This is a genomic window from Streptomyces antnestii, assembly GCF_004005495.1.
GTDB lineage: Bacteria > Actinomycetota > Actinomycetes > Streptomycetales > Streptomycetaceae > Streptomyces > Streptomyces antnestii.
In genome coordinates this window covers 343,918-456,392 of sequence record NZ_RZYA01000003.1, presented here as the reverse complement: position 1 = coordinate 456,392, position 112,475 = coordinate 343,918, and the positions used below count along the sequence as shown (strand labels likewise).

Genomic DNA, 112,475 nt, shown 5'->3' with positions numbered 1-112,475 from the left:
TGCTGGACGAGATGGCGGTCCCGCCGGTCGTCCCACCTGCTGTCCCTCCTGCTGCCCCCTCTGCCGACCACTCTGGCGACCGACCTGACGACCAGCCTGCCGACCGACCTGACGACCAGCCTGTTACGGAACCGTAGAGACCGGCTCGCCCCCACTGTCCCAACCTCGCACTATTCTCGGTCTGTTGGTCACATATGGGGGAGGGTGGCGCGACATGGAGAAGCTGGGGGCGGGAGATCCGCAGCGCATCGGTGCGTACCGGTTGCTGGCGCGGCTCGGGGCGGGCGGGATGGGCCAGGTGTATCTGGCGCGCTCGGACCGCGGACGCACGGTCGCGGTCAAGCTGGTGCGCCAGGAGCTCGCGGAGCAGGACGAGTTCAGGAACCGGTTCCGGCTCGAAGTGCAGGCCGCGCGGCAGGTCGGCGGGGCGTGGACCGCGCCCGTCCTCGACGCGGACACCGAGGCCGACATCCCCTGGGTGGCCACGGGTTACGTCGCCGGGCCCTCGCTCCAGACGGTCGTCTCGCACGACCACGGCGCGCTGCCCGAGCGCTCCGTGCGCATCCTCGCGGCGGGCCTCACCCACGCGCTCAAGGACATTCACACGGCGGGCCTCATCCACCGCGACCTGAAGCCGTCGAACGTCCTGGTGACGATCGACGGGCCCCGCGTGATCGACTTCGGCATCGCGCGCGCCCTTGAGACGGTGACGGACGGCGGCCTCACGCGAACGGGCGCCCTCGTGGGCTCGCCCGGGTTCATGGCCCCCGAGCAGGTGCGCGGCGACCGGATCACGCCGGCCTGCGACGTGTTCTGCCTCGGCTCGGTCCTCGCGTACGCGGCGACGGGCGGGCTGCCGTTCGGTACGGCCAACAGCGGGGTGCACGCCCTGATGTTCCGTATCGCCCAGGAGGAGCCCGACCTCGCCGCGCTGCCCGAGGGGCTGCAGGAGCTCGTGGGTGACTGTCTGCGCAAGGACCCGGCGGCCCGTCCGACCCTGGATCAGCTCCTGGAGCGGACCGGCGCCGAGGACACGCTCGGCGACGGCGGACGCACCCGCGACCCGTGGCTGCCGGGCGCGCTGGTGGCCCAACTGGGGCGGCACGCGGTGCAGTTGCTGGACACCGAGGACCCTGACGGGCCGACGGGGGCGAACGCGGCGCCGCCCGCTCCGCCCGTTCCGCCCGCGCCGGGGCCCAGCCTCGTCAAGCAGACCCCCGCCCCTGCCCCTGCCCCCGCAACCGCCGCCACCGGTGACGAGCCGACGCCTCCGCCGCCCGGAAAACCCGGCGCCGCCCCCGTCAACCATCTGCCCACCGTGATCTCCCCCTCGGGCCCGCCGGCCCCCACCCCCGCCCCGTCCCCGGCGGCCCCGCCCGCGCCGGCCGCGTACGGATATCCGAACGCGTACCCCCCGGCCCCCGGCTACGGGTATCCGCAGCATGGCGCCTGGGGCGGGACCCCGCCCTACGGCCCCGGGGCCACACCGCCGTACGGCCCGGGAGCCGTCCCGAACGGCACGCCGCAGCCGGAGCCCCGGCGCAGCGGGCGCTCCACGGCGGCGCTGATCGTGGTGGCCCTGGTGGTGGCGCTCGGCGCGGGCGGGTCGGTGTACGCGCTGATGAAGAACGGCGGCACACCCGCGGCGCAGAGCCAGGAGTCCAAGGACCCCTCGTCCCCCGCGGCCTCGACGTCCGGCCCGAACACCGGCGACCCGACCTCGCAGAACCCGGACACGACGCCGCCCGGGTCCGACGAGCCGCCCGCCGGCGGGGACATACCGACGGAGTTCCTCGGCGCGTGGGACACCACGATCGACAACGCCTCGGGCCACCACACGCGCCATCTGGAGATCCAGCAGGGCAGCCCCGGCGACACGGTCCTGTCGATGACGGCGGACGGGCCCCTCAAAGGCGGCGGCTCGTACCACTGCGTCTTCCAGGGCACGCTGGTGTCGGCGAGCGGAGGCACCCTGCGCATCGCCGGGACCGACGTCGTCACCGGCCCCTCCGACGCCTGCAGCCCGGGCAAGCCGAGCACGTCCGTGATCACGCCCTCGGGCGAACTGCGCCGCACGATGAGCGACGGGACCGAGCTGGTGTACACGAAGGGGTAAATCCCCTTGCCGACAGGCGAGTTGACCCGTCCCGCGCCGGTCCGACTGAACACGTGGCGAACAGCGGTCGACACCTCGGCCGCCGTCCGCCCCGGCGTCCCGAAGGCCCCCTACGGTGACCCCACCATCACGTTCCGGGGGGAGAGACACCATGGGCTGGCTCAAGGACGCGCAGAACCTCGTCGCGATCGCCACGACGGTCCTGTCGATCGGCGCGTCCCTCGCCCTCTGGTACGTCGAGCGGCGCAAGCAGCACAGCAAGCGGATCGGCCACCGCATCCAGATGGACATCCCGCTCAGCCGCGCCCTGTCGGAGGACCTGCCGGGCGCGGACGGCCTGATCCCGCGCCGCAACATCACCGAGGACACCACCCTGGTCCTCCTGCGGATCGAGAACGACGGCGCGGCCACCATCACCGACGGCGACTACATCTCGCAGCCGCCGGGCCTGACGGTGACGTTCTCCGGGCGCCGCATCACCGACGCGTACCCGGTCCAGCCCGCCCTGACCTCGAACACGGCCCGGCAGATACGGCTCGACGCGCGGCCCGTCTACACCCCCGGCGAGAACACCCTGCTCCTGCCGCCCGTCGCCCTCAACACCGGCGACTACTACAAGCTCCTCGTGATGCTCCGGGGCGGCGACGCGGGCACGACCGTCAGTGTCGAGGGGCGCCTCGGCGACGGCACCGTCCACCCCAGCCCGAGCCCCCACCCCGACGACAAGCCGCCCCTGTTCAGCCCCCTCGGCCGCTGGACCGTCGGGATCCTGGGCACCGGCATGGCGATCCTGCTGCTCCTCGCCACGCTGCCGAATCCGGTGCCGCAGCCGCGGGGGTGCGCCGCCGGGTCGCTCACCCTCACCGGGTCGTCCGCGTTCCGGCCCGCGATGGAGGCGCTGCGGGCCGCGTACACGCGGGACTGCCACGACGCCAGGATCGACGTGGCGACCAGCTCCAGCGGCACGGGCGTGCGCCAGCTCCTCGAATCCGACACCGAAGGCACCCCCGGCACCCCCGGCGCCGCCGTCATCGCCTTCTCCGACGGGCGGACCACCGAGAGCGACCCCGAGCACAAGCTGCGCAGCGAGAAGGTCGCCGCGATGGCGTTCGCACTGATCGTCAACGACGCCGTGACCGTCGGCGGGAAGCCGCTGAGAGGCCTGACCGTCGGCCAGGTCCGCCGGCTCTACAGCGGCGACATCACCGACTGGAGCGCCGTGGGCGGCCCCGACCTGCCCGTCCGTACCGTCCGCAGGACCGGCAGCTCGGGCACGCGCGGCGCCTTCGAGGCCCGGGTCCTCGGCCGCCGCGACGCCTTCCCGACCTCGTCGAGCGACTGCCGGACGAAGGACCTGGTGCCCGCCTCGCCGGTCCTGCGCTGCGAGGAGCACAACACGGGCGACCTCCTCGACCGGGTCGCGCACGTCGACGGCACGATCGGCTACGCGGCCCCGCCCGAGGGCACCCCGCGCAAGGGTTCGCACACCCTGCGCCTCAACGGCCTCGGCCCCTCCGGCGAGAACATCACGAAGGGCTACCCGTTCCACGCCGTCGAGTACGCGTACACGATCGGCGACCCCGCGGACGGCTCCCTGGCCGACAGCTTCCTCGACTTCCTCACGCAGGGCGCCGCCGACCGCGTCATCGCCCGCGCCGGACACCTGTCCTGCACGTCTCCCGACGGCTACGCGGCCTGCCGCGGCTGAGGCCCGCGCACGTACGCGTACGCGAAGGCGCCCCTGTCCGGCTCCGTGGAGAGCCGGACAGGGGCGCCAGTGGGACGCCGAGTCCTGGACGCCAGTGAGACGCCGAGTCCTGGAGGAGTCCCGGAGGAGTCCTACAGGAACGAGTTGATCTCGATGGTCTCGGTGCGGCCGGGGCCGACGCCGATCGCGGAGATCGGGGCGCCCGACATCTCCTCCAGGGCCTTCACGTAGGCCTGCGCGTTCTTCGGCAGGTCGGCGAAGGTCTTGGCCTTGGTGATGTCCTCGGACCAGCCCGGCAGGTACTCGTAGACCGGCTTCGCGTGGTGGAAGTCGGACTGGGAGTACGGGAGCTCCTCGACGCGCTTGCCGTCGATCTCGTACGCGACGCAGACCGGGATCTGCTCCCAGCCGGTGAGCACGTCCAGCTTGGTGAGGAAGAAGTCGGTCAGGCCGTTCACGCGGGTCGCGTAGCGGGCGATGACCGCGTCGAACCAGCCGCAGCGCCGGTCACGGCCGGTGGTGACACCGCGCTCGCCACCGATGCGGCGCAGCGCCTCGCCGTCCTCGTCGAACAGCTCCGTCGGGAACGGGCCGGCGCCGACACGGGTCGTGTACGCCTTGAGGATGCCGATGACGCGGCTGATCTTCGTCGGGCCGACGCCCGCACCCGTGCAGGCGCCGCCCGCGGTCGGGTTCGACGACGTCACGAAGGGGTACGTGCCGTGGTCGATGTCGAGCAGCGTGCCCTGGCCACCCTCGAAGAGGACGACCTTGTCGTCGTCGAGGGCCTTGTTCAGGATCAGGGTGGTGTCGGCGACGTAGCCCTTGATCTTGTCCGCGTAGCCGAGCAGCTCCTCGACGACCTGCTCCGCCTCGATGGCGCGCCGGTTGAAGACCTTGGTGAGGAGCTGGTTCTTGCCCTCGAGTGCCGCTTCGACCTTCTGGGTGAGGATCGATTCGTCGTAGAGGTCCTGGACGCGGATGCCGACGCGGTTGATCTTGTCCGCGTAGGTCGGGCCGATGCCGCGCCCGGTGGTGCCGATCTTCCGCTTGCCGAGGAAGCGTTCCGTCACCTTGTCGACGGTCACGTTGTACGGCGTGATGATGTGCGCGTTGCCGCTGAGGAGCAGCTTGGACGTGTCGACGCCGCGCTCGTTCAGTCCACTCAGCTCGGAGAGCAGGACCGACGGGTCGACGACGACGCCGTTTCCGATGACCGGTACACACTCCGGCGAGAGGATTCCGGAAGGGAGGAGGTGGAGGGCGTACTTCTGGTCGCCGACCACTACCGTGTGGCCGGCGTTGTTGCCGCCCTGGTAGCGCACCACGTAGTCCACGGATCCACCGAGCAGGTCGGTGGCCTTTCCCTTGCCTTCGTCACCCCACTGAGCACCGAGCAGCACAAGTGCGGGCACAGGCGTACACCCCTTCCGGGCGGGGCAAGACCAAGGTCAGGGGCCGTAGCCGCCTGTATGGGTGTGCCTTGGTGTGCCCCGGAATAGACGAAGCCCCTGGCGCAATAGCGCAAGGGGCTCTTGCACCAAGATGCTACCCGAGGAAGCGAGGCAGGACCGAGGTGGCGGCTTTTGACCAGCTACTGGTGGTCGTCGATCCGGTCGCCCGGCGTGCGGACGGCGAGTCGGTACGCATCGCGAAGGACGTGCTCGGCGCCGGTGCGACGGTGAAGGTGTGCCTGCCGGACGGGCCCGAGGAATTCGCGAAGGCGCTGGTCAGGCGGGGTTCTCGCCGACCGGTGGTGATCGGGGACGACCGGGCGCTGCTGCGGGCGGTGGCGCTCCTTCACCGGGAGCGCGAGCTGGCGGAATCCGTTCTGTCGCTCGTGCCGGTCGGGGCGAGTCTGTCGCTGTCCCGGTCGCTCGGGGTGCCCCTGGGGGCGGTGGCGGCGGCGCGGGCGGCCCTGGAGGGCGTCGAGCGGCGGCTCGATCTGCTCGTCGACGACTCCGACGGGGTGGTGCTCGGGGATCTGCGGATCCCGCCCGTGGCGCACCCGTCGCCGACGCCGGCCCCCGATCCCGCCCACCACTGGCTGCGGACGTGCCAGTCCCTCGTACGGACGCTGGCCGCGCGGCCGGCCCGGCCCTCGGCGCCCGCCGCGGGGCCCCAGCGGCTGCGGGTCGAGGCGGACGGGGTGACCCTGGTCGACCTGGACCGGCCGGTGGAGGGCGTGAGCGTGGTCCCGGACGCGGCGGGCCGGGCCCGGATCGAGATCAGGCCGTCCGCGGTGGGCGCGGACGCCGGACCGCTGCGAGCCCTTGCGCACACGGTGACGGTGTCGGGCCCGGACTTCCGCTACCGCGCGGACGCGGTGGTGGGCGGCCCCGTCCGGACCCGCACATGGACGGTACGGGCGGGGGCGTGGGGGCTGACGCTGCCGGGGTGAGGCGTGGGGCTCAGTGGCCGAAGAGCTCCTCGCGGCGGACGCGCCAGCGCTCCATGAGACCGGTCAGCTCGGCCTGGACGAACTCGAAGAACGCCAGGGTCTCGGCGAGCCGGCGGCCCGCCGGTGTCGACTCGCCGAGGCTCGCGACACCGTCGCGCAGGGCGTCCTCCCAGCGCTTCAGCACCGAGTCGCGGTTGGCGAGCGCCTCGTACCACTGGTTGCCGTGCACCCGGAAGAGATCACGGCGCGAACCGGGCTCGCGCTCGCGGCTGACCATGTGCTGCTGCGTGAGGTAGCGCACGGCGCCGGAGACGGCGGCCGGGCTGACCTGGAGCCGCTCGCCGAGTTCGGCGGACGTGAGAGCGCCCGAGTCGGAGGCGAGCAGAGCGGCGAAGATCCGCGAGGGCATCCGGGGCATCCCGGCCTCGACCAGCTGCGAGGCAAAGCGCTCGACGAACCGGGACACCACGTCGTCGTCCCGCTCGCGGTCCCGCTGTGTCTCTTCGGTGGGCATCTGCCGATCATCTCCCCTGCGTGACGGACCACCTTGAGTTTATACACTTCCTTAACTTCACAACTTTGTGAAATCAGCGTACATTCCGAAGCATGACGAAGGCCGACCGCGCCATTGACGTATCCGCACTGCACAAGTCGTTCGGCAGGACGCACGCGCTGGACGGGCTGGACCTGGCCGTCGAGACCGGCGAGGTACACGGCTTCCTCGGCCCGAACGGCGCCGGCAAGTCCACGGCCATCCGCGTCCTGCTCGGGCTGCTGCGGGCGGACTCCGGCGCGGTGCGGCTGCTCGGCGGCGACCCGTGGGCCGACGCCGTCGCCCTGCACCGCCACATCGCGTACGTCCCCGGCGACGTCACGCTGTGGCGCAACCTCAGCGGGGGCGAGGTCATCGACCTGTACGGGCGGCTGCGCGGGGGCCTCGACAGGGCGCGCCGCGCGGACCTGATCGAGCGGTTCGAGCTCGACCCGACCAAGAAGGGCCGCACCTACTCCAAGGGCAACCGGCAGAAGGTGGCCCTCGTCGCCGCGTTCGCGTCCGACGTCGACCTGCTCATCCTCGACGAGCCGACCTCCGGCCTCGACCCGCTGATGGAGGAGGTCTTCCAGGAGTACGTGAAGGAGGCCGCCCGGGAGCGCGGGCAGACCGTGCTGCTGTCCTCGCACATCCTCAGCGAGGTCGAGTCGCTCTGCGACCGGGTCAGCATCATCCGCAAGGGCCGGACCGTCGAGACGGGCACACTCAGCGAACTCCGGCACCTGACCCGCACCAGCGTCACCGCCGAACTGGCCGCGCCGCCCAACGGGCTGGCGCATCTGCCCGGCGTGCACGACCTCGACGTACAGGGCCTGCGGGTCAAGCTCCAGGTCGACAGCGACAAGCTGGACGCGGTCCTCAGGTCCCTCGCGGAGTCCGGCGTACGGTCGCTCGCGAGCACGCCGCCGACGCTGGAGGAACTGTTCCTGCGCCACTACCAGGACGACGCCGCCCACCGGACCGCCGAAGGGGCGATGCCGCGATGACCGCCACCGTGGCCGCCGACGCCCGCCTCACCCCCCGCTCACGTCAACTTGCGGGCACCGTCACCTTGTTGAGGCTCGCACTCCGGCGCGACCGGGTCATGATCCCGGTCTGGGTCGCCGTCATCCTCATGATGGTCCTGTCGATGCCGGGCTCCCTCGGCAGCGTGTACGGCACGGCCGCCGAGCGGGCGGACATCGCGCGGTCGATAGCCACGAACACCTCGATGCGGGCCCTGTACGGGCCGGTGTTCTCCGACTCCCTCGGCGGACTCGTCGCCTGGCGCATCGGCGTCTACGCGGGCGTGCTCGCCGCCGTGATGAGCGTGCTCGTCGTCGTACGGCACACCCGGGACGAGGAGGAGAGCGGGCGGCAGGAGCTGGTGTCGTCGGCGATGGTGGGGCGGCGCGCGCCGCTGACGGCCGCGCTGCTCGCGGCGCTCGTCGCGAACGCGGCCGTAGGGCTGCTGATCGCGGGCGGGCTCGCCTCCCAAGGGGGCGGCGGAGCACTGGCGTTGGGGCTCGCGACGGCCGGGACCGGCATGGTGTTCGCGACGATGGCGGCGATCGTCGCCCAGTTCACGGAGAGCGCGCGGCTCGCCAAGGGGCTGACGTCGGCGCTGCTCGGACTCGCATTCGTGCTGCGCGCGGCCGGTGACTCGGGGAGGGCTGACGGCTCGTCCGCCCTGACCTGGCTGTCGCCGCTCGGCTGGCTGGAGAACACGCGGGCGTTCGCGGACGAACGCTGGTGGGTGCTGCTCCTGTTCGTGGCGGGGGCCGGCGCGCAGGGCGTGGCCGCGTACGCGCTCGCCGGACGGCGCGACCTCGGGATGAGCTTCCTGCCGAGCCGGCCCGGGCCCGCCCACGGCCGCCTCGGCACGGCGGGCGCGCTCGCGTGGCGCCTCCAGCGGGGCACCGTGCTCGGGTGGAGCCTCGGCTTCCTCGTCGCGGGGATCGCGTTCGGCGGGATGACGCAGGGCGCGGCCGACCTGGTCGGCGGCAACGCCAAGACCCTCGACATCATCGAACGGATGGGCGGCCGGTCCGGCATCGCGGACGCGTTCCTCGCCACGATGGCCGGCATGCTCGGGATGGTCGCCGCGCTCTACGTCGTCTCGTCGGTGCTGCGCCTGAGCGGCGAGGAGACCTCGCAGCGCGCCGAGCCGGTCCTCGCGGGCGCGGTCGGCCGGCTGCGGTGGGCCGGCGGCCATCTCGTCGTCGCGTTCGGCGGAGCGGCCCTCATCATGACGCTCGGCGGGCTCGGCCTCGGGATCGGCTACGGCAAGGACTTCGGCCCGGTCCTGGGCGCCTGCCTCAGCCGACTCCCGGCGATCTGGGTCATCGGCGGCCTGGCGGTCCTGCTCTTCGGGGTGTTCCCCAGGGCGGCGGTGGCGGCCTGGGCCGTGGCGGGCGCCGCCCTGCTCCTCGGCTGGATCGGCCCGGCACTCGAACTCCCGCAGCCCGTCATGAACCTCTCCCCCTACAGCCATCTCCCCAAGCTGCCGGGCGGCGAGACGACCTGGCCCCCGCTCCTGATCCTGACGGCGGTGGCGGTGGCCCTGGTCGCAGCGGGCCTGGCGGGACTACGGCGACGGGATCTGTCGAGCTGACGGGGGGCGGGGGACGGACGGCTCCGGACCGGGTTCGACGGACGCGTCAGCGATCACCGGCGGCGCGCCTCACCCCGGTGTGACCAGGCGGGCCTCGTAGGCGAAGACCGCTGCCTGAGTGCGGTCGCGCAGGCCGAGTTTGACCAGGACCCGGCTGACGTGGGTCTTGATGGTGGATTCCGCCACGACGAGGCGGGCGGCGATCTCCGCGTTCGACAGGCCCTGGGCGATCAGGACGAGAACCTCCGTCTCCCGCTCGGTGAGTTCGCCGTACGCGTGCGGGTTCGACGCGGCGAGCGGCCTCGGAGACTCGGACAGTTTGGAGAACTCCGTGATGAGGCGGCGCGTGACCGAGGGCGCGAGGAGGGCCTCGCCCGCGGCCACCACCCGTACGCCGTCCGCCAGTTGGCGCGCCGAGGCGTCCTTGAGCAGGAAGCCGGACGCGCCCGCGCGGAGCGCCTGGTAGACGTACTCGTCGAGGTCGAACGTGGTCAGGACGAGCACCTTGGCGGCGCTGTCCGTGGCGACGATCTCGCGGGTCGCCTCGATGCCGTTCAGCTCCGGCATGCGAATGTCCATGAGGACGACGTCGGGGGCGAGTTCGCGGACCCGGTCGACGGCCTCGCGGCCGTTGACCGCCTCGCCGGCGACCTCGATGCCGGGCATCGCGCCCAGCAGGACGGAGAAGCCCTCGCGGACCATCATCTGGTCGTCGGCGATCAGCACACGGATCGTCATGCGGGCCCCTCCGTACCCACAGTGCCCTCCGTGGCGTGCGGGGCGGGGTCCTCGGACGGCCGCGGCGCGGCCACCGGGACGAACGCCGCCACCTCGTAGCCGCCGTCCGCCGTCGCGCCCGCCGTCATCTCGCCGCTGAGCATCGCGATGCGCTCCCGCATGCCGGTGATGCCGTGGCCCGCCCCGGGCGAGGGCTTGACGAGGCCGGTCGGCGGGCCGTTGACGACGCGCAGGCCGAGCCCGCCTAGGACGTACGACACCTCGACGCGCGCCGTGGATCCGGGCGCGTGCCGCAGCGCGTTGCTCAGCGCCTCCTGCACGATGCGGTACGCCGACAGCTCGACGCCCTGCGGGAGTTCACGGACCGCGCCGGTGACCGCCTGCTCGACCGTGAGCCCGGCCTCCCGGACGTTCTCCAGGAGCCGGCCGAGGTCGGCGAGCGTCGGCTGCGGGGCGTCGGGTGCCTCGTAGTCCTCCGCGCGGACGACCCCGAGGACGCGGCGCAGCTCGGTGAGCGCGGCCACCGCGTTCTCCCGGATCGTGACGAAGGCCTGCTCCAGCTCCGGGGGCGGGTTCTCCACGCGGTACGGCGCGGCCTCCGCCTGGATCGCGACGACCGACATGTGGTGCGCGACCACGTCGTGCAGCTCGCGGGCGATGTTCGTGCGCTCCTCCAGGAGCGTGCGCCGGTCCCGCTCGACGGCCGTCACCCGGCGCTGCACGCTCACCTCGGCCTGCGCCTCACGCCTGACGTGCATCACCGTGGTGACGAGGAGCGCGAGCGCCGAGAAGAACAGCATCTCCGGGGTGTCGGACCCGCCCATGTAGTACTCGGACGTCACGACCGACACCAGGAATCCGTAGGCCGCCGTGCCCGCCCACATCCAGGCGGCGGTGCGGGGCCGGGTCCTGACGGCGACCACCGTCATCACGACGATGTGCCCGAAGAACGCGGCGGGCCCCCACGGCCCCTCGTACCCGAAACGGTCCAGCAGGCCGACGAGCGGGGCCGACCCGATCGATATCCACCAGGCGCCGACCGGCCTGAGCAGGGTCATCGCCACGGCGGCCGCCGGGAGGAGCCCGGAGAGCGCGAAGAAGATCTCGTTGCCCGATGTGTCGCCCGTCATGAACGCCAGGAGCACGGTGAACACCGCCGCCGCCCCCACCACGGAGTGCGGGAACCAGGCGGCGTGCCGCCGCAGCCGCCCGGGGATCCGGCTCACCAGCGGCCCGTCGAGGGACATGGGCGGCAGCGGCCGGTAGGCGAAGGGATCCTTGAACAGGTCCTGCCGCAGGCCGCGCAGGGCGCCGACGGCGAGATGGAACTCGGGACTGTGGGCCTTGGCCCCCGTCGTGGTCGTCTGGGTCTGGGTCTGGGCCCGGGTCTCGGTCACGTACGGAACCGTATGCGGCGACCCACGCCGCCCGCGTCCCACGCGAGGAGGGTCCTCGGGCGTCCGTCGCAGGTACTACACGCTCCCTGCGCGCTCCCTCAGCCACGGCCGCCTCCCTCGCCCCGCACGACCAGGGAGCCACCCCGGCTCGCGCGCCGCCCGCCCTGTTCGTGGGCGCGGAACGCCGCCCAGCACACCGCGAGTCCCAGCGCGAACACCGGCAGCCAGGCCAGCCGGGCGAGTATCCACGCCGGGCCGTCCGGCACCGTGTGCAGCCCGGGCAGCCGGCCCGCGAGCAGTCCGAGCGCGGTGACCGCCATCATCGCCGTCTGGTGCCACAGGAAGATCGTCATGGCGGAGAGGTTCACGAACGCGACGGCGGCCCAGGCCGCGGGCCGCCGCAGCCACCGCCCGAGCGGCTCCCGCACCAGCAGCGCAAGCCCGCACTGGGCGAGCCCGAACGTGACGGCCGCCAGCGTCGGCGGGTTCAGGTTCGACACCGGGGCGCCCGGCACGCCGACCATCGACGCCGGATAGCCCGCCCACAGCACGAGTCCCGCCGTCGCCACCGCGCCGCCCCCGAGCAGCACCCAGCCGGACCGCCGCGTGAGCTCCCCGCGCGTCCAGGCCGCGCCGAGGGTGTACGGGACGAGCCAGCCCGCCGCCACGTTGATCCAGCCGAGCCAGGCGGGCCCGCCGAGTCCGAACCGCACGATGTCCACGTGCAGGACGACGGCCAGCGGCCACAGCGGGCTGACCCGGGACACCAGCGGGGTCGCGGCGGTGAGGCCCGCGAAGACCAGCAGGAACCACAGCGGGGACAGCGCCAGCTTGGTCAGGGTGTGCACCGTGTCGTAGTCCGTGCCCGACACGAGCAGGCACCCGGCGGCCACCGTCCACAGCACCAGTACGGCGGCGACCGGCCGGAACAGGCGCACGAGTCTGGCCCGGAGCCACGCCCCGTACGACACGCCCCGCTCCTGCGCCGCCGCGTGACTCCGGGTCGCCACGTGCCCTCCCACCAGGAAGAACACGGCCAGCGTCTGGAAGGCCCAGGAGACGGGAGCCAGCAGGGGCAGGTGCTGGAGAGGGCTCGCGCCGTGGAGCTCTCCGTCCTCGGCGACGAGCGCGGTGACGAGCCAGTGGCCGAGGACGACTCCGAGGATCGCGAAGGCGCGCAGGGCGTCGACGGCGCGGTCCCGGCCGGGCGGCGTCGCGGCCTCGACCCGGCCGGCGAACCGGCCGAACCCCCCACGCCGGGGCGGCGCGCCACGGCGGGACGGGTCGTGGGGGCGCCGTCCGGATACGTCGAGCGTGGGTGACTTCCCGACAGGCATGGGTGACTTGCCCTCAGACATGGGTGACTTCCCCACAGGCATGGGTGACTCCTCCTCAGACATGAGTGACCTCCGATCAGGCATGGGTGACCTCCGAGGTCGCGCCGAGGGCGATCCGCGCGAGATTGTCGAGGGACACGGATCCGGGTGCGAGGTAGTCGCTGTGGCCGCCGCCGCCCGCCGCGAACCGGCGCGCCCCGAACGCGGGGGCGACCGGGTCGGTACCGAAGCCGACGGTCGTGCCGAACAGGTCGGCCTTCGTGTGCGGCACGTCGGCGATCCAATCGTGGGCGCCGCGCCCCGCCCAGACCCGCGCCCGGGTGCCAAGGGCGACCACGGAAGCGGCGCCCGTGCCGGGGCTGCCGAAGAAGGCGATGTCCGCGACGTCCAGGCCGCGCGCGGCTCGGGCGCACACGACCGAACCGTAGGAGTGGCAGAGAAGGGAGACGGATGCTGCGGGCCGCAGATGTCTCAACTGCCTGACGAATGCGCGCAGTTCAGGGGCCGCGTCGTCCGCGCGGGCCCGTGGTCAGGGCCGCCGGGCTCACCGTGTCCGGCGTCTCGTAGCCGAGCCAGGCGATGACGGCGGCGCGCGGGCCGAGCTTTCCGTGGAGCGCGAGGGCGCCCGCGCGCAGGCGCCCGTACGCGTCGAGGGAGGTGTCCGAGCCGGGCACCAGGACGGCGATCCGGTCCGCGGACGCCAGGTCGCCGAACACCTCGGCGGTGCGGCCGGGTCCGCGTGCGTCGAAGGTGAGGAACCGGCGTCCGGCCGAGGCCATGCCGCGCAGCGTGCGGGCGCGGCCCGTGTTCCCGTGGACGGCGGCCATCCGTGCCGCCGTCGCGGCGTTCGCCCGGTTCGCGGCGTAGGCCGCGGGCAGCGTGGCCGGGGTGAGCGGGGCGAGGGCCGCGGGCGGCGGGGCGGGGATGCTCGGGTGGGCGGCGGCCGACACCGGCACGACGACCGCTCCCGCGACGACCACGGCCAGCAGGGTCCGCCGGACCCTGGCCGACAACCGCAACCGCGGCCGCAGCCGCACCCACGCCCGTACCCGCAGCCGCATCCCCATGAAGCCCTCCCCCACCAGTCCCGTTGTCTGGAAGGGAAGTTAGGGAGCGGACGCCGTAGTCGGCATCACACCAGGGAGCCAACCTGCCGCGTAGTCCTCAGGTATTACGGGTATGACAGGGCACCACCCCTAGGGACCGACAGGCGCCGCCACCAGGGCTGTCACCAGACGCCGTCACCAGGCGAGTTGGGCGATCTCCTCCGCCACCACCGCGCACGCGTCCGCCGCCGGGTCGATCAGCGGGAAGTGGCCGACGTCCTCCAGGAGCGTCAGGCCGACGACCTCGCCCGCCTTCGCCGCCGCGTCCGCGTACGCCTCCGCGACGGCGAACGGCACCGTCGTGTCCGCGCGCCCCTGCACGAGGGTCGTCGCGATGCCGGTCGGCAGGAGCAGCGCCGGGTCGGCGTACGGCAGGCGTGCGTCGAACACGTCCTCGCCGCCCAGGAACTGGGCGGTCGCCCCGGAGCACACGTCGAGGTCACGGGCCACCGCGAAGTCGGCGATCGGGGCGAGCGCGACGACGCCCCGCAGCGGTGCGGGGCGGGCGGTGCGCCACGGTGCGTCCTCGGGCAGCAGATGCCGTGCGGCGGCCCACAGGGCGAGCTGGCCGCCGGCCGAGTGGCCCGCGACGACGGTGCGCCGGGGGTCGGCCTGCGGCAGGACGTCGCGCACGAGGCCGGGGAGCGCGTCGAGGGCGGCCGCGACGTCGTCGAACGTCTCCGGCCAGCGCCCGGCCACCGGAGCCGATCCGCCCTGGTGGGGCATCGAACTGCCGCGCCGGTACTCGACGTTGGCGACCGCGAAGCCGCGCCGCGCCAGGAAGTCGGCGAACGGCGTGACGTGCTGCCGGTCGTAGGGGGCGCGCCAGGCGCCGCCGTGCAGGAGCACCACGAGGGGGGCGGCGGTCGCGCCGTCGCGGGGGGTGTAGAAATCGACGACCTGGTCCGGGTGATCCCCGTACGCGGCAGTGACGTCCGGCGGGACCACGGGGTGCGAGAAGGCCGACGCCTCCTCGGCCTCGTCGCGGGCGGCGGCGGCGTCTTCCGGCATGCTCCGACCTCTCAGCGTCACGGCGGCATTGAAGAGTATGCGGACGCTACCAGGCCGGTGACGTGGGTGGACACACACCGTGACCGGGTAAACGGTTCCCCTGTGCCGTTACTCTGGGGCGCATGCCCGAACAAGCAGAGCCCGACCAAGCAGGGCCCGGCAAAGCAGAGCCCGGCAAAGCAGAGCCCGGCCGGGCCGAACCCGGCACCGTCCGCCCCGGCGGGCGCACGGCCCGCGTCCGCGCCGCCGTCCTCGACGCCGCCGGCGACGTACTGGCCGAACAGGGCTTCGCCCACCTCGACCTGGCGGACGTCGCCCGGCGCGCGGAGGTCGGCAAGACGACGGTGTACCGGCGCTGGGGCTCGGTGACGGGCCTCGTCGCCGATCTGCTCGCCGACATGGCCGAGCAGTCGCTGCCGCGCACGGAGACCGGCACCCTGCGCGGTGACCTGCGGGCCAACGCCCGGCTGGTGCGCCGGACCCTGGCCGACCCCCGCCAGGGCGCCCTGTTCCGTGCCGTCATCGCGGCGGCGGCCGGCGACGAGAGGACCGCTTCGGCCCTGCGCCGCTTCTACGACGTTCGGGTCGACGAGTGGGCACCCTGCGTCGAACAGGCCGTCCGGCGCGGCGAGTTGAGGCTCGGCACCGACCCGGCCGCCGTCGTGCGCGCCGTGTCCGCGCCCCTCTACTACCAGCTCCTGACGGCCGGGTCCGCGCCGACCGAGGCCGACGCGGACCGGGCCGCCGACGCCGCCGTGGCGGCGGCGGAAGCGGGCGTCTACACCGTCAGCTGATCCGCGAGGACCCGCGCCGCCCGCTCCACCTCGGCGAACCCGAGGTACAGCGGCGTGAAGCCGAACCGCAGCACGTCCGGGGCGCGGAAGTCACCGACCACACCCGCCGCGATCAGCCGCTCCATGACCGCGCCCGCGTCGTCGCACCGCAGCGCGACCTGGCTGCCGCGCTCGGCGTGCGCCGCCGGCGTCACCGACTCGACGCGCCCCGCGGGCACGTACGCCCCGACGCACTCCAGGAAGAAGTCCGTCAGGGCGAGCGACTTGGCGCGCACCGCCTCGACCGGGACCCCGTCCCAGACGTCGAGCGACGCCTCCAGGGCGAGCATGGACAGGATGTCGGGGGTGCCGACCCTGCCCCGTACCGCGCCGTCCCCCGCCTCGTACGACGGCCGCATCCCGAAGGGCTCCGCGTGCGAGTTCCAGCCGGGCAGCGGCGAGTCGAAACGGCTCTGCAGACCGGATCGCACATACAGGTACGCGGGCGAACCGGGGCCGCCGTTCAGGTACTTGTACGTGCAGCCGACCGCGAGGTCGACCCCGTGCGCGTCGAGCCCGACCGGCAGGGCGCCCGCGCTGTGGCACAGGTCCCACACCGACACGGCGCCCGCCGCGCGCACGGCGGCGGTCAGGGCGGGCAGGTCGTGCAGACGGCCCGTGCGGTAGTCGACGTGGTTGAGGAGGACGGCGGCCGTACGGTCGCTCAGCGCGCCCGGGACCTCCGCCGGGGTCAGGGGCCGCAGCGTGCACCCCGTCATCCGGGCGGCGGACTCGGCGATGTACCCGTCGGTGGGGAACGTCGTCGCGTCCACGAGGATCTCGTCGCGTCCCTCACCGGCCAGGCGCACGGCGCCGACCAGCGCCTTGAACACGTTCACGCTGGTCGAGTCGCCGACCACGATCTGGCCGGGCGCCGCGCCCACCAGCGGCGCTATCCGGTCGCCGATCCGCTCGGGCGCCGTCCACCAGCCGGACTCGGTCCAGGAGCGGATGCGCAGCTCGCCCCACTGCCGGCGCACGACGTCCTCGACGCGCCCCGGCACGTGCGCGGGGAGCGCGCCGAGCGAGTTGCCGTCCAGGTAGACGACGTCGTCGAGGACGAAGAGTTCGCGCAGCTTGCCCAGGTCGTCGGCGGCGTCCAGCTCACCGGCCTTCACAGCGAGGTGCTCAGACATGGGACCTCGCCGTCCACAGCTCGGGGAACACGTTCTTCTGCACGCGCTTCTCCAGCCAGGCCACGCCCGCGGAGCCGCCCGTGCCCGTCTTGGCGCCCATGGCCCTGCGGGTCGCCACCAGATGGTCGTTGCGCCAGCGCCACACCAGCTCGGCGACGTCGGTCAGGGCCTCGCCGAGACGGGCGAGCTCGTCGCTCTCGTCACCGGCGTACAGCGCGGTCCACACGGCCTCCACCTCGGGGGACGGCTCGTACCTGAGCGCCACGTCCCGCTCCAGGACCGCCTGCGGGACGGCGTGCCCGCGGCGGGCGAGGAGCCGCAGCACCTCGTCGTACAGGCTCGGCTCCTCCAGGGCCTTCTCCAGCTCCGCGTACACCCGCGGGGCGCCCCGGTGCGGGACCAGCATGGAGGAGGACTTCTCGCCGAGCAGGAACTCCATGCGGCGGTACATAGCCGACTGGAAGCCGGAGCCCTCGCCGAGGGCGGACCGGTAGGAGTTGAACTGCGCGGGCGTCAGCTGGGCGAGCGGGCGCCACGACGCGTTCAGCGCGTCGAGTTCGCGCACGGACCGCTTCAGGGCGGCCACCGCGGTGGGCACGTCGTCCGCGCGCAGGGACCGCGCGGCGGTCTCCCACTCGTGCACGATCACCGTGAACCACAGCTCCATCACCTGGGTCGTGACCAGGAAGACCATCTCTCCGGGGTCGTCGGAGCGGGTGTGCTGGAGGTGGGTGAGGACATCGGCCTGGACGTAGTCCTCGTAGGGGGTGGTGCCCTGGAAGTCGAGATACGGCGTCTCGGGCTCGTTCGTCTCGTGAGCCTGCTGGGACATCGCTGTCTCCTTGAACGTACTCCGGGTAGCGGTCCGCCCCTGCCGAATTCCGGCACGGGGGCCCCGGTCCCCACCGGCATCCTCCGCAATGGTGCCCCGAAACGGCAAGGCCCGCCCGGTCACATCACCACGGGCGGGCCTCACAAAGCGCGGAGAGCTAGCCCAGGGTCTGGGCCGCGGCGGGCGAGGAGTCCTTGAGGAACTGGCTGCAGCGCTCGTACTCGTCCTGCTCACCGATGGACTCCGCGGCGCGCGCGAGGGCGTGCAGGGCGCGCAGGAAGCCGCGGTTCGGCTCGTGCTCCCACGGCACCGGGCCGTGGCCCTTCCAGCCGGCCCGGCGCAGCGCGTCGAGACCACGGTGGTAGCCGGTACGGGCGTACGCGTACGACTCGACGACGCTGCCACGCTCGAACGCCTCGTCGGCGAGCCGCGCCCAGGCGAGGGAGGACTTCGGGTACTTCGCCGCGACGTCGGCGGTCGCCGTGCCGTTCGCGAGCAGCTCACGCGGCTCGGGGTCGTCGGGAAGCATGGTCGGGGGCGGTCCCCCGAGGAGGTTCTCGTGAAGGCTCATGGGTTCCAGTCTGCGCCATGACCTGCCGTGCGGGCATGACTAGGGCTTGTCCGGCGGATCAGGGCGCGACCCCGGCCATGACCCGCCGGACAAGCCCTAGGGCCCGGCACCCGTGAAGGGGGCCGGGCCCTCGTCCTGTTCGTCCGGGAACGCCTACTTCAGGCGCGTGCCCGTGGAGCGCAGGTTCCCGCAGGCCTCGGTGACGCGCTTGGCCATGCCCGCCTCGGCGGCCTTGCCCCAGGTGCGCGGGTCGTACTGCGACTTCGTGCCGACCTCGCCGTCGACCTTCAGGACGCCGTCGTAGTTGCGGAACATGTGGTCCGCGACCGGGCGCGTGAAGGCGTACTGGGTGTCGGTGTCGAGGTTCATCTTCACGACGCCGTTCTCCAGGGCCGTCGCGATCTCCTGCTCGGTGGAGCCGGAGCCGCCGTGGAAGACGAAGTCGAACGGGGACTTCTTGCCGTACTTGGCGCCGACGCCCTCCTGGAGGTCCTTGAGGAGCTCCGGACGCAGGACGACGTTGCCCGGCTTGTACACGCCGTGCACGTTGCCGAAGGACGCGGCGAGCAGGTAGCGGCCCTTCTCGCCCAGGCCCAGGGCCTCGGCGGTGCGCAGCGCGTCGTCGACCGTGGTGTACAGCTCGTCGTTGATCTCGTGGCTGACGCCGTCCTCCTCGCCGCCGGTCGGGGTGATCTCGACCTCGAGGATGATCCTCGCGGCGGCGGCCTTCGCGAGCAGCTCCTCGCCGATGGCGAGGTTGTCCGCGAGGGTCTCGGCGGAGCCGTCCCACATGTGCGACTGGAACAGCGGGTCGCGGCCGGCCTTGACGCGCTCGGCGGAGATGTCGAGGAGCGGGCGGACGTAGCCGTCCAGCTTGCCCTTGGGGCAGTGGTCGGTGTGCAGCGCGACCGTGGTGTCGTACTTCGCGGCGACGATGTGCGCGTACTCGGCGAGGGCGACCGCGCCGGTCACCATGTCCTTGTTGTACTGGCCGCCCAGGAACTCCGCACCACCGGTGGAGATCTGGATGATGCCGTCGCTCTCGGCCTCCGCGAAGCCGCGCAGCGCAGCGTTCAGAGTCTGCGAGGAGGTCACGTTGATGGCCGGGTAGGCGAACTTGCCGGCCTTCGCCCGGTCCAGCATCTCGGCGTAGACCTCGGGGGTTGCGATGGGCATGTGTCCGCTCCTTGGGATGTGCGGGTGTGTGCTGTCAGACCCTGACCTAGGGGCCTGCGGCCCTTGGTGGCGACGTCATCGTCGCCACCATCTTTCCAGACGTTCCGGACCGCAGTGCGGAGACGTCAGTCGAGGCCGAGCTCGTCCTTGCCGTACGCGAACAGGTACGGCACCCCGGCACCCTCGGTGATCTTCTCGGCGGCGCCGGTCGCGCGGTCCACGATCGTCGCGACACCGACGACCTCGGCGCCCGCCGCGCGCACGGCCTCGACGGCGGTGAGCGGGGAGCCGCCCGTGGTGGAGGTGTCCTCGACGACGAGGACGCGGCGGCCCTTGATGTCCGGGCCCTCGACCTGGCGCTGCATGCCGTGCGCCTTCGCGGCCTTGCGGACCACGAACGCGTCGAGGCGCTCGCCCCGGGCGGCGGCCGCGTGCAGCATGGCGCCGGCGACCGGGTCGGCGCCCATCGTCAGGCCGCCCACGGCGTCGAAGTCGAGGTCCGCGGTCAGGTCGAGGAGGACCTGGCCCACGAGCGGGGCGGCCTCACCGTCGAGGGTGATGCGGCGCAGGTCGATGTAGTAGTCAGCCTCCAGACCGGAGGACAGCGTGACCTTGCCGTGCACCACGGCCTTGTCCTTGATCTGCTGGAGAAGCGCGTCGCGCACGTCGTTCGTCATGGCTACGAGCTTAAGGCTCTCCCTCAGAGGGCTCGCCACGTCCAGGTGGTCGACGCCTCCAGGGGATCGACCGGGGTGACGAGGCGCGGGAGCGTGTTCAGGCCGTCCGGCGGGCCGGTCTGCGGCTCCACGCACACGGCGGCCTCCTGCTCGTCGTAGACCACGGCCCACTGCTCACGGCTCGCGACCTTCAGCTCGAGGCGTCCGGGCCAGGTCAGGGTGACGTCCACGCCGTCGGGCATGCCGAAGCAGTCGTCCCAGGGGCCGTCCGTGCGGTCGATCCGCTTGCCGGTGGGCAGGTGGTCGTCGCCGCGCTCCTCCTGCCAGGCGGGCGCGAAGTCGAGCTGCGCGTCGCTGCCGTCGAGGGTCCGGTTGAACCACGGGTGCCAGCCGGCCTGCGCGGGGAACGAGTCGCCGTACGTCTCGATGCCGAGCGTCAGCGTGAGCGAGTCCCCGGTCAGGCGCACGAGCTGGGTGACCCGCCCGGTCCAGGGCCAGGGCTCGGCGAGGTCGTACGTGAAGACGGCCTCGTCCTCGCCCGTGCGGGCGGTCGTCCACTCGGCGTCGCGGGCGAAGCCGTGGATGGCGTGCGGCGGCGAGTTCAGCGGCATCTGGTACGTCCGTCCGCCGTCCATGAACCTGCCGTCCCTGATGCGGCCGCACCACGGCACCATCGGGAAGCAGCCGTACTTCGCGCCCTGCCGGAGCAGCTCGGTGCCGCCGATCCGCAGGCTGCTCACGCGGCAGCCGTTGCCCGGCTGCACGGTCACTTCCGCGTCGCCCGCGGTCAGCGTCGTTTCCTGGGTAGTCACGGGGCCGACCCTACTTTTGGTCCGGGCCCGTGGCACCTTCCGCTCAGCGCCTGCGCCGCAGGATCCGGCTGACGACGATCGCCGAGGCGACCACGACGGCCGCGGCGGGGGCGGCCCAGCGCAGCGTGTCGGCCGTCGAGGTGGTCTCGGGCGCGGGCACCGGGGCGTACCGGCCGCGCGGCGGCGCGTGGTCGACCTCCTCGGCGCTGCGGCCGATCATGGTGCGGCGCGCGTGGGCGGCCTCGGCGGGCGGCTCGCCGTCGAGGCCGGGGCCCGGCTCCGGCTCCAGGTCGGCGAAGGGGGCGAGGGAGGGCGGCGGGATCTCGGTCTCGAAGAGCGAGCCGCCGTCGTCGATCCCGTCATCGATCCCGTCATCGGTCTCGTCGTCGGTCTCGGCCTCGTACTCGCCCTCGTACTCCCGCTCGCGCTCGTCCTCGGCGTCCTCTTCGGCGACGTCGGCGGAGGCGCCGCCCGCGTCGTCGCTCCCCGGCTCCGCCACCGTGCCGAGCGCTTCCGCGAACCGGCTCAGCAGACGCCGTACCGCGGACTCCACGGCGTCGTCCGGGAGTTCGGCCACGCGGCCGTCCCCGCTGCCCGACGCCGTGAAGGTGACTTTCGAGCCGCCGGACTCCGCGGCCACCCGTACCGTCACCGTGAACTTCACCGACCCCGTGCCCCGCGCCTCGGTGCCGTCGCCCTCGACCGCGAACGCCCCGGTCTCCGTCTCGGTGACGCGCAGGGAGCCCCGGTAGGTGATGGTGTGGCCGCCGATGCGGAGCTTCAGGCGGCCGCCGTCGCCGGTGGCCTCCCGCTGAAGGCCCGGCACCGCCCTGGCCACCAACTCGGGCGCCGCGAGGGCGCCGCGCAACGACTCCGCCGGGACCGGAACGAACACCTCATGCTCCATGCCGCCCGAGCCTACCCACGCCCGGCCCCACACGTCCCGTGTTCGGCGGGCCCGCCCCGTCAGTCGGCGTACCGCGGATGCACGAGGGTCGAGGGCGCGAGCCCCGTCATACGGGACCGCTCCGCCGCTCGCTCCTGCTCCCACGGCACGACCTCGGCGAGCGGCGGGCGCAGCCCGGCGAGCAGGAACCCCCAGTCGCCCGGCGCCCGTGTCCCGTCGAGCGTCCGGTCGGGCCCGTCGGCGATGCCGGTGAGCCGGTCCCACGCCCCGTGCCCCCGCCCGCCCGGGGCCGGCGGGGCACCCGTGCCCACCCAGTACGGCACCGTGCCCAGGCCCGCCGCCCGCAGGGTCGTCTCGACCGTCCAGAACACCCGGGGCCGCGACGACAGGGACCCGGCGTGCACGGCGAGCCGCCCGTCCGGGGCGAGGACCCGGGCGACGAGACCGTAGAACTCCTGCGAGTACAGCTTCGTGCTGGCCGTGATCCCGGGGTCGGGCAGATCGGAGACGACCACGTCGTACGGGGTGTGCGGGCCGCGCAGCCAGCGGAAGGCGTCCGCGGTGGTGGTCCGCACGCGCGGGTCGCCGTAGACATGTCCGTTGAGCGCGCTGAGCGCCGGATCGTTTCTCGCGAGGCGTACGACGCCCGGATCGATGTCGACGATGTCCACGCGCCGCACCCCGGGGAAGCGCAGCACTTCGCGGGCGGCGAGGCCGTCACCGCCGCCGAGCACGAGCACGCGCGCGTGCGGCCCGTCCATCGCGGGCCGCACCAGCCCCTCGTGATAGCGCCGCTCGTCACGGCCGCTGACGCGCAGGCGCCCGTCGAGGAAGAGGTCGAGCGGCGCGTGCTTCCCGCCGGTGAGGACGATCTCCTGTGCGCCGGTCTGGACGGCGACCCGTACGTCGTTGCCGTACATGGCCTGCCGGGCGGCGCGTTCGAAGTCGTCGACGAGGGCGGCGGCGGAGGCGAGCAGGCCGAGGACGAGAAGGTTCGCCACGAGCAGCGTCCAGCGGCCCCGGCGTGTGAGGTCACGGCGGAACAGGCCGAGGACGAGGGCGCCGCCCGCGAGCGCGTTGACCGCGCCGGTGAGCAGGGCGCCCGTCAGCTGGCCGAGCATCGGCAGCAGCAGGAAGGGGAAGGCGAGCCCGCCGACGAGCGCGCCCACGTAGTCGGCGGCGAACAGGTCGGCGACGGCGCCGCCCGGGTCCTGCCGTCTGATCCGCTGGATGAGGACCATCAGGAGGGGCACCTCGGCGCCGATGAGCACCCCGATGGCGAGGGAGAACCCGACGAGGAGATAGCGCGAGCCGCCCGCCCAGGAGCCGCCCCAGTCGCCGGTCCAGGCGAACGCCGCGTAGAGCGCCATCGCGCTGCACCCGCCGACCAGCGCGAGGGCCGCCTCGACCGCGCCGAACCCGGCGGCGGCCCGCATCCGCAGCCGCTTGGCGGCGAGCGAGCCGATGCCCATGGCGAAGACCATCACGGACAGCACGACGGACGCCTGGGTGACCGAGTCGCCGATCAAATACGAGGCGAGGGCGACCAGTTCGAGCTCGTACACGAGTCCGCAGGCGGCGCAGAGGAAGACGCCCGCGAGCACGAGGAACCGCCCCGTCCCCGGTGTGACGGGGAGGGGGGCCCTGCCCTCTTCGCTCCGGGCGGGCGGGACGCCGGACGGGAGGGGGGTGCGCGGCTCGATCACCTTGGGAACGCTACGTCACCGCACAACTCCGCCCCGTCACCCACACGTGTGGAAGTGGGCGGTCGGACGCATGGGCGTCACCGCGCCGCGGCCGGGGCGCGCACCCCCACCCGGGTCCTGGTGACGACCAGCTGGCCCTCCTGCGGATAGGCGTGCCAGGTGCGCCAGTGCACCTGGCCCCCCTTGCGGTGGGCGAGCAGGGCGGTGAAGGCGTGCGGGCTGCCGGGGAACACCCCGGCGAGGCCGTTGGGATGGTCGGACACCAGCGCGAGGAGTTCCTGCGCGCGGCCCGCGAACGAGCCCTCGGAGAGGTTCTCGACGTGCGCCGCGAACTCGTACTCCCAGTCACCCAGGCGCTTGGCGACGCCGAGCGGCAGCGGGGTGCTGCTGCCGGGGATACAGGCGACGGTCTCGGAGCAGCTGCCCTGCTCCTCCTCCAGGAGTACCTGGTGCGAGGCACCGAGGAGCCTCAACTGCAGTTGGGCGCCCTCGAGTTCGAGTTCCAACGTGGCGAGCGCGGGCAGCGGTTCGCGGCCCAGGGCCCAGGCCAGATCGTCCGCGCGCGTGTCGGTGTAGGCGGTGTTCAGGGTCGTGAGCATGGGTCGGCTCCGCTAACACGCAAAGGAGGTGAGGCCGGCGCTGAAAGGGGAGGCCGGCACGTGCCCACGAGAACGTACGAGGGCCGCTTTGACGGTTAAGAGGGAATCATGAACGGTGGGGCCGCCACAGCGTTTTTACCCAACTTCGCATGGTTTCCATCCCCTCCGGGGACCCCACAGCTCAACTGTTCAACTTCTCCGGGCAACTTGCGTACCGTTTCGCGCACACCGGACCGTTCCAGGCGCATATGGCACCGGATCAACTCCCGGCGGCTCCGCACACATTCCGCATACGTTCCCTCATACGTACGGCCCACGCGGACCGGCTGCCCCGTGTCAGCCGTCTCCCTGTGGGCCGTACGTGTCCCGGTGGCGCGCTCAGTTGCCGCCGCCGCACCCGCCCCCGCCGCCGCACGAGGACCCACCGCCGCAGGAGCTGCCGCCCCCGCAGGAGTGCCCGCCGCCGCAGGAGTGCCCGTGGCCCCCGGAGCCGCCCGACGAGGACGAGCAGGAGGAGCCGCCCGCCGCGCCGCCCCCGGCCCACCAGCTGTCCCCTGAGCCGGACCCGGAGCTGCGGCCGGAGCTGGAGCTGCCCGTCCGGCGCCCCGCGGACGGCCGGCCCTTGCTCAGTGACGTCTTGTTCTTACGTGGTCCGGAGCCGCCCGCGGACGACACGGCCACGACGATTCCCACGATCACCACGACAAAGATGATGGCTCCCACGATCAAGGCCCTCACCTTCCTCTCGTTCCCCCGAAACGCCCCCGAGCCGGTCCCGTCGGGCGTGCCTCGGGGATGCCCGGGCCCGCACCACCCCAAAGCAGAGTTGAGGAACTCCAGAGGTTCGGCGCAGGATGGCCGCCATGACCTCCAGCGCGCGTCCTCTCCTCAACCGCCGCCTCGCCGAGTTCGGCACGACGATCTTCGCGGAGATGTCCGCGCTGGCCACGGCGACCGGCTCCATCAACCTCGGCCAGGGCTTCCCCGACCAGGACGGCCCCGCGGAGATCCGCGAGGCGGCCGTACGGGCGCTGCGCGAGGGTCACGGCAACCAGTACCCGCCGGGCCCCGGTGTCCCCGAGCTGCGCACCGCGATCGCGGCCCACCAGGAGCGCCGCTACGGCCTGGCCTTCGACCCGGACCGCGAGGTCCTCGTCACGGCCGGCGCCACCGAGGCCATCGCCGCCGCGCTCCTCGCCCTGGTGGAACCCGGCGACGAGGTCGTCGCCCTGGAGCCGTACTACGACTCGTACGCGGCCTGCGTCGCGATGGCGGGCGGCACGCGCGTCCCCGTCACCCTGCGCCCCGACACCGAAGCGGGTGGCTTCCGGCTCGACCTGGACGAGCTGCGCGCCGCCGTCACCGACCGCACCCGCCTCCTCCTGATCAACACCCCGCACAACCCGACCGGCACCGTCCTCACCCGCGAGGAACTGACCGCGATCGCGGAACTCGCCGTCGAGCGCGACCTCCTGGTGATCACGGACGAGGTGTACGAGCACCTGACGTTCGGAGACGCCGCGCACATCCCGCTCGCCACGCTGCCCGGCATGCGCGAGCGCACGGTGACGATCGGGTCGGCCGGCAAGACGTTCTCGTTCACCGGCTGGAAGGTCGGCTGGGTGACCGCGTCGCCCGAGCTCGTCACCGCGGTCCGCTCGGCCAAGCAGTTCCTCACCTATGTCTCCGCCGGCCCCTTCCAGTACGCGGTCGCCGAGGCGCTCGCGCTGCCGGACACGTACTTCGACGCCTTCCGTGCCGACATGAGCCTCAAGCGGGACCTCCTCGCGGACGGCCTCGCGGCGGCCGGGTTCGAGGTGTTCCGGCCCGCGGGCACGTACTTCGTCACCACCGACATCCGCCCGCTGGGCGAGAGCGACGGCTTCGCGTTCTGCCGCGCGCTGCCGGAGCGCGCGGGCGTCGTCGCCATCCCGAACGCGGTGTTCTACGACCACCGTGACGCGGGCGCGCCCTTCGTACGGTTCGCGTTCTGCAAGCAGGTCCCGGTACTCGAGGAGGCGGTCGCCCGCCTCAAGAAGCTGACCGCCTGAGCGGCCGCCCGGAACCGGCGTGATCCGGATCGGTCGGTCAATGCCGTACCCACGCGCGGCTCTTCGGCATACCCTTGCTGGCTCGGGCGGCGATGTTAACGACCGTTGCCGCGTGACGCGTGAGGGGGACACGTGGAAGTGGTTCGACCGACTACGCACGACCGTCCGGCGGGTGACACCCGGCGGCGCGAGCGTTCCCATGACGATGTCTGAGTACCCGCCCGGGTACCCGGACCGTCCCGCGAACGAGGAACAGCTCGTGGAGGCGCTGATGCGGGTGACGGTCCTGGAGGACCGGCACGCCCGCCGCCTGGTCGTGGACGGGGCGCTGCAGCGGCTCGGGCAGCGCCTGTCCGTCGTCGAGCACCCCGACAAGAAGCGGCACATCGTCGAGATGGTCAGGGTGTTCGCCACCGTGCCCCAGGGCTTGGCGCGGCTCGTCGAGGCCGTCAGGTATCTGTCCGGCGACGACCTGGCCTCGCTCCAGGCGGCCACGCTCGTGGATGCGCCCCTGCCGCCGGCCGGCGACCCCGCGCACCGGGCCGGCCTCGACCCGCTCCTGAGCGGGCTCGACCGGCGCAGCGTGCCCGAACTCGCCGATCTGTTCTGCCATGTGGCGGGCGACAGCTTCGGGCCGCTGCCGGAGACGACCCGGACGGCCCGCGAGGCGTACGAGCTCCTGGAGCAGTGCAACGTCCCGTCGGACGGCATCCCGCGCAGCGTGCGCTTCCTGCACGAACTGGCCTCCCTGGTCGGCCCGGAGAGCGGCGACCCGCTCAGGGTCTGGCTCAGCGGCCACGTCCACTCCCTGGCCGGCGCGGGACCCGAGGGCCGGCGCATGCTCGACGCCCTGCGCGCGACCACCGGGAGCTGGCGAAGAGACCGGGGCCGTGAAGCCTTTCTGGTGATCCGGCTCCAGCCGTTGACCGAGTCACCCGATCGTGTCGCACTCACCTGCTGGACCAGTACGGGCAACGCGTGGGAGCCGCGTCAGCGGGACGACCGCGAGCTGCGTCTGACCGAGGTCCCCGAGTGGGTCGCCACCCTCGTCGACCGGGAGGAGGAGCGGCTGCGCAACCACCACGGCGGCATCGTCGTGGAGTTCATCCTGTCCCTGGCGATGGCGAACACGCCGGTGGAGGACTGGACCCGGACCAGCCCCTTCGTGATGCGCCAGCCGGGGCTCGGCGAGTCGGCCCCGTACACCCCTCCGCTGGGCATGGACTACAAGGTCGTCATACGCAGCCTGGAGCGCATGGAGGCACGCCAGGTCCACCGGGTGTGGAACGCGCGCTGGGAGGTGCTCAGGGGCGGGCGCGCGGGGCACGTGCACCGGTGCGAGACCGGCGCGGGGTCCCAACAGCAGGCGCTCTACGCCAAGTTGAAGCACAATCCGGCCATTGTGCTGATGACCCTGGGCTCGTCACCCGACGAGGAACACGGGCTCAGCGAGCTCACGCTGGGCCTCCAGGCGGGCCTGCCGGTGCTGCTCTGGGCTCACCAGGGGCCCCTCGGCGACGCCGAGCACGAGGAACTCCACAGAGTCGCCCGAACGGGCGCCTGGGACGACCTGTTGGAGACGGTGACGCGCTTGCGCTTCTCTCCCGGAACACGCGACGATGGGCGGGAGGGTTCCGTCGACTCTCACATCGCTGTGCTGTGGGACGATCCGAGCCGACTGCCCGAAGTGCCGGAATCGGCAAGTTGACAGCAACTCAGCTACCAACCAGGTGTTCGGGCGCGCAGGGTTGGGGAGTACGGACGTGCACCGACCGGGCGCGAACCAGGGTGAGGGGGAACGGTCGATGGCCGACAGGGATCCGCACGTTCCGGGACAGGCCGACGGCGCGGCGGCCGATCCCGGCGCCTGGCGCATCTACCGAGGCACGGCGAGGCCCCGCACCGAGGGCCCCGTGTCCCGCGATTTACCCCCGCCGCCGCCCTGGCGCCGCTTCACCGGCGCACCCCTGATCACCGATCCGCCACCGGGCGACGAGGACGAGTTCACCCGCCGCCTCGGCCCGCCCGACGGCCCCGTCGTGCGGACCGCGTCGGAGCAGGAACTCGATCTCGTCAACGCCGCGCTGTTCCTGCGCAGGCCGCTGATCGTCGCGGGCCCTCCCGGCATCGGGAAGTCGAGCCTCGCCCACTGCATCAGCCGCGAACTCTCCCTCGGCCGCGTCCTGCGCTGGTCCATCACGAGCCGCAGCTCCCTCAAAGAGGGCCTGTACGCCTACGACGCCATCGGCAGAGTGCAGGAGGCGGCGACCCGCGGCGCCCTGCGCGGCTCCGGACCCGGCGCCCCCGACGGCCCGGCAGCCGACCCGGACGGCCTGAACAACCTCGGTGACTACGTCCAACTCGGCCCGCTCGGCACGGCGTTGCTGCCCCGTGCGACACCGCGCGTCCTGCTCGTCGACGAGTTCGACAAGTCCGACACGGACCTGGCGGGCGACCTGCTGAGCGTCTTCGAAGAGGGCGAGTTCCGCATCCCCGAGCTGGCCCGCGTACGGTCCAGGCTCCCGGAGGCCGAGGTGCACACGGACGACCCGGACGGCACCGCGGTCATCCACCACGGCCATGTGCGCTGCGCCGCGTTCCCCGTCGTCGTGATCACCAGTAACGGCGAGCGCACGCTGCCGCCCGCCCTGCTGCGCCGCTGTCTCTACCTCGACCTGCCCGCGCCCGACGCGGGGCAGCTCGCCGCGATGCTGGCGGCCCAGCTGTCGCAGGGCGACGAGGGACGGACGGAGATGATCCGCGACTTCCTCAGCCACGCAAGGACCGGCGGATCGCTCGCCGCGGACCAGCTCCTCAACTCGGAGTTCCTGCGCACCACCCCCGCGGGCCCCGGCCAGGGGTCCATGAGCACGCTGTTGCACGCACTGTGGCGACGGCTCGACGAGGTCGGCACTGGATGAACCGGTCGCCCTTCCACGGCGGCGTGGCGGGTGACGGTATCGGGCCGGGTGCCGCGCCGCCGGCAGAGGCGTCCCCGCAGCCGCACTGGTACGAGGCCGGCGAGGTCCTGTGGCTGGCCGCGCAGCGGTGGCTGCGGCTGAGGGACGCCCAGCTCGCAAGGCCACGGCCCAGCCCGCCGGCCGAGCTGCCCGAAGCGCCCGAGGCGGAGCGGCCACGCCCCGAGGACCTCGACGGCCCCGTACCGGAGCCCGTCGAGGAACCCGTGGAGCGGCCCGCGCCGCCGACCGGGCCGACGCCGCCGGACCTGGATCCCGGCGGCCATGTGGACTCGCTCCTGATGAGCCTGGGCAACGGCTTCGCGCTCGACCGCTCGCGGGAGATCGAGAAGGCGCTCAGGCCGCTGAAGCGGCGCGTCGCGTCCCCGGGCCGGGTCGTCCTGAACGAGGAGGCGACCGCAGAGCTGCACGCCGAGACCGGCATCTGGCTGCCCCAGCTGGAGCCGGGCCAGGAACGCCGGCTGACCGTGACGCTCCTGGTGGACTCGGGCGACTCGATGCGGCTGTGGTCGCACACCGCGGAACGCCTCGCGGAGACCCTGCACTGCTCGGGCGCCTTCCGCGACGTACGGACCGTGCGCTGGCAGGAGGACGGTAAGGGCGGGCCCCTCGGGGACAGCGCCGGCCGGCATCTGGTCCTCGTCCTCACCGATCTGCACGCCGACCACTGGGGTGACGGCAGCGCGCGGCGCAGGCTGGCGCGGTGGGCCCGCACGATGCCCGTCGCGATCGTGCACGTCCTGCCGGAGCACGTGTGGGCCAGGGCGGGCACGCGGACCAGCACGCTCCGGCTGACCAGCCCGCACCCCGCGGCGCCCAACAGCGCCTGGACCGCCGAGTCCGTGGGCCTGGTCCTGCCCACCATCGAGGACGACGCACCGGACACAGCCGACGGGTTGCGGCTGCCTGTGGTGACGCTGACGCCCGAGGGGATCGGCGGCCTCGCCCGCTTCCTCGCGCACGACACGCGGGGCGGCTACACGGTGCGCGTCCTGGACCGGACACCCGGCGACGAGGGCGCCGTCGCGCGCAGGCCCGCCGCCGCGCTGCCCCCCGACGTCCAGGTCAAGACCGTACGGGCCCAGCTCTCCCCCACCGCCTACCACCTGGCCCGCGTCTCGGCGGCCGTCCCGCTCAACCTCGACGTGCTGCGCGTGCTCCAGGAGGGGCTGATCCCCGGGGCGCGGAACTGGCACGTGGCGGAGCTGCTGCTGAGCGGGCTGCTGCGGCGCGCGGAAAGCGGCCCGGAGGAAGTCGCCGGGCCGGGCGTCGAGCTGGAATTCGACGAGGGCGTGCGACGCGAACTGCTCTCCGACGGGACGCGCGGCGAGACGGCCCGCGCGCTCACGCTCGCCCTCGGTCATCTGGCTGTCGCGGCACCGGTGTACGGGGAAGGGGTGACCCTTCTCCGCGAGCCGCAGCGCGCGACCAGTGTCGACATGGAAGGCTTACGGCCGTGGATTTCGTCTATTCTGCCCGCTTTCGCGGCCATGGCCGGACCGCACGCGACCGCCGCCCGGGAGCTTGAGGCACGCCTCGACAGCGACGAACCTCCACCCCCGGTGGCCCCGGCCTCCGAGGAACCCAGTCAGTCGGGCGATGGGGCCGAGCCCACCGCCCCGCCGGACACCGGCAGCGAAGATCACGAAGAAGGGGTCGAAGTAGTGAGCGGCTTGCAGTCCACCCAGGCCGGGTCAAGGGGTGACGCGCTGCAGAAGCCGCCCCCCGTCTGGGGCAACGTCCCGCCCCGCAACCGTGCCTTCACCGGCCGCGTCCAGCTCCTGGAGGACCTGCACCGCAGGCTCCAGGAAGGGACCACGGCCGTGCTCCCCGAGGCGCTCCAGGGCATGGGCGGAGTGGGGAAGTCCCAGCTCGCCGTCGAATACGTGTACCGGCACCTGCACGAGTACCAGATCGTGTGGTGGATCCCCGCCGAACAGCCGCAGCAGATCCGGCAGTTCCTCGTCCAGCTGGCGGGCCGGCTCGGCCTGAACGTCGGCAGCGGCGAGGCGAACACCGCGGTACCGGCCGTCATCGAGGCCCTGCGCATCGGCGAGCCGTTCAAGAACTGGCTCCTCATCTTCGACAACGCCGAAGACCCGGAATCCGTACGGGAGTTCTTCCCGACCAACGGCCCCGGCCGCATCCTCGTCACCTCCCGGAACGCCCAGTGGACGACGTCGGCGCGCCCTCTGGAAGTCGACGTGTTCACCCGCGAGGAGAGCCGGTCGCTGCTCCAGCTGAGAGCCCCTGGCCTCGACGACGAGACCGCGGACCGGCTCGCCGAGACACTGGGCGACCTGCCGCTCGGCATCGAGCAGGCGGCCGTATGGCTCGCCGAGACCGGCATGCCCGCGGACGAATACCTGCGCATGTTCGAGCAGCAGGCCAACGAGCTGATGCTCAGCGACCCGCCCGTGGACTACCCGCTGTCGGTCGCGGCGGCCTGGAACGTCTCCCTCGACCGGCTGCGCAAGAACCACCCCGCAGCCCTCCAACTCCTCCAGGTGTGCGCCTTCTTCGCGCCCGAGCCCATCTCCCGGCGTCTGCTCACCGGCGTCCGCGACGCCCCCGTACCCCCCGAGCTCAACGCGGCACTGAGCGACCCGATCCGGCTCGGCCGCGCCATCCGCGAGATCAACCGGTACGCCCTCGCGCGCATCAACCACAACACCAACACGATCCAGCTGCACCGACTGGTCCAGCGCGTCCTCATCACCCAGATGTCGGAGCCGCTGAAGTCGCAGATGCGCGGCGGCGCCCACCGGCTGCTCGCCAAGTTCGACCCCGACGAGCCCACGGCGTCCCACCAGTGGAAGCAGTACGGCGACCTGCTGCCGCACGTCCTCAACAGCCGTGCCGTCGAGTCCAAGGACCCCTGGGTACGTCAACTCGTCCTGAACGAGATCCAGTACATGTTCGCCTGGGGCGACCACGAGGGCTCGCTCGACCTGGCCCGGGAGACGTACACCACCTGGCGCGAGTCCGACGGGGACACCGCGGAGTACGTCCTCAACGCGGCCAGGCTCTACACGAACGCGCTGCGCATCCTGGGCCGCTACGCGGAGGCGTACGAACTCGACCAGCGCACCCTGGCCGGCATGACCGAGGTCCTCGGCCCCGAGCACGAGTCGACCCTCGAGATCACCAGCATGCTCGCCTGGGACCTGCGGCTGCGCGGCGACTTCCAGGCCGCGCTCGAACTCGACAAGCACGCCTACGAAACGAGCGAGCGCCTCTTCGGGCCCAACGACCCGTCCACCCTCCTCAGCGCCCACCGGCACGCGCTGAACCTGCGGTGCATCGGGCACTTCCGGGCGGCCCTCGTGCTCGACCGCATGACACACAGCCGCAAGGCCGAGGAACTCGGCGAGAACGCCCCGTCGACCCTGGGAACCATGGCGGCCGTGACGTTCGACCTCCAGGAGGGCGGCGAGTACCTGGCGGCGCGCGACCAGGCACGGGAGGTCGAGGAGCGCTTCCGCGCCACCGTCGGCGACACCCACCCGAACACGATGTCCGCGGCCCGGATCCGGTCGGTGACCGAGCGGCACGCCGGTGACCACGAGGTGGCCCTCGACCTCTCCGGCCGGGCCCTCACCATGTTCCGCACCCGCTACGGCGACCTGTACCCGCAGACGGTGAACGCACTGGTCTCGCACGCGCTCGACGTGTCGAACACCGGCGACCTCGACCGGGCGCTCGAACTCGGGCAGCAGGGGTACGAGGGATTCGAGGCACTGCTCGGCGCACGGCATCCGCACACCGTCGCGGCGCGCGTCAACCACGCGATCTGCCTGCGCCTGGCCGGGCGGACCGAGGAGGCCCGCGAGAGCGACATGACCGCACGGGCGCAGCTGACCGAATCACTCGGCGAGGAGCACCCGAACACCCTGGCCTGCACCGCGAACCTCGTCGCCGACCTGTACGAGCTGGGCGAGATGCAGGCGTCGGTGGAACTCGGCACGAGTTCGCTCGGCCTGTGCCGCAGCGTCCTCGGCGAGGACCACCCCTTCACCCTCGCCACCGCCGTCAACCTCGCGCTCGGGCTGCGGCAGCTCCAGCGTGACGACGAGGCGGACGAACTGCACGCGGACACGGTCCAGCGCTACCTGCTCACGCTCGGCGAGGCCCACCCGGCGACCTTGGCCGCCGCGGACGGCAGGACGGCGAACTGCGACATCGACCCGCTGATCCTCTGAGCTCGTCCGGGGGACCGGTCAGGCTGGTCAGGCGCCCTGGAGGCCCGTCACGAGCGGTCCGGTGAGACCGGGCAGGCGGGCGGTCCAGTGCGCCAGGTCCACGGGGTCGGGCAGCCGCCCGTCCCGGCTCCGGGTGTCGAGGGCCAGCGCCCGCACCAGTTCCGGGCGGTGCAGCAGGGCGGTGGCGGGGGTGTGCTCGCCCGCCGCCGCGAGGGCCAGGCCGAGACCGGCCCAGGCCGCGCGGGTCCCGGGGGCCGCGGTGAGGACCGCGCGGTAGCGATCCACCGCCCGCGCCGCGCTCCCCGGGCCGCCGCGCAGCAGGCACAGGTCCGCTTCGAGCAGGTCCGGGGCCCGCTCCACGCCGGACAGGCGCGCGCGGGTGTCCGGGGCGAACGTGCCGCCGTCGGCGAGCAGCATCCGCCGTAGCTCGCACCGGAGTTCCGGCAGCCGCGGCGGGCCGTCGGCGCGTACCCGGGACGGCGGCGCCGTCGCCTCGTCGCCGGTTCCGCCGTCGAGCCGGAGCTCGGTGAGCCGCCGCGTCGCGGCCGGGTCCGCCACGAGGTTGTGGCTGCACCAGGTGGCCCGCAGATCGGCCAGTTCGTCCAGGGCCGGGGCGAGGGCGCCGGCCGGCACCTGCTCGTCGGCCCACGAAGCAGTCTGGCGCACCATCCCGTCGGCGAACCGGCGGCCCCACGGAGTGAGTCCCGACTGGTCGGCCAGCGTGCGCAGCGCGATGGCCACCGCGTCGCGCCACACGGCGAACTCGAAATGCGCGAGGTCCGCACGGGGGCCGGTGAGGGCGTGCCGTTCGGTACGCCAGAAGTCGGCGACGCCCGTGAACGCGTACGCGCCGTGCAGCAGACCCCACGGCGGGCGCGGGTCGGTGCGCCAGGGCGCGTACAGCAGGGCGTCCGCGTGGGGTCCGCCCGTGGCCCGGTCGACGAGCGGGATCTGGTGGCTGAGGGCGTTGAGCACGGAGTGCCGTGTCTCGTGGACGAGCGTGACCGCGAAGTCGACGGCGTCGCGCGGCAGGGAGACCAGGGCACTGCCGAACGCCTCGGCGTAGGAGGCGCTGGAGGTGCGGAAGCGGGGCATGCCCGGCAGCGGCACGAGCGAGTTCAGGACGAGCCGCGCCGCGCCCGCCGCGTCCGGGTGCCGGGTCGTGAGCAGGTGCGCGGCGTCGTGCAGGTGGCGCTGCCAGAGGCCCGACTCCGCGTCGGCGACCGGGGCCGGGGGCGGCCAGGGGGAGCGGAAGTCGCGGTAGGGGTCGGCGTCGTCGAGGAGGACGCCGGGTCCCGGCTCGCGCGGGGCCCAGCTCAGCAGGCGTGCGGGGTGCCAGCCGGGGGCGGGCAGGTGCGGGGCGGCGGGCAGTTCGACGGCGTGCGGGCCGAGCGTGACGCGGGCCGTGCCGCGCCCGTCCGTCTCAAGCGTGGCGACGTCGTGTTCGCCGGAGGCGTCGTCCAGTACGGCGTGCCCCACCGTCGGCAGGATCACCTTGCCCGCACGGGCGGGCACGCGGACGCGCGCGGGAAGTCCGGCTCGCAGCGCGGCCGCCGCGGCGAGCGCGTGCGCGTAGCCGGCTTCCCGCCACAGGGGTGGCTCCCCCGGCCGGGGCCCGGCGCCGCCCCGCAGGCGCCCGAGCAGGCGGACCGCCCAGACCCCGACCGGCGGATGCCCGAGCACACGCGCCACCGCCTCCGGGTCGCGCTGTTCCGCGCGGGCCAGCAGGTCGAAGGCGTACGGCAGAGGAGGCAGCGGACCGCCGTGCCCCGGCGCCGCGTGCTCCGCGTCGGCCAGGGCGCGCAGCATGAGCATGCGGCGGCTGCGCTCGGCGGCCTCGATACGGGTCCCGGCGGGCGCGGTGACACGCCCGCCGGCGATGTCCTCCAGGTCGGCGACGGGCACGTGGTGCCGCGTCAGCACGGCACGGCAGGCCGGTCGGGCTCCTCGGGGAGGTGACACGGGGAGGCCGGCGCGGGCGGCCCATGCTCGTGACGCGGCTCGTGCGGGGCTGTGCCACCGTGCTGTCGCTCGCTGAAGTACGGGCTGTCCTGCCCGCCGGAGACGACCTGTCCGACGGCGTCCTCCATCAGATGTTCGAGCAGGGCGTCCTGTGCCTCCGACAGCAGCGGGTCCCTCAGTGCCATGGCCTCCTGAAGGCCCCGACGGCTGAGATCGACGAGTCCGGTCTCGATGTCAGTCGTAGAAGTCCTCACGTCTAACTTCCCCCTGTCGGCTCCCGCTCGCGGCCCCGCGGCGCAGACCCACCTCCTTCCCATAGTGGCCCGTGGTCAGCCGCGCCGAAAGGGGCTCTGGCGGCCATCAAGGCTTGAATTGTTCGATACATGGCCGGGGAAGGCGGCATCCGGTGCCTCGACACAGTGTTGAACGGTTACTCAACTGGTGTGCCGTGTGGGGCAATTGAGGCGAAAGCCGAAAAGCCCGGCCGCGCGCCGATGGGCACGCGACCGGGCTCTCGATGACGTACGGGTACGGAACGTGTCCCGTCGTCGTATGCCTACTCGTCGTCGGACGGCTTCTCGTCCTCGACGGCGGAGTCCACGGCCTGCTCCAGGCCGAGCTGCTCGACGAGCCAGCGGTCGAACTCGATCGCGGCGCGCACCCAGCTGACCGTCGACGAGACGAAGTGCTCCAGGCTGACGCCCGTGCCGATGAGCATCTGGGCCTCACCGATGAGGCGGACCGTGCCGTCGTCGTGGGTGTGGCTGTAGACCTTGGGCCACAGGGTGCGGCGGTTCCAGTCGTCGATGGTCTCGAGGAGCGCCGGCTTGGTCTCGAGGTCGTGGGGGCGGTCGTAGAACGTCCGCACCGAGAAGACCTGCTGGTCGTCCTCGCCGCGGAACATGAAGTACGTGCGGAACTCCTCCCACGGAGCCGCGAGGTCACCCTCTTCGTCGGTGACGTACTTGAGCTCCATCTGCTCCAGGAGCTGCTTCACGAGGTCCTGGTCGGGGACGACGGGGCCCGCCGGTCCTTCGCCCTGCGGCTGCTGGGGCTGTCCCCCGAAGTTCGGAATCGAGGACGGGTCGATGCTCACGTGCTTGGTCCCTTCGTATGGATGCCGCCATCCTCCCCCAGGATGGGCGGGGAATGGCAAGCCCCGACGGCACTGTCCGCTTCCGGCTGACAGGATCCGGCCCTCCGGGTGAGCGCGGACGGCACGCGGAGCGAGGGGGCGGTGTCCCCACCACCCCCTACGCGTTCCCGCTTTCCGGCCGGTGACCCCAGCGTTCGCGACTACAGCGCCGCGACTACACGCCCGTGACCACAGCGCCTGTGGCTACAGCGTCTTGCCGGTGGCGCGGCCCACGATCAGGCCGTCCCCGAAGGAGTCCACGCGGACCGTGTCGCCGTCCGTGACCTCGCCGGAGAGGATCTCCTTCGCGAGCCGGTCGCCGATCGCGGTCTGCACGAGCCGCCGCAGGGGCCGCGCCCCGTACGCCGGGTCGTTCCCCTCGTCGGCGAGCCAGGCCAGGGCCTCGTCGGAGACCTGGAGCGTGAGGCGCCGCTCGGCGAGCCGCTTGGCGAGCCGGTCGATCTGCAGCTTCGCGATCCGCTCCAGCTCGGCCTTGTCGAGCGCCGAGAAGACGACGAGGTCGTCGAGGCGGTTCAGGAACTCCGGCTTGAAGGAGGCCCGCACCACTTCCAGGACCTGCTGCTTCTTCTCGTCCTCGCTGGTCAGGGGCTCGACCAGGAACTGACTGCCCAGGTTCGAGGTGAGCACCAGGATCGTGTTCCGGAAGTCGACCGTGCGGCCCTGTCCGTCGGTGAGCCGCCCGTCGTCGAGCACCTGGAGCAGGACGTCGAAGACCTCGGGGTGCGCCTTCTCCACCTCGTCGAGCAGCACGACGCTGTACGGGCGCCTGCGCACGGCCTCCGTGAGCTGGCCGCCCTCCTCGTATCCGACGTAGCCGGGAGGCGCGCCGACGAGCCGGGCGACGCTGTGCTTCTCGCCGTACTCGCTCATGTCGATGCGGACCATGGCCCGCTCGTCGTCGAACAGGAAGTCGGCGAGCGCCTTGGCCAGCTCGGTCTTGCCGACGCCGGTCGGGCCGAGGAAGAGGAAGGAGCCGGTGGGCCGGTCGGGGTCGGCGATCCCTGCGCGCGTGCGGCGCACTGCGTCGGAGACCGCGCGGACGGCCTCGGTCTGCCCGATCAGGCGCTTGCCCAGCTCGTCCTCCATGCGCAGCAGCTTCTGCGTCTCGCCCTCCAGGAGCCGCCCGGCGGGAATGCCGGTCCAGGCCGCCACGACGTCGGCGATGTCGTCGGGGCCGACCTCCTCCTTGACCATGGTGGCCGTCTTGGACGCCTCCGCCTCGGCCTCTTCCTCCGAGGCGGCTTCCAGGTCCCGCTCCAGGGCGGGGATCTCGCCGTACAGCAGCTTGGAGGCGGTGTCGAAGTCGCCGTCGCGCTGGGCGCGCTCGGCCTGGCCGCGCAGCTCGTCGAGCTTCTCCTTCAGCTCACCGACGCGGTTGAGGGACTGCTTCTCCTTCTCCCAGCGGGCGGTGAGGCCGCGCAGCTCCTCCTCCTTGTCGGCGAGGTCGCGCCGCAGCTTGTCGAGGCGCTGCTTGCTGGCCGGGTCCGTCTCCTTGTCGAGCGCCAGCTCCTCCATCCGCAGCCGGTCGACGGCGCGCTGGAGCTCGTCGATCTCGACGGGCGAGGAGTCGATCTCCATGCGCAGCCGGGACGCGGCCTCGTCCACGAGGTCGATGGCCTTGTCCGGCAGGAAGCGGGAGGTGATGTACCGGTCGGAGAGCGTGGCGGCGGCCACGAGGGCGGAGTCCGCGATCTGCACCTTGTGGTGGGCCTCGTACCGGCCCTTCAGGCCGCGCAGGATCGCGATCGAGTCCTCGACGGTCGGCTCGGCGACGAGGACCTGCTGGAAGCGGCGCTCCAGGGCGGGGTCCTTCTCGATGCGCTCGCGGTACTCGTCAAGGGTGGTCGCGCCGACCATACGGAGCTCGCCGCGCGCGAGCATCGGCTTGAGCATGTTGCCCGCGTCCATGGCGGAGTCGCCGCCGGCGCCCGCGCCCACGACCGTGTGCAGCTCGTCGATGAACGTGATGATCTGCCCCTCGCTCTCCTTGATCTCGGAGAGGACGGTCTTCAGGCGCTCCTCGAACTCGCCGCGGTACTTCGCGCCGGCGACCATCGCGCCGAGGTCGAGGGAGACCAGGCGCTTGTTGCGCAGGGACTCCGGGACGTCGCCCTTCACGATGCGCTGGGCGAGGCCCTCGACGACGGCGGTCTTGCCGACGCCGGGCTCACCGATCAGGACGGGGTTGTTCTTGGTGCGGCGCGACAGCACCTGCACGACGCGCCGGATCTCGTGGTCCCGTCCGATGACGGGGTCGAGCCTGCCCTCGCGCGCCGCGGCGGTGAGGTCGGTGCCGAACTTCTCCAGGGCCTTGTACTGGCCCTCGGGGTCGGGTGTGGTCACCCGGCGCCCTCCCCTGCTCTTCTCGAAGGCGGCGAGCAGCGCCTTGGCGCTCGCGCCCTGTTCCGTCAGTACGTCTCCGGCGGCGCCGCCCTTCGCGGCGATGCCGATCAGCAGATGCTCCGTGGACAGGAACTCGTCCCCGAGCTCCTTGGCGCGCCGGGCCGCGTCCTCGACGACCGCGAGGAGTTCCCGGTTGGGCGCGGGCGGCGCCACGGTCGCCCCGGTCACGCTGGGCAGCGAGCCGAGCACCCGCTCGGCGCCGGCCCGTACGGCCGCCTGGTCTGCCTCGACGGCCGCCAGGAGGTCGGTGATGTTCTCGTTCTCCTGGCCTTCGAGCAGGGCAAGCAGCAGGTGCGCGGGCGTCAGGTCCGCGTGCCCGCCGGCCACGGCCCGGCTCGTGGCCGCGTTGATCGCATCCCGGCTCCTGTTCGTCAGCTCTGCGTCCACGTGCGCACTCTCCTCCTCGCGTCGACCACTCCCGCACACTGACTGTGTCAGCGTGCACAAAGTTGAGTCTACTCCACTCAAGTACCGGGGCGGGACATGTCCGGGCGGGGCGATAGGTTCCGGGCATGGCCAAGCGGAACGATCCTCTGCACCCCGACCCGACCTTCCTCAGCTTCTGGCGGGAGCGTCACCTGTGCACGCTGACGACCCTGCGCCCCGACGGCACCCCGCACGTGGTGCCGGTCGGCGTCACCTACGACCCCGAGGCCGGCCTGGCCCGGGTGATCACGAACAAGTCGAGCGCGAAGGTGTCGCACGTGCTCGCCGGGGCGGCGACGGAGGGCGGGGCCCGGGTGGCGGTCTGCCAGGTCGACGGGCGGCGCTGGGCCACGCTGGAGGGGCGCGCCGAGATCAGCGCGGAGCCGGAGAGGGTGGCGGAGGCGGTGCGGCGGTACGCCGAGCGGTACGAGCGCGTGCCCGCGCCCAACCCGGACCGCGTGGTCATCGAGATCGCCCTGACCCGGGCGACGGGGAACGGCTGACGTCGATCAGCCGACCGGGAACACCCGAAAGGGGACAGGTGACAGGGAACGGGTGACAGGGAACGGGTGACACCGGGACCCGTACCCGGGCCGGGCGGAAAACTACAGCGGCGCCACCGTGTTCAGGTCCACGGTGACGCCGCTGCGGGGGGAAGCACCTGCGCGATCTACAACGACGGGGGAATCGCGTCAGGCACTGCGGGGGGTGGCTGATGTGACTGAGGTGGCGTGCGGGACCTCGGGCCCCGCATCCCGTACCAGCTGGTGGTCACGCTGGTCGAGGTTGACGAAGACCATTCCGTACCTGATGGCGCACCGCACTGGCTGTGGGGCGCCCCGAGGGCGGCGAAGACACCGGTAGGCCCGGATCTCGTCCTCGTCGCTCTCGTCCCGCACGACGACGATCGGCTCGCCGAACAGGGTGACCATCAACGAATCGCCGCGGTGCGGAATCGCCGTGACGAGATCGATGAAATGCCACCCGGAACGGTAGGCCGTCGCCATCTCGCGGCGGAACGTTCTGTCGTCGGGCGGGGTGCTCATGCTGCTGTGTCCACCGGAGCGACGCTCCAGGACAGGTCCGGCGGCGCGATGCTCTGACCGGCGGACACATGGGTGGCCGGCGCGGTGCTCCAGGACAGGTCGGCGGACACGTGAGTGGTCGGCGCGCTGCTCCAGGACAGGTCCTGGGTACCGAACACACCGAAAGCCAGACCTGCGGAGAAGGCAATAGCCATCACCGAGCGAAGCATTCTCTTGCACATAGTGGGCTTCGTCCTCACTTCCATGGCGTCTCTCCCCCGACTCCCAAGACGATGGCTCATTCAGCCATCCAAACACCACAGGAGCGATGCATCATGTTCCTGCACGTTCAGGACCCTGGGGGGTGGATCTATGGCAACAAACAACGCACATCGGACACATCCTCATGCCGCGACTGAACTGTGCGACGAAGGGCGGCGGTTGTACGCCAGCGCTCTGCGGTCCGGACGCATCGCCCGAAGCGAAGTGGCGACCGCTCCCTGCCTGATGGAATTCGCCCTTCTCCACCCAGACCCGGATGACGCCACCTGGCTCCGCCCAGTTCCGCCTGCCGCCGCGCTTGCGCAGCGCCTGCACCCCATCGAACGGGAAATCCAGGAGCGGAGAAGCCTGGCGGTCGAACTGACCGATCACTTCGAGCCATTCATGGCCATCAGTGCGCAGGATGTCCCCACCACCCACGCGGTCACCGTGCTCGAAGGGATCAACCGGATCAACTCGGCCATCGAACTCGCCATCGGCGAGTGCCGTTCGGAGATCCTCACGGTGCAGCCCGGCGGCGGCCGCAGCGAGCACTCCCTGACCGAGGCACTGGAACGGGGCCAGTCCGTCATCGCCCGCGGCATCACGATGCGCACGCTCTACCAGCACACGGCCCGGCACAGCCAGGGAACGCTCGTGTACGCCGAGCACATGGCCAAGGGGAACGTGGAGATACGGACCCTCGAAGAGCTCATAGAGCGGCTGATGGTCTTCGACCGGTCGGTGGCGTTCATACCGGTCTCCGGTGACCGGCCGATCGCCCTCGAACTCCGCCACCCGGGCCTCGTCGACTACCTGGCCAAGGTCTTCGAGCAACTGTGGGTCCGCGGAGTCCCCCTCCTGGAGGAGACCCCCTACGCGCCCCCGACCAACGGCATCACCGGCGTCCAGCGCTCCATCGCCAAACTGCTCATCGAAGGCCACGTGGACGAGGCGATCGCCCGTCGCCTGGGGATGAACGTCCGCACCTGCCGCGCCCACATCGCCAAACTCGCCGCCGCCCTCGGCAGCGGCAGCCGCGCTCAGCTCGGGTTCCTGATCGCGCAGTCAGGCCTCCTCGACCAGCACCAGGACCAGCACCAGGACCAGGACCACGACTCGTGACCACCGGCGCGCACGCCCACGGAGCCGAGGAGCTGTGTGCCGCCGGCACGGCGCTCTACTCCCGGGCCCTGCGCGAGGGCCGGGTCAAGGACGAGGACGCGACGCTCGCACCGTGTCTCCTCGACCTCGGCCTGCTGCGCGCGGACCCGGACGACGGACAGTGGCTGTGCCCCGTGTCCCCCGCTCTGGTGCTGCCCGGCCTGCTGAGCAGGATCGAGAACGAGATCGCGCTCCAACGCCGCCGGGAGTCGAAACTCGCGGACACGTTCGGCCCGCTCATGGACCTCGACGCCCAGCGTGCGGCCGTCCACAGCACACCCATGATCTCGGTCCTCATGGGGTTCCAGCGGATCAACAACGCCATCACCGACGCCATGGCCACCTCCTCGCAGGAGCTGCTGACCGTCCAGCCGGGCCAGCGCCCCGCCACCCTGCTGGCCTCGGTCCTCTCCCAGGAACAGGAACTCCTCTCCCGTGGCTGCCGGATGCGCACGCTGTACCAGCACACGGCGCGCCACTCCACCGCCGCCGTCGCCCACTACGAACAACTCCGCGGCGACGTACAGGTCCGTACCCTCGACGAGGTCACCGAGCGGCTCGTCCTGCTCGACCGGACCGTCGCCTTCATCCCCGCCAACACGGACCGCACCGTAGCCCTGGAGATCCGCCACCCCGCCCTCATCTCCTACCTGGTGACGACCTTCGAGCGCCTGTGGCGCCTGGCCACGCCCATGTTCCCCGTCGCCGCGCACCGCCCCCCGGCGAAGGACGGCGTCACCTCCCGGCAGCGCACGATCGCCGCGCTCCTCATCGAGGGCCACACGGACGCCGTCATCGCGAAACGCCTCGGCATGAACATCCGCACGGTCCGCGTGCACATCGCCAAGCTCGCCAGCACGCTCGGCAGCGAGAGCCGCGCCCAACTCGGCTACCTCATCGGCCAGTCCGGAATGCTGGAACGCGAACTGGAACGCGAACCGGAACAGGACCAGGAACCGGCACCGGAACACGGCGAGAGCCGATAGCCAACCCGGGACTGCCACCCGGGACCGCCACCCGAAACGATCTCCGTACAACCAACCCCCGCCCCTGCATGTCCAACTCCCCGCCCCGTACCTCACCCAGGGAGAGACGTCCTCATGCAGGCATCCCAGGCAGCCCAGGCACCCCGTGTTCCCCAGGAACCGTTCGCCGGTCGCAGACGGCGGCGGCACGCGTCGCTCGCCCTCGTCGCGGGCGCCGTCCTCGCGCTCGGTTCCGTCGCCCCGGCGAGCGCCGACGAGCAGGAGACGGACGCGCTCTGGATCGCGGCGCCGTACGACCTCGTCCTGCCGACCGCCGACGCGCAGGGCGACGCCGTCGGCAACACAATCGAGGTGAAGCTCGGCCACGACAACACGAACAACGCCATCACCGGCGGCAAACTCACCGTCGACGCGACCGAGCTGGCGAACGTGGCCGACGTGACCTGGCCCTCGGACTGCGCCCCGGGCGCCGACGCGCTGACCGCGACCTGCGACTTCGGCGCGCTGAACACCGGCCCGTACGAGACCGTCGCCGAGATCGGCCTGCGCGCCAAGGCCGGCGCCCCCGCCGACACCACCGGCACGATCCACTTCACCGCCGACGCGGACAGCTCCTTCGGCCCGCTCACCGGCTACCCCACGGACACCCAGGTCCGGCTCGGCGACGGCCCCGACCTCGGCGTGAACCAGGTCCCGTACCGGACGGGCGTCGCGCCGGGCTCGGACATCGCCCAGGCGATCCGGCTGTCCAACCACGGCAACCGCACCGCGGACCGCACCCTCCTCACCCTCTTCGCCTCGCACGGCCTGGACTTCGCGCAGCGCTTCGGCAACTGCACATACCTGGAGGACGACGCGACCACGCACCAGACCGGCACCACGGCCGTCTGCGTCCTCGACAAGCCCGTGGCGCCCGGTCAGCAGTACGACCTGTCGGCGGCCGGCGCGGTGCGCGCGACGGGCGCGGCGCTGTACGAGCGGTTCGACTACTCCGTCGACCAGTACTCGGACGAGGCGTACGAGCAGGCCGTCGCAGGGCGGCCGTTCGTCCAGGGCACCGGCGCCGACCTCGTGCCCGCCGCCGTCCCCGCGGCCCGCACCCTGAGCGCGACGGCGACCGAGCCCGACCTGAACACCGAGGACAACTACCGCAGCACCCTGATCAACGCGGACAACAAGGCCGACCTGATCGCCCTCGCGAACGACATCAAGGGCGTGGCCCCCGGTGACATCGTCACCGCCCGCGTTGGCGTGAAGAACCGCGGCCCGGCCTGGGTCGCCTCGCTCGGCGCCGGCGCCCCCGCGGCGGCGATCGACGTCACCATCCCGCAGGGCACGACCGTCACCGGCGCGCCCGACTCCTGCTACGAGCGCGGCACGAACCAGTACACGTGCCAGAGCCCGATCTTCATGTGGGAGAAGGACCGTTCGACGTTCGACTTCACCCTGCGCGTCGACCGTGTCATCGAGGGCGGCGCGAAGGGTTCGGTCGCCACGGTGAACGACAATCCGGAGCTGCGCATCAGCGCGTTCGACCCGCAACTGGCCAACAACACGGCCGAGTTCACGGTCTCGGGCAGCTGATCCCGCCCGTGGGTCCCCGCCCCGCGGGGGGGGGGACCCACGGCCCCTACTTCAGCCCGATCCGCGCGCACGCCGCCGCGTACGCGGCCGTGCAGATGTCCCCGGTCCGGTAGATCCCGTCCTTGATCACGGTCGACTTGATGCTGCTGCGCGTCATCGGGACGACCTGTACGAGGAGTGAGGGGACGTTCGGGGTGGTCGGGCTGTCGACGCGGTCCTTGGTGAGCGCGTTGAACTCGATGTCCCGCTGCTGGGCGAGGAGGACGGCCATCTGCGCGGCGGTGGAGGCCTCTTCCGGGTACGGCTTGTACACGGTCATGTACTGGTCGCCCGCCACGATGCGCTGCACGGCGGCGAGTTCGGCGTCCTGGCCGGTGACGGGCGGGAGGGTGGTGACGCCGGCGGCCTTGAGGGCGCTGATGACACCGCCCGCCATGCCGTCGTTCGCGGAGTAGACCCCGGCGATGTTCTGCGCGCCGAGCGCCCGGATGGCGTCGGCCATGTTGGCGCGGGCGTTCTCCGGCTTCCAGTCCTTGGTGTCGTACGACTTCGCGACCGTCACCTGTTCCTTGAGCTCGGCCAGGGCACCGTCCTTGTAGAGCGCGGCGTTCGGGTCGGTGACCGAGCCGTTCATCATGACGATGCGGCTGTTCTTGGAGGCCTTGGTGCCGAGGGCCTTGAGGAGCGCCATGCCCTGCACATGGCCGACCTGGTCGCTGTCGAACGACACGTAGCCCTCGACGGGGCCCTCGGCGAGCCGGTCGTACGCGATGACGGGGATGCCCGCGTCCTTGGCCTTCCTGACCGAGCCCGCGATCGACCTGGAGTCGACCGCGTCCAGGATCAGGACGTCGACCCGGTCGCGGATCATCTGGTCGACCTGTCTCTCCTGGCGCTTGGCGTGTTGTTCCGCGTTCGCGTAGAGAACGCGGCCCTTTCCGCCGGTCAGGGACTCGACCTCTTTCTCGATGTGCGGGTGGTCGAACTTCTCGTAGCGCGCGGTCTCCTTCTCGGGCAGGAGGAGACCTATCTTCAGGTCCTGCTTCTGCCGGGCGGACGCCTTGTCCGCGGCGTCGTTCGACGGTTCGGTCCAGCTGCTCCCGCACGCGCTGAGGGACACGGCCATGGCGGACGCCGCCCCGACGAGGACGGCGCGCTTCGTACGCGGATTCACTTGTCATACCTCCCTGACGTGACCGCGTCGTTGCGGCCGAGGTGGCTGGAAGCCAACTCGGCCGGACACATAGCGTCAAGAGATGAATCCCAAATGAGACGGAAACGGGTCTGAGCGTTCTGGACCTGAAGACGACAGTAACCGCGAGTAACCCCTCCGGGTGGGGGCGAGTGGCGGGTGCCGGGTGGCGGTATGACTTGTTTACCCCTGGGAGTGACCTGGTGTCCGCGACGGCCGGTTCATGATCCCTACGCCGTTATAAAGAGCCCGTCCAGTTGATCAACTGATGGGTTCCCTCCGTGCTCAAGGCCGCTCTGCGTGTCCTCGCCGCCACCGCTCTCGTCACCGTCCCGATGACCGTCGCGGCCTCGGCCGACACGGCCACCCACGGCTCCACCACCGCCAAGACCGCCACCACGGGCGCCGCCACCACCACCGCCACCAAGGCTGCCGCTCCCGACACCGGGCCCTGCGGCCCGGTCGGCCCCTTCCAGCCGTTCGACTGGTGGCGCACCACCACCTCGCCCGCCATCTTCCCGGCCGTCCTGAGCACCGCGGCCATGGAGAACTGGCAGTGGCGCTACGACACCAACACGCTCTGGCGGGGCGACACCCGGGAGAACGTGCAGCAGCTCTTCCAGGACGGTTTCACTCCGCGCGGCGACACGCTCACCCCGCTCGCCGAGTACATCGTCAAGGGCGGCGGCCAGAACACCGCGCACGTCAGCACCAGTTGTGAGAAGTGGGTGGCACAGAAGTTCGCCACCTACGGCGCGGCGAAGACGGGGTGGGTGTACGAGATCGAGGCCCCGGGCGGCATCGACGTGAACGCCACGGCCCACCTCAACGGCTACGAGTCCCCGTACCTCTGGAACAAGGAGATCGACTTCCCGGGCGGCATCGCCGGCGAGCACATCAAGAGCGCCTGCAAGTACCACCTGCTCAAGACCGACCCGGCGACCAAGGTCAACACCTACGAGAACCTGGGCTGCCAGACCAACCGCCACTTCCAGGACGACCTCGTGGCCGCGCACTGACCCCACGCGACGCCGGGGCGGGGGTGGCGGGCCGAATGCCCGCTACCCCTCAACCTCCCCGCCCAGCTCGAACCACACGCCCTTCGCGTACCGGCCGGCCCGCTCCCCCGCGACACCCCACGCATCGGCGACCTCGGATACGAGCGCGATCCCACGCCCCCAGCAGGCGGCGGCCCCTGCGGCTTGCCGGGTCACCACAGGCGGATCCGGACTCTCGTCGAACACGCTGATCCGAAGCCGGGCGGGAGTCGCCAGCAGCCGCAGCATGGCGGACCCCTTCGTATGCAGGTGCACGTTCGTGACGAGCTCCGACGTACACAGGGCGGCAGGCACGACGAGGGCCTCCCGGCCGAGGGCCAACAGAACGACCCGCACGAAGTCCCGGCACACCTTGGGCGCGCGGGCATCACCGGGCGCGAACAGGCTGTAGTCGTAGGCGAGTTGGGGCGAGCGGTGGGCTGCGCGCCGGGCAGGATCGAGGCCCATGGGGGGTACTCCCGTCGGGAGAAGCGAGTGAGGGGGGTGACGCCTCGCACCCGGCGATGGCATTGCCCGGCACCCCTGGCGGGGGCGGCGGGTGCACTGTCGGCTTATGGGCGTGGGGGGCTGAGCGGTACCGGTGAGTGACCGGCGCCACACTCAAGGTAGGGAATAGGGGTTCACGCGTGCAACCCATTCGCCGGATCGGGTGGACCGACTCACCCCCGACAGAGCAAACTGACGCCAACCCATCGGAAGAGGCAGCGCGTTGGCACTCCGCACCAGCACCACGGAACGACAGCGTCGACTCGGCGCGGAGCTGCGGAAGCTGCGCGAACAGGCGGGCTGCTCCGTAACCGAGGGCGGGCACTTCATCGGCATGGGGCGCACGCACCTGGGTCACGTCGAGGCCGGGCGCACCGCCATCCCCTCGGACAAACTGCGCGCGCTCTGCCACGCGTACGGGTGCACACGGGAACCCTTGATCGAGGCGCTGGTCGCGATGAGCGAAGAGAGCGGCAAGGGGTGGTGGGCCGAATACCGCCGCGTCCTGAGTCAGCCCGTACTGGATCTAGCGGAGCTGGAGGCAGCCGCCGGCGGCCTCTACTCGTACGAGTCCCTGTTCATTCCCGGCATCCTGCAGACCCCCGACTACACGCGGTCCATTTTCCGCTCCAGCCGGACGGAACGGCCGAACGACGACCTTGAGCGGGCCGTCCAGTTCCGGATGGACCGGCAGCGCGTTCTCGCCCAGGAGCGCCCTCCGACTCTGCACGCCGTCGTCCACGAGGCCGCGCTCCACGTTCGGTTCGGCGGCGTGGCCGTCATGCGCAGGCAACTGCTGCACCTGATCCGGATGGCTGAACTGCCAGGAATCACGGTCCAAGTACTCCCCTTCACCGCAGAGGGCCTGTCCGCGTTCAGCACCCCGTTCCTGCTGGTCGAATCCCACAACTCGACCATGGAGACTGTGCTCGTGGAGAGCCCGGCGGCCTCGCTGTACGTCCACGAGAGTGACGCCGTACTCAAGTACAGGTCGCGCTTCGACCGGCTCCGCGCCGCCGCGCTCCCCGCCGTGGACCCGGGAGTGTCCGCGTCCACACACGAGACGCGCGATTCCCTGGCCCTGATCCAGCACTTGCTCTACAGCCTTCAGGAGGCCTGACAATGCCCCAACTGTCCTGGCAGAAATCGACGTTCAGCGAAGACCAGGCAAACTGCGTCTACGTCGCCACCGCCCCCGACGGAACGATCCGCCTCCGCGAGAGCGACGCCCCGGACACTGTCATGGCCACCGGCCTGGCTCAACTCGCCTTGCTGATACGGCAGATCAAACTCCGGGCCTGAGCGCAGCTCAGGATCCCTGCAGCTCCTGCATGCGCTTGGTCAACCGGGACGAGGTCAGAGAAGAGACAGCACGGCCAGGACGATCAACAACAGGGCTATACCGCCGACAATTCGCGCCGCTATACCGCTGGTTCGCTGATCGGCCACCTCCGAATAGCCCGGATCCTTCGAGTCGTATATCACGTCCAGCCGCTGCCCCACACCGACGGGCGCAACCTTGTAGGGCAGGCTTTCACGCTGATATTGCATGCCGTCGACTTCATACAGAAGCCTCAGTCTCCACTCACCCTTGTCAGTCTTCGACTTGTCCACGCATTTCGCGCGCACAGTCACCCCTCGGCTCCGGAGACTCTGCTCGCGCCAAATGAAGAGCAGCGCTCCCGCGAGCACGGGAATCCCGATCACCAGAATTGAGATCGCATAGCCCTGCACCTGCTCAAGCACTATCTCTCACCCCTTGACTCCAGACGGTCACGACGCCGCCATGTCCCGACCCGAACTCCCTGTTGCTCACGCTCGCTTAGCGCATCACCGACGTCCGCCAACTCACTTTTTCCACAAGGGAGTTCGCGAGCGGGGCACCAGAAATCACATCAAGGCCGCCACGACGAAGGAGAGGTAGATCACCGGGTAGGCGGCGGTGAGCAAGCTGATGGGGAGACCGAGGAGGACGTACGCGAGGAAGAGCAGCAATCGGACAACGGGCCCGGACCGGGAGCTCATGCGCTCCGGGGCGCCGGGATCGTACGTCACCTCGATCCGCTCCGGGTCGGTGGCGACGAGCTTGCCTCCGCCCAGGTACTCGCGCTCCACGCCCGCGATGTCGGTGAAGGTGTACACCTTGGTGGATGTGGTCTCGCCGTCCGAACCAGTGCCGTAGTCGGTCCGTTCGTACGTGGCCACGACAGTGATCCCGCGACGGCGCAGGAGCCACCAGTCCTTCGTCGACCGACACACGGCTGTCGTGATCGAGCAGCCGACGAGGAACACCGTGTAGAAGGCCGTCCAGATGACGATCACTTCCCGGTCACCGGTCGCGATCGTCAGGCCGAGCCCCAGGACGAACAGACCGCCGTAGAACCACCACGCTGCCCGCTCCCCTGCCGTCCACCCCGCACCCGGCCGCCGGACTCTCGGCGGCGTCGGCAGGACCGACACGGCCGCGGAACCGTCCCGGCGCGGCTCGGCCGCATCCCGCACGGGCAGGGCGGAGTTGACGGCGGCGGCAAAGGCTGTGGCGGCCGCGGCGCTCGACGGCCGCAGTGGGTAGGTGACGGGGACGGATCCGTCCGGGCCCGAGGTGAGAACGATCTCGATCCCGCGCCGCCCCTCCGGCCCGCGCGCCCGGACCGTCTCGATGGCGGTGAGCGGGATACGCACGCGCAGCCCGGTACCGAACCGGTCCAGCAGGACAGCGCCCTGCTCCAGACGCGCGGTAGTACGACGGCTGCGCAACACCTGGTCGGTCACGTCGGCACGGTAGGGCATGGGCATGACGCCCCGGAAGACGGACGGCACACCACGCGTACGCCGATGCTGGCCCAATTCTTCGGCGCCGGCTGACGACACCGACTTCAAGCGCGTGCTTTCCGCCATTTCCTGAACCCACGGGTGATCGACCTTGAGGTCCAGTAGGTGTTCAGATGTGCCCAAATATTTGGCGCCACTCCTCCCCGCTTGAGGTTGTCTCGCCCCCAGAAGTCATGGTGATCGATATCGGTGGCGTCACCGAAGAACTGCCAAAATATATCGGGCCTATCCAGTTTGATGACGGCACGGACGAGCTCTTTGAGGCCACGACCCCAGTCGAGTCCAAAAATGACGAAGTGATCACCTTTGGCGGACATCGTGCTTCGATGAATCTCGTCCACGATCAGGCCAGGAAGAGCGCGACCATAATAGTCGTCCTCGACCCCAAAATGCTCCTCGAATTTATTTACAGGAGTATGATCACCAAATAAGCCGCGTGGCGCGCTCGGTCGAACCGCCCAATCGTTCACCCATTGATCGAGATCTTTTGAGCTCACTTCCGTGTGAACGACCATCGACTCGGACCCCTTTTGTTGGCTCGATACGCCATACAAGACCACGTCTACGATTCCGCCTCCGTCGACCCTGTCAGCCACCGCGAGGGCCTTCTTGACCTTTCGGGCAATTGAACTGAATCGCCGAGGCTCGAAGTACCACGCCCGACTAATGGGGAGCACAATCATTACACGCACACTGCCAGCAGCCATGCAGCGCAACGTAGCACCTAGTACACGACCTGGAGCCCGACTTGAGCACACCAGCGGAGTAGAAGCTCGACAAATTGACGAAAAGGGCATTACCATCCTGGGCGCCACCAGGGAATTCAAGTGGCTCAACGGGTATATCGAAAAACTAGAGGGCGCCGCTTCGCCCCGCCAGACCGCCCGGCCGGGCGAAGCGCTGTCGACGGGCCGGATGCGGGCAGGCCGAACCCTGCTCGACGTGGGCGGTCCACAGCAGACGCCCCCACCGAGCCAGGCAGATCCCCTTTACGCGCTCCGACCCCACCGGCACACTGACCAGGCGTCAACCCGTCAGCCATCCGGTGCTTCCCCCCCTCCCCGGGCCCGACGGAGTACTCCTGCTGGACCCAAGGAACAGAGGAAGCACCATGAGACGCTCCACCTTGCTCACGCGTGCCCTGGGTACCGGGGCGCTGGCCACCGCTGCGACCTCCCTGGCCCTGGTCTACGTACCTGTCACCACCTCGGTCCCGCGTCTCGACATCGTCGGGGCGCTGGCCGCGACCGCCGTACTCACGGCCGCCTGGGCACTGGCGTGCCTCACCGCACCCCGCCTGACGACACCCGACACGCCCCCGCCCGCCGAGCCCCCCGCTTTACCGTCCCAACTGCCCGCCATTCCACGTGACTTCGGGCGGGCGACGGGCGCCGTACTGATCGCACTCACCCCGTGCACCCTGGCCTGGCTCGCCATGAGGGGTGGCACGTTCATCGGCTCCTTCCTCTTCTTCCTCACCCTGTTCGGCACGCTGAAGATCGCCACGTTCCTGCGCCGCTCGGCATCTCCGAAAGCCTTCCGGGACAAGGTGAGGGTTCTGATCGAGGACGCCGCCGCGGGCGAGGTGCATGCGGTGCGTGTACGTGTCGGGCGTCCGCTGCTCCTGCGCTACAGCGAGCGCGGCGACCGGCCGGGCCAGATCTCCGTAACGCAGGAGTACAGCCTCCTCCTCCACGACGCGAGCGGTGACGAGATTCCGCTCGCGACGACAGAAGTGAGCGAACTTGCCCGCGCAGGGGAGCTGTTGAGCGGTACCCAGGGCTGGCTGATGTGGTCACGCCGTTACAAGCTGATCGAGAGCATGCAGCCGGTGGCATTCGTGGCCGACCGCGACGGCACCACGATCCTGGGCCTGACGAACCCTGCCGAAGTCACTTACCGCACCGCCACCCACAGCGTCCGCGACCCCCGACCCACCACCCGCGACCGCCGGGCCCGCCCCCTGCGCCGCAACGCAAAGTTCCGCCTGCCGGTCCACGGCCCCATCGCCGCCGGCGCCCTCCTCGCATCCCTGCCCGCCCTCCTCCTCGGCACCGACGGCCTGCCGGGCCTGCTCGCCTGGCTGCTCTGCGGCCTGGCGGTGGCCGCCTTCGTGACCGGGGTGCTGCGCGGGGTCAGCGCGACCGCCGACTGCGTCGTCAAGGACACCGAGTGGACGGAGCGGGACGAGCAGGATCCGTCGATCACATGACGTGACGACGGCGTGGTCAGGCGGGACGTGGTCCGGCGTATCTCCGGCACCCGATGCGGATGGCCCGGTTGCCAGGCACGCCCCCGCACCATCAGTCCGGCTCAGACCCCCGTACGTGCTCCCGTCCCCCCTCACGCGGGCGCCCCCGCGCCGGCCGCGGGCGGTGTGGCATGAGGTCTCGGACGTTCGCCTCGCCCGCCCCTACCAGCGGGAGCGGATGCGTGTCCGTGCCGGAGGGGCGTAAGACCTCGCCCGCCCCCTCCTCCCGGCCCGGGAACCGCAGCAGACGGCCCGGAGTGGGTATGGGCGGCTCGGTCGGTGGGTGGTCCGTCGCGCCCGGCCGCTCGCGCGGGTCCGCCGGGGAGTCCGTCGCCCGCGCATGCTCGTCCCACCCCGCCCGGAACCAGTCGAGCCGGCCCTCGTCGAGCTCGTCGGCCGTGAGGATGCGTATGCCTTCGACCCCCGCCTCCTGAACCTTGCGGCCCAGTTCGATCAGGAGTCCCCCCAACAGGTGGGATACGTCGCCCTGTTCGGCCGCATCCCCCGTGTCCCCGGACTCACTGCGCGTAGATGCCAGTGCCTCCGAGTCACCCCCCTCGCGCGCCATACGCACACCCCTTCACGCCCCACCCCCAGGGCTACCGTTCCCTCAATCGCCGTCCGGCAGAAACTGCTTCGCGACCTTGACAAAGGTCTCCAGCAGCTCTGGCGGCACACCCATCCTCCGCGCGGCCTCCTCCGGACTGAGGCGCTGGTCCTCTGCTCCCCTTTTCCCTTCGTGCGCTCCGGTAACCGGCAGGTCGTCCTCCGAAACCCGTCCTGAGCGGATCAGCATGTCGCGCAGCGGGACGTCGAGCACGCCGGCCAGGCGTCGCATCGTCTCCAGATCCGGCATGCTCTGGCGCTGCAACAGGCGGCTGACGGCGGCGCGGTGAACTCCCGCGTCGTCCGCGAGCTTCGACTTCCCGCCCCCGCGCGGACTGTCGATGTCGTAGCCCCGCCTGCGCAGCAGACCCTCGATCCAGGACGCGAACTCCTCCAGTCCGTCGGCCCCCTTGGGACGGCTGCGCGCCCCCTCGTCGCGGTAGCTCTGGTCGTTGTGGGCATTGGCCCACGAGCTCGTGCCCATGTGGTCGCTCTCCCCTCGTCGCGGGGACAGCGTACCGATCGCGCGCGCACCAAAGGTGTGCGCGCTCGCGCGCAGTTGTGGAGATTCACCCAACTTTCTTGCCGGGCCCGGCCGTTGAGCCAATCCCCACACGTCACAGCAGGCACTTCATTCGCTTGCGCTCGCGCTCGCACCATGCGACGCTGAGCGCGCGTTCGCAATTGTCGAACACATATTCCCATGCGTGGGGAGGCGCTGCACGTGTCCGGTCTGACGACTTCTTTCACTGCCGCTTTGACCTTGGGTTTCCTTGATTCCGACGATCAGCTCGACTGGCGCAGGGCAGCCGCCTGCGCCCATCTCCCTCAACGATCCGTGTTCACCCGGAGCCCCTCCGAAGCGGAACCGGCGTTGCGAGCCTGCAATCACTGCCCGATACGGGAGGAGTGCGAGACCGTGGTCGATCCCGCGCGCACCTGGTTCGACGGGGTGAGTGGAGGGCGGCTGTGGCGCAATGGGCGCGCGGTCGTCGACGGGAGGGCGGAACTATGAGCAGCCGCATCCCGGAAGTGGCGGATGTCGAGACCTCCTCCGCAGCTGCCGCCGTCTGGCTCCGCAGCCTCGCTGATCGATTTCCTTTACTGATCGAGGAGTTGGCCCCCTCTACGGGCCGCGCCCTGGGCGAGCGACGCGGGGGCGCCCCCACCGGTGGCACCGCACCCGTCCGGCTCTTCGTCTCCGACACCCTTCGCGACGTCACCGACGGGGTGGTGGAGCTGGAGGAGGCCGTACGCGAACGGCTCGGGCTGCGGCCTGCACGGCCCGCCCCCGTCCCCGTACGCCTGCGGCGCATCGCATCGCTCGTAGACCGCATCACCCACCTCCCGGACCTGGCCGCCCACGTGGCATCGGAGTCCCGCCGCATGGCGGAGCGCTGCGGGCGGGCGCTGGGCGAGCCCGAGCAGCTCGTACGCATCGCCGGACGCTGCCCCGCGTGCGACTCCGTCTCGCTGCGGGCACTGCCGGAACGGGCGGTCGTGATGTGCATCAACCCCGCCTGCCGCCACATCCTGGAGGACGCGTCGTGACCTGCTCTCCGACCACCACCCCCCTCACCTCCGTCGCCCCCTCCGGCCCGCTCATCACCGGCGACCTCGCCGCGGCCGAGACCGGCGTCACCCCCGCCACCATCCGTAAGTGGGTGCAGCGCGGCCACCTGGCCTCGGCCGGACAGCAGGGACGCGCCCTGCTCTATCGCCTAGAGGATGTGTTCGCCGCCGAACGCGCGGTGAATCTGCGAACAGCCCCCGCCCCATCCCGGTCCGCCGGCTAGCCCGGCCGGCACTGCCACCACCGAGCCCCCGAAGGCCGTGTCCGCGCATCACGCGGGCACGGCCTTCACGCATGTCGGAGCACCAACAGCCTTACCCGGAAGGCGAGTTGCGAGATCTGAACCCCTGCGTCACAGTTGAAGCAGCGGCAGAGCTGCGCCCACGGACCGAACGGATCCGGGGCGACGGTCCTGCCGCTTTGTGTTGCCCGGACGGAGCCCGGACCTCCTCGTCGCCGTCGCGGCCGGGCCCCGTACCGCTCCCGCTCTCCATCCTTGCGAACCCTCCGAAGGGAGTGTTCATGTGTCTGTCCTGAACTTTCCCGACGTCGAACGCCTCGTCGTCGACTTCCTGAAGACCCGCACCGAGCTGGCCGGGACCACCGTCGACAACCGGCCGCCCAGCGGCTTCGACGGCACCCAGCAGGTCGTCCTCGTCTCGCGTAGCGGCGGCACGTGGATCGACGACCTCTACCTCGACCATCCGATCGTCGACCTCGAGGTGTACGCCGCCGACAAGACGACGGCCCACACGATCTCGCTCGCCGCCCGTGCCTGTGTCCACGAACTCCAGGGCACCGGCTACGGAACGGCGATCGTCACCGACGTGGCGGAGGCGGAGGGTCCGCGCTGGTACCCCGACTACAACCGCCCGGCGAGCAACCGCTATCTCACCCGGCTGCAGCTCTCCGTCCGGCCGGCCTGACCCGTTCCACACCTCAGACCTCACACCTCAGTCCTGAGATCTCGGACCTCACACCTCATGAAGGAGTCGTTCCATGGCTGCTCCCAACACCAGCTCGCAGATCCGCGTCCCGGGTACCGGCAAGGTGCTCGTCGCCGCGTTCAACCCCACCACTCCGGCCGCCGCCCCCGCCGACACCAGCGTGCCCTGGGCCGCTGCGTGGACCGAGCTCGGCTACACCTCCACCGACGGTGTCAAGCTCGCCAAGAAGGACAAGATCGACCAGGTGGACGGCTGGCAGTCGGTGAGCGCGCTGCGCTACATCTACTCCGACCGTGAGCTCACGCTGAAGTTCCAGCTGATGCAGTTCAACAAGAACACCCTGCCGTTCTTCATGGGCGGCGGCGCCACGGCGACGGCGCCGACCCCGGCCGAGGCCGGCACCTACAAGTACGACCTCACCACCAACCCGGCCGCCGACGAGCGGGCGCTGGGCTTCGAGTTCACGGACGTCCAGAACGGCACGGCGGTCGTCTACCGCCTGATCGTCCCGCGCGGCCAGGTCACCGACACCGAGGAGATCTCGATGACCCGTACCGGCGCCATGAAGCTCGGCATCACCTTCACCGCGTTCGCCCAGGACGACACGACGAAGCCGCTGGCCACGTGGCTGATGAAGGACGGCGCGTACGCGTAACGGGCACCGCCCCGCACCATCCCGCCCGGCGCGCACCCCATGCGCGCCGGGCTTCGGTCGTCCCCCGTTTCCCCCCAACTCCCTCGATCGGAGCACCTCATGGCCGGATTCAACGTCAACGCCGCCCGCGCCCAGCGCCTCGAAGCACTCGGCCGCGCCTGGACCTTCCAGCTCGACGACGACACCTTCGAGCTGCCGACCGAGTTCGGCCGCAGCATGGCCCGCAAGCTGCGCGCCCTCGACGACAACGACGTCGACGGGCTTCTCCAGCTGCTGCTCGGAGACGCTCAGTTCGCCCGCTTCGAGCGGCACGACGTCACCATGCAGGACATCGCCGCCATCCTGGAGGCCTACGGCACGGAGACCGGGCTCGGCCTGGGGGAAGACTGAGCCTCGACGCACTCGCCGAAGAGCACGCCGAGGCCCTCGAGGCTGATCTGCTGCGCCACTACGGCGTGGACCTGCTGGACTGGTATCGCGGGCGACTGTCGTCGCGGCGGCTCGCGGTGCTGCTGCGGCATCTGCCGCGAGACAGTGCCCTCGCTCACTCTCTGCACGGTGAGGCCGCGGAGTGGGCGACCACGGACCATCTGCTGGCCGCAGTGGTCGATCAACTGGCCGAGGCGAACTGGATGTTCGCCACGGTCAACCGGGACGAGGACTCGAATCCCCTCGATCCGCCTCAGCCGATACCCCGCCCCGGCGCGGAGGCCGACCCGCCGGCGACGGACGCCGGCCCGGCCTCCGAGCCGATGCCCAGCGCGGAACGGTTGGTCAAGTTCTTCATCTGACGCTCCAGGTGTCAGAGAAGAGACAGCACGGCCAAAACGATCGACAGCAGTGCGATACTGCCGACAATTCGCGCCGCTATACCGCTGGTTCGCTGATCAGCCACCTCCGAATAGCCTGGATCCTTCGAGTCGTATATCACGTCCAGCCGCTGCCCCACACCGACGGGCGCAACCTTGTAGGGCAGGCTTTCGCGCTGATATTGCATGCCGTCGACTTCATAAAGAAGTCTCAGTCTCCACTCACCCTTGTCGGTCTTCGACTTGTCCACGCATTTCGCGCGGACAGTCACGCCCCGGCTACGGAGACCCTGCTCGCGCCAAATGAAGAGCAGCGCTCCCGCCAGCACGGGAATCCCGAACACCAGAATTGGGATCGCATAGCCGTGCACCTTCTCAAGCACTATCTCCCACCCCTTGACTCCAGACGGTCACGGACCCGGCAGCCAGCAATTCTACCCAGAAGCCCCCGGCAAAACTCATCTCCCTGAGAAGTCCAGGAGAAACAGTGGCCAGTCGAACAAATGATGAAATCTACGAAAAAGTAGTCACTATCAAGTCCCTGCTGACAAGCAAGCAGGACACGTGGGTCACCAAGGCGCACTTCGACGCCAGCATCAAGGGCCTCGCCAAGCCGAGCCCCGAGAAAAAGGAGGAGCCGAAGAAAGAGGAGGAGAAGCCGAGCACGTTCGAGCAACTGGCGCCGCTGACCGGCATCGGCGACATCGTCGTCAACATCATCAAGAAGAACTGGATTCCGGCGGCCCTGGCCGCGATAGCCGCACTCGGCATCAAATTCTTCAACTGGGATGTCCTCGGCGAGAAGCTGCTGGGCAAGCTCAAGCTGAAACTGGACCCCAAGAAGTTCATCGGTATCACCAAGAACGCACCTGCCGCCCCTGCCGTCCAGGTGCCCACAAACAGGATCGACCTCGAACGGCTGAAGAACATGCGGAGTGCCGCTCTGGCACTCACCCGGTCACTGAGCGATCTCCACAAGGAAGTCCAGCAGGTCTCGACCCAAATCGCCTGATCCCGCCCATGAGGGGGATCCGCTCGGCCCGGAAGGAGTTTCCGTGTCCCTAGCCCGCAGTCTGTCCACTGCCACCGCCTCGCTGTCGCGCTTTCGCGGCGCCGCGAGTCAGGCTTCCGCATCCGCCCGTCAGCTGCAGTCCAGCGCCGCGCAGAGCGGACGGAGCATCGACTCCATAAAGTCCGCGTCCACCAAGACGCAAAGCTCACTCGGCGCGTCCGCCAAATCGACGACCGGTTTCAAGACCTCCCTCGACCACCTCAAGTCCTCGTCCGGCAAGGCCAACACCGCCCTCCGTGACGTGAAGCGCCAGTCCGACGCGGTCGAGAAGTCCGTCGGCAAGGCCGGCAAGTCCGCCGGCGGCAGCGGTAAGTCCATGGGCGGGCTCGGCAAGGGGCTCAAGGGTGCGACGCTCGCCCAGAAGGGCCTCAACACCGCCATGAAGGCCAACGCCTTCGGGCTGATCATGACGCTGCTCGCGCCGATCATCGGGCAGTTCATCAACATGGACAAGGTGTCCAAGGCCCTAGCCACCGGCGTGAAGTGGGCCTGGAACGCGATCTCCGGGGCCATCAAGTCCCACGCCGGGCCCATCAAGAGCATCATGAAGGGCCTGGTCAACGGCTTCACCGCGCTGCCGCGCGCCTATATCGGCGGCATCAACGCCATGATCCGCGGCCTCAACTCGATCCACGTCAAGATCCCCGGCTGGGTGCCGATCGTCGGCGGCAAGGAATTCGGGATCCATCTGCCGCAGATCCCGAACATCCCCACCCTCGCCGAGGGCGGCGTCGTCTCCGCCCGCTCCGGCGGCCGGCTCGCCCTCGTCGGTGAGGGCGGCGAGGCCGAGGCCGTCATCCCGCTGTCCAAGCTGAGCCGCATGCTCGGCCACCACCCCGGCGGCGGAGCCGCACTGCACCGGCTCGCCGCCGCCGTCGAGGCGCTCGCGGACCGGCCCGTGCACGTCGCGGTGGACTCCCAGGTCATCGCCCGCGCCGTCCTCATGGGACAGCGCCAGCTCGCCCGGAGGTGAGGAACGCACATGACCAGAAATCTGTGGATCGGCAAGCCCGGACTGCTGCGTGAGATCGATCAGTCCGCCAAGAGCTGGGACCGGACCGCCGACCTGAACGTCACCGAGTTCAAGTCCTTGGAAGGGACGGTCACCACCGTCGCTCCCGCGCGCACACCGCGTCGCCTGAAGTTCGCCTGGGACGCGCTGCTCCCCGAGGACGCCCAGCACCTCGCCCGGCTCGCCCGGCGCGTCAACGGGCCGGGCATGCAAGGCAGTCCGGTCACCGCCTACGGTCCCGTCGCCGTGCTCGACCCCGCGTCCGTGAACCTGCTCGACCCGTACCAGGCCGCCGGCCAGAGCGGCTCCGCCAGTGGCGCCGATCACTGGTTCACCGTGCAGGGCACGGCCGTCATCAGCCCGTTCATGGGCGACACCGTCCTCGTCGACTGCCAGGACGCGAGCACCCGGATCGGCTGGCGGCACGGGACCTGGCCGGGCTGGCCGGTCGCCCCCGGCATGACCGTCTCGTGGCTGCTCCCGCCCGACTGGATCGATGCCATCGCGACGGCGCAGCTGGACTGGAAGGACGTCGACGGGACGTATCTGAGCACCAGCGCCGTCACCGGCGGGAGCGTCACCGGCACCGCCCCCAGTGGCGCCGCCTTCGTCACCCCGGTCGGCGGTCCGGGCACCACCGGCCTGGCCGGGCTCGCCGGCGCCTGTCTCACCGTCGGCGACACCCCGGTGGCGTTCGCCCTCGGCGACGGCTGTCCGGCGATGAGCGTGACCGCGTACAGCGACGCACCCGCGAACCCGCTGCCATACCGGAACGTCGGCATCGACCTGGTGGAGGTGCGCGGTGCAGAACTCTGACGACGTCCTCGCCGCCGCTCTCGCCGCCCCCGAACGCACCCCGGACCACTCCACGCGGCTCGGCGGGCAGGAGCACGGCGAGCAGGTGCAGTCGTGGAAGCTGGAGCGGTCCTACGCGACCGACCTGCCCGAGGCGCTCCGCGCGTTCTCCGGCAGCGCCTCGGCGCAGCTGGAGCTCCAGCTCGGCGGCGCCGACGCGGAACCCGCGCCGCGCCTGTACTCCGCGTGGGCCCCGCGCTCCACCGCGGACGTCGTACGGCCCGGGCAGTCCGTGGTGCATGCCACCGGCCTGTCCGGCCGCACCCTGCCGGCCTTCCGCGGCACCGTGCGGTCCCGCTCGGCGGCGTCCGGCAGCGACACCGTCACCGTGCAGGCCCTGGACGGCGCCGAGCGGCTGCGCGGCCCCGCCCAGCTGCCCCGCCCGTACCACGGGCTGCTGTACGGCAGACCGGTCGCCACCACCGTCTGGTGCGTGGACGAACTGCTGCGCCAGGGCGGCATCCACACCTGTCCGCCACCACGCGCACCTGCCCCGGCCGACGCGCTGGACCAGCCCTTCACCGCCCTGTACGCCTCCTTGCACGGCGGCTTCAACGCGAGCCACGGCCAGCCGGAGACACTGCCGGACCCGGCCTCGTACAGCTGGATCCGGGACGGAGCGCCGCACGAGATGGCGCTCATGCCGGCAGCGGCGCGACTCGCCGTGTCCTGGATGCCCCGCTCGCGCTTCGCCGTGTCGGGAAAGGTCTTCCAGGCCGAGTGCTGGGTGAACACCGCGCTGGCGAAGGACAGCATCGTCGAGATCAAGCTGGTCTTCGACCGCAGCGCGGGGGCCTACGGCTACTACAGCGGCACCTTCGACATCTCCACCGGAGTGGTCAAGATCGCCGCGGGCACCCTGAACGGCGCGTACTGGTACTTCACCTGGGGGTTCAACCAGCTCGCCTCGCTGCGCGGCACCTGGCACCTCGGCTTCGCCGTGGACACCCGGGCCGGCGGCTCCTCGGTCCTCGCCACGGTCAAGCCCCGCCTGACCGCGCCCGACGGCCAGTATCTGGCCGGCGGTCCGGCGACGTTCGTGGACGCCTCCGCCGGACAGCCGCCGTCCGAGCTCCAGCGGGTCGATCTGACGACCGACATGGCCGTCGAGTGCCTCCAGGTCACCGACCGTTCCTGGCCCGACCTCGACTCCTACAACGGCAACGAGTGGGACCTGAAGGGCCGCTGGCGGAAGGGCGCCGTCCTCGACACCGCGGACATCCCTCTCTACGACATCCCGCAGGTGTCGGGATCGCAGTGGGACGCGCTCACGGAGATCGCACGGGCCACGATGTCGACGGCCGAGTTCGACGAGCAGGGCGTCTTCCGGTGGCGGGGCCCCGACCGGTTCCGCTCCGTGCCGCCGCGCCCCGACCTGACGGTGACCACCCGGCACAGCATCGCCGCGCTCACCGTCTCCGAGGAGATCGACGCCTGCCGCAACTACTGCTCGCAGCCCTACGCGGACTGGACCGGCGTCACCAGCCTCAACGGGCAGGCGGTGCTCGACACCGTGATCCGGGAGATCAAGCCGAACACGGTCGTCGAGGTCCGGTACACCGTCGCCGAGGACGAGAACGACATCGGCCCGCTCGGCATCGACGACGACGCCGCCCCGATCAACGGCCACAAGGTGCGCTTCGGCAGCACCGCCACCGGCGGCACCTCGGTGAAGGGCAGCGTCACGGTCAGCGCGCTGCGCGACGGTCCCGACTACGTCGTGCGCTTCATCAACCACGGCACCAGCAGCGTGTGGACCGTGACGAAGGACGGCAAGCCGTCCGTCCAGATCATTCCGCAGGTCCGCTCCGCGCAGTCCAAGCAGCGCACCTTCGCCTGGTACAACAGCACGAGCCAGGCGTACTACGGCAAGCAGGTCTACGAGGCTCCCGCCTCCGCCTGGGTGCAGTCGCGCCAGTCCGCCGACACGCTGTCGCACGCCATGCTCGACGCCGGCCGCTACCCGGTGCCGGTGCTCGGCGAGGTGGATGTCCTGCACGATCCGCGGGTCCAACTCGGTGACACCGTACGGGTGGTGGACACCACGGGCGCCGAACTGGACACGCTCGCCTGGGTGGTCGGCATCCGCTCCACCTTCCAGGCCGGGACGGCGCCGCAGCAGACGCTGACGCTGCGCGGCACCTCGTACAACGGCGTGCCGCTCGACCCCGGCCTCGTCCCCGATCCGCCCGTCGATCCGCTGTACGGCACGCAGCGCACGTACGCGGACATCACCGCGGCCTACGCGACGCTCGACCAGCTGACCGCCACCGGACTCACCTACCGCGACCTGCTCGTTCCCGCCGGAGGCACGTCATGAGTGAACTGCCGCCCGAGCAGCCGGCTACGGAACCGCCGGACGACTCCACCGAGCCCGACGGGAACGTGGCGCTGCCCGTCCCGGTCGACAGCCCCGCCGCCTCGTCCGGCGACGGCGGCTCGCCCGCCGAAACGCTTCCGCCGACTCTGCCCACATAGGCCGACTCCGCCTGCACAGGCCGACTCCGCCCGTACGCGGGGGCCGGCTCCGCCCACCTAGGAGGACCCGCCATGTCCCTGCTCACCTCCCTCGGAGGGCTGCCCTATCCGCAGCCCTCCGACGCCGCAAACATCCCCCAACACATGCAGTCCCTGGCGGAGGCGGTCGACGGCCGCACCGTGCTCAGGTTCGCCGACGCGGCGTCGCGTGACGCGAAGGTCGTCGCGCCCGTCGCCGGAATGCTCGCCTTTCTCACCACGCCCAAGCAGTTCACGTACTACACGGGGACCGTCTGGGCCCAGCTCGACACCGGCCCCGTCCACAAGGCCAACACCACCACCGGCACCACCACGTCGACGGCCTACGTGGAGACGCTGACCGGTTCCACCGGCGACCCCACGTCCGTCACCTTCACCGCCCCGCCGTCCGGTGCCGTCCTCATCACCGTGGGCGCCAAGGTCAACAGCTCGGTGGCGACCACCGCCTGTTACGCGTCGGCGAACGTCAAGAACGGCGCGACGACCGTCCTCGCCGCCGCCGACGCCCGCGCCGCCGTCGTCACCGGCACCAGCGCCTTCTCGGCGAGCACCCAGTTCCAGGTCACGGGCCTGACCGTGAACACGACGTACACCGCGACGCTCGCCTACAAGTCGGCGGTCACCACCAGCACCGCCACCTTCACCAACCGCTTCATCACGGTCACCAACGTGTGAGGAACCGCCCATGGCCACACCCCTGACCGCGTACGCCTTCGCCCGCGCCCTGCGCAGCGAGGGCGTACGCCTCTCCGAACACACCGACTGGCAGACCCACAACCGCAATCACAAGGGCCCCTGGGGCCCGGTCAACGGCGTCATGCTGCACCACACGGCCGGCCGCGACAGCCTCACCCTCTGCCGCGACGGCACCGCCGCACTGCCCGGACCGCTGTGCATCGGCCTGATCGCCAAGGACGGCACGGTGCACCTGGTCGGCTACGGCCGCACCAACCACGCGGGCGCCGGATCAGCGGCCGTGTACGACGCCGTACGCGCCGAGCGCACCGCCCCCTCCCCGCCCGGCCCGGACACAGTCGACGGCAACACCCATTTCTACGGCTTCGAGATCGAGAACCTGGGAACGGGACAGGACCCGTACCCGTCGGCCCAACTCGCCGCCGTGGAACGGGTTTCCGCAGCCCTGTGCCGCGCCCACGGCTGGACGGCGGCGAGCGTCATCGGCCACAAGGAGTGGACGCGGCGCAAGATCGACCCGTCGTTCTCGATGGCGGGGATGCGGGTGCGCGTCGAGGCCAGACTCGGGCTGCGCCCGGCACCGGCGCCCGCCCCTGCTTACGCCGACTTCCCCGGCACCGCGTTCTTCGTGCCGGGCCGCCGCAGCGACCTCGTCACCGCCGTCGGCCGCCGGCTCGTCGCGGAGAGCTGCGGACGGTACAGCGTCGGCCCCGGTCCCGTGTGGGGCGAGGCCGACGTCCTCTCGTACGCCGCCTGGCAGCGCCGGCTCGGCTACGTGGGGGCGGCGGCGGACGGCATTCCGGGGCGTACCAGCTGGGACAAGCTCCGCGTGCCGCACGCCTGAGGAGGTGATGACGACGACAGACGAAGGAGGGCAGAGCATGACGGCCATAGACACCGGAGGCGTCGCCGTCGAGCTGGAGCGGCTGAGGCGCAGCGTCGACGTCGGATTCGCCACCACCCGGGGTGACTTGGCGCTCCTCCTCCAGCGCGCCGACCAGACCGACAAGACCCTCGTCGAACACGAGGAACGCATCGGCGCCCTGGAACGCACGCGCTGGCCGCTGCCCTCCCTGGCGGCGGCCACGTCCTGCACGGCACTCGCACTCACGGTGTGGCAGTCGCTGGGGCGCTGAGGCGGCATCCGCAGGCCCGGACCGAAATGACACACGGGCCGGGAGACACATACGCGCCAATCTCCCGGCCCACTCCCGCCATAGACCGCTCAGACCCCCACCTCGCCTGACAGTGACGCAAGTTGGGGATACATTGCCGAGCCTTCACAGCACGCCCACCCCCCGCGTCTGTACCCCCTTCCCCCCACGCATCGTGTGCCACCCACACCGCCAACGGAAAGGGCAGTCAGCCGTGCCTCACGCTTCCCCGCATCCCTCCCGGCATCCTCAAGGACGACGCCTCAGACGCGTACGCCTGCTCGGCGTCCTCGCCTCGCTCGCCCTGGCCGCCGGTCTCACCGGCGCTCTCGGCAGCCCGGCGGCCGCCGCGGACACCACCGCACCCGCAGCCCCGGTCGACACAACCGCCTCCTACGACTCCGCCGCGCTGACCGCCAAGATCACCTGGGTCAGGGGCGACGGCAAGAAGGTCGCGGGCTACCGCGTCTACCGGCGTCCGCAGGGGCAGGGCCCCGACAGCTACACCGCCGTCAGCAGCACGGAGTCGCCGGCCTCGACCACGTACTCCGACAAGCCCCCGGCGACCGGAGGCACCTACTCCTACGCCGTGCGTGCCGTCGACAAGACCGGGCAGGAGTCGGCCTACAGCACGGCTGCCGATGTCACCACCGTGGACCAGCTGGCGCCCGACGGACCGATGTGGATCTCCGCATCGTCCGGCAGCGAGGCCAACTCCCTTGCCTGGAACGAGGTTTCGGACGCGGCGCGCTGCGAGGTGTACCGGGCTTCGGAAGAAACCGGCGAGACGGGTGCGTTCACGCGCATCGCCACCGTGGAGTCGACCTCGTACGCCGACACCGGCGCATGGGCCGACGTGCCGTACGCCTACAAGGTGCGTGCAGTGGACGCGGCCGGCAACCTGTCGGACTTCTCCGATCTCGCCCGCGCCACCCGTGACACCACCGCACCGCTCTCCCCGCAGGACCTGACCGTCGCGAAGCAGGACGAGCAGGGGATCACCCTGACGTGGCGCAACGGCGGGTCCGACGCGGTGAAGTACAACGTCTACCGCGGGACCTCTCCCTCCAGCGCCCCCAACGTGAAGGTGGGTTCCACGAACACGCTCACCTACCGCGACACGTCGGGGGACGCCGGGCTCGGGTACTTCTATCTCGTGCGGGGAGTGGACGGCACCGGGAACGAGTCCGCCGGTACCGCACCCGTCCTCGCCACCAAGCAGGTCGGTCCCACCACCGTGCCGGCGTCCCCCAACCTCAACGTCGCCTACGTCGCGGGCGACAAGCTGACGCTGAAGTGGCTGCAGAGCCCGTACGTGCCCATCTCCCAGTACCGGGTGTACCGCTCGAGGACCACACCCGTGGATACGACCTCTCCGGCGAACGAATTCGCCGTCACCTCGGAAACCTCCCTCTCCCGCACCGTCGCCGACGACGAGAAGGACTACTACTACGCCGTGGTGGCGGAGTCCGGTTACGGGGTCCTGTCGACGCCCTCCGCGTCCCGGCTGCCGGAGCTGCGTCCGCCCCAGCTGCCGCCCGCCACCTCGTTCTGGAATGTCCAGGCGGGCGACGGCCGGGCCACGCTGAACTGGTACGCAGTGGGCTTCAGCACCGACGAGCCGCCCTTCGCCGGATACCGCCTGTACCGCTCGACCACGCCCGGCGTCACGCCGGGTAACGCCGAGGCGGTGTTCGCCCCGACGAGCGACGGCTACGTCGACACCGGCCTGACCAACGGCACCACGTACTACTACGTCGTCACCGTGCTCAACACCGACGGCGTCGAGTCGAACCTGTCCCCCGAGGTCTCGGTCACCCCGACCGCCTGACCCGGTAGCCAGTAGCACGCATGACAAAGGGGCCGGGAGGTTGAATCACTTCAACCTCCCGGCCCCTTCAGGCAGTTGCGCATGCGCCTACTGGTCCTGCGACCGCTTGGGTCGCCACACCACCAGCGCGCTCGTCTGCTGGACCTCCTGGTACGGGACCAGGTCCCGGCGGTACGAGGCGTGGACGGCCGCCTCGCGCTGCTGCATCGCCGCTGCCGCGCCCTCCACCGCCGAGGACAGTTCCGCCACGCGGGACTGGAGCGCCGCGACCTGGTTCTCCAGTTCGATGATGCGCTTGATGCCCGCGAGGTTGATGCCCTCGTCCTGCGACAACTGCTGGACGGTGCGCAGCAGTTCGATGTCGCGGGCCGAGTAGCGCCGGCCGCGGCCCGCCGTGCGGTCCGGGGAGACCAGGCCGAGACGGTCGTACTGGCGCAGGGTCTGCGGATGCAGCCCGCTGAGCTGGGCGGCCACCGAGATGACGTAGACCGGAGTCTCGTCGGTCAGCTCGTAGGCCCGGCCAACAAAGGAACTCTGTCGTCGACGGCCGTCCATACGCTCATGCTCCCTTCGCGGCCTGGAACAGTTCTGCCCGCGGATCGGTGTCCGCAGTCGCCTTCCGGTACGCCTCCAGGGCGTCCTTCGCGGTGTCGGTCAGTTCGGTGGGAACCGCGACCTCCACCGTGACGAGCAGGTCGCCGCGGGTGCCGTCCTTGCGGACCGCGCCCTTGCCGCGCGCCCGCATCGTCCGCCCGTTCGGCGTGCCCGGGGGCAGCTTCAGGGTGACGGGGGGCCCGCCGAGCGTGGGGACCTTGACCTCGCCGCCGAGCGCCGCCTCCGGGTAGGTGACCGGCACCGTGACCGTGAGGTTGTCGCCCTTGCGGCCGAAGACCGGGTGGGCGTCCACGTGCACGACCACGTACAGGTCGCCCGCCGGGCCGCCCCGCTCGCCCGGTGCGCCCTTGCCGCGCAGCCGGATGCGCTGGTTGTCCGAGACCCCGGCCGGGATACGGACCTGCATGGTGCGCGACGACTTGGCGCGGCCCGAGCCCTTGCAGACCTCGCAGGGGTTCTCCGCGATCAGGCCGCGGCCCTTGCAGTCCACGCACGGGTCGGTGAGCGAGAAACCGCCACCGCCGCCGCGCGACACCTGGCCGGTGCCGACGCAGGTCGGGCACACGCGCGGTGTGCCGTTCTTGTCGCCGGTGCCGGAGCACGCCTTGCAGGGGGCCTGCGAGGACATGCGGAGCGGGACCGTGGCCCCGTCGACCGCCTCGGTGAAGCTGAGCGTGACCTCGGACTCGATGTCCTGGCCACGGCGCGGCTGCGTGCGCGTGCCGGTGCCCGCGCCGCCCCGGTTGAACAGGCCGCCGAAGACGTCCCCGAGTCCGCCGCCGAACCCGCCGGCACCACCCGGCGCCCCGCCCTGGGGGCCGCCTCCGAAGAGGTCTCCCAGGTCGAAGTTGAACGAGCCGCCGCCCGCCCCGCCCGGCCCCGGGCGGTAGCCGCCGTTGCCGAACAGGGTGCGCGCCTCGTCGTACTCCTTGCGCTTCTTGGGGTCACCGAGGACGTCGTTCGCCTCGGAGATCTCCTTGAAGCGCTCCTCCGCCTTGGGGTTGCCCTTGTTGGCGTCGGGGTGGTTCTCCCGGGCGAGCTTGCGGTACGCCTTCTTGATCTCGGCGTCGGTGGCGTCCTTGGGGACGCCGAGGACCTTGTAGTAGTCCTTCTCGATGAAGTCCTTCGTGCTCATCCTCGACGTCCCTCCTCTCGCTGCAACTCTCGCTGCTTACTGACGTCAGCCCTCGTCCGGGCCACCGTTCTCCTTGCCGTCGGCCGCGCCGCCGTCCTTGTCGGACTCGCCCTTGGCCGCCTGGGCCCCGGGCTGCGGCTCGGCCACCGCCACCCGCGCGGGGCGGATGGTGCGCTCGCCGATCCGGTAGCCCGGCTGCAGGATCGCCACGCAGGTCGTCTCGGTGACGTCCGGCGCGTACGAGTGCATCAGGGCCTCGTGGATCGTCGGGTCGAAGGGCTCGCCCTCCTTGCCGAACTGCTGGAGCCCCATCTTGGCGGCCACCATCTCGAGCGACTCGGCGACCGACTTGAAGCCGCCGACCAGCTCACCGTGCTCGCGGGCACGGCCGATGTCGTCGAGTACGGGAAGGAGCTCGGTCAGGAGGCCCGCGACCGCGATCTCCTTGACCGTGACCCGGTCCCGCTCCACCCGGCGACGGTAGTTCTGGTACTCGGCCTGGAGCCGCTGGAGGTCCGCCGTGCGCTCACCGAGCGCCATGCGTACCTGGTCCAGCTGAGCCGTCAGGCCTACGTTCGCAGCCGCCGAAGCGGCTCCGTCTGAAGCTGCTGCGTCCCCGGCCGGGGCCGCCCCCTCCTTCTTGGCGGAAGAGGCGGCGGCCTTCGGCTCGGCGTCGTCGGGGGTGGCGCCGGAAGGGACGTCAGGCTTCTCGTTCTCGTCGAAGCCCGGGGTCTCCTCCGTCACGCGGCACCGTCCTTGCGGTCCTCGTCGACGATCTCGGCGTCGACGACGTCGTCGTCAGCCTTGGCGTCACCCTGCGGGGCGGCGCCCTCGGGGCCACCGGCCGCCTGCGCGCCCTGGGCGTCGGCGTACATGGCCTGGCCCAGCTTCTGCGAGACGGCGGCGACCTTCTCCGTGGCGGTGCGGATCTCGGCCGTGTCCTCGCCCTTGAGCTTCTCCTTCAGCTCGGTGAGCGACTCCTCGACCTCGGTCTTCACGTCACCGGGGACCTTGTCCTCGTTGTCCTTGAGGAACTTCTCCGTCTGGTAGACGAGCTGCTCGCCCTGGTTACGCGTCTCGGCGGCCTCGCGGCGACGGTGGTCCTCGTCCGCGTACTGCTCGGCCTCCTGGCGCATCCGGTCGACCTCGTCCTTCGGCAGCGAGGAGCCGCCGGTGACGGTCATCTTCTGCTCCTTGCCCGTGCCCAGGTCCTTCGCGGTCACGTGCATGATGCCGTTGGCGTCGATGTCGAAGGCGACCTCGATCTGCGGGACACCACGCGGGGCCGGCGGCAGACCGGTGAGCTCGAACATCCCGAGCTTCTTGTTGTACGCCGCGATCTCGCGCTCGCCCTGGTAGACCTGGATCTGCACGGACGGCTGGTTGTCCTCGGCCGTCGTGAAGATCTCGGAGCGCTTGGTCGGGATCGTGGTGTTGCGCTCGATGAGCTTCGTCATGATCCCTCCCTTGGTCTCGATGCCGAGGGACAGCGGGGTCACGTCGAGGAGCAGGACGTCCTTGACCTCGCCCTTGAGGACACCGGCCTGCAGGGCGGCGCCGATGGCGACGACCTCGTCCGGGTTCACACCCTTGTTGGCGTCCTGGCCGCCGGTCAGCTCCTTGACGAGCTCCGCGACGGCGGGCATACGGGTCGAGCCACCGACGAGAACGACGTGGTCGATCTCGGAGAGCTGGATGCCCGCGTCCTTGATGACGTTGTGGAACGGCGTCTTGCAGCGCTCCAGGAGGTCGGACGTGAGCTGCTGGAACTGGGCGCGCGTGAGCTTCTCGTCCAGGTGCAGCGGGCCCTCGGCGGACGCCGTGATGTAGGGCAGGTTGATCGTGGTCTCCGTGGAGGAGGACAGCTCGATCTTGGCCTTCTCGGCCGCCTCGCGCAGGCGCTGGAGCGCCATCTTGTCCTTGGAGAGGTCCACGCCGTGACCGTTGTTGAACTGCTTGACCAGGTAGTCGACGACGCGCTGGTCCCAGTCGTCACCACCGAGGTGGTTGTCGCCGTTCGTGGCCTTCACCTCGACGACGCCGTCGCCGATCTCCAGGAGGGACACGTCGAAGGTGCCGCCACCGAGGTCGAAGACGAGGATCGTCTGGTCGTCCTTGTCGAGGCCGTACGCCAGGGCGGCGGCCGTCGGCTCGTTGACGATACGCAGGACGTTCAGACCGGCGATCTCGCCGGCCTCCTTCGTCGCCTGACGCTCGGAGTCGTTGAAGTACGCCGGGACGGTGATGACCGCGTCCGCGACCTTCTCGCCCAGGTACGCCTCGGCGTCGCGCTTCAGCTTCTGCAGGATGAAGGCGCTCATCTGCTGCGGGTTGAAGCTCTTGCCGTCGATCTCGATCTTCCAGTCAGTGCCCATGTGGCGCTTGACCGAACGGATCGTCCTGTCGACGTTGGTGACCGCCTGGCGCTTGGCTACCTCGCCTACCAGCACCTCACCGTTCTTCGCGAAGGCGACGACGGACGGCGTGGTCCTGGCGCCCTCGGCGTTGGTGATGACGGTGGGCTCGCCGCCTTCAAGAACGCTGACGACAGAGTTAGTCGTGCCCAGGTCGATGCCGACCGCACGTGCCATGGTGAATCCTCCAGCTGACTTGAGTGGAACAGGCTCAAGGATGCACGACGTCCGCCGATCGGTCAACAGAGCTGAGTCGATCCGACTCAACTTTTATGTGGCCCTTATGGAAGACCGACATAAAACCGCAGGTCAGGAGCTTCCGAGGTCAATCGCGGCCGCCGATACGACCTTGCGCCCACGACTCCGCTGACCCCGCACCCCGTACACCGGCACCCTCAGGAGCCCCACGACCCCCAGCACCGCCAGGCCCACCGGGCCGAGCGCCGCGAGGGGACCCACCGCCCCGCTGTGCAGCAGCACCCCGGTCACCGTCCCCACGAGCGACGCAACGCCGAGGACCACGGCGACCCCCTGCGGGGTGAGGCCGAGCCGGCGCAGCCGGTGCGCGATGTGGTCGCCGCCGCCCCGGAACAGGGGCCGCCCGGCCAGCTTCCGCGACACCGTGACCAGGACCAGGTCGGCGGTCACCACCAGCGTCGCACCGAACAGCGATCCGGCGCCCGGCAGCGCCTCGTGGCCCGCGTTCACCAGGACGGCGGCGGACGCCAGGAGGAAGCCGGTGAACAGGGAGCCGCAGCTGCCGAGCCGGATCCGCGCCGGGTACCAGTTGTGCACGAGGAACCCGGTGAGCGCCGCCGCGAGCACCCCGAGCGCGGCGGCAGGCGCGTCGAGCCCCTCGGCGGCGGCGCATCCGCTCAGACCGAGCGCCGTCACCACGGCGACCGTGCCGAACACCCCGTCGAAGGAGTCGAAGAGCCGGCCCGCGTTGGTCACGAACACGATCCACAGGACCGCCAACGCCCCTACGAAGAAGCCGAGTTGAGCCGTGTGCACGACGACGCTCGCCGCCGCGGCCTCGACCGCGATCCGGGGCCGCGCACCCAGCGGCCGTACGTCGTCGACGAACCCGAACAGGGCGACCGCCCCCGCCGCGAGCAGCAGCGTGAGCGCGTCGGAGCCGAGCGGGGCGAGCCCGGTGCAGGCGCCCGCCGCGGTGACGGCGGCCGTCACCACGGCGACGGCGACCCCGCCGAGCCGCGGGACCCGCCGGCCCGCGCGGCCGGTCGTGCGCCGCCCCGGGACCCCCGTCCGCAGGGCGACGCGGCGCAACACGGCGGTGAGGGCGGCGGTCGCCAGGAGGGCGGTCGCGGCGGCGGCGATCCCGTAGAACACGGCGGACGTCCCGTCAGCTCAGTGGTTGGACCGGGGCGAGCTCCTCGGCCCGCCTGCCCGGTACGAGGGAGGAGGCGGCGCGGCGCGCCTCGGCGAGGGCCGCGTCCACGAGGCGGTCGAGGGTGAAGCGGGGCACCCAGCCGGTGAGTTCGCTCAGGGCGGCGGTGGCGGTGGCGGGAGGGGAGGTGGGGTCCGGCGGGGAGGTGGGGTCGGGCGGGGCCCCCATGTCTGCCCGGCGCGCGACGAGGGCCGCGAGTTCCGCGTCCGTCACCCCCTCGGTCCCGGCGAGGTCGAGTACCCGCCCTGCGGCGCCCCCGGCGGCGAGCAGCCGTACGAGCGCGTCGACCACGTCCGTCACGTGCGTGAACCGGCGCCGCGGGCCTCCGCCACCGGCCACCTCGACCACGTCAGCCGCCTCGCCCACCCCGACCGCCCCGATCGCCTCACCCGCGACGGCCCGCGCGGCGAACCCGCCGAGGACGGCCCCGTACGCGGGCACCCGGCGCGGTCCGACGACCTCGCCGAAGATCCTGACGCCGGTGACCGACGGGCCCACGGCGCCCCCGGGACCCCCGGCACCCCCGGGCCCCTCGGCTCCCCCGCCCCCCACAGAGAGAAGGGGCCGCCCGAGCCGGTGCGCCGCGTCCGCGAGTACCCGTACGTCAACCGAATGGGCCGCATGGACGGCCCCGTCGCAGCGGCTCAGGAGTTCGCCCACGAGCCGTTCGTCGAGGGCCGAGCCTCGGACGAAGCGCAGGCGTGGCGACGGCCACGCGTCGGCGAGACGGGCGCGGTCGCCGGTGGAGAGGTCGTCGAGGATCACGGCACCGTGCCCGGCGGCGAGCAGCGCGTCGGCGAGATGCGAGCCGATGACGCCCGCGCCGCCCGTAACCAGGTAGGTGGTGGACATGGCGGCCCCTTCTCGTGCGGGTTCGGGGTGACACTTGCGGTATCGGGATGACACCTGCGTTCGGGGTGACTCCTGCGGTGTCGGGGTGACGGCGGAGGGCCACGCCCGCCCGGAGACCTTCATAAGTTATTCGCTTATGTCGCAATATGGGGCGAATAACACGATCCGCTTTCGCCGTCGACCACCGGCACCCTGAGGGTGGCCTCAGCGACACAGATCACCGCCCGGCTGGCTACAGTGCGGCCGCACAAGTCGGTAGTGTCAGCATGGACTGAAATAAGTTACCGCTTAGTAATGCCTCAATAATCCCTGGATACATCCACCTCGCAGGCCCGAGGAGCCCCCAAATGCAACTCGCCGCGATCATCGTGTCGCTGGTCCTGATCGTGGTCGGCGTGGCTCTGTTCGCCCGAGCCATCGCGCAGATCTACCGCTTCATGCGGCTCGGTCAGAACGTCCCCGCCGGGACCCGTACGGACGAACCCGTGCAGCGCACGGTCACCGTGGCCAAGGAGTTCCTCGGCCACACCCGGATGAACCGCTGGGGCGTCGTCGGCGTGGCGCACTGGTTCGTGGCAGTGGGCTTCTTCTCGCTGCTCCTGACGATCGTGAACGCCATCGGCCAGCTCTTCAAGGCCGACTGGCTCCTGCCGGTCATCGGCGAATGGGCGCCGTACAACGTCTTCGTCGAGTTCATCGGCACGATGACGGTGCTCGGCATCCTCGTCCTGATCGTCATCCGGCAGCTGAGCCTGCCCTCGCGGCCGGGCCGCAAGTCCCGCTTCGCCGGCTCGAACTTCGGCCAGGCGTACTTCGTCGAGGCCGTCATCCTCATCGTCGGCGTCTGCATCTTCATGCTGCACGCCCTTGAGGGCGCCCAGCACCACGTCGACGGCTACGAGGCGTCGTTCTTCATCTCGTACCCGGTCGTGCACGCGCTCGAAGGCCTGGACGTCTCCACGCTCCAGAACCTCACCTACTTCTTCGCCGGTCTGAAGATCGCGACCTCCTTCATCTGGATGATCACGGTCGCCCTCAAGACCGACATGGGTGTCGCCTGGCACCGCTTCCTCGCGTTCCCGAACATCTGGTTCAAGCGTGAGGCGGACGGCGGGGTGGCGCTCGGCGCGCTGCAGCCGATGACGTCGGGCGGCGAGCTGATCGACTTCGAGGACCCGGGCGAGGACGACGTCTACGGCGTCTCCCAGGTCGAGCAGTTCTCCTGGAAGGGCCTGCTGGACTTCTCCACGTGCACCGAGTGCGGTCGCTGCCAGTCGCAGTGCCCGGCCTGGAACACGGGCAAGCCGCTGTCCCCGAAGCTGCTGATCATGTCGCTGCGCGACAACGCGCACGCCAAGGCCCCCTACCTGCTCGCCGGTGGCGGCAAGACGATGGAGGGCGAGGAGAAGGCGACGGAGGAGCAGCTGGCGAACGTTCCCGCCGCCGCTCTCGCGGAGGCCGAGCGCCCCCTCATCGGCACGCTCGAAGAGAACGGCGTCATCGACCCGGACGTCCTGTGGTCCTGCACCACGTGCGGTGCTTGCGTCGAGCAGTGCCCGGTCGACATCGAGCACATCGACCACATCGTCGACATGCGCCGCTACCAGGTGATGATCGAGTCCTCGTTCCCGTCCGAGGCGGGCACGATGCTCAAGAACCTGGAGAAGAAGGGCAACCCCTGGGGCCTCGCCAAGAAGCAGCGCCTCGAGTGGCTCAAGGAGCTCGACTTCGAGGTCCCCGTCGTCGGCAAGGACATCGAGGACCTGACCGAGGTCGAGTACCTGTACTGGGTCGGCTGCGCCGGCGCCCTGGAGGACCGGGCGAAGAAGACCACCAAGGCCTTCGCGGAGCTGCTGCACATGGCGGGCGTCAAGTTCGCGATCATGGGCGGCGACGAGAAGTGCACCGGTGACTCCGCCCGCCGCCTGGGCAACGAGCCGCTGTTCCAGCAGCTCGGCCAGGAGAACGTCATGGCCCTGAACATGGCGTTCGGCGAGGAGCTCGACGACGACGGCAAGGTCGTCCCCGAGTCGGCGAAGCCGAAGTCCGCGAAGAAGATCGTCGCGACCTGCCCGCACTGCCTCAACACCATCGGCAACGAGTACCCGCAGATCGGCGGCGACTACGAGGTCATCCACCACACCCAGCTGCTCCAGCACCTCATCGACGAGGGCAAGCTGATCCCGGTGACCCCGGTCGAGGGCCTGATCACGTACCACGACCCGTGCTACCTGGGCCGTCACAACAAGATCTACACGCCCCCGCGCCAGATCATGGACGCCGTCCCGGGCCTGCGCCAGCAGGAGATGCACCGCCACAAGGAGCGCGGCTTCTGCTGCGGCGCCGGCGGCGCGCGGATGTGGATGGAGGAGCGGATCGGCAAGCGCATCAACAACGAGCGCGTCGACGAGGCCCTGTCCCTGAACCCGGACATCGTGTCCACCGCCTGCCCGTTCTGCCTCGTCATGCTGACCGACTCGGTCAACGGCAAGAAGAACGACGGCCAGGCCAAGGAGTCCGTCACCGTCGTGGACGTGGCGCAGCTCCTCCTCGACTCCGTCAAGACGCCGGTCGACCCGGCGGGCGACGAGGAGACCGAGGACGCGCCGGAGCCGGAACCGGTGCAGTAGTCCTGATCGATCTGGTCGTCGCGGGCCCGCCCCTTTCGTGGGGGCGGGCCCGCCGCGTTCACCCGGACGGCTCGGTCGCCTTCGGCTCGACGCTGCGCTGATCCCTGACGGGCCTGACGGGCCTGCGTGAGCCCAAAAAACATGCGTCCCCCATACAACCCTCAGACCCCACAAGCAGTCTCCTGTTCGCCAACCGCAGGGCGACGCCCGGGACAACTCCCGGCAAACGCCCGCGGAACGCACCCCATTGACGCGGATGCCGGCCAGGCATCCCCGCATGCAGCAGGAGAATCCCGCATGCACAAGCACCTCCGCACCGCCCTCGCAACGGCCGCCGCGGCCGCGCTGACGGGCGGCCTGCTCTCCCTCTCCACGGGCGCGGCGCTCGCCGCCGACTCCGTCCACCACCACGAGGCCGACTTCAACCACGACGGGTACGGCGACGTCGCGTTCTCCGCCGGCTGGGCGACCGTCGGCGGCAAGAAGGGCGCCGGCCAGATCGTCGCCCTGTACGGCTCGGCGAACGGCATCAACGCCGCCGCCCGCAAGACGATCAGCCAGAACACCACCGGCGTCCCCGGCACCGCCGAGACCAACGACGGCTTCGGCTGGACCAGCGCCTACGGCGACTTCAACCACGACGGTTTCGACGACCTGGCCGTCTCCGCGCAGTGGGAGGACGTGGCCGGCGACACCGACGGCGGCACCGTCGTCATCCTGTGGGGCTCCACCTCGGGCCTCACCGGCGGTACGACGATCAAGGACCCGGCCGTCTCCTCCCACGACAAGTGGGGCGAGACGCTCGCCGCGGGCGACTTCGACGGCGACGGCACGGACGACCTCGCGATCGGCTCCACGTCGAGCACGATCTACGTCTACAAGGGCGGCATCACCAAGACGGGCACCTCGGGCGGCCGCTACACGATCAAGCCCCCGATCCAGTCCGGCGGCGGCACCGGCCCCCTCAACCTCACCGCGGGCGACGTGAACGGCGACGGCGCGACCGACCTCGTGGTCGACGGCTTCGAGACCGACAGCCAGAACGGCTGGAACGCCAACTACTACGTTCCCGGCGGCGCGTCCGGTCTGACCTCGTCGTCGGCGGTGAAGCTGAGGCCGGGTGTCATCACCGACATCGGCGACGTCAACCGCGACGGCTTCGGCGACATCGTCACCGGCGAGGAGTGGGACACCAACAAGGACGGCAGCCCGTCGGTGCCCGGTTCGTCCGACGGCGGCAAGGTCAACATCACGTACGGCTCCGCGAGCGGCCCCGCCGGAGGCACCGACATCACCCAGGACACCGGCAACGTGCCCGGCGGCTCCGAGCGCGGTGATGCCTTCGGCGGCGAACTGTCGCTCGGCGACATCAACGGCGACGGTTACCAGGACCTGGTCGTCGGCGCCAGGGGCGAGGACCTGGGCGGCGTCACGGACACCGGCTCCGTGACCGTCCTCTACGGCTCCCCGAGCGGCATCAACACCCAGTCGGGCAGCCAGTTCTTCGCCCAGTCGACGGCCGGCGTCCCCGGCTCCGACGAGACCAAGGACTACTTCGGCAACGAGGTCAAGCTCACCGACGTCACCGGCGACGGCAAGGCGGACCTGACGGTCGGCGCGCTCGGCGAGAACACCGGCAACGGCGCGCTCACGTACCTCCCGTCCGACGGCACCCACATCACCACCACGGGCGCCCGCTCCCTCTCCCCGACCTCCCTCGCCGTCTCGACGGACGGCTACCCGGAACTGGGCGGCAACGCGGCGAACTAGCGCCACAACACGTCGTGTCGGGCCCGCACCACTCTGTGGTGCGGGCCCCTTCCCCATCGCCCGCGCACCCCTGGAGCGACCACCCATGCGCAAGCGCACCCTCCTCCTGGCGACGGCCCTGACCACGGGCCTGCTCACCGTCCCGCTGACCACAGTCCCCGCGTCCGCCGCACCGTCCGGCCTCTCCGGCGACTTCAACGGCGACGGCTACCGCGACCTCGCGGTAGCCGCACCCCAGGCCACCGTGTCCGGGCACGAAGCGGCCGGTGCCGTGGTCGTGCTCTACGGCACCGCGTCCGGGCCGTCCGCCGCCAAGCGCAAACTGATCACCCAGGCGACCACCGGCATCCCCGGTTCGCCCGAGACCGCCGACCACTTCGGCGCATCGGTGGCCTCGGCCGACCTCGACCTCGACGGCTACGCGGACCTGGTGGTCGGAGCGCCGGACGAGGACTCGGACGGCGCGTTCAACAAGGGCTCCGTCACCGTCGTCTGGGGCAGCGCGCAGGGGCTGGGTTCCGGCACCGTCCTGCCCGTCACCTACGGCTCGGACCCGTCCGGCTGCGCGTATGGCGTCGACGTCGCCACAGTCCCCGCGTCACCGGCCCCGCGCCCGTCGGTGCACATCGCGGGCGGCTGCTCGGTCTGGGTCCTCCAGGGCCCCATCACCCGCGCGGGCAAGGCCTACAGCAAGTCCCAGCGCGCCATAGGCCCTTCTGCCGCGAAACTCGTGACAGGCCGGCTCTCCGACAACTACTCCGACGAGGTCGAGATCTCGGTCCCCGTAGGCGACCACCCCGAAGGCGCGGTGTACGTGAACCGGCCGTACAACTCGTACACCGAGCCTCTCCCCACCGACGGAAGCAACGCCACCGTGGGAGACGTCAACGGTGACGGGTACGGCGATCTCGTCGTCGGCGACCCGGGTGACATGACCGTCGACGGAACGCCCGCGGAAGGCACCGGCCACCAGGGCGGCGAGATCTCCATCTGGCCGGGAGGCCCGCAGGGCATCGACCCCGCGGCGCAGCCGATCCTCATCAACCAGTCCACGCCCGGCGTACCCGGCACCTCCGAGTCCAACGACACGTTCGGCACGGACGTGAGCGTCGCCGACATCAACCACGACGGCTTCGGCGACATCGCCGTCGGCGCGCCCGGCGAGACACTCGGGTCTGCCCGGCAGGCCGGCGAGGTGGTGATCGTCCCGGGAGGTCCCGACGGACCGACCGGCGCGGGCTCCTTCGCCGTCACGCAGAACTCGACGGGCGTCCCCGGCACGGCTGAGCGCGGCGACGCCTTCGGCACGACCGTGCGCTTCGCCGACCTCACCAAGGACGGCCGTGCGGACCTCGTGGTCGGCACACCCGGCGAGTACGCCCCCGGCGCCACGCGCTCCACCGGCGGCATCTGGGTGTTCAAGGGCACGTCCACCGGCGTGAGCCTCAGCAGCTCGTACAGCGTGATGGCCGGATCGGTGGGCCTGCCCACCACGACGGACACCAACTGGGCCTCCGTAGTCACCCCTTGATCCCTTCTCCCTCCAAGGACATCCATGCGTCTACGCACCACCACTGCTCTGGCCGCACTCGTCGCCGCGGGCCTGACCCCCCTCACCCTGCCGTCCGCCCCCGCCTCCGCGGCCGCGGCGAAGTACGGCGACGATTTCAACGGCGACGGCTACCGCGACTACGCCTCCTACGACGAGAGCCCCAACCTGGGCGGCGGCATCCTCGTCACCTTCGGCACGGCGAACGGCCCCGGCACCGTGACCCAGCACATCGACCAGTCCAGCCCCGGCGTCTACGGCGCGGACGAGGCGGACGACATGTTCGGCGAGGTCCGCGCCGCCGCGGACCTCGACGGCGACGGCTATGGCGACCTGGCCGTCGCCGCCCGCGGCGAGGACGTCGACGGCCGCAAGGACCAGGGCGCGGTCACCATCCTGTGGGGCGGCAAGAACGGCCTGTCCGGCGGCACGGCCCTCGCGAACAAGGCCCCCAAGCAGTCGTACGGCTACATGGGCGGCGACCTGGCGACCGGCGACTTCAACGGCGACGGCAAGCAGGACCTGGCAGTCGTCAACGCCGGCAAGACGTATGTCTACCGGGGCGGTTTCACGCGGTCCGGCACGACCGGTTCCGTGACGACCCTCGACAAGTCGTCGTCGGCGTTCGACTCCACGGCCCTCATCGCGGGCAAGGTGAACGGCGACTCCAAGACGGACCTCGTCATCATCGGCGACGTGGTCACCCCGAGTGTCCGGGCCTCCGACGCCTGGTTCATCAAGGGCGGCTCCACCCTGACCTCGGGCAAGACGCTCCGCGTCCAGTCCCAACTGGGGGGCGGCGACGGCATCATCGCCGACTTCGACAAGGACGGCTACGGCGACATCGCCATCGGCTCCCCGATGTACTCCGGCTACAAGGGCCGCGTCTCCCTCTGGTACGGCTCCTCCACAGGCCCCGGCACCAGCTCCCGCATCACCCAGGCGACGAGCGGCGTCGCCGGCACCCCCGAGGCGGACGACTGGTTCGGCTCGTCCCTCTCCGCGGGCGACGTCAACGGCGACGGCTACCAGGACCTGGCCGTCGGCGCGTACGGCGAGGAGATCGACGGCAAGGCGTACGCGGGCGGCGTCCACGTACTCAAGGGCCGCGCGAGCGGGATCTCCGGGACCGGGTCCCAGTGGTTCGCCCGCAACAGCCCCGGCGTACCCGGCGCCCTCACGGCCGACGACGGCATCGGCTGGCTGGTCCGGCTGCGCGACACGAACCACGACGGCATGGCCGACCTTTACTTCACGGGCCAGGCCGGATCCCTGCGCCTGCCCGGTTCGTCGTCCGGCATCACGACGACGGGCGCGATCCCGGCGAACGACGTCCCGATCGAGGGTTTCCTGCAGTAGCGGTAGCGCACACGTGACGTATCAGCCCCGCCAGCGCCTGCGGCCGGGTTCTGAGTACGTCACCCGGGGCGTCGCTCTCCCTGAGGAGGGCGGCGCCTTCGTGCGTGGCGAGTTCGAGGCAGTTGGGGGCGTCTTCGTCGCCCGAGAACGAGGACTTCTGCCACACGAGAGCCGGTGCCATGTCAGGACCTCTCAGACGCGTCGCGCCAGTTGGTGAATGAAGTCTCTCGACTCTACGGGTCCCAGGGCCACGCGCCCCACGTCGTCAAGCACCCTCCGGTACCGCCCGAGCTGTGCCTCCGCGTCCACAAACGCACCGCCGTACGCCGTATCCAGCAGGACGGTGTCAAGCTGCGGAACGGGACCGCCCGCGAGCAGCATCGGGTTGCCGATCCGAGTGAACCCGTCCACGTCGAACGGGACTACCCGCACGACGACTTGGGGCCGTTCCGACTGCTCGACGATGTGGAGCAACTGCCCCCGGGCAACCTTGCGATCCGCGACCCTGACATGCAGCGCCGCCTCATGGATCACGACCTCGCAGCGAAACGGCTCGTCCCTGCTCAGGACCCCCTGGCGGCGCAGGCGGAACTGCACGCGCGCTTCAAGCTGCTCCTCGGGCAACCGCGACACCGAGTAGATCGCGCGGATCTGGTCCTCGGTCTGCAACAGGCCGGGGACCTGCACGTTCTCGAACGACCTCAAGTACGCGGCGTGATGCTCCAGTTCGGCCAGGTCGAGAAAGGTCTGCGGAAGCCCGCGGCGATACGGCTCCCACCATCCGCGCACGCGCTCACCGGTCATGGCCACCAGAGCGTCGACGAGCCCGGCATCCTCACATGCGTACTGGCCGGCCAGGAACCGCACCCGTTCAGCGCTCGCGCTGACCCGCCCCGACTCCAGGCTGGAGAACTTCCCCTCGTTGATCCCCGCCGCCCGGGCAGCCTCCCGCTGGGACAGCCCGGCCCGCTCCCGCAGCTTACGAAGCTCTTTCCCCAGGCGCTCCTGCCGCGCCGTGATGATCGCCCTGGCCGCCATGTGCCCCTGCTTTCACGCTAGTTGAGAACAACGATAGTAGTGGGCGAGCTTGACCCCGGTATAGATTTACCCCTACCGTCAGTGACGCAGCGCACACAGTGCGACATCGCGGAAGGCATCGCCCTGACCAGGCGACAGAGCCACCGCCCGCCCCCACCGGGAGCCCCCATGCGGAACACCCACGCCACCGGCCCCTCCACCTGGGAATACACCCTCTACGTCCCCCACGACCCCCGAGCCGTGGCCATCGCCCGGCACACCCTCACCCGCGTCCTCACCACGCACCGCCTCCCCGGGCTCATCGACGACGCGTCACTCCTCGCCTCGGAGTTGCTCGGCAACGCCATCCGGCACACCGAAGGCCCCGCCGCGCTCAAGCTCCGGCACAACGGGCGGGCGCTGCGGCTCGGTGCCTGGGACACCGATCCGACCCCGCCCGGAGGGCCCACCGTCCCGGACGGTTACGGGCTGCATCTCGTCGACGCCTGCGCCGACGACTGGGGCTGGTTCCGGGTCAACACCGGTGCGGGCGCGGCCGGCAAATACGTGTGGTGCGAACTCGGCGCGGCCGACTGACCCCACCCCGCACATCCCCGTACAACCCTCCACCCCCACCAGCGGTCTCCTGTAGGCCGACCGCAGGCCCACGCCCGGGACAACGCCCGGCAAACACCTGCGGAACGCGGAACACGCCCCTTGTCGACGCCACGCCCGCCCCCAGAGACCTCAGGAACCCCATGCCCATACGGACACGCACCCGTACCCGTACCCACACCCTCGCCCTGGCCGCCGCGACCGCAACCGCCCTCGCCGCCACCGGCCTCACCGCGGCCAGCGCCACCGCGGCTAGCGCCACCGCTGCCGACGCCCAACCCCCCACCCCCCGCACGGACTTCAACCACGACGGCTACGCCGACCTCGCCGTGGGCATGCCCAACGCCTCCGTGTCCGGCGTCGCCAAGGCCGGTTACGTGAACATCGTGTGGGGCGGCAAGAACGGCCTCGGCGCGAGCGGCAGCACCCGCGTCAGCCAGGCCACCGCCGGCGTCCCCGGCACCCCGGAGTCCGGCGACCGGTTCGGCGCGAGCGTCACCACCGCCGACGTGGACGGCGACGGGCGCACCGACCTCGTCGTCGGCGCCCCCGGCGAGGCGATCGGCAGCAAGGCGAAGGCGGGCACGGTCGCCGTCATCCACGGCACGGCCACCGGGTTCGGCGCGGGCACCACCGTCGCGGACGGCCCCGCCGCCTCCGCCGCGTACGGAAAGTCCCTCGTCGCCGCCGACTTCACCGGCGACGGCGCGCAGGACATCGTGATCGGCGCGACCGACAAGGTCCTGCTGCACACGGGCACCACCACCACGGTGTTCATGGGGGACCACATGGGCGGCCGGGCCCCCGTCCTCGCGGCCGGCGACTTCAACCACGACGGCATCGCCGACGTGGCCGTCACCTACTACACGCAGAACCAGCCGTACACGCAGTCCCAGATCCGGCTCGCGGCCTGGAACAAGGACGAGAAGAGCTTCCTCGTCTACTGGAACAACAGCAACGGCACCGCGAGCGCCCTCGCCGCCGGCGACTTCGACGGCGACGGCTTCACCGACCTCGCGATGGGCAACTGCCGCGAGAACGCCGACGAGAACATCGACGACCCGTGCGGCCCCGAGAAGTACACCAAGGGCGGCGGCATCCACATCCAGTACGGCGACGCCACGGGCACCTTCTGGGACCGCCAGCAGACGCTCAACCAGGACACCCCCGACGTCCCCGGCACGGCCGAGACCGGTGACCTGTTCGGCGGCGCCCTCACCGTCGCGGACATCGACGGCGACGGCTACGACGACCTGATCGTCGGCGCCCCCGGCGAGGGGATCGGCAGCAAGGCGAAGGCGGGCGCGATCACGGCCCTGCGCGGCGGCAAGGACGGCATCGTCAACGCCGAGGGCAAGGCCGTCGGCATCGGCGTCCAGCAGGACACCCCCGGCGTCCCCGGCGCCGCCGAGGCGGGCGACCTCTTCGGCGCGGCCCTCACCGCCGACGACTACGACGGTGACGGCCTGCCCGACGTCGCGGTCGGCTCCCCCGGCGAGAACGGCTCCCTCGGCGCCGTCTGGCAGCTGCGCGGCGCCGAGGACGCCCCGGTCACCGCGTTCTCCCCGCGCACCCTGCGCCTGCCGTCGTCCGTCAACCCGCCCCAGTACGGATCCGTGTTCCCGACGGCCGAGTAGAAACCCGTGAAACCCCTGACAAGGCCCTGTCCGGCCCCCTAGGGGATGTCACAGCTCGGCCGCAAAGCCGGGCCCGATCCACCGGGCCCGGCACCTCACTCTCCGGGACCAGGTACGTTCGATTACGTGGCTGGATTCAGGATCGGACGCGGCCGGGACAACCGCGCCTCGCAATCGCGACCGCACGGACAGCGTGCCCCCCAGGGGCAGGCCCCGTACGGCTACTCTCCCGCGCCCCCGAACGGGCAACCGCAGCAGCACCAGTACGGCGGGCAGCGCCAACCGCGGCAGCCTCAGCAGCCGTACGGGCAGCAGCAGTGGCCCCAGCCGGGCGGCCAGGGCGAGCCGGAGTACTTCGGCGACCCACGCGGCCCCCAGGGCCAAGGTCAGGGCCAGGGTCGGGGGCAGGGCCCCGGCCAGAACTCCGGCTACGACCCGTACGCGGCGAACAACCCGGGCCACACCCAGGCGTTCTCCATCGGCGACGACCAGTACACCCAGGGCGACATGTACCGCGCGGGCTCGGCCCCGGCCGCGCCCGTCGGGCCTCGGCTGCACTGGAAGGACCTCCTGTCCGGGGTCGTCGTACGCCCGGGCCAGACGTACCTCCAGATGCGGGACCACGCGATGTGGGCCCCGGCCCTGATCGTGACGTTCCTCTACGGGCTGCTCGCGATCTTCGGCTTCGACTCTGCGCGCGCGGACGTGATCAATGCCACGTTCTCGTCGGCGATCCCGTACACCCTCACCACCGCCGTCGCGATCACGATCAGCTTCTTCGTCCTGGGCGTGGTCACGCACACGCTGGCCCGCCAGCTCGGCGGCGACGGCGCCTGGCAGCCCACGGTCGGCCTCGCCATGCTGATCACCGCGATCACGGACGCCCCGCGCCTGCTCTTCGCGATGTTCCTGGGCGGCGACGCCCCGTTCGTACAGATCATCGGCTGGGCGACCTGGGCGGTCGCGGGCTTCCTGCTCACAGTCATGGTCAGCAAGTCGCACGACCTCCCGTGGCCGAAGGCACTGGCCGCCTCCGCGATCCAGCTGATCGCACTCCTGTCGATCATCAAGCTGGGCACGTTCTAGATCCCTGGCGAACGCAAGTGGGGCCCGGCACACACGGTGTGCCGGGCCCCACTTCTCTGCCTACTTCTCTATCTACTTCTCTCTCTGCGAACCGCTCAGGCGTCGAGAACCTGCCCGGACCGCTTCACCACCGGAGCTTCGACACTCCACGGGAAGTTGATCCAGTCATCGGTGCGCTTCCACACGTACTCGCACTTCACAAGCGAGTGCGACTTCTCGTAGATCACGGCGGAGCGGACCTCGGCCACGGTGTCGAGGCAGAAGTCGTGGACCAGCTTCAGCGTCTTCCCGGTGTCGGCGACGTCATCGGTGATGAGCACCTTCTTGTCCGAGAAGTCGATCGCGTTCGGAACCGGCGCCAGCATGACGGGCATCTCGAGCGTCGTGCCGACCCCCGTGTAGAACTCCACATTCACCAGGTGGATGTTCTTGCAGTCCAGCGCGTACGCGAGCCCGCCGGCCACGAAGACGCCGCCACGGGCGATGGAGAGCACGATGTCCGGCTCGTAGCCGTCGTCGGCGATCGTCTGCGCCAGCTCGCGCACGGCGACGCCGAACTTCTCGTACGTAAGGTTCTCGCGCACGTCACTCATGTCGCTGTTGCTCACACCTGTGTCCGATGGAAATTGAGGAAGGAACGGGAGGCCGTCGGGCCGCGCTGGCCCTGGTAGCGGGACCCGTAACGCTCGCTGCCGTACGGGTGCTCGGCGGGCGAGCTCAGCCGGAACATGCACAGCTGGCCGATCTTCATGCCCGGCCACAGCTTGATGGGAAGGGTGGCGAGGTTCGACAGCTCAAGCGTCACGTGCCCGCTGAACCCCGGGTCGATGAACCCGGCGGTGGAGTGCGTGACGAGCCCGAGCCGCCCGAGGCTGGACTTCCCCTCGAGCCGGCTCGCGAGGTCGTCGGGCAGCGAGATGACCTCGTACGTCGACGCCAGCACGAACTCGCCGGGGTGCAGGATGAAGGGCTCGTCGCCCTCCGGCTCCACAAGGCGTGTCAGGTCGGCCTGCTCCACCGCGGGGTCGATGTGCGGGTAGCGGTGGTTCTCGAACACCCGGAAGTAGCGGTCGAGCCGCACGTCGATGCTCGAGGGCTGCACCATGGATTCGTCGTACGGATCGATGCGGACCCGCCCGGCGTCGATCTCGGCCCGGATGTCCTTGTCTGAGAGAAGCACGTAGCGAGGATACGCAGAGCGCGCGGGCCCGCCACAATCCGGCCATTGCACCGTGACTGCGGCGCACCCGCGCGCCTGTCCTTCACCTACACCCTTGGCTACACCCTGCTACCGCTTCGCGAACTCCACCGGCACGGCGTTCCTCAGCCGCGCACACCGCGGACATCGGATCAGCCGGCCGGGTCCGAGCCGGTCGGCCTGCTGCATCGGGAACGAAGCGGTACTGAAAACGTGCCCCTCGGCACAACGGACGACGGTGCGCTCCATCGAGTCCCAGAGTCCCTTCCCCACGAGCCACTAGCCATTTCTGGCTGACAACGAGGGGTCACATTACGGGATGAAAGGGACGACGCTCCAGGCGGCACTCCGTACCCGGAAGAACCCTCGAAGCCGGCCCCACCGTACGCCCCAACTCCCTTCACCCGCAGTCACTTCCACCACGCACAACGCATCCGGACCCCACGGCGAAAACACCGGGGGCCGGGCATGGGGTACAGTGAGCGACGTTACGACTCCGGTCCTGACCGGCGTCTTACGCGGGTGTAGTTTAGTGGTAGAACATCAGCTTCCCAAGCTGAGAGTGCGAGTTCGATTCTCGTCACCCGCTCCATAGTTGAGGCCCAGGTCAGCGACCTGGGCCTTGTTCGTTGTCTGGACCTGTTCAGCTGTCCTCAGCTGTCGCGCCCCGCATCCAAACCATTACGGCTGTGGGGCGGGTCTTCGAGCGGCTCCTTGTGGTGCTTCGCACTCCTCGACGGTGGACGGCCCCCCTACGCGACCGGACTACCTCAAGGTGCCTCAAACGCCCGCTGCGTGTTCGCGCACCGCGATCCGAGCCAGCTTCGTCAGCATCATGCCGTTGCGGATCCGGACGAAGTACTCCACGGGAAGTCCGTGCATCCGCGTGCCGGGGCCCCGGAGGGGGTGCCAATCGAGGGTGAAAAGGGTGTGCTCGCCCCAGGGGATCAACTTCATGGCGATGCGAGCTGCGCCGAAGGGGTCTGCCTTTGCTTCCAGTTGCAAGCGGTGTCGCGGCTCGGAGATGCGGACGACACAAGCGTCGTCGAGAGTCAGAGGGCCGGCGCCGACGCGGACCTTCAGCCGGGCGCCTACATCTGGCCAATGCGGGTCCACGGCGAGGATTCGCTGGGTTCCTGTCACCCACTCCGCGTAGCGGTGGCCATCGGCCAGCAGGCGCCAGACTTCGGACGGCGAGCTCAAGATCAGACAGCGGTTCCGGGCCATGATCGCGCTCCTGGAGTATGGGCAGCATGGAGGCACTTTGCCCGCTGGCAAGGGGCCCGTCTGGGTTCACTGACCGCCGCTGGTCTCGATATGGCCTCTCGTCAGCGCAAACAGGATCAGAAGGTCGAGTGTCATCACAGGGATGGCCCACGCGGGGTAGTACGGAACGAACATGAACTGGGTGATCAGGCTGATCCCCGCCACCGCTGCGCCAGCCCCTCGGCCCCAGCTCTGATGTGTCAGGACTCCCAGGCCGGCAATGAAGAGCGCCACTCCGATCACAAGGTGAATCCAGCCCCAAGCGGTCAGGTCGAACCGGTAGGCGTACCGGGACGCAGCGAACAAAGTGTCATTCGCAATGCCGGCTGTGCCCATGAGAATGCTGAGCAGCCCGCTGACCGTCAGCATGGCCCCGGCGAACATGGAGGCGCTGTTGATCGTTTCGCCGCTACCGGGCCCCCCGTGTCCTGACCGTGTCCTATTCGGCATCGTTGTCATGGCCTGCAGCCTTCCTGTACAGCATGGTCACCGACGCACACTGCCCGTGCGAAGCCGGCCACGCTCCACTGACAGGATCACCGCAATCCTTCGGCACCGCGACTGCACCCCGAGTCGCCGGCACGGCACTTCCCGCAGGCACCGCGAAGGGCAGCAACGAGCGGGGACCCGGAATCCGCCGAAGGCGGGTCCTCAGTGCTGAAGCGCGACCTTGAAAACCACGATGACCGATCCGAGGAGAAGGTTGATCACACCGGCGAGCAGCATCAGACGGCGTGAGGCACCGGCGCGGCTGGCGGCCACGGTTGCCCAGCCGACCTGCCCGGCCAGAGCGACCCCGAGTGCCAGCCATGCCGCCCCCTTGACGTCCAGGCCGAGGATTGGACTGATGGCCACGGCGACGGCCGGTGGGATGGCCGCCTGGATGATCGGGCGTTCTTCCGCGCACGCGCGGCGGACCACCTCCCAGCTCAAGTGATGCACCATCCGGGCCCCGAAAAGGCGGGAGAAGACGTGCGCGGCCCAGAACACCACACCGGTGCACAGCAGCAGCAGAACAAGTTCCAGCCGCGGAAACGAGCCGAGCGATCCGGCGCCGACCACCACGGAAGCGGCAAGCAACGACCCGTAGACGGCGCCGCTGTAATCGATCTGGGCCGCGGTGACCGCCGGGGTCTCCGAGGGCCGCCCAGGGGTTCGGCGGTTCATGCCTCCAGGGTCACCGAGCAGACCAGGCTCCGCATGGGCGGGAAGCCTTGGACCCGCCTACGGGCCGTCCGAGTGGCCGCACCACTACCGCACCAGATCGGGCGGGAAACCACGGGAAACCACGGGGAATCACGGTCCCGAGCACGCCAGCCCGAAGGGGCCAGAACGCGGCCGTTCGCGCAGGTCAGCGACCTGGGCCTTGTTCGTTGTCTGGGCGTCGACAGTGTGTGACCGGTGTGGTGCACAGGCGGCGAACGCATCTGGCGTGCGACGTGTTCCGGCAACGCTGAAGCCCCAGGCCATTGACCTGGGGCTTCAAGAAGGGCGGGTGGGGTGCGGTGGGTGCCCTTGGTTACAGCCCGCAGGAGCCGCGGTCGAGGTGGAAGTACCGGGCGTTGGCCCAGCGGCACATCCGGATACCGACGATGACGCCCACGATGGTGACCAGGGCGGGCAGGTATCCGCTGGCGACCTGGATGATCGGGATCGCCGGGCACCCGCCTGAGATCGCCCAGCCCGTACCGAACAACACCGCGCCAGGGACCACGCCGGCGTGGATGCGCCCCGGGGTGCGGCGTACCCGCAGCAGAGCGAACGCGCACACGATGATCCCGACGGCGCCGGCGAAGGAGAAGAACATGCGCAGGTCCTGGAAGGTGAACATGCGGTTCAGCTCGGTGTAGTCGCCGAAGCCGATATTGGTGACGGTGTAACCGAGGGCCAGTCCGGTGATGATGTTGGCCAGAAGAATCGCGCCCCGGGTACGCATCAGATCACCTTCCACAAGAGGAACGACACCGCGACAGCGGTGCCGAAGAACACGGCGGTCGCGACGATGCTGACCGGGCGCAGGCGGCCGCAACCGCTGAGTCCGTGGCCGGAGCTGCACCCGCCGGCCAGTCGGGTGCCGAAGCCGACCAGCACGCCTCCCACGAACAATGTGGCGATCATGGCGGTCGGATCGGCGGTGACCAGGTCCCGGAAACCCGCGCCCATGTCGAAGCGGAGCCGGAACCGTCCGGAAGTGGTCGCGGCGATCAATCCGCCGAGGAAAATCGACACCAGCAGGGCGGCCTGGGTGACCAGCGGGGCCGGGCGCGTGTTCGTGACCGAGGAGTTCTCACCCGCCGTCGGTTCGACGTCCGGTACGAGCGGCTGCGACTCCCCGTGGGAAACCGGCGGCATGGTGGGCGTGCCGGGAGCGGTGCCGAAGTGTTCCGCGGTGGCCGCGGCGAGCGCGTCGGCGAGAGCTTGATCGTCAGTGAACTCATCGTCCATCTGCTCGAGTTGGCGCTCTCTGCGCCAGTGCAACACGCGATCCCACGCGGATGACACCCCGAAGGACCGATCGGTGGTGAGGGTGTAGTTGATGGTGACCAGAGCGAGCCCGACAGCGCCTGCCCACCAGGGCCAGTACGTACTCATGCGGGGCCTCTCATCCAATCAGCGAATCGAGTCCACCAGCCGCGCTTCGAGCCGGGCGCTCGCCGCCCGCGTCGAGCGAGGCCATCCGAAGGCTGGGGAACTTGTGGGGGTGGTGACGGTTGGTGATGCCAGACCGGTGCCGACGGGGGCGTCGCCCCGAACTGGGCCATGGTCTCCGGCGTCGCGATTCCATGTCCTGACGGCTCAGGTGGCGAGGCCGGTGCCGGTTGGGACCAAGACCTGGTCTCCGGTTGCCACGGGCCGGCGTGCGGCGGCGGATCCTGCCGGGGTACCTGCCCCGGGTGGGCCGCGCCGGGCCGGTTCCCGTCGTCGCCTTCTTCGAGGTGTCGCGCACGGGCCCCGTTGGGCAGCAGGCTGATCGGCACGCGCTCCCCGGTGAGCGACAGCTGGTAGCGCGCACAGTCGCGCCACCGATCCTCGCTGTCGCAGTAGTGGTCGCGCCAACCCTGCAAGCTTGCTCTGAGCAGGGGGAAAAGCGGACATGCTACGGCGTGCGAGCAACCCACGTTGCTCCCTCCTGACCGGCGTACATCGCCCATTCGGGGAAGGCGGTTGCCGTTCTCGGTTGTTGTCCTGGCTGTGCCCGGTCGACGATCTCGATGCGTCTGGAAATGTGGGCGCAGCACCGTATGGTGATTTTCCGTCACTGCGATAGGGCGTGATGCAACCACTGTTCGGCTGCGCCTAGCAACTTCGGGGCGAAATCTGGATATGTGCGGCCGGCGACGGAGGTCAATCCGATCGCGCACTCATGACCGCGTCCACTGCCAATAGAGGTCAGCCTTTTATGGAGAGGGTGTGCGTAGTGGAGTTGATTGTGGCCGAGATGTGAAGATTGCAGATCATTGAAGATGCCCTTGGAGGGGAATCATGTGTGAGCGCGCTGTCTGCCGGTCGTGCCGGAAGGCGACCTTTGAGGGGTGCGGGAGGCATGTGGAGGAAGTACTCGCGGGCGTGCCGACTTCTCAGCGGTGCGCCTGCGAGTCGTCGGCGGGACGCGGGCGTTCACGCACAGCGGAGCCGGCGACTCCGTCGGTATCGGCGCCGGCCGGACCGGGCAGCTCAGGGGGTTCACCGAGCGGACCGCGCGTTGGTTGGTGGACTCGACTCGCCAATTGGGCGAAAAGCCCGGCATGAGGCAATAGGCAAGGATCTCGACTGCCCCTGCTTCGCACCCTGTAGGTCGAAGGCGCTGGCCATTCAGGCCCAAGGCGTTGGTCATAGCGCTCTGCGAGCCAAGGGCTCGCCGATCAATGACACGTCGTCTTCATTTTGTTTTTGTCCCGACCACGGAACTGAGTGAGCCGGCTCTTTGATCAGCCCCTGAGTGCCCTGCCGGAGAGCGGGTGCAGTTCTGAGACGGGAGCGAATCGCGCACAACCTTGAGGGCTTCTCGTGTGTCCAGTGGGGCGACTGAGCTTCAGGTGCTGTCGCTCCAGTCGTCCCGCGGTCCTTGCAGTCCTCGTCCTTCCGTCAAGGAGTTCCGTTGCGCAGAGCAGCCACGGCCGCCGCCGTGCTCGCACCCCTCATCGTCTTCGCCCTCACCCCGACGACGGCTTCCGCCACCAGCCCTTACAAGGGGGCCAACACCGCAGCCGTCCAGGACGACTTCAACGGTGACGGCTACCGGGACCTGGCTGTCGGCGCGCCCTACGCCGCCAATGGCAGCGTGGAGGAGGCCGGTGCCGTCGTCGTCCTGTACGGGTCGGCCTCATCAGTGAGCACCACGCGCCGCACCGTCATCACGCAGGCGACCTCCGGTATCCCCGGCGACCCCGAGGAATGGGACGCCTTCGGCACGACGGTCGCCAGCGCCGATCTGGATCGGGACGGGTACGCGGATCTGATCGTCGGCACCCCGAGGGAGCAGGTCGGCGACAAGGAGTCCCGGGGCTCCACGACCGTCGTATGGGGCGGGCCCAGCGGGCTGACGGGCGGCGGTGCGACCATCTCTCCGCCGGCCGGATACGGGGACGGCCGCACGTACTGCGGCTTCGGGATGTCCCTGGCCGCAGGCGACATGAACGGGGACGGCGCCCCGGAGGTGACCATCGGCTCGCGCTGCGAGGGCGCCTCCTACACCGGCCCCTTCACCCGCACCGGCAAGGCCGCCTCCAACTACCGGGACGGCCGCCTCGGCGAGACCCGTGGCGTGGTGATGGGAGATGTGAACGGCGACGGCAGAGCGGAGCGTTTCTGGCTGGTCGGGCCCGCGGACGACGACCTCCGTGGACCTGTGTACGTCGACAACGGTCCTCCGACCGACGACTATCTCGCCAACTGGCCCATCGAACTTCCCCACGCCGACGGCCACGCCGGTCAGATCGGTGACATCAACGGTGACGGCTACGGCGACCTCGTCACCGGTATCGCGGACGACGATTCCCTGATGAACGCGACCGGCGCGGCGCACCGCGGTGGCGAGATCCAGGTCCTCTACGGCAGCGCGCAGGGCATCACCGTCGACCAGCAGCCACAGGTCTTCCACCAGGACACGGCCGGAGTCCCGGGAACCGCCGAGGACGGCGACCAGTTCGGACAGTCGCTCAGCGTCGGCGACGTCAACGCCGACGGGTACGCCGACGTCCTCGTCGGCTCTCCGGGTGAGGCGGTCGGCACGCTCAAAACGGCAGGCACGGCCGTGTTGCTGCGTGGCTCCGCCTCCGGCCTGACCGCAACCAAGGCGGTCGGGTACACCCAGAACACGGCTGGCGTACCCGGTGCCGCAGAGACTGGCGACCAGTTCGGCGCGGTCGTCCACCTCGCCGACCTCAACAAGGACGGCAAGGCCGAGACGGTCGTCGGCGTGCCCACGGAGAACAGCGACGGTTGCCTGTGGACCGCCCGCGGCTCGGCCTCCGGCCCGGTCCTGAGCGGTTCGCTCAACCTGTGCGGCAAGAGCGCCGGAATCACCGTCCGCAGTACCAAGGGATACTTCGGAGCTGCCCTGGCGAGCCCTCACGTCTCCAACTAGGCAGGGCGCGCACAACCACCCGGCACCAGGGCCCCGCACCACAGTCGCACCACAACCGATTTCAAGCTCAATAGGCGGATCGGGCGCAACCCGCGAATAATCTGCGTGGCGTGACTTCATCGTCAGCCCCTCATATGGGGGCCTCGGCGCCATGACACTCTGGGCCAGGAAGATCAGGACCGTGAAAATCCGGGCTAAGACGAAATGGCCGATGAGTAAATCGCCCTGGCGGACGTACGGTAAGTGGTTCTACGCAGCAACGCAGGATGGCTCGGTCCGCTCGGCGGAACGCGTTTTGCCGAGCGTAATGGATCTCGTCCGGCCATCCAGCCTCGTGGACATCGGCTGTGGCAGCGGAGCTTGGCTGTCTGTCGCGAAAGGGCTCGGCATTGACAGGCTAGTCGGTATCGACGGTGAATGGGTATCCAAGGATGCTCTGCTGATTCCGGAGGAATCCTTCCGCAAGTGGGATCTGTCCCGGGCGCTGCCGCAAGGCAGCCCTCGCTTTGACCTGGCGATGTCTGTCGAGGTGGCGGAACATCTCGACCCTGGTCGCGCCGACTCCTTCGTGGCTGATCTGTGCGCCCTGTCCGACGTCGTGCTGTTCTCGGCGGCAGTCCCGGGTCAAACGGGAAGCGATCACCGTAACGAGCAATGGCCAATGTACTGGCGCGATCGATTTCAGCAGCACGGCTACGAGCTGATCGACTGTCTCCGGACACGCATGTGGGCTGACGAAGAAGTCGAGCCGTGGTACGCCCAGAATTCCTACCTCTACGTGAGTGCCGACCGCCTTGCCGCTGACAGTCGTCTCTCTCAGGCCGCTGCGGAAGGGAGGCAGATGCCTCTATGCGTCATTCACCCGCGTCTATTCAATAACTTCTCAAAGCCGTACGCGCCCGCCGTGCCTGCTCCTGCAGAGCGTCGTCCGGCACCGCAACAATTCCTGCCGCGCATGGAGCCTTTGCCGTAAGGCCCTTCTGGTTCAACTGCGAGTCTCTGACGTGCGCACAAGGGCAGGTCCGGCGCCGGCGAGTTCGATTCTCGTCACCCGCTCCACCAGAAACCCCCAGGTCGTCGACCTGGGGGTTCTTTGTTGTCCTGTCCCATTCGGGGGCGACGCCGTGGCCGTCGTCGGTGACGGTGAGGACCGCGCCTTCACCCGTCGGCACGCAGTTCCACTGTGATGGCCGAGGCGGCGTGGCGTTGGGCGTTGTCGAGAAGGTTGCCGAGGACCCGGGCCAACTGGCTGCGGCTGCCGAGGACTTCGAGCGGCTCGGCGGGGACGCGTACGTTCGGGGCGATGCGGTCGTGATCGACCGCCGTCCGAACGGCACGCCGATCTTGTGGCGCAGGGCGCTGACGTAGACCTCGACGATGGTCGGGTCTCCGTCGTAGGCGAAGTCCCACACGTGATCGAGGATGTCGCTCTTCGACACCACGTGCCCCGCGTGCAGGGCGAGGTGTTGCAGGACCGCGAACTCCTGCGTGGTCAGCGTGATGTCCGTTCCCGCGCGCTTCACCCGTTTGGCGTCGGGGTCGACGGTCAGGTCCCCGATGCGCAGCACCTGGGAGCCGCCCGCGTACGGCGACGCAGCAGCGCCCGGATGCGGGCCTGGAGGACCACGTAGGAGAATGGCTTGGTCAGGTAGTCGTCCGCGCCGGTGTCGAGGCCCTCGGCACTCGCCGTCCTTGGCGGTGAGCATCAGGATCGGCGTGTCATCGACCGCGACCCGTAGCTGGGCGCACACGCGGTAGCCACGGCCGCCAAGGCCTACGACGACCGCAACAGCCCCGCCGGTGACCACGACGAGGACTGACGTCAGAGCACCGGCGTACCGCCAACCGGGCGGGACCCCTCCGACGGACACCCCCGCCCCGCCCGGTGTCACACCCCGCCTCGCTGTCGACGACCACGGATTCAGCTACCACGGAGTCAGCCATGCCGAAGTCCCAGCTGTCGAAGAACCGTTCGTCCGTACGGCACAAACTCCGCTACGCCGTACGGCACCCCGAGCGGATCCCGCCCTACCTGCGACGCACCGCGCGGGACACCTGGCTGCGCCTGCGGCACCGCGACCACGTCGCGTACTACCGCGCCGTCATGGCCTCCGACACCGCGCGCAGCCCCGAACTCGCCGTCGGCAGCCGCTCGGAGGACCGCTGGCTGGCGCTCGGGCAGATGCAGTTCGACTACCTGGTCGAACACGGCCTGACACCGCGGGACCGGATGCTGGAGATCGGCTGCGGGAACCTGCGTGCCGGGTGGCGGTTCATCGACCACCTCGAACCCGGCCACTACTACGGGATCGACATCTCGCCGGACATCCTCGTCGAGGCGCAGCGCACCCTCGTCCGCCGGGGCCTGCAGGACCGCCTCGCACATCTGGCCCTGGTGGAGAACCTGACGCTCGACTTCCTGCCCGCGGGCTGGTTCACAGTTGTGCACGCCCACAGCGTCTTCTCGCACTCACCGCTGGACGTGATCGACGAGTGCCTGGCCAACGTCGGGCGGGTGCTGGCTCCGGGCGGCTTTTTCGACTTCACCTACGACCGCACGGAAGGCACCGAACACCAGGTGCTCCGCGAGGACTTCTACTACCGCACCGAGACCCTCCTCGCGCTGGCCGAACGGCATGGCCTGACCGCGCGTTTCATGGACGACTGGGAACGGCGCCCGCACGGCCAGTCGAAGATCAGAGTCACGCACCCGGCAGCGGCCTAGCTTCGCCGGACACGGGCGTCGGCTCCGGTGCCGCTCCCTCTCCAAAGTGAGTAACAGCCGAGACTCACAGTTTGCGTAAGGTCTGGGGCTCGGTCACTCACGACTTACCCCAGGAGTTCCGCCTCGGTGGGCACGACCTCGCGGTTCGACCTGACGCAGCCTTCGTACGACCTGTTCCGCGACAAGAACCTGCAGTCTTCCTCGGTTTCGCCTCGGGGCTCGAAGGCGAACGGCGGTCCAGCATCTTCTACAAGAACGCGCTCGTCTGACGGGTGACTGAGGGGCGGCAGCCTGGGGCGGCGGGCCTGCGGGTCCGGGGCGTCCTGGCGGTCCGGGCCCGTCCCACCAGTCACTGGATTCTCACATCTTCGCAAGAGCATCACATCGTGTGCGCATTGCCTTCGGAAAGGGTAGTTAGCGTTGCCAGGCGCTCGATCTCGCGTGCGAACGCGACCAGATGCCCGGCGTCCCTGCGGCGCAGTCAGCCACAGAAAGATCGCGATGGACTACTGCACTTCGTGTCGGCGAACACTCAACGGGGCCCTCGTGTGCCCGGGTTGTGGCGCCTACGCCCCGGACATCGCCCCGCCGAGCCACCGCGTGCACAGCACCCCGCCGCCCGCATCGGAATGGCGGCCGAACGCCGCCGGGCAGGCTCCCGCGCCCACCATCGGTATGCCGGCCACCGGGATACCGGCCGGCTCCGGCATATCCGCGCCGTCCGGGATGTCCGCGACCGGTGGCACCCCGGCGGTGAACGCGGCCGAGTCGTTCGACGCCTTCGGCGCGTCCCACGCGTTCGGCACCCCGCACGTGCCGTCCCATGCCGCCTCCGGTGGGGTGGCCGCGGCCGGTGCGTTCAGTGTCTCCAACACGTCCACCGTCGTCTCCAGCGCCTCCACGGTCTCCTCCTCCACCGTCTCCTCCTCCGCCGCCGCCCTCGACGAATTCGACGCCTTCGACGCGGCCAAGGCGTTCGACGCGGCCGACGAGGCCGCCACCATGGGGACCGCCGGTTCCGCCGGCGCCTCCTCGGCGTCCGCCGCGGAGAGCGGCGGCCGTGCCGCCCGGCGGCGCAAGCTCGCGCAGTGGAAGAAGAACAAGCGCCGGGCCGTGGCCGCCACGGCCGTCGCCATCGTCGGCGGCGGTCTCACCATCGCCGCGCTGCCGAACACCGCGGGCCGGGACGCGACGCAGGCCTCCTCGGCTCCGGACCCGGTGTCCACGTCGCCGTCCCTGGCCAACACGGACTCCTCGACGGTCACCCCGGAGGACCGGGCCTCGCGGAGCGGCAACGACCGTTCCCACCAGTCCACCGGGCGCCACGCCCGCCCGGCCACCACGCCTCCGCCGGCCGCGTCCACCGTGCCGACGGGCGCCCCGCGCCACGCCGCCCCGGCCCGGACCGCCGCGCCGCACACGGACTCCGCGCCGGCCGCCGCCCCGCACACCGCCGCGCCCGCCGCCCCCGCCCCGCAGACCTCGTCGCCCGCACCGGCCGCCAAGCCCGGCTCGGGTACGAGTACGGGCACGGGATCCGGTTCGGGTTCGGGTACGAGTTCAGGTTCGGGTTCGTCCGGCGGGAAGCAGGCCACTACGCCCGCCCCCGTCCCCTCGACGGCGTCGCCCGACCCCGTCTGCGTGCTCGGCCTGCTCTGCCTCAGCTGAGTACCGCGCAACGACCGAGGCCCGGTCCGGGGTTCTGACCCCCGGACCGGGCCTCCGCGTATACGGCCGTACGCGCGTACGGCCGACCGCGGCTACGCCGCCACCGGCACCCGCACCCGCGCCGACGTCGGCACCCCGTACTTGTGGGCCGGAACCCCCGGCAGGGCGCGGCGGGCCAGGCCCGCGAGCGTGCCGCCGGGGCCGATGTCCAGGAAGTCGGTGCAGTCGAGTTCCTCGTGGAGCGTCGTCAGGGACTCCACCCAGCGGACCCTGCTGACGAGCTGGCGCGTGCTGAGTTCCTGCCACTGGCTGCCGCCGTAGTGCGCGCGGGCGTCGACGTTCGCGACGACCGGCAGCACGCCCGCGGCGAAGTGGGTCAGTTCCAGGGCCCGGCGCAGGGCCGCGCTCGCGGGCTCCATGTACGGGCTGTGGCAGGCGGCCGTCACCGGCAGGACGCTGTAGCGCAGGCCCGATTCCGCCGCGCGTGCCGCCGCCGCGTCGATCGCCGTACGGCTGCCCGCGATCACCGTCTGCTGGGGGCTGTTGTGGTTGGCGACCCACAGGTCGGCGCCCTCCTCGCGGAACGTGTCGACCAGGGCCGAGACCTCGTCGATGCCGCCGCCCATGACGGCGGCCATCCCGCCGGGCCTGCGCCGGGCGACCTCCGCCATGGCGCGGCCGCGCTCGCCGACCAGCCAGGCGCCGTCGGCGACCGACAGGACACCGGCCGCGACGAGTGCCGTGTACTCGCCGAGGCTGTGCCCGGCGACCGCCACCACCCGCGTGTCCGTCTCCTGCCGGCGCAGCTCCGACCACGCGAGCAGCGACGCCGTGAACACCGAGATCTGCGCGTGGTCGGTGCGCGACAGCGTCTCCTGGCCGGCCGTGAGCAGCAGTTCGGCGACGTCGAAGCCGGAGGCCCGGGAGACGGACTCGACGAGCTCCCAGGACTCGGTGTCGCGCCAGGGCTCACCCATCCCGGGCCGCTGGACTCCCTGGCCGGGAAACAGGACGGCGTGACGCGGCGAGGAATCGGACGACTCGTGGAGGTGCGTGGTCATGATCTTCCCTTCCGGTGGTGGTCGAGAGGAATCGTCACGGGTCCCCGCTCAAGCCGTGGAAAAGAATTGCCGTTTTTCCCGGCCTTGAGTCGCGCATTGCCGGCCGCCCCGAATGCTTTTCCCCGGGTGGCGCCATTCAGGTGCCGGTCGGATGGGAGGGCAGGACATGACCACGGTGGTCGAGAAACCCGTCACGCAAGAAGTCACACAAGACGTCGCACCAAGCCCGGACGTCTCCGGGGAGAGTGAGCCGGAGCGGCCCGACAGCGTGCATGTGCGCGTCGAGGAGCTGCGCCGGCTGCGCGCCGAGGTCCACGCGGGGCCCGGGGTGCGGGCGACGCAGGCACAGCACGACCGGGGCAAGCTCACGGCCCGCGAGCGCATCGAACTCCTCCTGGACGAGGGCTCGTTCACGGAACTGGAGCCGCTGCGCCGGCACCGCGCCACCGGCTTCGGCCTGGAGAAGCGCAGGCCGCACACGGACGGTGTGATCACGGGCTGGGGCACGGTCGAGGGCCGTCAGGTCTTCGTCTACGCCCATGACTTCCGGATCTTCGGCGGCGCGCTCGGCGAGTCCCACGCGCAGAAGATCCACAAGCTGATGGATCTCGCCGAGGCGTCCGGCGCGCCCCTGGTCAGCCTCTGCGACGGGGCCGGCGCCCGTATCCAGGAAGGTGTCACGGCGCTCGCCGGGTACGGCGGGATCTTCAGCCGAAACGCCCTGTCGTCCGGGGTGATTCCGCAGATCAGCGTGATCCTCGGGCCGTGTGCGGGAGGCGCCGCGTACTCGCCGGCGCTGACCGACTTCACGTTCATGGTGCGGGGCGTGGCGCAGATGTTCATCACAGGCCCGGACGTCGTGCAGGCGGTCACGGGCGAGCGCGTGAGCATGGACGAGCTGGGCGGCGCCGACGTGCACGCGTCGGTCTCGGGTGTGTCGGCGTTCGCGTACGACGACGAGGTGTCCTGCCTGGAGGACGTGCGGTATCTGCTGTCCTTCCTGCCCTCGAACAACCGGCAGGCGCCGCCCGTGGTGGCCACCGACGATCCGCCGGACCGGCGCACCGACGCGCTCACCGACCTGGTGCCCGCCGACCCGGCCCGGGGTTACGACGTGAAGGCCGTGATCGAGGAACTCGTCGACGACGGCGAGTACTTCGAGATCCAGCCGGACTGGGCGAACAACGTGGTGTGCGCGCTGACCAGGATCGACGGGCACGTCGTCGGCGTCGTCGCGAACCAGCCGATGGCCAGTGCCGGCGTCCTCGACATCAAGGCGAGCGAGAAGGCGGCCCGGTTCGTGTCGCTGTGCGACGCCTTCAACATCCCGCTGGTCACGATGCTCGACGTGCCCGGGTTCCTGCCGGGCGTCGACCAGGAGCACAACGGCATCATCCGGCACGGAGCGAAGCTGCTGTACGCGTACTGCAACGCCACCGTCCCCCGCATCCAGCTGATCCTGCGCAAGGCGTACGGCGGCGCGTACATCGTCATGGACTCGCGTTCCGTGGGCGCCGACCTGTCGTTCGCGTGGCCGACGAACGAGGTGGCGGTGATGGGTGCCGAGGGCGCCGCGAACGTCATCTTCCGGAGGCAGATCGCGGCCGCCGACGATCCGCCCGCGATGCGCGAGCGGATGGTCAAGGAGTACAAGGCCGAGCTGATGCACCCGTACTACGCGGCCGAACGCGGCCTCGTGGACGACGTGATCGAGCCGGGCGAGACACGGGCCGTGCTCGCCAGGTCGCTGGCGATGCTGCGCACGAAGCACCGCGCGCTGCCGCAGCGCAAGCACGGGATCACGCCGCTGTGAGCGGCGCGACGGGCTCCGGGGCGAGCGCCGCGTCCGGCCCCGACGTACTGCGGGAGGCCGCGTTCCATGTGGTGCGCGGCAACCCCACTCCCGCCGAACTCGCCGCGCTCGTCGCGGTGTTGACGGCCACCCTGCGCTCCCGCGCCGACGCCGGCGAGGACACCGTCGTGGCGCCCGCCCGCGCCGAGTGGGACCGCCCCGCCGACAGCTACCGCAGCCCTCTCGCCTGGGCGGCCTGAGTAGGGCCGAAATCGCCTTGAGGCCGCCTTTAGTGAACGCTTTGCCACCCCCCTCGACAATGTATTCAAGGCATCAGGAGGACGAATATGAACACCGAGACCGCTGAAACTCCCGCAGCGAAGACCTGCCTGCCCGGCGCCGCGAATCTCGAATTCATGCGGACCGTGGACCGTTCCCTTCTGCACCGCTGGGCGCTCTCCGAGGTCTTTCTGACCGACAGCCGGCAGACCGGTGAGGACGACTACCTCGCCGCCGCCCAGCTCCCCCCGTCGCACGCCTACTACACCGAGCACACCTCACGCCTCGGTGCCCCCGACCCGATGCTCCTCCTGGAGTGCTGCCGGCAGGCGGAGACGTACGGCGGGCACGAGTTCGCCGGGGTGTCGCGCAAGAGCAAGTTCCTGCTGCGGTCCTGGTCCATGGAGCTGCCGGGCCTGCTCACCCTGCCGGAGGAGGAGACGCCGGGCGAACTGCGGATCTCGGTGCGCACCAGCAACCGGCGCGGCACCCCGGGCGACGTACGCCGGCTGACCTTCGGCATCGACATGAAGCTGGCCAAGCGCTGCCTCGGCTTCGTGAAGATGGACGTGGGCTACATACCCGCCGAGGTCTACGACGCCGTACGCGTCCAGGGCCGCGGCAGGCCACTCGTCCCCTTCAAGGACATCCCCCGCGAGAACGCGCACGTCGCCCCCCACCTCGTCGGCCGCAGCTCCCCCTCGAACGTGGTGCTCGCCTCCGCCACCGTCAACACCGACAACGCGTACGCGACCGTGCGGATCCCGCTCGACAACCGCAGCATGTTCGACCACGGGCAGGACCACGTGCCCGGCATGGTCCTCATGGAGGCCGCGCGGCAGCTGTGCCTGCTCGGCGTCTCCGACCTGTGGGGCGCCTCCGTGAGCCGCACGACCGTCGCCGGCTTCGACTTCGACTTCATGCGCTACGCCGAGCTGGACGCCCCCACCACGGTCCACATCCGCAAGACCGAGCCGTACGCCCACGAGGACAACCTCAGCCTGATGCTGCCGGACCTGCGGACGTTCCACATCGACTTCGAGCAGGACGGCGACGTCATCGCGTCGGGCCGGATGCACACCACGACGTCCGCGGCGGTCAGCGTGCTGCCCGAGGGCGAGGAGTGCCTGTGATCCCGGACCAGGTGTGGGTGTCGGCCTCCCAGTGGCTGCCGCCCACCGCCGAGAAGACGGCCGACGCGCTCGCTGACGGCCGGGTGACGGCCGCCGAGGCCGACGCCATGGGGTACGAGCAACTGCCCGTGTCCGACGGGGAGTCGGCGCCCGAGATGGCCGTACGGGCCGCGCACCGCGCCCTGTCGCGGGTCGGCGCCAGTGCCGAGGACCTGTCCGCCACGCTGCATGCGTGGACCTACTACCAAGGCCACGACTTCTGGTCGCCCGCCCACTACGTGGCCGCCGGGACCGGCGCGCACCGGGCCGTCCCCACCGGCATCCAGCAGATGTGCAACGGCGCGGCGGCCGCCCTGGGCGCCGCGGTGGACCACCTCGCGGCCGGCGAGGACACCGCGCCCGTCCTCGTGACCACCGCGGACCGCTTCGCGGCGCCGGGCTTCGACCGCTGGGCCGGTGACTACGGCGTCTGGTACGGCGACGGCGCCACCGCCGCGGTCGTCGCACGGGCCGCGACCCCCGACGACGTGCCGGAGGGCGCGCTCACCCTGAGCGCCCTGCGGACCCGGGCCGTCCCCGCCCTGGAGACCGCCCACCGCGACGTGGGCACGTTCCATCCGGCACCCCACACGAGCAGCGCCGCCGTGGACGTACGCCGTACCAAGAAGGCGTTCCTCGCCGCGCACGGCAAGCCCGAGTTCCTGGGCCGGCTGCGGCGCGAGACCAGCGAGGTCCTCGCCGACGCCCTGTCCGACGCGGGCATCGGCGGGGACGGCCGGAAGCTGCGCACCGTACTGCTGCCGAGGCTCGGCCGGGCCACCGCCCGCGACGTGTACGGGCCCGCCGTCGCCGACGTCACGGACGCGCCGGTCGCCGACCTGGGCGGCCGCACCGGACACCTCGGTGCCGGTGACCTCCTGTCCAACCTGACCGCCCTGTCCGCGGGCGCGAGCCCCCACCGACTCGAACGCGGTGAGTACGCCGCCGTGCTGAGCGCCGGCGCCGGATTCACCTGGAGCGCCGTCGTGGTGCACCGCCCCTGACCGCCCCAGCGCGTGTCCTAGCCACCGACTCGACGACTCAACGACTCGACGAAAGGCACACCTGTCATGACGATCCCTCTGCGCGAGGGCCCCGGCGGACGACGTCCCGTCCTCGTCGTGGGCGCGGGCCCCGTGGGCCTGGTGCTCGCCACCGAACTGCTCAGCCAGGGCGTTCCGGTGAGACTGATCGACAACTCGGCCGCCGGGCCCGTCCAGCACTCCCGGGCCAGCGTGGTCTGGCCGCGCAGCCTGGAACTCCTCGGCCGCATCGGCGCCGCCCAGGGCGTCGTCGAGTCGGGCAACCGCCTCGACTCCGTGCAGTACTACTCCGACAAGCGGTCCATCGGCGCCATCGAGATGAGCCGGCTCACCGACACCCCGTACCCGTTCGGCGTGGTCATCCCGCAGGACACCACCGAGGCCGTCATCCGCGATCGACTCGCCGCGTACGGCGGTGAGATCGAGTCCGGGACGCTCACCGGCCTCGACACGTCGGGGCCGCGCCCGGTCGCCGACGTGGAGCGCGAGGACGGGCGCGTCGAGCAGATCGAGGCGGACTGGGTGATCGGCGCGGACGGCGCCCGCAGCGCGGTCCGCGAGTTCGCCGGCATCGAACTCCTCGGCACGGGCAACGACGTGCTGTTCGCCATCGGTGACGGTCCGGTCGACGGCGACATGGACCCCCACTCCCTCGTCTACTGCTACTCCCGCACCGGCGCCCTCGGTATCGCGCCGTTCGGCGAAGGGCAGTTCCGGCTCGCGATCAGCGTGCCGGACTGGGACAAGGAGCAGGGCCCGCCGCGCGAGCTGTTCCAGCACTTCCTCGACGAGCGCTCGCCGCGCCCGGGCCTGGTCGGCGAGCTGGACTGGTCGACGATCTTCCGGGCCCGGCGCAGGGTCGCCGAGACGATGCGGGCGGGACGCGTGTTCCTCGCGGGCGACGCCGCCCATGTGTTCAGCGCGGCCGGCGCCCAGGGCATGAACACCGGCATCCAGGACGCCGTCAACCTCGCCTGGAAGCTCGCCGGCGTCGTCAACGGCCACTACGAGCCGGGCATCCTCGACACCTACGACTCCGACCGGCACCTGGCCGCCGAGCGCATCGTCCTGACGACCGCGAAGCAGACCAGCTGGGGCCTGTTCAAGCGGCGCCACGAGATAGTCGCCCGCGACGCCGCCCTGCGCGTGGCCTCGCGCACCGGCCTCCTCCAGCGCTTCGGCGCCCCGCTGATGGCGCAGCACGACGTCAGCTACCGGCCCGCCGAATCCCTGCGCGACACCCTTCCCGGTCTCACCCGCAAGGTCCGCGCCGGCGACCGCCTCCCCGTGTTCGCCGCGCACGGCACGCCCCAGCGGGGCGCCGAGCGCTGGCCCTCGATCGACCCGGCGCGGCTGACGCTGCTGCTGTGGGCGGGCGAGCGGCAGGACTCCGGCTGGGTCGCGAACCGGGACGCGCTGACCGCCGCCGCCCCGGATGGGGTCGCGGTCCAGGACATCTCCGCCTGGCCCGGCTTCGCGCCCCTGCTCGGCAAGGAACCGAAGGCCGTGCTCGTACGGCCGGACGGGCACGTCGCGGCGCTCATCGCGCCCGAACCGGCCGACGTACGGGCGGCGTTGCGCCGCGCGGGCAGCTCCTTCAAGGCCGCCGCGCGCAGCGTGCGGGCCGTGCCGACCGTCCATGAGATCGAGGAGCTGGCCTCATGAGCCGCGCCGCCGTGGTCTGCGGCCTGGGCGGCGCGCTGCCCGCGACCGCCGTCACCAACGAGGAGCTCGCCGCCCAGCTCGACACCTCCGACCAGTGGATCCGTACGCGTACGGGCATCGGCCTGCGCTATGTCGTCGCGCCGGGCGAGTCCACCTCGGACCTGGCCGTCGCCGCCGGGGAACGCGCCCTGGAGTCGGCCCGCAGGAAGGGCGGCGCCGAGGCCGCCGACGTGGACCTGGTGGTGCTCGCGACCAGCACCCCCGACCGGCCCTGCCCCGGCACTGCGCCGGGCGTCGCGCACCGGCTCGGCCTCGGCACGGTCCCCGCGTTCGACGTGGCGGCGGTCTGCACCGGCTTCGTGTACGCCCTCGCCACCGCCGCCTCCATGATCACGGCGGGGGTCGCCGAGCGGGCCCTGGTGATCGGCGCGGACACCTTCTCCACGATCCTCGACCCCGTCGACCGCACCACCCGCGCCATCTTCGGCGACGGGGCGGGAGCGGTGGTCCTGCGGGCCGGCGAGTCCGGCGAACCCGGCGCGCTCCTCGGCTTCGACCTGGGCAGCGACGGCGGCGGCGCCGACCTCATCACCGTGCGGGCCGGCGGCTCCCGCCAGCGCTCGACGGGCGAACCGCCCGCCCCGGGCGACGAGTTCTTCGCCATGGAGGGCCGGCCCGTCTTCACCCAGGCCGTCATCAACATGAGCGAGTCCTCGCAGCGGCTCCTCGACCGGGTCGGCTGGACGCCGGGCGACCTCGACAAGGTCGTGGCCCACCAGGCCAACGTCCGCATCCTGCACGCCGTCGGCGAGCAGCTGGGCCTGGAGGACAAGCAGCTCGTGGTGAACCTGGACCGGGTCGGCAACACCGTCGCCGCCTCGATCCCGCTCGCCCTGTCCGACGCGGCCGCCGGTGGCGATCTCGTACCGGGTCACCGGGTGGTCCTCACGGGCTTCGGCGGCGGCCTCACCTGGGGATCGGCGGCGCTGGTCTGGCCGGACGTCGAACCGGTCACGCAGTCGTGAGCCTGTGCCGCCAAATCCTCAACTCACCTCACACACAACCCCTTTCACAGACACCTCATTTCACAGACAACAGGAGTCAGTCATGACCGCTCTTTCCGTCGAGTTCTCCCTCAAGCACAAGGTTTCCGGCCTCATCAGCGAGAAGTTCGGCCTCGACGAGGCGGAGCTGCTGTCGGGCGCCACGTTCGACGAGCTCGACATCGACTCGCTGATACTCGTCGAGCTCAGCCTGATCCTCCGCAAGGAGATGGGCATCGTCCTGGTCGAGGGCGAGCTCAAGTCGTCCTTCACCCTGGACGAGGCCGTCGCCGTGATCTCCGCGAAGGCGGACCAGGCGTGAGCGGGGTGGCCCGGGGCCGCGGAGTCGCGGTCACCGGTATAGGCCTCGTCACCCCGGCCGGCATCGGCGTCGACGAGAACTGGCGGCGCGTCCTGTCGGGCGTGTCCGCCGCCACCACCGACCCGGAGCTCAGGGGCGAGCGGGTCGACATCTCCTGCCGCGTCCCCGGCTTCGACGCCACGGCCGAACTGGGCCGGCGCAACGCCTGGAAGCTGGACCGGTTCGCGCAGCTCGCCATCGTGAGCGCACGGCAGGCCGTCAAGGACGCGGGGCTCGACTGCGGGTCCTGGGACGGCACCCGCGTCGGCGTCGTCATCGGCAACTCGCTGGGCGGCGTCGCCACCCTGGAGAAGCAGCTGCGGACGTACTTCGAGGGCACGCCCGACGACGTGTCCGCGCTGATGATCCCGATGGGGATGGTCAACATGGTCGCCGGGTACGTGGCCATGGACCAGAAGATCCACGGCCCCAGCCTGGTCACGGCGACCGCCTGCGCGTCCGGGGCGTCCGCCATCGGCACCGCCCGCGAATGGCTGCTCTCCGGCCTGTGCGACGTGGTCCTCGCCGGCGGCACCGAGTCGGCGATCAGCCCGGGCACCCTCAACGGCCTGTCCCGGATGGGCGCCCTGTCGGCCCGCACGGACGACCCGGCCGCGGCGTCCCGCCCCTTCGCCCACGACCGGGACGGCTTCGTGGCCGGTGAGGGCGCGGCCATCCTCGTACTGGAACGCTGCGAGGACGCCACCGCCCGTAACGCGCGGCGCTACGCCGACATCGCCGGGTTCTCGGCGACGTCGGACGCGCACCACGCGACCGCGCCCCACCCGCAGGGCGCGGGCCTGGCCCGGGCCCTGCGGGACGCCCTCAGCGACGCGGGGGTGCTCCCCGACGAGGTGGAGCACGTGAACGCGCACGGCACGTCGACCCCGATGAACGACCTGACCGAGGCCCGCGCCCTGCACTCGGTGCTCGGCGACCGGGCGGCGGTGACCTCCACCAAGGGGGTCACCGGACACACCCTGGCCGCGGCCGGCGCGGTCGAGGCCGCGTACACGGCGCTCGCCCTGCACCACGGCGCGCTGCCGCCCACGGCCAACGTCGACTCGCTCGACCCGTCGATCGACGTCGACATCGACGTGGTGACGGGGCGGGCGCGGCAGAAGAGGATCCAGGTCGCCGCGAGTACGTCGCTGGGGTTCGGGGGGCACAACGCCGCCCTCGTCCTCACCGCCGCCTGAACGGGCCGGGGCACCGGCGCCCCGGCCCGGCACCACCTCAAGTACACGAATTCAAGTAACCACACCAGCAAGGGAGTTCGCGTGAACACGCGACAGCTCGGCAGCACCGGTCCCGCGGTCCACCCCATCGGCCTCGGCTGCATGGGAATGAGCTGGGGATACGCCGAGTCGCTGCGCGACGACGCGGCCTCGGTGGACGTGATCCGCCGCGCGCTCGACGCCGGCCCCGTCCTCCTCGACACCGCCGACGCCTACGGCTCGGGCCACAACGAGACCCTGGTCGGGCGGGCGCTCGCCGGGCGCCGCGACGACGCGGTCGTGGCCACCAAGACCGGCATCGTCGTGGACGACCTCGCCACCCGCACCCTCAGCCGCAACGGCTCCCCCGACCACATCCGGCGCTCGGCCGACGCGTCCCTGCGCCGCCTGGGTGTCGACGTCATCGACCTCTACTACCTGCACCGCGTCGACCCCGAGGTGCCGCTCGCCGAGTCCTGGGGCGCCCTGGCCGACCTGGTGCGCGAGGGCAAGGTCCGCCGTATCGGGCTCTCCGAGGTGACCGTGGACGAGGCGGCCGCCGCGCACGCGGCGCACCCCGTCGCGGCCGTCCAGTCCGAACTGTCCCTGTGGACCCGCGAACCGCTCGACCCGGACACCGGGATCGCCACGTGGTGCGCCGCCAACAGCGCCGCGTTCGTGCCCTTCGCCCCCTTGGGCAGGGGCTTCCTCACCGGCCGCTACACCGGGCCGGACGACTTCGAGGACGGCGACTTCCGCGCCACCAACCCGCGTTTCCAGAGCGAGGCGTTCACCGCGAACCTGCGCATCGTGAAGGCGGTCGAAGAGGTCGCCGCCCGCCACGGCGCCACGGCCGCCCAGGTCGCGCTCGCCTGGACGCTCGCCCAGGGCGACCACGTCGTCCCCATCCCCGGCACCAAGCAGCCGCGCTATCTGGCGGCCAACCTGGCCGCGGCGGACCTGCGCCTCACCTTCCAGGACCTGCGCGACCTGGACGCCGCGCCCGCCGCCACCGGCAGCCGCTACTGATGCCCCCACCCGCGAAGGCAGGAGCAGCACCATGGCCGACCACACCTCCACCACCGCTTCCACTTCTTCCACTTCTTCCATTTCTTCCACCGATGTCTCCCCTCACCGATTCACCGTGGCCGTCGTCGGCCTCGGCGGCACCGGGCTCGCGCTCGCCCGCCGCCTGACCCGCGCGGGGCTCGCCGTCACCGGTATCGACGACGACCCCGCGGCCCTGGTGAGGGCGCTGGCCCTGGACCCCGGCGAGCGGCCCCGCACGCTGACCCGCTTCCCTGCGGGCGTCGCCACGGCCGACCTGGTCATCGAGGCCGTACCGGAACCGCCGGCCCTGAAGCGCCTGGTCCTCGGCTCCCTGCGCGAACACCGCCGGCCCGGCACGCCCGTCCTCACCACGGCGCTGACGACCCCGCTCACCGAGCTGCAGGAGGCGGCGGGCCAGGACCTGTTCGCGCTGCGGTTCCTGCGCGCGGACGCGCTGGACGCCGTCGAACTGGCCCGCGCCCCGCACGCGGGCGACGCGGCCGCCGCCCGCGTCGAGGAGATCCTCACGGCGGCCGGGATCAAGACCCACCGGACCGGCGACCGGGCCGGCTCCCTCGCTCCCGGCCTGCTGTTCGGCCTGCTCAACCAGGCCGCGTGGATGGTCCACGACGGCTACGCCACCGCCGAGGCCGTGGACACCGCGGTCCGGCTCGGCTGCGGCTGGAGCGAGGGCCCCCTCGCCACCCTCGACGCGATCGGCCTGGACACGGCCCGCGACATCCTCACCCGCCTCGGCGACCTCGGCGGCGGCCACCGCGCGCCCGCCCCGGTCCTCGACGAACTGATCGCCCGCGGCGCCCTCGGCGTCAAGACGGGCCAGGGCTTCCACCGTCACGACGACCGGGCCGCCGACGACCGCACGGTCGCGCCCACCGCTCCGCCCGGCTGCAACGTCGTCGTCATCGGCTCGGGCACGATGGCCACCGGCATCGCCGAGTCCTTCGTCCGCGGCGGGTTCCGTACGACGCTGCTCGCCAGGACGGACGAGAAGGCCGCGGCCGCCGCCGAGCGCGTGGACTTCGCACTCCAGCGCAACTCACCGTCCACGGACGCCACTTCAGACGAGAATGCCCCCGCCCGCTGGGTCGCGACGAGTGACCGGTCCGTGCTCGCGACGGCGGACATCGTCGTCGAGGCCGTGGTGGAGGACCTGGACGTCAAGCGGCGGCTCTTCGCCGAGCTGGGCGAGGTGTGCGCGCCGAACACGCTGCTCGCCACGTCCACGTCGAGCCTGCCGGTGAACGCCTGCACCGAACCCGCGGGCCGCCCCGCGCACGTCCTCGGCCTGCACTTCTTCAACCCGGCGCCGCTGATGCCGCTGGTGGAGCTGGTGCCCTGCGAGCGCACCAGCGCCCACACCCTGGCCCGCGCCCGCGCGGTCGCGGAGCGCCTCGGCAAGCGGACGGTGGAATGCGGCGACCGGGCGGGGTTCATCGTCAACGCCCTGCTCTTCCCTTATCTGAACGAGGCCCTGGGCATCCTCGACGCGGGCGACACGACCACGGCGACGCTCGACCTCGCCCTGAAGTCGGTGGGCGGTCAGCCGCTCGGCCCCGTACGTCTGCTGGACACCGTGGGCGCCGATGTGGCCCTGGAGGTGCAGCGGAGGCTGCACGCCGATCCGGCGCTGTGGACACCCGCGCCCGCGCCGCTGCTCGAAGAGCTCGTCGCGGCGGGCCACTTGGGCCGCAAGACGGCCGGCAAGGGAGTGCGCGCGTATCTGACGGCGCGCGCCGCGGCCACCGTCCCCGCCACGGTCGCGGCCTGAGTCAGAGGCCGAACCCGCCCCCGCCCCCGCCCCGCACGGAAGGCACCTCACATGCCCGAAGCCCCCAACACCCCTGCCCACGCGCCGCGTTCGTCCGTCGCCATCGCCTTCTTCGACGTCGACGAGACCCTGATCACCGTCAAGAGCATGTTCCGCTTCCTGGAGTTCCACTACCGCGAACGCGGCCTGCCGCCCTCCGCGTACACGGTGGCGGCGGGTGAGCTGCGGGACCGGGCGGCGGCCGGGGTCTCGCGGGCGGAAACGAACCGCGAGTACTACCGTCTTTTCACGGGCCGGCCGCACCAGGAGCTGTTCGCGCACGGCCGCGCCTGGTTCGACGCGGAGCTGGCGCGCGGCGGCCTGCTGCACCGGCCCGCCGTGGAGGCGCTGCGGCGCCACCGGCGCGAGGGCGCGCTGATCGCCCTGGTGTCCGGCTCGTTCCGGCCCTGTCTGGAGCCGGTGGCCGAGCACCTGGGCGCGGACTTCGTCCTGTGCAGCGAGCCCGAGAGCGTCGGCGGGTTCGTCACCGGCCATCTCGAACGTCCGGTCATCGGCCCGGAGAAGGGCCGGCTCGCGCGCGAGCTGATGGCCCGGCACTCGATCCCCGCCTCACGGGCCGCCGCCTACGGCGATCACGCGTCCGACCTGGACCTTCTGCGGTCGGTGGGCCACCCGGTGGCCGTCGGGGACGACCTCGTCCTCGGGGCCCACGTCACGGAGGCGGGTGGTGCCACGCTGCCCGGGATCGTCAGGACGTCTTCGCGACCGACACCAGAGCGGTGAAGCACAGCTTGTCCTCCTGGTGCATCGTCACCAGGATGCGGGCGCGGCCCTGCTGGTCGTCGGGCAGCGGCTGCGCGTCGACGCGGCAGGGGCTGTCCAGCTCGACGTAGCGGTGGAAGACGGTCTCCATCGCCTCCGTGACGCCCGCTCTGGGGTGCCGGATGGCGCGGGCCGCCTGCTTGGCGGCCTCCAGGAGCAGGATGCCGGGCGCGTGGTCGCTCGGGTGGTCGAAGTACATCGGGTGGTGCGTGTCGACGCGCAGGACCCAGCGGTCGCGCTCGTCGGTGGGTGACAGGACGGCGTCGCGGAACTCCTCGCTCGCCCCGGAGACCGGGGGCGGCAGCGGACGGCTGCGGGCCAGCTCCAGCATCTCCAGGGCGTTGCCGCGCGTGCCGCGCAGGCGCCGGTAGATCGCGGCGGGCTGGATGTTGAACCGGGTGTGGGCGGTGGCGAGTTGCTCGCCGTCGCGCAGGACCGTGATGTCGAGCGAGAGCGCGGAGACGACGCCCCGGCGGCGCACGATGTCGTAGCACTTGATGTGCAGCCGGGGCCGCCCGGCCGCGCCGCCGGCGCGCAGTGCGTCAAGTCCGAGGGCGTAGCGGTACTCGTCCCACAGCAGGTGGTGGCCGAAGGGCACGTCGTAGCCGGCGTGCGCGAGCAGCGGGAACGTCTGCCGGATCGTCTCGGTGAGCAGCACCGCGTCGTCGCGGCGGCTGTCGTGGGTGCTCATCAGGCGGCTGGTGTCCGTCCAGTCCGCGGTGATCAGGAACTCGTCCTGGCCGACCCGCGCGATGTCCGTGAGGAGCACCTGCGAGGCGTCGTGCTTGTGGACGAGTTCCTTGGTGACGCGAGCAGGTATCGAAGTGATCGTCGAAGCCATGTCGTTCATCGTTGATCCCCCTGTGAGTGTGCGCTGTCGTGCGCTGCCCCCGACGCGGTAGCGGATCCGCGCCACAGCCAGTAACATAGAGGGCGTTCTTTTTTTTGTCGAGACCGGGACGTGGCATGGCAGCACCGAAACAGGAACGCGCACTTCAGACCAGGGAGCAGCTCCTGAGGGCTGCGGCCGAGGTCTTCGACGAGTACGGCTATGCCGGTGCGGGGATCAACAAGATTCTCCAGCGGGCGGGCGTCACGGCGGGGGCGCTTTACTTCCACTTCAAGAACAAGCAGGACCTCGCCCTCGAGGTGATGCACGCCCAGCGCAACACCATCGAGCCGCACGTGCCGTCCACAGGCCTGCAGCGCCTGGTGGACATCACCCTCATCTGGTCGCACTCGCTCCAGGCCGATCCGCTGCTGCGGGCGGGCGTGCGCCTCACCGGCGAGCAGGCCAGCTTCGGCCTCCAGGACGCGTCCCCGTACGCGGTCTGGGCGCGCAGCTTCGAGGAGTGCCTCGAAGTGGCCCGCGAGGGTGGCGAGTTGCGCGACCACGTCGAGATCGCCGAGCTCGCCGAGTTCGTCGTCGGCGCGTGTACCGGCATGCAGGAGTACGCGCAGGTCGTCTCCAAGCGGGCCGACCTGCCGCGGCGCACGGTGAACATGTGGAAGCTGCTACTGCCGGGCGTCGCCACCGACACGACCCTCACCGCGATCGAGAACAGCCAGGAGCGCGCCATGTCCCTGTGGACCGGCCTGGGCGCGCACGACAACGTGCACGAGAACGCGCACGACAAGGGGAGCGACAAGGGGAGCGAAGATGACTGACGGGCCTCGCCGCCTGCGGCTCGCCGCCGTGAACATCGACGGCGTCCTGCTCAACGACACGTTCAGTCCGCTGATCCACCAGTTCGTCATCCGGCGCGGCGGCACCTACTCCGCCGACGTGGAGCGCCGGGTGTTCTCGCAGCGCCAGGCCGTCGCGGGCCAGGCCATGGCGGACTCCGTGCCGCAGGACCTGACGGGACAGCAGGCCCTGGAGGCGTACTTCGAGGAGCGCGCCGCCTACCTCACCGACCACCCGGTCGAGATCATGGACGGCGCGGCCGGACTGCTCCGGCGGCTGCGCGCCGCGGGCCTGCCGGCGGTCTGCTACGGCGGCCTCGACAAGTCGCACTTCGACGAGCATCTCGGCGCGTACGCCGACCTGTTCACCGCCCCGCACTACATCTGCACGAACGACGTGCGGCCGGGCCTTAAGGAGATCACCGCGCACTTCGGCCTCGACCACGGCGAGGTGCTGTTCATCGACGACGTGGCGCGCGTCGCCGAGGCCGCCAGGGCGCTCGACGTGCCGTTCATCGGCCACCCCAGCACCTTCGAGCACAGCCACCAGGCGGAGCTGATGCGCGAGACCGGGGTACGCCACCTCGTCGGCTCCCTGCACGAGATCGACGACGCCCTGCTGCGCACCCTGGACGAGGAGGCGGCGGCGGGCACGGTGTGGACGGCGGCCCGCAGCGTGGGCGCATGAGACGCCCCTGATGGTCGTGTGAGACACCCCTGATGAGTGTGTGAGACACCGCTGATGGACGTGTGCGCTCCGGCCGGAGCGCACACGCCACCGGGCGAACAGGGGTCAGACGGCCAGGACGCCGCCGTCGACGGGCACCGTCGCGCCCGTCACGAAGGACGACGCGTCGCTGCACAGCCACATCGCCGCCTCGGCCACCTCGACCGGATCGGCGAAGCGCGGCTGCACGGCCCGCGCGAAGAACGTCTCCTCGATGCCGGGCGCCTGGTCGACGACGGACTCCATCATCTCGGTCAACGTGGCGCCCACGGCAAGGGCGT

General features: G+C 70.9%; 107 protein-coding genes, 1 tRNA gene and 3 pseudogenes (2 of these 111 only partly in view). 61 read left to right on the top strand and 50 right to left on the bottom strand.

Translation table 11 applies throughout. From position 1 onward, the window contains the following. From EOT10_RS10010 to EOT10_RS10000, 3 genes and pseudogenes are all read left to right on the top strand, one after another. A pseudogene (locus EOT10_RS10010) lies at window positions 1–38 on the top strand (MarR family winged helix-turn-helix transcriptional regulator); its annotated part reaches 421 nt to the left of the window's first position; the annotation flags it as partial. 176 nt (window positions 39–214) lie between these two features. After that, window positions 215–2,116: a serine/threonine-protein kinase gene (locus tag EOT10_RS10005; protein WP_127827742.1), complete on the top strand. Its 1,902-nt coding sequence runs from the start codon at window positions 215–217 to the stop codon at window positions 2,114–2,116. Between the two features lie 151 nt (window positions 2,117–2,267). Beyond that, complete coding sequence (locus tag EOT10_RS10000; RefSeq protein WP_127827741.1) at window positions 2,268–3,824, top strand: substrate-binding domain-containing protein; 1,557 nt, start codon at window positions 2,268–2,270, stop codon at window positions 3,822–3,824. Window positions 3,825–3,955: 131 nt separating this feature from the next. Here the strand turns inward: EOT10_RS10000 and EOT10_RS09995 are convergent, their stop codons facing one another. After that, entirely contained in the window at window positions 3,956–5,239 is a 1,284-nt protein-coding gene (locus tag EOT10_RS09995) for an adenylosuccinate synthase (protein ID WP_127827740.1), read from the bottom strand. A 161-nt stretch (window positions 5,240–5,400) separates the two neighbouring features. On the opposite strand from EOT10_RS09995, the gene EOT10_RS09990 reads away from it, so the two are divergent. Next, complete coding sequence (locus tag EOT10_RS09990; RefSeq protein ID WP_127827739.1) at window positions 5,401–6,225, top strand: diacylglycerol kinase; 825 nt, start codon at window positions 5,401–5,403, stop codon at window positions 6,223–6,225. A gap of 10 nt (window positions 6,226–6,235) precedes the next feature. Here EOT10_RS09990 and EOT10_RS09985 read toward each other — a convergent pair whose 3' ends face one another. Then, complete coding sequence (locus EOT10_RS09985; protein ID WP_127827738.1) at window positions 6,236–6,739, bottom strand: GbsR/MarR family transcriptional regulator; 504 nt, start codon at window positions 6,737–6,739, stop codon at window positions 6,236–6,238. A 92-nt stretch (window positions 6,740–6,831) separates the two neighbouring features. Here EOT10_RS09985 and EOT10_RS09980 point away from each other — a divergent pair, with 92 nt between their 5' ends. Together EOT10_RS09980 and EOT10_RS09975 are read left to right on the top strand one after the other, a co-directional pair. Then, complete coding sequence (locus tag EOT10_RS09980) at window positions 6,832–7,764, top strand: ABC transporter ATP-binding protein (protein ID WP_127827737.1); 933 nt, start codon at window positions 6,832–6,834, stop codon at window positions 7,762–7,764. Then, window positions 7,761–9,371, top strand: coding sequence for an ABC transporter permease (locus tag EOT10_RS09975; RefSeq protein WP_127827736.1), 1,611 nt, complete (start codon window positions 7,761–7,763; stop codon window positions 9,369–9,371). The genes EOT10_RS09980 and EOT10_RS09975 overlap by 4 nt, the downstream gene beginning before the upstream one ends. Window positions 9,372–9,440: 69 nt before the next feature. Here EOT10_RS09975 and EOT10_RS09970 read toward each other — a convergent pair whose 3' ends face one another. From EOT10_RS09970 to EOT10_RS09950, 5 genes and pseudogenes are all read right to left on the bottom strand, one after another. Further along, window positions 9,441–10,109: a response regulator gene (locus EOT10_RS09970; protein WP_127827735.1), complete on the bottom strand. Its 669-nt coding sequence runs from the start codon at window positions 10,107–10,109 to the stop codon at window positions 9,441–9,443. Next, window positions 10,106–11,506 (bottom strand): sensor histidine kinase, encoded by a 1,401-nt coding sequence (locus EOT10_RS09965; RefSeq protein ID WP_223280898.1) that lies wholly within the window; start codon window positions 11,504–11,506, stop codon window positions 10,106–10,108. The genes EOT10_RS09970 and EOT10_RS09965 overlap by 4 nt, the downstream gene beginning before the upstream one ends. Window positions 11,507–11,604: 98 nt before the next feature. Beyond that, window positions 11,605–12,864, bottom strand: coding sequence for an acyltransferase family protein (locus EOT10_RS09960; protein WP_223280897.1), 1,260 nt, complete (start codon window positions 12,862–12,864; stop codon window positions 11,605–11,607). 55 nt (window positions 12,865–12,919) lie between these two features. After that, a pseudogene (locus EOT10_RS09955) lies at window positions 12,920–13,904 on the bottom strand (alpha/beta hydrolase). 180 nt (window positions 13,905–14,084) lie between these two features. After that, the gene (locus EOT10_RS09950) at window positions 14,085–14,960 is read right to left on the bottom strand and encodes an alpha/beta hydrolase (protein WP_127827734.1); all 876 of its coding nucleotides are present in this window, start codon (window positions 14,958–14,960) and stop codon (window positions 14,085–14,087) included. A 122-nt stretch (window positions 14,961–15,082) separates the two neighbouring features. Between EOT10_RS09950 and EOT10_RS09945 the strand changes: the two genes are divergently transcribed. Then, on the top strand, window positions 15,083–15,754 hold the full coding sequence (locus tag EOT10_RS09945; RefSeq protein ID WP_127827733.1) for a TetR/AcrR family transcriptional regulator: 672 nt from the start codon (window positions 15,083–15,085) through the stop codon (window positions 15,752–15,754). Here EOT10_RS09945 and kynU read toward each other — a convergent pair. The 10 genes from kynU to EOT10_RS09895 all read right to left on the bottom strand — a co-directional run bounded on the left by kynU (window position 15,739) and on the right by EOT10_RS09895 (window position 24,938). After that, window positions 15,739–16,929 carry a kynureninase gene (kynU, locus tag EOT10_RS09940; protein ID WP_127827732.1) on the bottom strand — a complete coding sequence of 397 codons (1,191 nt, stop codon included), beginning with the start codon at window positions 16,927–16,929 and terminating at the stop codon, window positions 15,739–15,741. The two genes, EOT10_RS09945 and kynU, sit on opposite strands and share 16 nt — an antisense overlap. Beyond that, window positions 16,922–17,761, bottom strand: a complete 840-nt coding sequence (locus EOT10_RS09935) for a tryptophan 2,3-dioxygenase family protein (RefSeq protein ID WP_127827731.1) — start codon at window positions 17,759–17,761, stop codon at window positions 16,922–16,924. Before EOT10_RS09935 ends, kynU begins: the two co-directional genes overlap by 8 nt. A gap of 157 nt (window positions 17,762–17,918) precedes the next feature. Then, window positions 17,919–18,332 (bottom strand): DUF3151 domain-containing protein, encoded by a 414-nt coding sequence (locus tag EOT10_RS09930; RefSeq protein WP_127827730.1) that lies wholly within the window; start codon window positions 18,330–18,332, stop codon window positions 17,919–17,921. A 153-nt stretch (window positions 18,333–18,485) separates the two neighbouring features. Beyond that, the gene (fbaA, locus tag EOT10_RS09925; protein ID WP_127827729.1) at window positions 18,486–19,508 is read right to left on the bottom strand and encodes a class II fructose-bisphosphate aldolase; all 1,023 of its coding nucleotides are present in this window, start codon (window positions 19,506–19,508) and stop codon (window positions 18,486–18,488) included. A 125-nt stretch (window positions 19,509–19,633) separates the two neighbouring features. Further along, window positions 19,634–20,185 carry an orotate phosphoribosyltransferase gene (gene pyrE / locus EOT10_RS09920; protein WP_127827728.1) on the bottom strand — a complete coding sequence of 184 codons (552 nt, stop codon included), beginning with the start codon at window positions 20,183–20,185 and terminating at the stop codon, window positions 19,634–19,636. A 23-nt stretch (window positions 20,186–20,208) separates the two neighbouring features. Continuing rightward, on the bottom strand, window positions 20,209–20,997 hold the full coding sequence (locus EOT10_RS09915) for an aldose epimerase family protein (RefSeq protein WP_127827727.1): 789 nt from the start codon (window positions 20,995–20,997) through the stop codon (window positions 20,209–20,211). A 43-nt stretch (window positions 20,998–21,040) separates the two neighbouring features. After that, window positions 21,041–21,904: an SRPBCC domain-containing protein gene (locus EOT10_RS09910; protein ID WP_127827726.1), complete on the bottom strand. Its 864-nt coding sequence runs from the start codon at window positions 21,902–21,904 to the stop codon at window positions 21,041–21,043. 59 nt (window positions 21,905–21,963) lie between these two features. Continuing rightward, a complete protein-coding gene (locus tag EOT10_RS09905; protein WP_127827725.1) occupies window positions 21,964–23,610 on the bottom strand; it encodes a polyamine aminopropyltransferase in 1,647 nt (548 codons plus the stop codon). A gap of 77 nt (window positions 23,611–23,687) precedes the next feature. Continuing rightward, entirely contained in the window at window positions 23,688–24,209 is a 522-nt protein-coding gene (locus EOT10_RS09900) for a DUF2617 family protein (protein WP_127827724.1), read from the bottom strand. A 378-nt stretch (window positions 24,210–24,587) separates the two neighbouring features. Beyond that, on the bottom strand, window positions 24,588–24,938 hold the full coding sequence (locus tag EOT10_RS09895) for a hypothetical protein (RefSeq protein WP_127827723.1): 351 nt from the start codon (window positions 24,936–24,938) through the stop codon (window positions 24,588–24,590). A 125-nt stretch (window positions 24,939–25,063) separates the two neighbouring features. On the opposite strand from EOT10_RS09895, the gene EOT10_RS09890 reads away from it, so the two are divergent. The 4 genes from EOT10_RS09890 (at window position 25,064) to fxsT (ending at window position 33,440) form a co-directional block, all read left to right on the top strand. Next, a complete protein-coding gene (locus EOT10_RS09890; RefSeq protein WP_127827722.1) occupies window positions 25,064–26,260 on the top strand; it encodes a pyridoxal phosphate-dependent aminotransferase in 1,197 nt (398 codons plus the stop codon). A 199-nt stretch (window positions 26,261–26,459) separates the two neighbouring features. Continuing rightward, complete coding sequence (locus EOT10_RS09885) at window positions 26,460–27,968, top strand: VMAP-C domain-containing protein (protein WP_127827721.1); 1,509 nt, start codon at window positions 26,460–26,462, stop codon at window positions 27,966–27,968. 97 nt (window positions 27,969–28,065) lie between these two features. Then, the gene (locus EOT10_RS09880; protein ID WP_127827720.1) at window positions 28,066–29,181 is read left to right on the top strand and encodes an AAA family ATPase; all 1,116 of its coding nucleotides are present in this window, start codon (window positions 28,066–28,068) and stop codon (window positions 29,179–29,181) included. Further along, window positions 29,178–33,440: an FxSxx-COOH system tetratricopeptide repeat protein gene (gene fxsT, locus EOT10_RS09875; protein ID WP_127827719.1), complete on the top strand. Its 4,263-nt coding sequence runs from the start codon at window positions 29,178–29,180 to the stop codon at window positions 33,438–33,440. Before EOT10_RS09880 ends, fxsT begins: the two co-directional genes overlap by 4 nt. A gap of 27 nt (window positions 33,441–33,467) precedes the next feature. On the opposite strand, the gene EOT10_RS09870 is transcribed toward fxsT, so the two are convergent. The 4 genes from EOT10_RS09870 to clpB all read right to left on the bottom strand — a co-directional run bounded on the left by EOT10_RS09870 (window position 33,468) and on the right by clpB (window position 39,348). Continuing rightward, window positions 33,468–35,363 (bottom strand): HEXXH motif domain-containing protein, encoded by a 1,896-nt coding sequence (locus EOT10_RS09870; RefSeq protein ID WP_189491374.1) that lies wholly within the window; start codon window positions 35,361–35,363, stop codon window positions 33,468–33,470. Continuing rightward, on the bottom strand, window positions 35,357–35,587 hold the full coding sequence (locus EOT10_RS09865; RefSeq protein WP_127827717.1) for a hypothetical protein: 231 nt from the start codon (window positions 35,585–35,587) through the stop codon (window positions 35,357–35,359). Before EOT10_RS09865 ends, EOT10_RS09870 begins: the two co-directional genes overlap by 7 nt. A 371-nt stretch (window positions 35,588–35,958) precedes the next feature. After that, the gene (locus EOT10_RS09860; protein WP_127827716.1) at window positions 35,959–36,498 is read right to left on the bottom strand and encodes a type III secretion system chaperone family protein; all 540 of its coding nucleotides are present in this window, start codon (window positions 36,496–36,498) and stop codon (window positions 35,959–35,961) included. Between the two features lie 243 nt (window positions 36,499–36,741). Next, window positions 36,742–39,348: an ATP-dependent chaperone ClpB gene (clpB, locus tag EOT10_RS09855; RefSeq protein ID WP_127827715.1), complete on the bottom strand. Its 2,607-nt coding sequence runs from the start codon at window positions 39,346–39,348 to the stop codon at window positions 36,742–36,744. A gap of 125 nt (window positions 39,349–39,473) precedes the next feature. Here clpB and EOT10_RS09850 point away from each other — a divergent pair, with 125 nt between their 5' ends. Next, complete coding sequence (locus EOT10_RS09850) at window positions 39,474–39,890, top strand: pyridoxamine 5'-phosphate oxidase family protein (RefSeq protein ID WP_127827714.1); 417 nt, start codon at window positions 39,474–39,476, stop codon at window positions 39,888–39,890. A 189-nt stretch (window positions 39,891–40,079) separates the two neighbouring features. Here EOT10_RS09850 and EOT10_RS09845 read toward each other — a convergent pair whose 3' ends face one another. Both EOT10_RS09845 and EOT10_RS09840 read right to left on the bottom strand, forming a co-directional pair. Beyond that, window positions 40,080–40,433, bottom strand: a complete 354-nt coding sequence (locus EOT10_RS09845) for a Rieske (2Fe-2S) protein (RefSeq protein WP_127827713.1) — start codon at window positions 40,431–40,433, stop codon at window positions 40,080–40,082. Next, a complete protein-coding gene (locus EOT10_RS09840) occupies window positions 40,430–40,630 on the bottom strand; it encodes a hypothetical protein (RefSeq protein ID WP_431313270.1) in 201 nt (66 codons plus the stop codon). Before EOT10_RS09840 ends, EOT10_RS09845 begins: the two co-directional genes overlap by 4 nt. Window positions 40,631–40,784: 154 nt before the next feature. Between EOT10_RS09840 and EOT10_RS09835 the strand changes: the two genes are divergently transcribed. The 3 genes from EOT10_RS09835 to EOT10_RS09825 all read left to right on the top strand — a co-directional run bounded on the left by EOT10_RS09835 (window position 40,785) and on the right by EOT10_RS09825 (window position 44,407). Beyond that, complete coding sequence (locus EOT10_RS09835) at window positions 40,785–41,798, top strand: helix-turn-helix domain-containing protein (protein ID WP_127827712.1); 1,014 nt, start codon at window positions 40,785–40,787, stop codon at window positions 41,796–41,798. Continuing rightward, the gene (locus tag EOT10_RS09830; RefSeq protein WP_127827711.1) at window positions 41,795–42,823 is read left to right on the top strand and encodes a helix-turn-helix transcriptional regulator; all 1,029 of its coding nucleotides are present in this window, start codon (window positions 41,795–41,797) and stop codon (window positions 42,821–42,823) included. The genes EOT10_RS09835 and EOT10_RS09830 overlap by 4 nt, the downstream gene beginning before the upstream one ends. Before the next feature lie 114 nt (window positions 42,824–42,937). Further along, window positions 42,938–44,407, top strand: a complete 1,470-nt coding sequence (locus EOT10_RS09825) for a hypothetical protein (RefSeq protein WP_127827710.1) — start codon at window positions 42,938–42,940, stop codon at window positions 44,405–44,407. A gap of 46 nt (window positions 44,408–44,453) precedes the next feature. Here the strand turns inward: EOT10_RS09825 and EOT10_RS09820 are convergent, their stop codons facing one another. Beyond that, entirely contained in the window at window positions 44,454–45,581 is a 1,128-nt protein-coding gene (locus EOT10_RS09820) for a sugar ABC transporter substrate-binding protein (RefSeq protein ID WP_223280896.1), read from the bottom strand. Between the two features lie 299 nt (window positions 45,582–45,880). On the opposite strand from EOT10_RS09820, the gene EOT10_RS41240 reads away from it, so the two are divergent. Further along, the gene (locus tag EOT10_RS41240) at window positions 45,881–46,618 is read left to right on the top strand and encodes a scabin-related ADP-ribosyltransferase (protein WP_189491371.1); all 738 of its coding nucleotides are present in this window, start codon (window positions 45,881–45,883) and stop codon (window positions 46,616–46,618) included. A gap of 42 nt (window positions 46,619–46,660) precedes the next feature. On the opposite strand, the gene EOT10_RS09805 is transcribed toward EOT10_RS41240, so the two are convergent. Continuing rightward, window positions 46,661–47,104, bottom strand: a complete 444-nt coding sequence (locus EOT10_RS09805) for an ATP-binding protein (RefSeq protein ID WP_127827707.1) — start codon at window positions 47,102–47,104, stop codon at window positions 46,661–46,663. Window positions 47,105–47,366: 262 nt separating this feature from the next. On the opposite strand from EOT10_RS09805, the gene EOT10_RS09800 reads away from it, so the two are divergent. Next, the gene (locus tag EOT10_RS09800) at window positions 47,367–48,263 is read left to right on the top strand and encodes a helix-turn-helix domain-containing protein (protein WP_127827706.1); all 897 of its coding nucleotides are present in this window, start codon (window positions 47,367–47,369) and stop codon (window positions 48,261–48,263) included. Window positions 48,264–48,265: 2 nt separating this feature from the next. Continuing rightward, window positions 48,266–48,445 (top strand): DUF397 domain-containing protein, encoded by a 180-nt coding sequence (locus EOT10_RS09795; RefSeq protein ID WP_127827705.1) that lies wholly within the window; start codon window positions 48,266–48,268, stop codon window positions 48,443–48,445. A 54-nt stretch (window positions 48,446–48,499) separates the two neighbouring features. On the opposite strand, the gene EOT10_RS09790 is transcribed toward EOT10_RS09795, so the two are convergent. From EOT10_RS09790 to EOT10_RS09780, 3 genes are all read right to left on the bottom strand, one after another. Then, window positions 48,500–48,889, bottom strand: a complete 390-nt coding sequence (locus EOT10_RS09790) for a DUF3592 domain-containing protein (RefSeq protein WP_127827704.1) — start codon at window positions 48,887–48,889, stop codon at window positions 48,500–48,502. A 144-nt stretch (window positions 48,890–49,033) separates the two neighbouring features. Then, window positions 49,034–49,915 (bottom strand): hypothetical protein, encoded by an 882-nt coding sequence (locus tag EOT10_RS09785; RefSeq protein ID WP_127827703.1) that lies wholly within the window; start codon window positions 49,913–49,915, stop codon window positions 49,034–49,036. Between the two features lie 104 nt (window positions 49,916–50,019). Then, window positions 50,020–50,682 (bottom strand): VWA domain-containing protein, encoded by a 663-nt coding sequence (locus EOT10_RS09780; RefSeq protein WP_189491368.1) that lies wholly within the window; start codon window positions 50,680–50,682, stop codon window positions 50,020–50,022. A 404-nt stretch (window positions 50,683–51,086) separates the two neighbouring features. Here EOT10_RS09780 and EOT10_RS09775 point away from each other — a divergent pair, with 404 nt between their 5' ends. After that, window positions 51,087–52,187: a hypothetical protein gene (locus EOT10_RS09775; protein ID WP_127827701.1), complete on the top strand. Its 1,101-nt coding sequence runs from the start codon at window positions 51,087–51,089 to the stop codon at window positions 52,185–52,187. 91 nt (window positions 52,188–52,278) lie between these two features. On the opposite strand, the gene EOT10_RS09770 is transcribed toward EOT10_RS09775, so the two are convergent. Beyond that, window positions 52,279–52,794, bottom strand: a complete 516-nt coding sequence (locus EOT10_RS09770; RefSeq protein ID WP_127827700.1) for a hypothetical protein — start codon at window positions 52,792–52,794, stop codon at window positions 52,279–52,281. Window positions 52,795–52,836: 42 nt separating this feature from the next. Beyond that, the gene (locus EOT10_RS09765) at window positions 52,837–53,316 is read right to left on the bottom strand and encodes a helix-turn-helix domain-containing protein (RefSeq protein WP_127827699.1); all 480 of its coding nucleotides are present in this window, start codon (window positions 53,314–53,316) and stop codon (window positions 52,837–52,839) included. A 219-nt stretch (window positions 53,317–53,535) separates the two neighbouring features. Between EOT10_RS09765 and EOT10_RS09760 the strand changes: the two genes are divergently transcribed. The 7 genes from EOT10_RS09760 (at window position 53,536) to EOT10_RS09730 (ending at window position 56,798) form a co-directional block, all read left to right on the top strand. Then, the gene (locus EOT10_RS09760) at window positions 53,536–53,847 is read left to right on the top strand and encodes a WhiB family transcriptional regulator (RefSeq protein WP_127827698.1); all 312 of its coding nucleotides are present in this window, start codon (window positions 53,536–53,538) and stop codon (window positions 53,845–53,847) included. Continuing rightward, on the top strand, window positions 53,844–54,383 hold the full coding sequence (locus EOT10_RS09755; protein ID WP_127827697.1) for a hypothetical protein: 540 nt from the start codon (window positions 53,844–53,846) through the stop codon (window positions 54,381–54,383). The genes EOT10_RS09760 and EOT10_RS09755 overlap by 4 nt, the downstream gene beginning before the upstream one ends. Next, complete coding sequence (locus tag EOT10_RS09750; protein ID WP_127827696.1) at window positions 54,380–54,628, top strand: helix-turn-helix domain-containing protein; 249 nt, start codon at window positions 54,380–54,382, stop codon at window positions 54,626–54,628. Before EOT10_RS09755 ends, EOT10_RS09750 begins: the two co-directional genes overlap by 4 nt. A gap of 301 nt (window positions 54,629–54,929) precedes the next feature. Beyond that, complete coding sequence (locus EOT10_RS09745; protein WP_127827695.1) at window positions 54,930–55,331, top strand: hypothetical protein; 402 nt, start codon at window positions 54,930–54,932, stop codon at window positions 55,329–55,331. A gap of 73 nt (window positions 55,332–55,404) precedes the next feature. After that, window positions 55,405–56,007: a phage tail tube protein gene (locus tag EOT10_RS09740; protein WP_127827694.1), complete on the top strand. Its 603-nt coding sequence runs from the start codon at window positions 55,405–55,407 to the stop codon at window positions 56,005–56,007. Between the two features lie 99 nt (window positions 56,008–56,106). After that, a complete protein-coding gene (locus EOT10_RS09735) occupies window positions 56,107–56,397 on the top strand; it encodes a hypothetical protein (RefSeq protein WP_127827693.1) in 291 nt (96 codons plus the stop codon). A gap of 65 nt (window positions 56,398–56,462) precedes the next feature. Further along, complete coding sequence (locus EOT10_RS09730; protein WP_127827692.1) at window positions 56,463–56,798, top strand: hypothetical protein; 336 nt, start codon at window positions 56,463–56,465, stop codon at window positions 56,796–56,798. Between the two features lie 11 nt (window positions 56,799–56,809). Here the strand turns inward: EOT10_RS09730 and EOT10_RS09725 are convergent, their stop codons facing one another. Then, a complete protein-coding gene (locus tag EOT10_RS09725) occupies window positions 56,810–57,199 on the bottom strand; it encodes a DUF3592 domain-containing protein (RefSeq protein ID WP_127827691.1) in 390 nt (129 codons plus the stop codon). A 104-nt stretch (window positions 57,200–57,303) separates the two neighbouring features. Between EOT10_RS09725 and EOT10_RS09720 the strand changes: the two genes are divergently transcribed. The 9 genes from EOT10_RS09720 to EOT10_RS09685 all read left to right on the top strand — a co-directional run bounded on the left by EOT10_RS09720 (window position 57,304) and on the right by EOT10_RS09685 (window position 65,953). Then, window positions 57,304–57,828 carry a hypothetical protein gene (locus tag EOT10_RS09720; RefSeq protein WP_127827690.1) on the top strand — a complete coding sequence of 175 codons (525 nt, stop codon included), beginning with the start codon at window positions 57,304–57,306 and terminating at the stop codon, window positions 57,826–57,828. Between the two features lie 43 nt (window positions 57,829–57,871). Beyond that, complete coding sequence (locus tag EOT10_RS09715; RefSeq protein WP_127827689.1) at window positions 57,872–58,861, top strand: hypothetical protein; 990 nt, start codon at window positions 57,872–57,874, stop codon at window positions 58,859–58,861. Between the two features lie 9 nt (window positions 58,862–58,870). Next, window positions 58,871–59,716 carry a hypothetical protein gene (locus tag EOT10_RS09710; protein WP_127827688.1) on the top strand — a complete coding sequence of 282 codons (846 nt, stop codon included), beginning with the start codon at window positions 58,871–58,873 and terminating at the stop codon, window positions 59,714–59,716. Further along, window positions 59,703–62,075 carry a type 2 periplasmic-binding domain-containing protein gene (locus tag EOT10_RS09705; protein ID WP_127827687.1) on the top strand — a complete coding sequence of 791 codons (2,373 nt, stop codon included), beginning with the start codon at window positions 59,703–59,705 and terminating at the stop codon, window positions 62,073–62,075. The genes EOT10_RS09710 and EOT10_RS09705 overlap by 14 nt, the downstream gene beginning before the upstream one ends. Further along, window positions 62,072–62,233: a hypothetical protein gene (locus EOT10_RS41235; RefSeq protein ID WP_189491365.1), complete on the top strand. Its 162-nt coding sequence runs from the start codon at window positions 62,072–62,074 to the stop codon at window positions 62,231–62,233. The genes EOT10_RS09705 and EOT10_RS41235 overlap by 4 nt, the downstream gene beginning before the upstream one ends. 72 nt (window positions 62,234–62,305) lie before the next feature. Beyond that, a complete protein-coding gene (locus EOT10_RS42580; RefSeq protein ID WP_127827686.1) occupies window positions 62,306–62,947 on the top strand; it encodes a hypothetical protein in 642 nt (213 codons plus the stop codon). Between the two features lie 10 nt (window positions 62,948–62,957). Further along, window positions 62,958–63,812, top strand: coding sequence for a peptidoglycan-binding protein (locus EOT10_RS09695; protein WP_127827685.1), 855 nt, complete (start codon window positions 62,958–62,960; stop codon window positions 63,810–63,812). A gap of 37 nt (window positions 63,813–63,849) precedes the next feature. Then, complete coding sequence (locus EOT10_RS09690) at window positions 63,850–64,104, top strand: hypothetical protein (protein WP_127827684.1); 255 nt, start codon at window positions 63,850–63,852, stop codon at window positions 64,102–64,104. Window positions 64,105–64,336: 232 nt separating this feature from the next. Beyond that, entirely contained in the window at window positions 64,337–65,953 is a 1,617-nt protein-coding gene (locus tag EOT10_RS09685; RefSeq protein ID WP_127827683.1) for a fibronectin type III domain-containing protein, read from the top strand. Between the two features lie 87 nt (window positions 65,954–66,040). Here EOT10_RS09685 and EOT10_RS09680 read toward each other — a convergent pair whose 3' ends face one another. From EOT10_RS09680 to EOT10_RS09655, 6 genes are all read right to left on the bottom strand, one after another. Further along, window positions 66,041–66,508, bottom strand: a complete 468-nt coding sequence (locus tag EOT10_RS09680) for a heat shock protein transcriptional repressor HspR (protein ID WP_127827682.1) — start codon at window positions 66,506–66,508, stop codon at window positions 66,041–66,043. 4 nt (window positions 66,509–66,512) lie between these two features. Next, a complete protein-coding gene (gene dnaJ / locus EOT10_RS09675) occupies window positions 66,513–67,703 on the bottom strand; it encodes a molecular chaperone DnaJ (RefSeq protein WP_127827681.1) in 1,191 nt (396 codons plus the stop codon). A gap of 45 nt (window positions 67,704–67,748) precedes the next feature. Continuing rightward, window positions 67,749–68,447: a nucleotide exchange factor GrpE gene (gene grpE / locus EOT10_RS09670; RefSeq protein ID WP_127827680.1), complete on the bottom strand. Its 699-nt coding sequence runs from the start codon at window positions 68,445–68,447 to the stop codon at window positions 67,749–67,751. Then, entirely contained in the window at window positions 68,444–70,294 is a 1,851-nt protein-coding gene (gene dnaK / locus EOT10_RS09665) for a molecular chaperone DnaK (protein ID WP_127827679.1), read from the bottom strand. Before dnaK ends, grpE begins: the two co-directional genes overlap by 4 nt. 132 nt (window positions 70,295–70,426) lie before the next feature. Further along, complete coding sequence (locus EOT10_RS09660) at window positions 70,427–71,470, bottom strand: MraY family glycosyltransferase (RefSeq protein ID WP_127827678.1); 1,044 nt, start codon at window positions 71,468–71,470, stop codon at window positions 70,427–70,429. A 13-nt stretch (window positions 71,471–71,483) separates the two neighbouring features. Continuing rightward, window positions 71,484–72,380 carry an NAD-dependent epimerase/dehydratase family protein gene (locus EOT10_RS09655; protein ID WP_127827677.1) on the bottom strand — a complete coding sequence of 299 codons (897 nt, stop codon included), beginning with the start codon at window positions 72,378–72,380 and terminating at the stop codon, window positions 71,484–71,486. A gap of 347 nt (window positions 72,381–72,727) precedes the next feature. Here EOT10_RS09655 and EOT10_RS09650 point away from each other — a divergent pair, with 347 nt between their 5' ends. From EOT10_RS09650 to EOT10_RS09635, 4 genes are all read left to right on the top strand, one after another. After that, window positions 72,728–75,010, top strand: a complete 2,283-nt coding sequence (locus tag EOT10_RS09650; protein WP_127827676.1) for a (Fe-S)-binding protein — start codon at window positions 72,728–72,730, stop codon at window positions 75,008–75,010. A gap of 297 nt (window positions 75,011–75,307) precedes the next feature. Beyond that, complete coding sequence (locus EOT10_RS09645) at window positions 75,308–76,780, top strand: FG-GAP-like repeat-containing protein (RefSeq protein ID WP_127827675.1); 1,473 nt, start codon at window positions 75,308–75,310, stop codon at window positions 76,778–76,780. 85 nt (window positions 76,781–76,865) lie between these two features. Continuing rightward, window positions 76,866–78,311 (top strand): FG-GAP-like repeat-containing protein, encoded by a 1,446-nt coding sequence (locus EOT10_RS09640; RefSeq protein WP_127827674.1) that lies wholly within the window; start codon window positions 76,866–76,868, stop codon window positions 78,309–78,311. Window positions 78,312–78,335: 24 nt separating this feature from the next. Next, window positions 78,336–79,688: an FG-GAP and VCBS repeat-containing protein gene (locus EOT10_RS09635; protein ID WP_127827673.1), complete on the top strand. Its 1,353-nt coding sequence runs from the start codon at window positions 78,336–78,338 to the stop codon at window positions 79,686–79,688. Here EOT10_RS09635 and EOT10_RS09630 read toward each other — a convergent pair. Both EOT10_RS09630 and EOT10_RS09625 read right to left on the bottom strand, forming a co-directional pair. Further along, entirely contained in the window at window positions 79,630–79,869 is a 240-nt protein-coding gene (locus EOT10_RS09630) for a DUF397 domain-containing protein (protein WP_127827672.1), read from the bottom strand. The two genes, EOT10_RS09635 and EOT10_RS09630, sit on opposite strands and share 59 nt — an antisense overlap. An 11-nt stretch (window positions 79,870–79,880) precedes the next feature. Then, entirely contained in the window at window positions 79,881–80,726 is an 846-nt protein-coding gene (locus EOT10_RS09625; RefSeq protein WP_127827671.1) for a helix-turn-helix domain-containing protein, read from the bottom strand. 168 nt (window positions 80,727–80,894) lie between these two features. Here EOT10_RS09625 and EOT10_RS09620 point away from each other — a divergent pair, with 168 nt between their 5' ends. The 3 genes from EOT10_RS09620 to EOT10_RS09610 all read left to right on the top strand — a co-directional run bounded on the left by EOT10_RS09620 (window position 80,895) and on the right by EOT10_RS09610 (window position 84,043). Beyond that, complete coding sequence (locus tag EOT10_RS09620; RefSeq protein ID WP_127827670.1) at window positions 80,895–81,302, top strand: ATP-binding protein; 408 nt, start codon at window positions 80,895–80,897, stop codon at window positions 81,300–81,302. A 161-nt stretch (window positions 81,303–81,463) separates the two neighbouring features. Next, window positions 81,464–82,957, top strand: a complete 1,494-nt coding sequence (locus EOT10_RS09615; RefSeq protein WP_127827669.1) for an FG-GAP-like repeat-containing protein — start codon at window positions 81,464–81,466, stop codon at window positions 82,955–82,957. Window positions 82,958–83,002: 45 nt separating this feature from the next. Continuing rightward, complete coding sequence (locus tag EOT10_RS09610) at window positions 83,003–84,043, top strand: Yip1 family protein (protein ID WP_127827668.1); 1,041 nt, start codon at window positions 83,003–83,005, stop codon at window positions 84,041–84,043. Window positions 84,044–84,138: 95 nt separating this feature from the next. Here the strand turns inward: EOT10_RS09610 and EOT10_RS09605 are convergent, their stop codons facing one another. Both EOT10_RS09605 and dcd read right to left on the bottom strand, forming a co-directional pair. After that, window positions 84,139–84,636, bottom strand: a complete 498-nt coding sequence (locus EOT10_RS09605) for a phosphoribosyltransferase (RefSeq protein WP_127827667.1) — start codon at window positions 84,634–84,636, stop codon at window positions 84,139–84,141. 11 nt (window positions 84,637–84,647) lie between these two features. After that, window positions 84,648–85,223: a dCTP deaminase gene (gene dcd, locus EOT10_RS09600; RefSeq protein WP_127827666.1), complete on the bottom strand. Its 576-nt coding sequence runs from the start codon at window positions 85,221–85,223 to the stop codon at window positions 84,648–84,650. Between the two features lie 536 nt (window positions 85,224–85,759). On the opposite strand from dcd, the gene EOT10_RS09595 reads away from it, so the two are divergent. Further along, window positions 85,760–85,833, top strand: a tRNA-Gly gene (locus tag EOT10_RS09595). Between the two features lie 188 nt (window positions 85,834–86,021). Here the strand turns inward: EOT10_RS09595 and EOT10_RS09590 are convergent. The 5 genes from EOT10_RS09590 to EOT10_RS09570 all read right to left on the bottom strand — a co-directional run bounded on the left by EOT10_RS09590 (window position 86,022) and on the right by EOT10_RS09570 (window position 89,099). Then, a complete protein-coding gene (locus EOT10_RS09590; protein WP_127827665.1) occupies window positions 86,022–86,468 on the bottom strand; it encodes an SRPBCC family protein in 447 nt (148 codons plus the stop codon). A 66-nt stretch (window positions 86,469–86,534) separates the two neighbouring features. Continuing rightward, window positions 86,535–86,891: a DUF7144 family membrane protein gene (locus EOT10_RS09585; protein WP_431313269.1), complete on the bottom strand. Its 357-nt coding sequence runs from the start codon at window positions 86,889–86,891 to the stop codon at window positions 86,535–86,537. A gap of 267 nt (window positions 86,892–87,158) precedes the next feature. Then, the gene (locus tag EOT10_RS09580) at window positions 87,159–87,674 is read right to left on the bottom strand and encodes a hypothetical protein (protein WP_127827663.1); all 516 of its coding nucleotides are present in this window, start codon (window positions 87,672–87,674) and stop codon (window positions 87,159–87,161) included. Between the two features lie 352 nt (window positions 87,675–88,026). Then, on the bottom strand, window positions 88,027–88,443 hold the full coding sequence (locus EOT10_RS09575; protein ID WP_127827662.1) for a YeeE/YedE thiosulfate transporter family protein: 417 nt from the start codon (window positions 88,441–88,443) through the stop codon (window positions 88,027–88,029). After that, window positions 88,443–89,099, bottom strand: a complete 657-nt coding sequence (locus EOT10_RS09570) for a YeeE/YedE family protein (RefSeq protein ID WP_127827661.1) — start codon at window positions 89,097–89,099, stop codon at window positions 88,443–88,445. The genes EOT10_RS09575 and EOT10_RS09570 overlap by 1 nt, the downstream gene beginning before the upstream one ends. A gap of 891 nt (window positions 89,100–89,990) precedes the next feature. On the opposite strand from EOT10_RS09570, the gene EOT10_RS43365 reads away from it, so the two are divergent. The 3 genes from EOT10_RS43365 (at window position 89,991) to EOT10_RS09550 (ending at window position 93,067) form a co-directional block, all read left to right on the top strand. Beyond that, the gene (locus EOT10_RS43365; protein ID WP_127827659.1) at window positions 89,991–90,257 is read left to right on the top strand and encodes a DUF8730 family Cys-rich protein; all 267 of its coding nucleotides are present in this window, start codon (window positions 89,991–89,993) and stop codon (window positions 90,255–90,257) included. 349 nt (window positions 90,258–90,606) lie between these two features. Next, on the top strand, window positions 90,607–92,094 hold the full coding sequence (locus tag EOT10_RS09555) for an FG-GAP-like repeat-containing protein (protein ID WP_127827658.1): 1,488 nt from the start codon (window positions 90,607–90,609) through the stop codon (window positions 92,092–92,094). Between the two features lie 211 nt (window positions 92,095–92,305). Further along, on the top strand, window positions 92,306–93,067 hold the full coding sequence (locus EOT10_RS09550; RefSeq protein ID WP_223280894.1) for a class I SAM-dependent methyltransferase: 762 nt from the start codon (window positions 92,306–92,308) through the stop codon (window positions 93,065–93,067). A gap of 364 nt (window positions 93,068–93,431) precedes the next feature. Here the strand turns inward: EOT10_RS09550 and EOT10_RS41865 are convergent. Beyond that, window positions 93,432–94,019: pseudogene (locus EOT10_RS41865) on the bottom strand (response regulator transcription factor); the annotation flags it as partial. A 17-nt stretch (window positions 94,020–94,036) separates the two neighbouring features. Between EOT10_RS41865 and EOT10_RS09540 the strand changes: the two are divergent. Beyond that, window positions 94,037–94,819 carry a class I SAM-dependent methyltransferase gene (locus tag EOT10_RS09540; protein ID WP_127827656.1) on the top strand — a complete coding sequence of 261 codons (783 nt, stop codon included), beginning with the start codon at window positions 94,037–94,039 and terminating at the stop codon, window positions 94,817–94,819. Between the two features lie 501 nt (window positions 94,820–95,320). Then, on the top strand, window positions 95,321–96,487 hold the full coding sequence (locus tag EOT10_RS41225) for an SCO2400 family protein (RefSeq protein WP_431313268.1): 1,167 nt from the start codon (window positions 95,321–95,323) through the stop codon (window positions 96,485–96,487). Between the two features lie 92 nt (window positions 96,488–96,579). Here the strand turns inward: EOT10_RS41225 and EOT10_RS09530 are convergent, their stop codons facing one another. Then, entirely contained in the window at window positions 96,580–97,548 is a 969-nt protein-coding gene (locus EOT10_RS09530) for an ACP S-malonyltransferase (protein WP_127827654.1), read from the bottom strand. Window positions 97,549–97,714: 166 nt separating this feature from the next. On the opposite strand from EOT10_RS09530, the gene EOT10_RS09525 reads away from it, so the two are divergent. The 11 genes from EOT10_RS09525 (at window position 97,715) to EOT10_RS09475 (ending at window position 109,742) form a co-directional block, all read left to right on the top strand. Further along, window positions 97,715–99,361 (top strand): acyl-CoA carboxylase subunit beta, encoded by a 1,647-nt coding sequence (locus EOT10_RS09525; protein ID WP_127827653.1) that lies wholly within the window; start codon window positions 97,715–97,717, stop codon window positions 99,359–99,361. After that, window positions 99,358–99,600 (top strand): acyl-CoA carboxylase subunit epsilon, encoded by a 243-nt coding sequence (locus EOT10_RS09520; protein ID WP_127827652.1) that lies wholly within the window; start codon window positions 99,358–99,360, stop codon window positions 99,598–99,600. The genes EOT10_RS09525 and EOT10_RS09520 overlap by 4 nt, the downstream gene beginning before the upstream one ends. 87 nt (window positions 99,601–99,687) lie before the next feature. Next, complete coding sequence (locus EOT10_RS09515) at window positions 99,688–100,752, top strand: AfsA-related hotdog domain-containing protein (protein ID WP_127827651.1); 1,065 nt, start codon at window positions 99,688–99,690, stop codon at window positions 100,750–100,752. Beyond that, window positions 100,749–101,795, top strand: a complete 1,047-nt coding sequence (locus EOT10_RS09510) for a beta-ketoacyl-[acyl-carrier-protein] synthase family protein (RefSeq protein ID WP_127827650.1) — start codon at window positions 100,749–100,751, stop codon at window positions 101,793–101,795. Before EOT10_RS09515 ends, EOT10_RS09510 begins: the two co-directional genes overlap by 4 nt. A 66-nt stretch (window positions 101,796–101,861) precedes the next feature. Continuing rightward, window positions 101,862–103,499, top strand: coding sequence for an FAD-dependent monooxygenase (locus EOT10_RS09505; protein WP_127827649.1), 1,638 nt, complete (start codon window positions 101,862–101,864; stop codon window positions 103,497–103,499). Continuing rightward, window positions 103,496–104,524: a beta-ketoacyl-ACP synthase III gene (locus EOT10_RS09500; protein ID WP_127827648.1), complete on the top strand. Its 1,029-nt coding sequence runs from the start codon at window positions 103,496–103,498 to the stop codon at window positions 104,522–104,524. Before EOT10_RS09505 ends, EOT10_RS09500 begins: the two co-directional genes overlap by 4 nt. An 82-nt stretch (window positions 104,525–104,606) precedes the next feature. Beyond that, on the top strand, window positions 104,607–104,864 hold the full coding sequence (locus EOT10_RS09495; RefSeq protein ID WP_127827647.1) for an acyl carrier protein: 258 nt from the start codon (window positions 104,607–104,609) through the stop codon (window positions 104,862–104,864). A 5-nt stretch (window positions 104,865–104,869) separates the two neighbouring features. Then, window positions 104,870–106,102, top strand: coding sequence for a beta-ketoacyl-[acyl-carrier-protein] synthase family protein (locus EOT10_RS09490; RefSeq protein WP_127827829.1), 1,233 nt, complete (start codon window positions 104,870–104,872; stop codon window positions 106,100–106,102). 81 nt (window positions 106,103–106,183) lie between these two features. Continuing rightward, window positions 106,184–107,149: an aldo/keto reductase gene (locus tag EOT10_RS09485; protein WP_127827646.1), complete on the top strand. Its 966-nt coding sequence runs from the start codon at window positions 106,184–106,186 to the stop codon at window positions 107,147–107,149. Between the two features lie 115 nt (window positions 107,150–107,264). Beyond that, a complete protein-coding gene (locus EOT10_RS09480; protein WP_189491358.1) occupies window positions 107,265–108,959 on the top strand; it encodes a 3-hydroxyacyl-CoA dehydrogenase family protein in 1,695 nt (564 codons plus the stop codon). Between the two features lie 51 nt (window positions 108,960–109,010). After that, on the top strand, window positions 109,011–109,742 hold the full coding sequence (locus tag EOT10_RS09475) for an HAD family hydrolase (protein WP_127827644.1): 732 nt from the start codon (window positions 109,011–109,013) through the stop codon (window positions 109,740–109,742). Here the strand turns inward: EOT10_RS09475 and EOT10_RS09470 are convergent. Beyond that, window positions 109,708–110,622, bottom strand: a complete 915-nt coding sequence (locus tag EOT10_RS09470) for a ScbA/BarX family gamma-butyrolactone biosynthesis protein (protein WP_189491355.1) — start codon at window positions 110,620–110,622, stop codon at window positions 109,708–109,710. The genes EOT10_RS09475 and EOT10_RS09470 overlap by 35 nt on opposite strands. A 125-nt stretch (window positions 110,623–110,747) precedes the next feature. On the opposite strand from EOT10_RS09470, the gene EOT10_RS09465 reads away from it, so the two are divergent. Beyond that, complete coding sequence (locus EOT10_RS09465; protein WP_127827642.1) at window positions 110,748–111,449, top strand: ScbR family autoregulator-binding transcription factor; 702 nt, start codon at window positions 110,748–110,750, stop codon at window positions 111,447–111,449. Continuing rightward, window positions 111,442–112,155 (top strand): HAD family hydrolase, encoded by a 714-nt coding sequence (locus EOT10_RS09460; RefSeq protein WP_127827641.1) that lies wholly within the window; start codon window positions 111,442–111,444, stop codon window positions 112,153–112,155. Before EOT10_RS09465 ends, EOT10_RS09460 begins: the two co-directional genes overlap by 8 nt. Before the next feature lie 105 nt (window positions 112,156–112,260). Here EOT10_RS09460 and EOT10_RS09455 read toward each other — a convergent pair whose 3' ends face one another. Then, a protein-coding gene (locus EOT10_RS09455) for an SDR family NAD(P)-dependent oxidoreductase (protein ID WP_127827640.1) crosses the window boundary here: on the bottom strand, window positions 112,261–112,475 show its 3' end. It continues 556 nt past the right edge of the window; the window shows 215 of its 771 coding nt (coding positions 557–771); the start codon falls outside the window, past its right edge — the gene reads right to left on this strand; its stop codon occupies window positions 112,261–112,263.

Bases quoted from the DNA above. Each gene is read 5' to 3' on its own strand.
- EOT10_RS10005 (WP_127827742.1), top strand. From the start codon at position 215: ATGGAGAAGCTGGGGGCGGGAGATCCGCAGCGCATCGGTGCGTACCGG.
- EOT10_RS10000 (WP_127827741.1), top strand. From the start codon at position 2,268: ATGGGCTGGCTCAAGGACGCGCAGAACCTCGTCGCGATCGCCACGACG.
- EOT10_RS09985 (WP_127827738.1), bottom strand. From the start codon at position 6,739: ATGCCCACCGAAGAGACACAGCGGGACCGCGAGCGGGACGACGACGTG.
- EOT10_RS09980 (WP_127827737.1), top strand. From the start codon at position 6,832: ATGACGAAGGCCGACCGCGCCATTGACGTATCCGCACTGCACAAGTCG.
- EOT10_RS09975 (WP_127827736.1), top strand. From the start codon at position 7,761: ATGACCGCCACCGTGGCCGCCGACGCCCGCCTCACCCCCCGCTCACGT.
- EOT10_RS09970 (WP_127827735.1), bottom strand. From the start codon at position 10,109: ATGACGATCCGTGTGCTGATCGCCGACGACCAGATGATGGTCCGCGAG.
- EOT10_RS09960 (WP_223280897.1), bottom strand. From the start codon at position 12,864: ATGTCTGAGGGCAAGTCACCCATGCCTGTCGGGAAGTCACCCACGCTC.
- EOT10_RS09950 (WP_127827734.1), bottom strand. From the start codon at position 14,960: ATGCCGGAAGACGCCGCCGCCGCCCGCGACGAGGCCGAGGAGGCGTCG.
- EOT10_RS09945 (WP_127827733.1), top strand. From the start codon at position 15,083: ATGCCCGAACAAGCAGAGCCCGACCAAGCAGGGCCCGGCAAAGCAGAG.
- kynU (WP_127827732.1), bottom strand. From the start codon at position 16,929: ATGTCTGAGCACCTCGCTGTGAAGGCCGGTGAGCTGGACGCCGCCGAC.
- EOT10_RS09935 (WP_127827731.1), bottom strand. From the start codon at position 17,761: ATGTCCCAGCAGGCTCACGAGACGAACGAGCCCGAGACGCCGTATCTC.
- EOT10_RS09930 (WP_127827730.1), bottom strand. From the start codon at position 18,332: ATGAGCCTTCACGAGAACCTCCTCGGGGGACCGCCCCCGACCATGCTT.
- fbaA (WP_127827729.1), bottom strand. From the start codon at position 19,508: ATGCCCATCGCAACCCCCGAGGTCTACGCCGAGATGCTGGACCGGGCG.
- pyrE (WP_127827728.1), bottom strand. From the start codon at position 20,185: ATGACGAACGACGTGCGCGACGCGCTTCTCCAGCAGATCAAGGACAAG.
- EOT10_RS09910 (WP_127827726.1), bottom strand. From the start codon at position 21,904: ATGGAGCATGAGGTGTTCGTTCCGGTCCCGGCGGAGTCGTTGCGCGGC.
- EOT10_RS09900 (WP_127827724.1), bottom strand. From the start codon at position 24,209: ATGCTCACGACCCTGAACACCGCCTACACCGACACGCGCGCGGACGAT.
- EOT10_RS09890 (WP_127827722.1), top strand. From the start codon at position 25,064: ATGGCCGCCATGACCTCCAGCGCGCGTCCTCTCCTCAACCGCCGCCTC.
- EOT10_RS09885 (WP_127827721.1), top strand. From the start codon at position 26,460: ATGACGATGTCTGAGTACCCGCCCGGGTACCCGGACCGTCCCGCGAAC.
- EOT10_RS09880 (WP_127827720.1), top strand. From the start codon at position 28,066: ATGGCCGACAGGGATCCGCACGTTCCGGGACAGGCCGACGGCGCGGCG.
- fxsT (WP_127827719.1), top strand. From the start codon at position 29,178: ATGAACCGGTCGCCCTTCCACGGCGGCGTGGCGGGTGACGGTATCGGG.
- EOT10_RS09865 (WP_127827717.1), bottom strand. From the start codon at position 35,587: ATGGCACTGAGGGACCCGCTGCTGTCGGAGGCACAGGACGCCCTGCTC.
- EOT10_RS09850 (WP_127827714.1), top strand. From the start codon at position 39,474: ATGGCCAAGCGGAACGATCCTCTGCACCCCGACCCGACCTTCCTCAGC.
- EOT10_RS09845 (WP_127827713.1), bottom strand. From the start codon at position 40,433: ATGAGCACCCCGCCCGACGACAGAACGTTCCGCCGCGAGATGGCGACG.
- EOT10_RS09835 (WP_127827712.1), top strand. From the start codon at position 40,785: ATGGCAACAAACAACGCACATCGGACACATCCTCATGCCGCGACTGAA.
- EOT10_RS09825 (WP_127827710.1), top strand. From the start codon at position 42,938: ATGCAGGCATCCCAGGCAGCCCAGGCACCCCGTGTTCCCCAGGAACCG.
- EOT10_RS09805 (WP_127827707.1), bottom strand. From the start codon at position 47,104: ATGGGCCTCGATCCTGCCCGGCGCGCAGCCCACCGCTCGCCCCAACTC.
- EOT10_RS09795 (WP_127827705.1), top strand. From the start codon at position 48,266: ATGCCCCAACTGTCCTGGCAGAAATCGACGTTCAGCGAAGACCAGGCA.
- EOT10_RS09780 (WP_189491368.1), bottom strand. From the start codon at position 50,682: ATGGCTGCTGGCAGTGTGCGTGTAATGATTGTGCTCCCCATTAGTCGG.
- EOT10_RS09775 (WP_127827701.1), top strand. From the start codon at position 51,087: ATGAGACGCTCCACCTTGCTCACGCGTGCCCTGGGTACCGGGGCGCTG.
- EOT10_RS09770 (WP_127827700.1), bottom strand. From the start codon at position 52,794: ATGGCGCGCGAGGGGGGTGACTCGGAGGCACTGGCATCTACGCGCAGT.
- EOT10_RS09765 (WP_127827699.1), bottom strand. From the start codon at position 53,316: ATGGGCACGAGCTCGTGGGCCAATGCCCACAACGACCAGAGCTACCGC.
- EOT10_RS09760 (WP_127827698.1), top strand. From the start codon at position 53,536: ATGCGTGGGGAGGCGCTGCACGTGTCCGGTCTGACGACTTCTTTCACT.
- EOT10_RS09755 (WP_127827697.1), top strand. From the start codon at position 53,844: ATGAGCAGCCGCATCCCGGAAGTGGCGGATGTCGAGACCTCCTCCGCA.
- EOT10_RS09740 (WP_127827694.1), top strand. From the start codon at position 55,405: ATGGCTGCTCCCAACACCAGCTCGCAGATCCGCGTCCCGGGTACCGGC.
- EOT10_RS09735 (WP_127827693.1), top strand. From the start codon at position 56,107: ATGGCCGGATTCAACGTCAACGCCGCCCGCGCCCAGCGCCTCGAAGCA.
- EOT10_RS09710 (WP_127827688.1), top strand. From the start codon at position 58,871: ATGACCAGAAATCTGTGGATCGGCAAGCCCGGACTGCTGCGTGAGATC.
- EOT10_RS41235 (WP_189491365.1), top strand. From the start codon at position 62,072: ATGAGTGAACTGCCGCCCGAGCAGCCGGCTACGGAACCGCCGGACGAC.
- EOT10_RS42580 (WP_127827686.1), top strand. From the start codon at position 62,306: ATGTCCCTGCTCACCTCCCTCGGAGGGCTGCCCTATCCGCAGCCCTCC.
- EOT10_RS09695 (WP_127827685.1), top strand. From the start codon at position 62,958: ATGGCCACACCCCTGACCGCGTACGCCTTCGCCCGCGCCCTGCGCAGC.
- EOT10_RS09690 (WP_127827684.1), top strand. From the start codon at position 63,850: ATGACGGCCATAGACACCGGAGGCGTCGCCGTCGAGCTGGAGCGGCTG.
- EOT10_RS09680 (WP_127827682.1), bottom strand. From the start codon at position 66,508: ATGGACGGCCGTCGACGACAGAGTTCCTTTGTTGGCCGGGCCTACGAG.
- dnaJ (WP_127827681.1), bottom strand. From the start codon at position 67,703: ATGAGCACGAAGGACTTCATCGAGAAGGACTACTACAAGGTCCTCGGC.
- dnaK (WP_127827679.1), bottom strand. From the start codon at position 70,294: ATGGCACGTGCGGTCGGCATCGACCTGGGCACGACTAACTCTGTCGTC.
- EOT10_RS09655 (WP_127827677.1), bottom strand. From the start codon at position 72,380: ATGTCCACCACCTACCTGGTTACGGGCGGCGCGGGCGTCATCGGCTCG.
- EOT10_RS09650 (WP_127827676.1), top strand. From the start codon at position 72,728: ATGCAACTCGCCGCGATCATCGTGTCGCTGGTCCTGATCGTGGTCGGC.
- EOT10_RS09645 (WP_127827675.1), top strand. From the start codon at position 75,308: ATGCACAAGCACCTCCGCACCGCCCTCGCAACGGCCGCCGCGGCCGCG.
- EOT10_RS09640 (WP_127827674.1), top strand. From the start codon at position 76,866: ATGCGCAAGCGCACCCTCCTCCTGGCGACGGCCCTGACCACGGGCCTG.
- EOT10_RS09635 (WP_127827673.1), top strand. From the start codon at position 78,336: ATGCGTCTACGCACCACCACTGCTCTGGCCGCACTCGTCGCCGCGGGC.
- EOT10_RS09630 (WP_127827672.1), bottom strand. From the start codon at position 79,869: ATGGCACCGGCTCTCGTGTGGCAGAAGTCCTCGTTCTCGGGCGACGAA.
- EOT10_RS09625 (WP_127827671.1), bottom strand. From the start codon at position 80,726: ATGGCGGCCAGGGCGATCATCACGGCGCGGCAGGAGCGCCTGGGGAAA.
- EOT10_RS09620 (WP_127827670.1), top strand. From the start codon at position 80,895: ATGCGGAACACCCACGCCACCGGCCCCTCCACCTGGGAATACACCCTC.
- EOT10_RS09615 (WP_127827669.1), top strand. From the start codon at position 81,464: ATGCCCATACGGACACGCACCCGTACCCGTACCCACACCCTCGCCCTG.
- EOT10_RS09610 (WP_127827668.1), top strand. From the start codon at position 83,003: ATGTCACAGCTCGGCCGCAAAGCCGGGCCCGATCCACCGGGCCCGGCA.
- EOT10_RS09605 (WP_127827667.1), bottom strand. From the start codon at position 84,636: ATGAGTGACGTGCGCGAGAACCTTACGTACGAGAAGTTCGGCGTCGCC.
- EOT10_RS09590 (WP_127827665.1), bottom strand. From the start codon at position 86,468: ATGGCCCGGAACCGCTGTCTGATCTTGAGCTCGCCGTCCGAAGTCTGG.
- EOT10_RS09585 (WP_431313269.1), bottom strand. From the start codon at position 86,891: ATGTTCGCCGGGGCCATGCTGACGGTCAGCGGGCTGCTCAGCATTCTC.
- EOT10_RS09580 (WP_127827663.1), bottom strand. From the start codon at position 87,674: ATGAACCGCCGAACCCCTGGGCGGCCCTCGGAGACCCCGGCGGTCACC.
- EOT10_RS09575 (WP_127827662.1), bottom strand. From the start codon at position 88,443: ATGCGTACCCGGGGCGCGATTCTTCTGGCCAACATCATCACCGGACTG.
- EOT10_RS09570 (WP_127827661.1), bottom strand. From the start codon at position 89,099: ATGAGTACGTACTGGCCCTGGTGGGCAGGCGCTGTCGGGCTCGCTCTG.
- EOT10_RS43365 (WP_127827659.1), top strand. From the start codon at position 89,991: ATGTGTGAGCGCGCTGTCTGCCGGTCGTGCCGGAAGGCGACCTTTGAG.
- EOT10_RS09550 (WP_223280894.1), top strand. From the start codon at position 92,306: ATGAGTAAATCGCCCTGGCGGACGTACGGTAAGTGGTTCTACGCAGCA.
- EOT10_RS09540 (WP_127827656.1), top strand. From the start codon at position 94,037: ATGCCGAAGTCCCAGCTGTCGAAGAACCGTTCGTCCGTACGGCACAAA.
- EOT10_RS41225 (WP_431313268.1), top strand. From the start codon at position 95,321: ATGGACTACTGCACTTCGTGTCGGCGAACACTCAACGGGGCCCTCGTG.
- EOT10_RS09530 (WP_127827654.1), bottom strand. From the start codon at position 97,548: ATGACCACGCACCTCCACGAGTCGTCCGATTCCTCGCCGCGTCACGCC.
- EOT10_RS09525 (WP_127827653.1), top strand. From the start codon at position 97,715: ATGACCACGGTGGTCGAGAAACCCGTCACGCAAGAAGTCACACAAGAC.
- EOT10_RS09515 (WP_127827651.1), top strand. From the start codon at position 99,688: ATGAACACCGAGACCGCTGAAACTCCCGCAGCGAAGACCTGCCTGCCC.
- EOT10_RS09505 (WP_127827649.1), top strand. From the start codon at position 101,862: ATGACGATCCCTCTGCGCGAGGGCCCCGGCGGACGACGTCCCGTCCTC.
- EOT10_RS09500 (WP_127827648.1), top strand. From the start codon at position 103,496: ATGAGCCGCGCCGCCGTGGTCTGCGGCCTGGGCGGCGCGCTGCCCGCG.
- EOT10_RS09495 (WP_127827647.1), top strand. From the start codon at position 104,607: ATGACCGCTCTTTCCGTCGAGTTCTCCCTCAAGCACAAGGTTTCCGGC.
- EOT10_RS09475 (WP_127827644.1), top strand. From the start codon at position 109,011: ATGCCCGAAGCCCCCAACACCCCTGCCCACGCGCCGCGTTCGTCCGTC.
- EOT10_RS09470 (WP_189491355.1), bottom strand. From the start codon at position 110,622: ATGGCTTCGACGATCACTTCGATACCTGCTCGCGTCACCAAGGAACTC.
- EOT10_RS09465 (WP_127827642.1), top strand. From the start codon at position 110,748: ATGGCAGCACCGAAACAGGAACGCGCACTTCAGACCAGGGAGCAGCTC.
- EOT10_RS09460 (WP_127827641.1), top strand. From the start codon at position 111,442: ATGACTGACGGGCCTCGCCGCCTGCGGCTCGCCGCCGTGAACATCGAC.